General features: G+C 62.2%; 106 protein-coding genes and 4 pseudogenes. 47 read left to right on the top strand and 63 right to left on the bottom strand.

Going from position 1 to position 113,254, the window contains the following annotated elements; all coding sequences use genetic code 11:
- Window positions 1-170: 170 nt before the first annotated feature.
- Window positions 171-734, top strand: a complete 564-nt coding sequence (locus AC04SH_RS24365) for a TetR/AcrR family transcriptional regulator (protein WP_203280679.1) — start codon at window positions 171-173, stop codon at window positions 732-734.
- 102 nt (window positions 735-836) lie between these two features.
- On the opposite strand, the gene AC04SH_RS24360 is transcribed toward AC04SH_RS24365, so the two are convergent.
- The 7 genes from AC04SH_RS24360 to AC04SH_RS24330 all read right to left on the bottom strand — a co-directional run bounded on the left by AC04SH_RS24360 (window position 837) and on the right by AC04SH_RS24330 (window position 8,415).
- Window positions 837-1,016 (bottom strand): hypothetical protein, encoded by a 180-nt coding sequence (locus tag AC04SH_RS24360; protein WP_488576975.1) that lies wholly within the window; start codon window positions 1,014-1,016, stop codon window positions 837-839.
- 175 nt (window positions 1,017-1,191) lie between these two features.
- Window positions 1,192-2,379 carry a magnesium transporter gene (locus tag AC04SH_RS24355; protein ID WP_488576974.1) on the bottom strand — a complete coding sequence of 396 codons (1,188 nt, stop codon included), beginning with the start codon at window positions 2,377-2,379 and terminating at the stop codon, window positions 1,192-1,194.
- Between the two features lie 558 nt (window positions 2,380-2,937).
- A complete protein-coding gene (locus AC04SH_RS24350; protein WP_488576973.1) occupies window positions 2,938-4,008 on the bottom strand; it encodes an adenylate/guanylate cyclase domain-containing protein in 1,071 nt (356 codons plus the stop codon).
- A 3-nt stretch (window positions 4,009-4,011) separates the two neighbouring features.
- Complete coding sequence (locus AC04SH_RS24345) at window positions 4,012-4,506, bottom strand: Rab family GTPase (RefSeq protein WP_112561831.1); 495 nt, start codon at window positions 4,504-4,506, stop codon at window positions 4,012-4,014.
- Between the two features lie 11 nt (window positions 4,507-4,517).
- Window positions 4,518-7,196 carry an OmpA family protein gene (locus AC04SH_RS24340; protein ID WP_488576972.1) on the bottom strand — a complete coding sequence of 893 codons (2,679 nt, stop codon included), beginning with the start codon at window positions 7,194-7,196 and terminating at the stop codon, window positions 4,518-4,520.
- Window positions 7,197-7,203: 7 nt separating this feature from the next.
- Window positions 7,204-7,878 (bottom strand): hypothetical protein, encoded by a 675-nt coding sequence (locus tag AC04SH_RS24335; protein WP_477345428.1) that lies wholly within the window; start codon window positions 7,876-7,878, stop codon window positions 7,204-7,206.
- Between the two features lie 306 nt (window positions 7,879-8,184).
- On the bottom strand, window positions 8,185-8,415 hold the full coding sequence (locus AC04SH_RS24330) for a hypothetical protein (protein WP_112561833.1): 231 nt from the start codon (window positions 8,413-8,415) through the stop codon (window positions 8,185-8,187).
- A gap of 245 nt (window positions 8,416-8,660) precedes the next feature.
- On the opposite strand from AC04SH_RS24330, the gene AC04SH_RS24325 reads away from it, so the two are divergent.
- From AC04SH_RS24325 to AC04SH_RS24300, 6 genes and pseudogenes are all read left to right on the top strand, one after another.
- A complete protein-coding gene (locus AC04SH_RS24325; RefSeq protein WP_488577060.1) occupies window positions 8,661-9,701 on the top strand; it encodes an aminopeptidase in 1,041 nt (346 codons plus the stop codon).
- A gap of 224 nt (window positions 9,702-9,925) precedes the next feature.
- Window positions 9,926-12,799 carry an ATP-binding protein gene (locus tag AC04SH_RS24320; RefSeq protein WP_488576971.1) on the top strand — a complete coding sequence of 958 codons (2,874 nt, stop codon included), beginning with the start codon at window positions 9,926-9,928 and terminating at the stop codon, window positions 12,797-12,799.
- A 125-nt stretch (window positions 12,800-12,924) separates the two neighbouring features.
- Window positions 12,925-14,211 carry an epoxide hydrolase family protein gene (locus AC04SH_RS24315; RefSeq protein ID WP_352561060.1) on the top strand — a complete coding sequence of 429 codons (1,287 nt, stop codon included), beginning with the start codon at window positions 12,925-12,927 and terminating at the stop codon, window positions 14,209-14,211.
- A 122-nt stretch (window positions 14,212-14,333) separates the two neighbouring features.
- Window positions 14,334-15,005, top strand: a complete 672-nt coding sequence (locus AC04SH_RS24310; RefSeq protein WP_488576970.1) for a VOC family protein — start codon at window positions 14,334-14,336, stop codon at window positions 15,003-15,005.
- A gap of 76 nt (window positions 15,006-15,081) precedes the next feature.
- Window positions 15,082-15,198, top strand: a pseudogene (locus AC04SH_RS24305) (short-chain dehydrogenase); the annotation flags it as partial.
- 475 nt (window positions 15,199-15,673) lie between these two features.
- Window positions 15,674-16,429, top strand: a complete 756-nt coding sequence (locus AC04SH_RS24300) for an alpha/beta fold hydrolase (protein WP_477345452.1) — start codon at window positions 15,674-15,676, stop codon at window positions 16,427-16,429.
- 251 nt (window positions 16,430-16,680) lie between these two features.
- On the opposite strand, the gene AC04SH_RS24295 is transcribed toward AC04SH_RS24300, so the two are convergent.
- The gene (locus AC04SH_RS24295; protein WP_488576969.1) at window positions 16,681-17,826 is read right to left on the bottom strand and encodes an ROK family transcriptional regulator; all 1,146 of its coding nucleotides are present in this window, start codon (window positions 17,824-17,826) and stop codon (window positions 16,681-16,683) included.
- Between the two features lie 205 nt (window positions 17,827-18,031).
- Between AC04SH_RS24295 and AC04SH_RS24290 the strand changes: the two genes are divergently transcribed.
- The 7 genes from AC04SH_RS24290 (at window position 18,032) to AC04SH_RS24260 (ending at window position 25,021) form a co-directional block, all read left to right on the top strand.
- Window positions 18,032-19,300: an ABC transporter substrate-binding protein gene (locus AC04SH_RS24290; protein WP_488576968.1), complete on the top strand. Its 1,269-nt coding sequence runs from the start codon at window positions 18,032-18,034 to the stop codon at window positions 19,298-19,300.
- Between the two features lie 76 nt (window positions 19,301-19,376).
- The gene (locus tag AC04SH_RS24285; protein ID WP_477236182.1) at window positions 19,377-20,312 is read left to right on the top strand and encodes a carbohydrate ABC transporter permease; all 936 of its coding nucleotides are present in this window, start codon (window positions 19,377-19,379) and stop codon (window positions 20,310-20,312) included.
- Window positions 20,305-21,210 carry a carbohydrate ABC transporter permease gene (locus tag AC04SH_RS24280; RefSeq protein WP_477236180.1) on the top strand — a complete coding sequence of 302 codons (906 nt, stop codon included), beginning with the start codon at window positions 20,305-20,307 and terminating at the stop codon, window positions 21,208-21,210. Before AC04SH_RS24285 ends, AC04SH_RS24280 begins: the two co-directional genes overlap by 8 nt.
- 82 nt (window positions 21,211-21,292) lie before the next feature.
- The gene (locus tag AC04SH_RS24275) at window positions 21,293-22,399 is read left to right on the top strand and encodes an ABC transporter ATP-binding protein (RefSeq protein WP_477236178.1); all 1,107 of its coding nucleotides are present in this window, start codon (window positions 21,293-21,295) and stop codon (window positions 22,397-22,399) included.
- A gap of 11 nt (window positions 22,400-22,410) precedes the next feature.
- Complete coding sequence (locus AC04SH_RS24270) at window positions 22,411-23,190, top strand: SDR family NAD(P)-dependent oxidoreductase (protein WP_477236176.1); 780 nt, start codon at window positions 22,411-22,413, stop codon at window positions 23,188-23,190.
- Window positions 23,187-24,209, top strand: a complete 1,023-nt coding sequence (locus tag AC04SH_RS24265) for a sugar phosphate isomerase/epimerase family protein (RefSeq protein WP_488576967.1) — start codon at window positions 23,187-23,189, stop codon at window positions 24,207-24,209. Before AC04SH_RS24270 ends, AC04SH_RS24265 begins: the two co-directional genes overlap by 4 nt.
- A complete protein-coding gene (locus tag AC04SH_RS24260) occupies window positions 24,209-25,021 on the top strand; it encodes an SDR family NAD(P)-dependent oxidoreductase (RefSeq protein ID WP_488576966.1) in 813 nt (270 codons plus the stop codon). The genes AC04SH_RS24265 and AC04SH_RS24260 overlap by 1 nt, the downstream gene beginning before the upstream one ends.
- Window positions 25,022-25,096: 75 nt before the next feature.
- Here the strand turns inward: AC04SH_RS24260 and AC04SH_RS24255 are convergent, their stop codons facing one another.
- Window positions 25,097-25,582 carry a hypothetical protein gene (locus tag AC04SH_RS24255; protein ID WP_477236170.1) on the bottom strand — a complete coding sequence of 162 codons (486 nt, stop codon included), beginning with the start codon at window positions 25,580-25,582 and terminating at the stop codon, window positions 25,097-25,099.
- Between the two features lie 325 nt (window positions 25,583-25,907).
- Between AC04SH_RS24255 and AC04SH_RS24250 the strand changes: the two genes are divergently transcribed.
- A complete protein-coding gene (locus AC04SH_RS24250; protein WP_477236168.1) occupies window positions 25,908-26,747 on the top strand; it encodes an SLC5/6 family protein in 840 nt (279 codons plus the stop codon).
- Window positions 26,748-26,944: 197 nt separating this feature from the next.
- Here AC04SH_RS24250 and gloA2 read toward each other — a convergent pair whose 3' ends face one another.
- Window positions 26,945-27,328: an SMU1112c/YaeR family gloxylase I-like metalloprotein gene (gloA2, locus tag AC04SH_RS24245; RefSeq protein ID WP_477236166.1), complete on the bottom strand. Its 384-nt coding sequence runs from the start codon at window positions 27,326-27,328 to the stop codon at window positions 26,945-26,947.
- 397 nt (window positions 27,329-27,725) lie between these two features.
- On the opposite strand from gloA2, the gene AC04SH_RS24240 reads away from it, so the two are divergent.
- A complete protein-coding gene (locus tag AC04SH_RS24240) occupies window positions 27,726-28,265 on the top strand; it encodes a flavodoxin domain-containing protein (RefSeq protein ID WP_477236164.1) in 540 nt (179 codons plus the stop codon).
- Between the two features lie 62 nt (window positions 28,266-28,327).
- Window positions 28,328-28,777, top strand: a complete 450-nt coding sequence (locus AC04SH_RS24235; RefSeq protein ID WP_477236162.1) for a pyridoxamine 5'-phosphate oxidase family protein — start codon at window positions 28,328-28,330, stop codon at window positions 28,775-28,777.
- Here the strand turns inward: AC04SH_RS24235 and AC04SH_RS24230 are convergent.
- Window positions 28,752-30,059 carry a mechanosensitive ion channel family protein gene (locus tag AC04SH_RS24230; protein WP_142868641.1) on the bottom strand — a complete coding sequence of 436 codons (1,308 nt, stop codon included), beginning with the start codon at window positions 30,057-30,059 and terminating at the stop codon, window positions 28,752-28,754. The genes AC04SH_RS24235 and AC04SH_RS24230 overlap by 26 nt on opposite strands.
- A gap of 174 nt (window positions 30,060-30,233) precedes the next feature.
- A pseudogene (locus AC04SH_RS24225) lies at window positions 30,234-30,431 on the bottom strand (substrate-binding domain-containing protein); the annotation flags it as partial.
- Here AC04SH_RS24225 and AC04SH_RS24220 point away from each other — a divergent pair.
- Window positions 30,373-30,867: a hypothetical protein gene (locus AC04SH_RS24220; RefSeq protein ID WP_488576965.1), complete on the top strand. Its 495-nt coding sequence runs from the start codon at window positions 30,373-30,375 to the stop codon at window positions 30,865-30,867. The pseudogene AC04SH_RS24225 and the gene AC04SH_RS24220 sit on opposite strands and share 59 nt — an antisense overlap.
- 210 nt (window positions 30,868-31,077) lie before the next feature.
- Here the strand turns inward: AC04SH_RS24220 and AC04SH_RS24215 are convergent, their stop codons facing one another.
- The 25 genes and pseudogenes from AC04SH_RS24215 to AC04SH_RS24095 form a co-directional block, all read right to left on the bottom strand.
- On the bottom strand, window positions 31,078-31,434 hold the full coding sequence (locus tag AC04SH_RS24215) for a hypothetical protein (protein ID WP_488576964.1): 357 nt from the start codon (window positions 31,432-31,434) through the stop codon (window positions 31,078-31,080).
- A gap of 39 nt (window positions 31,435-31,473) precedes the next feature.
- Window positions 31,474-31,971, bottom strand: a complete 498-nt coding sequence (locus AC04SH_RS24210) for a hypothetical protein (RefSeq protein WP_488576963.1) — start codon at window positions 31,969-31,971, stop codon at window positions 31,474-31,476.
- A gap of 18 nt (window positions 31,972-31,989) precedes the next feature.
- On the bottom strand, window positions 31,990-33,195 hold the full coding sequence (locus tag AC04SH_RS24205) for a gluzincin family metallopeptidase (RefSeq protein ID WP_488576962.1): 1,206 nt from the start codon (window positions 33,193-33,195) through the stop codon (window positions 31,990-31,992).
- Window positions 33,196-33,245: 50 nt separating this feature from the next.
- Window positions 33,246-34,022, bottom strand: a complete 777-nt coding sequence (locus AC04SH_RS24200; protein ID WP_488576961.1) for a TfuA-like protein — start codon at window positions 34,020-34,022, stop codon at window positions 33,246-33,248.
- Entirely contained in the window at window positions 34,012-35,199 is a 1,188-nt protein-coding gene (locus tag AC04SH_RS24195; RefSeq protein WP_488576960.1) for a YcaO-like family protein, read from the bottom strand. The genes AC04SH_RS24200 and AC04SH_RS24195 overlap by 11 nt, the downstream gene beginning before the upstream one ends.
- Before the next feature lies 1 nt (window position 35,200).
- Entirely contained in the window at window positions 35,201-38,182 is a 2,982-nt protein-coding gene (locus tag AC04SH_RS24190; RefSeq protein ID WP_488576959.1) for an ATP-binding protein, read from the bottom strand.
- Window positions 38,183-38,660: 478 nt separating this feature from the next.
- The gene (locus AC04SH_RS24185) at window positions 38,661-39,644 is read right to left on the bottom strand and encodes a substrate-binding domain-containing protein (protein ID WP_488576958.1); all 984 of its coding nucleotides are present in this window, start codon (window positions 39,642-39,644) and stop codon (window positions 38,661-38,663) included.
- A 69-nt stretch (window positions 39,645-39,713) separates the two neighbouring features.
- Window positions 39,714-40,766 carry an ABC transporter permease gene (locus AC04SH_RS24180; protein ID WP_203281102.1) on the bottom strand — a complete coding sequence of 351 codons (1,053 nt, stop codon included), beginning with the start codon at window positions 40,764-40,766 and terminating at the stop codon, window positions 39,714-39,716.
- Window positions 40,766-42,283 (bottom strand): sugar ABC transporter ATP-binding protein, encoded by a 1,518-nt coding sequence (locus AC04SH_RS24175; RefSeq protein WP_488576957.1) that lies wholly within the window; start codon window positions 42,281-42,283, stop codon window positions 40,766-40,768. The genes AC04SH_RS24180 and AC04SH_RS24175 overlap by 1 nt, the downstream gene beginning before the upstream one ends.
- Window positions 42,280-43,278, bottom strand: a complete 999-nt coding sequence (locus tag AC04SH_RS24170; protein ID WP_203281105.1) for a LacI family DNA-binding transcriptional regulator — start codon at window positions 43,276-43,278, stop codon at window positions 42,280-42,282. The genes AC04SH_RS24175 and AC04SH_RS24170 overlap by 4 nt, the downstream gene beginning before the upstream one ends.
- Window positions 43,262-43,408, bottom strand: a complete 147-nt coding sequence (locus AC04SH_RS24165; RefSeq protein ID WP_488576956.1) for a hypothetical protein — start codon at window positions 43,406-43,408, stop codon at window positions 43,262-43,264. Before AC04SH_RS24165 ends, AC04SH_RS24170 begins: the two co-directional genes overlap by 17 nt.
- Window positions 43,409-43,598: 190 nt before the next feature.
- Window positions 43,599-44,135 carry an isochorismatase family protein gene (locus AC04SH_RS24160; protein ID WP_488576955.1) on the bottom strand — a complete coding sequence of 179 codons (537 nt, stop codon included), beginning with the start codon at window positions 44,133-44,135 and terminating at the stop codon, window positions 43,599-43,601.
- 265 nt (window positions 44,136-44,400) lie between these two features.
- A complete protein-coding gene (locus AC04SH_RS24155; protein WP_488576954.1) occupies window positions 44,401-46,413 on the bottom strand; it encodes an amidase in 2,013 nt (670 codons plus the stop codon).
- Window positions 46,414-46,681: 268 nt separating this feature from the next.
- Window positions 46,682-47,929, bottom strand: coding sequence for an ABC transporter permease (locus AC04SH_RS24150; protein WP_488576953.1), 1,248 nt, complete (start codon window positions 47,927-47,929; stop codon window positions 46,682-46,684).
- A gap of 27 nt (window positions 47,930-47,956) precedes the next feature.
- Window positions 47,957-48,661, bottom strand: a complete 705-nt coding sequence (locus tag AC04SH_RS24145; RefSeq protein WP_488576952.1) for an ABC transporter ATP-binding protein — start codon at window positions 48,659-48,661, stop codon at window positions 47,957-47,959.
- Between the two features lie 5 nt (window positions 48,662-48,666).
- Complete coding sequence (locus AC04SH_RS24140; RefSeq protein WP_477234407.1) at window positions 48,667-49,125, bottom strand: hypothetical protein; 459 nt, start codon at window positions 49,123-49,125, stop codon at window positions 48,667-48,669.
- A gap of 116 nt (window positions 49,126-49,241) precedes the next feature.
- Window positions 49,242-50,984 carry an alkaline phosphatase gene (locus AC04SH_RS24135; RefSeq protein ID WP_488576951.1) on the bottom strand — a complete coding sequence of 581 codons (1,743 nt, stop codon included), beginning with the start codon at window positions 50,982-50,984 and terminating at the stop codon, window positions 49,242-49,244.
- A gap of 187 nt (window positions 50,985-51,171) precedes the next feature.
- Window positions 51,172-52,701 carry a WD40 repeat domain-containing protein gene (locus AC04SH_RS24130; RefSeq protein ID WP_488576950.1) on the bottom strand — a complete coding sequence of 510 codons (1,530 nt, stop codon included), beginning with the start codon at window positions 52,699-52,701 and terminating at the stop codon, window positions 51,172-51,174.
- 106 nt (window positions 52,702-52,807) lie between these two features.
- Window positions 52,808-53,578, bottom strand: coding sequence for an exodeoxyribonuclease III (locus tag AC04SH_RS24125; protein ID WP_488576949.1), 771 nt, complete (start codon window positions 53,576-53,578; stop codon window positions 52,808-52,810).
- 173 nt (window positions 53,579-53,751) lie between these two features.
- On the bottom strand, window positions 53,752-54,396 hold the full coding sequence (locus AC04SH_RS24120) for an alpha/beta hydrolase family protein (RefSeq protein ID WP_488576948.1): 645 nt from the start codon (window positions 54,394-54,396) through the stop codon (window positions 53,752-53,754).
- Window positions 54,397-54,573: 177 nt separating this feature from the next.
- Window positions 54,574-55,695, bottom strand: a complete 1,122-nt coding sequence (locus AC04SH_RS24115; RefSeq protein ID WP_488576947.1) for a tetratricopeptide repeat protein — start codon at window positions 55,693-55,695, stop codon at window positions 54,574-54,576.
- On the bottom strand, window positions 55,692-56,594 hold the full coding sequence (gene ku / locus AC04SH_RS24110) for a non-homologous end joining protein Ku (RefSeq protein ID WP_352587727.1): 903 nt from the start codon (window positions 56,592-56,594) through the stop codon (window positions 55,692-55,694). The genes AC04SH_RS24115 and ku overlap by 4 nt, the downstream gene beginning before the upstream one ends.
- A 265-nt stretch (window positions 56,595-56,859) precedes the next feature.
- Complete coding sequence (gene ligD, locus AC04SH_RS24105; RefSeq protein ID WP_488576946.1) at window positions 56,860-59,343, bottom strand: DNA ligase D; 2,484 nt, start codon at window positions 59,341-59,343, stop codon at window positions 56,860-56,862.
- A 47-nt stretch (window positions 59,344-59,390) separates the two neighbouring features.
- Window positions 59,391-59,615 carry a hypothetical protein gene (locus tag AC04SH_RS24100; protein WP_112566525.1) on the bottom strand — a complete coding sequence of 75 codons (225 nt, stop codon included), beginning with the start codon at window positions 59,613-59,615 and terminating at the stop codon, window positions 59,391-59,393.
- Between the two features lie 383 nt (window positions 59,616-59,998).
- A pseudogene (locus AC04SH_RS24095) lies at window positions 59,999-60,280 on the bottom strand (helix-turn-helix transcriptional regulator); the annotation flags it as partial.
- Between the two features lie 124 nt (window positions 60,281-60,404).
- Between AC04SH_RS24095 and AC04SH_RS24090 the strand changes: the two are divergent.
- Window positions 60,405-61,412, top strand: a complete 1,008-nt coding sequence (locus tag AC04SH_RS24090) for an aldo/keto reductase (protein ID WP_488576945.1) — start codon at window positions 60,405-60,407, stop codon at window positions 61,410-61,412.
- 65 nt (window positions 61,413-61,477) lie between these two features.
- A complete protein-coding gene (locus tag AC04SH_RS24085) occupies window positions 61,478-61,975 on the top strand; it encodes a GNAT family N-acetyltransferase (protein ID WP_488576944.1) in 498 nt (165 codons plus the stop codon).
- Window positions 61,976-61,985: 10 nt separating this feature from the next.
- Here AC04SH_RS24085 and AC04SH_RS24080 read toward each other — a convergent pair whose 3' ends face one another.
- From AC04SH_RS24080 to AC04SH_RS24070, 3 genes are all read right to left on the bottom strand, one after another.
- The gene (locus tag AC04SH_RS24080; RefSeq protein ID WP_477403438.1) at window positions 61,986-62,228 is read right to left on the bottom strand and encodes a hypothetical protein; all 243 of its coding nucleotides are present in this window, start codon (window positions 62,226-62,228) and stop codon (window positions 61,986-61,988) included.
- Window positions 62,229-62,370: 142 nt separating this feature from the next.
- Window positions 62,371-63,000 (bottom strand): glutathione S-transferase family protein, encoded by a 630-nt coding sequence (locus tag AC04SH_RS24075; RefSeq protein ID WP_488576943.1) that lies wholly within the window; start codon window positions 62,998-63,000, stop codon window positions 62,371-62,373.
- Between the two features lie 131 nt (window positions 63,001-63,131).
- Window positions 63,132-64,553 carry a LuxR C-terminal-related transcriptional regulator gene (locus tag AC04SH_RS24070; protein ID WP_488576942.1) on the bottom strand — a complete coding sequence of 474 codons (1,422 nt, stop codon included), beginning with the start codon at window positions 64,551-64,553 and terminating at the stop codon, window positions 63,132-63,134.
- A gap of 168 nt (window positions 64,554-64,721) precedes the next feature.
- Between AC04SH_RS24070 and AC04SH_RS24065 the strand changes: the two genes are divergently transcribed.
- The 8 genes from AC04SH_RS24065 (at window position 64,722) to AC04SH_RS24030 (ending at window position 72,736) form a co-directional block, all read left to right on the top strand.
- Window positions 64,722-64,979, top strand: coding sequence for a DUF1127 domain-containing protein (locus AC04SH_RS24065; protein ID WP_488576941.1), 258 nt, complete (start codon window positions 64,722-64,724; stop codon window positions 64,977-64,979).
- Between the two features lie 235 nt (window positions 64,980-65,214).
- A complete protein-coding gene (locus tag AC04SH_RS24060) occupies window positions 65,215-66,201 on the top strand; it encodes a tagatose kinase (RefSeq protein ID WP_477234435.1) in 987 nt (328 codons plus the stop codon).
- Complete coding sequence (locus AC04SH_RS24055) at window positions 66,198-67,469, top strand: D-tagatose-bisphosphate aldolase, class II, non-catalytic subunit (protein WP_488576940.1); 1,272 nt, start codon at window positions 66,198-66,200, stop codon at window positions 67,467-67,469. Before AC04SH_RS24060 ends, AC04SH_RS24055 begins: the two co-directional genes overlap by 4 nt.
- Window positions 67,470-67,548: 79 nt before the next feature.
- The gene (locus AC04SH_RS24050; RefSeq protein ID WP_488576939.1) at window positions 67,549-68,139 is read left to right on the top strand and encodes a DUF922 domain-containing Zn-dependent protease; all 591 of its coding nucleotides are present in this window, start codon (window positions 67,549-67,551) and stop codon (window positions 68,137-68,139) included.
- Window positions 68,140-68,333: 194 nt separating this feature from the next.
- Complete coding sequence (locus tag AC04SH_RS24045) at window positions 68,334-69,419, top strand: ABC transporter ATP-binding protein (RefSeq protein ID WP_488576938.1); 1,086 nt, start codon at window positions 68,334-68,336, stop codon at window positions 69,417-69,419.
- A 38-nt stretch (window positions 69,420-69,457) separates the two neighbouring features.
- Window positions 69,458-70,783, top strand: coding sequence for an ABC transporter substrate-binding protein (locus AC04SH_RS24040; RefSeq protein WP_477234443.1), 1,326 nt, complete (start codon window positions 69,458-69,460; stop codon window positions 70,781-70,783).
- 193 nt (window positions 70,784-70,976) lie between these two features.
- Window positions 70,977-71,828 carry a carbohydrate ABC transporter permease gene (locus AC04SH_RS24035; protein WP_488577059.1) on the top strand — a complete coding sequence of 284 codons (852 nt, stop codon included), beginning with the start codon at window positions 70,977-70,979 and terminating at the stop codon, window positions 71,826-71,828.
- A 5-nt stretch (window positions 71,829-71,833) separates the two neighbouring features.
- Window positions 71,834-72,736 (top strand): carbohydrate ABC transporter permease, encoded by a 903-nt coding sequence (locus AC04SH_RS24030; protein ID WP_488576937.1) that lies wholly within the window; start codon window positions 71,834-71,836, stop codon window positions 72,734-72,736.
- Window positions 72,737-72,770: 34 nt separating this feature from the next.
- Here the strand turns inward: AC04SH_RS24030 and AC04SH_RS24025 are convergent, their stop codons facing one another.
- A complete protein-coding gene (locus AC04SH_RS24025) occupies window positions 72,771-73,475 on the bottom strand; it encodes an SDR family oxidoreductase (protein WP_488576936.1) in 705 nt (234 codons plus the stop codon).
- 130 nt (window positions 73,476-73,605) lie between these two features.
- On the opposite strand from AC04SH_RS24025, the gene gcvA reads away from it, so the two are divergent.
- Window positions 73,606-74,511, top strand: coding sequence for a transcriptional regulator GcvA (gene gcvA / locus AC04SH_RS24020; RefSeq protein WP_488576935.1), 906 nt, complete (start codon window positions 73,606-73,608; stop codon window positions 74,509-74,511).
- A 26-nt stretch (window positions 74,512-74,537) separates the two neighbouring features.
- Here the strand turns inward: gcvA and AC04SH_RS24015 are convergent, their stop codons facing one another.
- From AC04SH_RS24015 to AC04SH_RS24005, 3 genes are all read right to left on the bottom strand, one after another.
- Window positions 74,538-75,641 (bottom strand): flavin-containing monooxygenase, encoded by a 1,104-nt coding sequence (locus AC04SH_RS24015; protein ID WP_488576934.1) that lies wholly within the window; start codon window positions 75,639-75,641, stop codon window positions 74,538-74,540.
- Between the two features lie 59 nt (window positions 75,642-75,700).
- Window positions 75,701-76,363, bottom strand: a complete 663-nt coding sequence (locus AC04SH_RS24010) for a GntR family transcriptional regulator (RefSeq protein WP_488576933.1) — start codon at window positions 76,361-76,363, stop codon at window positions 75,701-75,703.
- 431 nt (window positions 76,364-76,794) lie between these two features.
- Entirely contained in the window at window positions 76,795-77,211 is a 417-nt protein-coding gene (locus AC04SH_RS24005) for a winged helix-turn-helix transcriptional regulator (RefSeq protein WP_488576932.1), read from the bottom strand.
- A 120-nt stretch (window positions 77,212-77,331) separates the two neighbouring features.
- Here AC04SH_RS24005 and AC04SH_RS24000 point away from each other — a divergent pair, with 120 nt between their 5' ends.
- Window positions 77,332-77,916 (top strand): dihydrofolate reductase family protein, encoded by a 585-nt coding sequence (locus AC04SH_RS24000; RefSeq protein WP_488576931.1) that lies wholly within the window; start codon window positions 77,332-77,334, stop codon window positions 77,914-77,916.
- Window positions 77,917-78,010: 94 nt separating this feature from the next.
- On the opposite strand, the gene AC04SH_RS23995 is transcribed toward AC04SH_RS24000, so the two are convergent.
- Window positions 78,011-78,439, bottom strand: coding sequence for a VOC family protein (locus AC04SH_RS23995; RefSeq protein WP_488577058.1), 429 nt, complete (start codon window positions 78,437-78,439; stop codon window positions 78,011-78,013).
- A 267-nt stretch (window positions 78,440-78,706) separates the two neighbouring features.
- Here AC04SH_RS23995 and AC04SH_RS23990 point away from each other — a divergent pair, with 267 nt between their 5' ends.
- Window positions 78,707-79,918, top strand: coding sequence for an MFS transporter (locus tag AC04SH_RS23990; RefSeq protein ID WP_488576930.1), 1,212 nt, complete (start codon window positions 78,707-78,709; stop codon window positions 79,916-79,918).
- A 139-nt stretch (window positions 79,919-80,057) separates the two neighbouring features.
- Window positions 80,058-80,687, top strand: a complete 630-nt coding sequence (locus tag AC04SH_RS23985; RefSeq protein WP_488576929.1) for an ankyrin repeat domain-containing protein — start codon at window positions 80,058-80,060, stop codon at window positions 80,685-80,687.
- 49 nt (window positions 80,688-80,736) lie between these two features.
- Here AC04SH_RS23985 and AC04SH_RS23980 read toward each other — a convergent pair whose 3' ends face one another.
- Both AC04SH_RS23980 and AC04SH_RS23975 read right to left on the bottom strand, forming a co-directional pair.
- Complete coding sequence (locus AC04SH_RS23980; protein ID WP_488576928.1) at window positions 80,737-81,039, bottom strand: DUF1330 domain-containing protein; 303 nt, start codon at window positions 81,037-81,039, stop codon at window positions 80,737-80,739.
- A 165-nt stretch (window positions 81,040-81,204) separates the two neighbouring features.
- Window positions 81,205-81,774: a GNAT family N-acetyltransferase gene (locus tag AC04SH_RS23975; RefSeq protein WP_488576927.1), complete on the bottom strand. Its 570-nt coding sequence runs from the start codon at window positions 81,772-81,774 to the stop codon at window positions 81,205-81,207.
- 241 nt (window positions 81,775-82,015) lie between these two features.
- Here AC04SH_RS23975 and AC04SH_RS23970 point away from each other — a divergent pair, with 241 nt between their 5' ends.
- Both AC04SH_RS23970 and AC04SH_RS23965 read left to right on the top strand, forming a co-directional pair.
- A complete protein-coding gene (locus tag AC04SH_RS23970) occupies window positions 82,016-82,204 on the top strand; it encodes a hypothetical protein (protein WP_477234466.1) in 189 nt (62 codons plus the stop codon).
- A 198-nt stretch (window positions 82,205-82,402) separates the two neighbouring features.
- Window positions 82,403-84,625, top strand: coding sequence for a sensor domain-containing diguanylate cyclase (locus tag AC04SH_RS23965; protein WP_488576926.1), 2,223 nt, complete (start codon window positions 82,403-82,405; stop codon window positions 84,623-84,625).
- A 175-nt stretch (window positions 84,626-84,800) separates the two neighbouring features.
- Here the strand turns inward: AC04SH_RS23965 and AC04SH_RS23960 are convergent, their stop codons facing one another.
- The 8 genes from AC04SH_RS23960 to AC04SH_RS23925 all read right to left on the bottom strand — a co-directional run bounded on the left by AC04SH_RS23960 (window position 84,801) and on the right by AC04SH_RS23925 (window position 94,223).
- Window positions 84,801-85,469 carry an ATP-dependent DNA ligase gene (locus AC04SH_RS23960; RefSeq protein ID WP_488576925.1) on the bottom strand — a complete coding sequence of 223 codons (669 nt, stop codon included), beginning with the start codon at window positions 85,467-85,469 and terminating at the stop codon, window positions 84,801-84,803.
- A 309-nt stretch (window positions 85,470-85,778) separates the two neighbouring features.
- Window positions 85,779-86,117, bottom strand: coding sequence for a slr1659 superfamily regulator (locus AC04SH_RS23955; protein WP_488576924.1), 339 nt, complete (start codon window positions 86,115-86,117; stop codon window positions 85,779-85,781).
- 18 nt (window positions 86,118-86,135) lie between these two features.
- Window positions 86,136-86,696: a slr1658 superfamily regulator gene (locus AC04SH_RS23950; protein ID WP_488576923.1), complete on the bottom strand. Its 561-nt coding sequence runs from the start codon at window positions 86,694-86,696 to the stop codon at window positions 86,136-86,138.
- Window positions 86,697-86,698: 2 nt separating this feature from the next.
- Entirely contained in the window at window positions 86,699-89,065 is a 2,367-nt protein-coding gene (locus tag AC04SH_RS23945) for a SpoIIE family protein phosphatase (RefSeq protein WP_488576922.1), read from the bottom strand.
- Window positions 89,062-90,240 carry a methyltransferase domain-containing protein gene (locus tag AC04SH_RS23940; RefSeq protein WP_488576921.1) on the bottom strand — a complete coding sequence of 393 codons (1,179 nt, stop codon included), beginning with the start codon at window positions 90,238-90,240 and terminating at the stop codon, window positions 89,062-89,064. Before AC04SH_RS23940 ends, AC04SH_RS23945 begins: the two co-directional genes overlap by 4 nt.
- The gene (locus AC04SH_RS23935; RefSeq protein ID WP_488576920.1) at window positions 90,237-90,758 is read right to left on the bottom strand and encodes a ubiquinone biosynthesis methyltransferase UbiE; all 522 of its coding nucleotides are present in this window, start codon (window positions 90,756-90,758) and stop codon (window positions 90,237-90,239) included. Before AC04SH_RS23935 ends, AC04SH_RS23940 begins: the two co-directional genes overlap by 4 nt.
- 265 nt (window positions 90,759-91,023) lie before the next feature.
- Window positions 91,024-92,673, bottom strand: coding sequence for a putative bifunctional diguanylate cyclase/phosphodiesterase (locus tag AC04SH_RS23930; RefSeq protein WP_488577057.1), 1,650 nt, complete (start codon window positions 92,671-92,673; stop codon window positions 91,024-91,026).
- Window positions 92,674-93,080: 407 nt separating this feature from the next.
- Window positions 93,081-94,223, bottom strand: coding sequence for a helix-turn-helix domain-containing protein (locus tag AC04SH_RS23925; protein ID WP_488576919.1), 1,143 nt, complete (start codon window positions 94,221-94,223; stop codon window positions 93,081-93,083).
- Between the two features lie 303 nt (window positions 94,224-94,526).
- On the opposite strand from AC04SH_RS23925, the gene AC04SH_RS23920 reads away from it, so the two are divergent.
- Window positions 94,527-94,829, top strand: coding sequence for a hypothetical protein (locus AC04SH_RS23920; protein ID WP_488576918.1), 303 nt, complete (start codon window positions 94,527-94,529; stop codon window positions 94,827-94,829).
- Between the two features lie 2 nt (window positions 94,830-94,831).
- Here AC04SH_RS23920 and AC04SH_RS23915 read toward each other — a convergent pair whose 3' ends face one another.
- Window positions 94,832-95,167, bottom strand: coding sequence for a hypothetical protein (locus tag AC04SH_RS23915; protein ID WP_488576917.1), 336 nt, complete (start codon window positions 95,165-95,167; stop codon window positions 94,832-94,834).
- 164 nt (window positions 95,168-95,331) lie between these two features.
- Between AC04SH_RS23915 and AC04SH_RS23910 the strand changes: the two genes are divergently transcribed.
- The gene (locus AC04SH_RS23910; protein WP_477234490.1) at window positions 95,332-96,063 is read left to right on the top strand and encodes a DUF2270 domain-containing protein; all 732 of its coding nucleotides are present in this window, start codon (window positions 95,332-95,334) and stop codon (window positions 96,061-96,063) included.
- 37 nt (window positions 96,064-96,100) lie between these two features.
- Here AC04SH_RS23910 and AC04SH_RS23905 read toward each other — a convergent pair whose 3' ends face one another.
- A complete protein-coding gene (locus AC04SH_RS23905; protein ID WP_488576916.1) occupies window positions 96,101-96,445 on the bottom strand; it encodes a hypothetical protein in 345 nt (114 codons plus the stop codon).
- Between the two features lie 182 nt (window positions 96,446-96,627).
- The gene (locus AC04SH_RS23900) at window positions 96,628-97,521 is read right to left on the bottom strand and encodes a LysR family transcriptional regulator (protein ID WP_488576915.1); all 894 of its coding nucleotides are present in this window, start codon (window positions 97,519-97,521) and stop codon (window positions 96,628-96,630) included.
- A gap of 149 nt (window positions 97,522-97,670) precedes the next feature.
- Here AC04SH_RS23900 and AC04SH_RS23895 point away from each other — a divergent pair, with 149 nt between their 5' ends.
- Genes AC04SH_RS23895 through AC04SH_RS23885 form a run of 3 tightly spaced genes read left to right on the top strand, consistent with a single transcriptional unit; the run spans window position 97,671 to window position 99,809 of the window.
- On the top strand, window positions 97,671-98,048 hold the full coding sequence (locus AC04SH_RS23895; protein WP_488576914.1) for a carboxymuconolactone decarboxylase family protein: 378 nt from the start codon (window positions 97,671-97,673) through the stop codon (window positions 98,046-98,048).
- Between the two features lie 2 nt (window positions 98,049-98,050).
- Window positions 98,051-99,040: an aldo/keto reductase gene (locus AC04SH_RS23890; RefSeq protein ID WP_488576913.1), complete on the top strand. Its 990-nt coding sequence runs from the start codon at window positions 98,051-98,053 to the stop codon at window positions 99,038-99,040.
- 28 nt (window positions 99,041-99,068) lie between these two features.
- A complete protein-coding gene (locus AC04SH_RS23885) occupies window positions 99,069-99,809 on the top strand; it encodes an SDR family oxidoreductase (RefSeq protein ID WP_477234500.1) in 741 nt (246 codons plus the stop codon).
- Window positions 99,810-99,824: 15 nt separating this feature from the next.
- On the opposite strand, the gene AC04SH_RS23880 is transcribed toward AC04SH_RS23885, so the two are convergent.
- Window positions 99,825-100,436 (bottom strand): sulfotransferase family protein, encoded by a 612-nt coding sequence (locus AC04SH_RS23880; RefSeq protein WP_488576912.1) that lies wholly within the window; start codon window positions 100,434-100,436, stop codon window positions 99,825-99,827.
- 253 nt (window positions 100,437-100,689) lie between these two features.
- On the opposite strand from AC04SH_RS23880, the gene AC04SH_RS23875 reads away from it, so the two are divergent.
- Window positions 100,690-100,995 (top strand): hypothetical protein, encoded by a 306-nt coding sequence (locus tag AC04SH_RS23875; RefSeq protein WP_112566614.1) that lies wholly within the window; start codon window positions 100,690-100,692, stop codon window positions 100,993-100,995.
- 36 nt (window positions 100,996-101,031) lie between these two features.
- Here the strand turns inward: AC04SH_RS23875 and AC04SH_RS23870 are convergent, their stop codons facing one another.
- Together AC04SH_RS23870 and AC04SH_RS23865 are read right to left on the bottom strand one after the other, a co-directional pair.
- A complete protein-coding gene (locus AC04SH_RS23870) occupies window positions 101,032-101,664 on the bottom strand; it encodes a Vgb family protein (protein WP_488577056.1) in 633 nt (210 codons plus the stop codon).
- 33 nt (window positions 101,665-101,697) lie between these two features.
- On the bottom strand, window positions 101,698-102,918 hold the full coding sequence (locus tag AC04SH_RS23865) for a helix-turn-helix domain-containing protein (protein WP_488576911.1): 1,221 nt from the start codon (window positions 102,916-102,918) through the stop codon (window positions 101,698-101,700).
- A 404-nt stretch (window positions 102,919-103,322) separates the two neighbouring features.
- Between AC04SH_RS23865 and AC04SH_RS23860 the strand changes: the two genes are divergently transcribed.
- From AC04SH_RS23860 to AC04SH_RS23835, 6 genes and pseudogenes are all read left to right on the top strand, one after another.
- Complete coding sequence (locus tag AC04SH_RS23860; RefSeq protein WP_203279472.1) at window positions 103,323-104,075, top strand: DUF899 domain-containing protein; 753 nt, start codon at window positions 103,323-103,325, stop codon at window positions 104,073-104,075.
- Between the two features lie 84 nt (window positions 104,076-104,159).
- On the top strand, window positions 104,160-104,426 hold the full coding sequence (locus tag AC04SH_RS23855; RefSeq protein ID WP_488576910.1) for a hypothetical protein: 267 nt from the start codon (window positions 104,160-104,162) through the stop codon (window positions 104,424-104,426).
- Window positions 104,427-104,467: 41 nt separating this feature from the next.
- A pseudogene (locus tag AC04SH_RS23850) lies at window positions 104,468-105,531 on the top strand (zinc-dependent alcohol dehydrogenase family protein).
- 199 nt (window positions 105,532-105,730) lie between these two features.
- Window positions 105,731-108,280: a caspase family protein gene (locus AC04SH_RS23845; RefSeq protein WP_488576909.1), complete on the top strand. Its 2,550-nt coding sequence runs from the start codon at window positions 105,731-105,733 to the stop codon at window positions 108,278-108,280.
- Window positions 108,281-108,292: 12 nt separating this feature from the next.
- The gene (locus AC04SH_RS23840; RefSeq protein WP_488576908.1) at window positions 108,293-108,574 is read left to right on the top strand and encodes a hypothetical protein; all 282 of its coding nucleotides are present in this window, start codon (window positions 108,293-108,295) and stop codon (window positions 108,572-108,574) included.
- Window positions 108,575-108,766: 192 nt separating this feature from the next.
- The gene (locus tag AC04SH_RS23835) at window positions 108,767-109,039 is read left to right on the top strand and encodes a hypothetical protein (RefSeq protein ID WP_488577055.1); all 273 of its coding nucleotides are present in this window, start codon (window positions 108,767-108,769) and stop codon (window positions 109,037-109,039) included.
- Between the two features lie 151 nt (window positions 109,040-109,190).
- Here AC04SH_RS23835 and AC04SH_RS23830 read toward each other — a convergent pair whose 3' ends face one another.
- On the bottom strand, window positions 109,191-111,056 hold the full coding sequence (locus AC04SH_RS23830) for a hypothetical protein (protein ID WP_488576907.1): 1,866 nt from the start codon (window positions 111,054-111,056) through the stop codon (window positions 109,191-109,193).
- Between the two features lie 81 nt (window positions 111,057-111,137).
- On the opposite strand from AC04SH_RS23830, the gene AC04SH_RS23825 reads away from it, so the two are divergent.
- Window positions 111,138-111,920, top strand: coding sequence for a hypothetical protein (locus AC04SH_RS23825; protein ID WP_488576906.1), 783 nt, complete (start codon window positions 111,138-111,140; stop codon window positions 111,918-111,920).
- Between the two features lie 387 nt (window positions 111,921-112,307).
- Here AC04SH_RS23825 and AC04SH_RS23820 read toward each other — a convergent pair whose 3' ends face one another.
- Complete coding sequence (locus tag AC04SH_RS23820) at window positions 112,308-112,946, bottom strand: TetR/AcrR family transcriptional regulator (protein ID WP_488576905.1); 639 nt, start codon at window positions 112,944-112,946, stop codon at window positions 112,308-112,310.
- Window positions 112,947-113,254 lie beyond the last annotated feature (308 nt).

Here is a 113,254-nt window from a genome sequence, read left to right as displayed (position 1 = left end):
GAGTGAGTGTTCAGACCCAAGAGTTTCAACTTGTCGGTCATCGGATGTCTCGCTTTCATCTAGCTCGCCACCTGCCTGTCAGATGACAGGTATCCAACTAACACCCGAAGCTTGCAACGTCAACCCCTGTCTGCCATATGACAGATGAGGTGTGAAAAATGGCGGCGACGATGAAAGAGAATGCGAGGGAAGCGATCCTTCTGGCCGCGCGGGAAGCGGCGATGGCGTACGGCTACGGTGGGATAAACTTCCGCGATCTTGCGGAAACCGTCGGCATCAAGGCCGCCAGCATCAATTACTATTTCCCAAACAAAGCCTCCCTCGGCGAGGCAGTCGCGAAGCGCTATTGGGAAGACATTGCCGCTGACCTGGACGCCATCTCAGCGGAAGCTCGAGATCCGATCGACGCCTTGCGCCGCTATCCGAGCGTCTTCCGAGCGTCGCTCGAGCGCGATAATCGCATTTGCCTGGCCAGCTTTATGGCAACCGAACACGCCGAACTGCCCGAAGCGGTCTTGAAAGAAGTGCAGACCTTTGCCGACGTCAATGTCGCTTGGTTGAGTCGGCATCTCACCGCTGCGGGAATTGTCGGGCCCGACGAAAGCGAACCAAGGGCTCGCGCGATCTATGCCGCCGTAGCTGGCGCTCAAATAATCGCTCGGAGTCGGTCGGACATCTCAGTCTTCGACGGATTGATCGAGAGCTACCGCGCAGCGGGGCCGCTCCCGAGATAGATACTGCGCAGAACTTGCGACGTCCGTTTTCAGGGGCTGCAGTTAGCAGACCGAAAGACTTAAAGTGGTCGGGAGCTGCCGCAGATAATTCAGTCGTAGAGATTAGTTTTCGCACAGCCTGTCCTGCAATGCCCCAATCGTCGGTACCACGAATCTGGTGGCGAAAGCGGTTGGCGCACCGATGCGCAGAAGGCCGCGAGGCCCCGCGCGCCGCTCGCTGGCTTCAAGCCGCGCTTCGGCGATCTCGGCCACTGCTGGCCTCACCCGGTCATAGAATGCCATTACCGCTTCCGTGACGGCGGAGCGCTGCGTCGTGCGCCTTGGCCAGTCTGATCCCTTGCTCAGGAGTGAAACGAGACATCGATGCAGCTTTCGTCGTCAAACGAACTCGGTGGCGCTGAGCATTTCCGATCAATCTGTAGAGGAGGGCCGGACGTCAGATTTCCGACTGACCTTGCTACAGCACCAGCACGGTGGCCAGCCCCAGCATCAGGCCCATGCCTACAATATCGGTCAAGGTGGTGAGGAAGATCGCCGAAGCGACCGCCGGGTCGGCGCCGACCCGGCGCAGGCCCAACGGGATCAGCACGCCGGAGATTCCGGAGATGAGGCACGATCCGGACATGGCAAGCAGGATCACAAGCGCCAACATGGGCGCTTGGGCCGCCGACTCCGGTTGCCTCGAGGCGTAGAACCACATCGCCGCAGCAGCAAGAAGGCCGACGAGCAAGCCGTTGGCGATCCCGAGCGCGCCCTCTCTCATCACCAAGTGCAGCTTCGGTCGTTTGTCCACATCCCCCAGGGCAAGGCCACGCAGCGTCATGGCCAGTGCCTGGCAGCCGGTGTTTCCGCTCTGCCCGGCCAAGACCGGGAGGAACGCCGCCAGGGCGACGATCTTCTCGATCGTGCCGGTGAACGAACTGACCACGAATGCGGCCAGGAAGGCCGTCAGGAGGTTCAACTGCAGCCACGGATGACGCTTCAAGAAGGCTGAAAACAGCGGCGTATAAGAGCGCTCCTCCTTCTGGACACCCACCATCTGGCCAGACTGGGCGGAAATCTCAATGATTTGCTGCTCGAACAAGCGCCAACCGCGAACCTGCCCGAGCAGCCGGTTCTCGGCGTCCACCACCGGGTAGACAGGGTAGTGACGCCGTACCGCTGCCTCGCATGCGTTGCTCAAAGGGAGATCGACATTGAGAGCGAACGGCTTGGGCAGCATGATCTGATCGACAATCGCGTTCGGTTCGCTCAGCATCAGATCGCGCAGGACCACCAGGCCAACCAGTTTATTGCCCTCGTCCGTGACGTAGAGATAAGTGAGTTCGGTCGGCACCTGGGCGCGTCTGACAGCTTCCACCGCGGCAGTGACTGTCGTCCCGACAGGAACGCTGGCGGAAATCGGGGCCATCAGCTCAATGAGCGACTCGGGCATCGCGAAACCCTTGCCATCGCCATGAGACCCGATGGGCCGCATATGCAGTGGCAAATGCTCGGCCACCTTACGGGCGTGCCCGTTCGGCAACAGCTTTAGTGTGTCGCGGATGAACTCGGGAGACTCTCGGGCGAGCAATTCAGCTGCGTCATCAGGTGCTCGGGCACGCAGCGTGCGCACCAAGTTCTGAACGCCGGTCTCATCTTTCATTTGCTATAGCCCCCAATTGAAGGTCACATAATATGTAAAGTATCGGATCGCACCAGTGTGGAAGTACCCCAGCTTCTTCCGGCCCCAGCAGTCCGCCTTGTTCTCCGAAGTTATTGCGGCCTACTATGGGTTGACGTACGCCGACTGACATCAGCGTCGACCCAGCAGACGCCATCTCACCTGGGGTGATCCGGACCGGCCCGGAATTCTTGCCTGAGCGATCAATGGCCGTCCTGGAGATGCATGTGGGAAACATCTTGCAGCCGGCTTCAATTCAATCTCTGCCAATAGCGGGTTGGAGAGTCTGATATCGTTGCGCATGGAGAGCTACGGCGCGGTCACTGTGATGTCTGCTTTTTGGAAGCGGCTGCTAATATCTCAATGACCGAGATGAGGCGCATTGCCGCCCTGCAGTATTTTGGCCGCAAGCGGGCGGGCAGCTTGGGGGAACGCGGCAACCTTAATGGACAGTCCGCACCTCCGCGAACATTCGAAGCCATGATGTTTGGCCGGCTTGAGACGCAATGCGCTCCAGGGTCGTCACTGCCAGGCGGGAAATCAGGCCGGGAGCCGCCACATTCGCACACGACCTGCACCACGCAATTCCGTTTCCCCGAGTGGGTCGCAAGCGAACTTTGGTCCGAGCAGTTGGTGCGTTGCATCAGAAATACGGATCTCATCGGGCTCCGCGGACGTTTGAATGCGTGAGGCGAGATTGACGGTCTCACCCCACAGGTCATAAGCGAACCGCCTCTTGCCTATGACGCCGGCGACGATCGGGCCGGAGTGAATTCCAATTCTGAGCCTTATCGGTTCTCCTGCGAAGCGTTCGCGCTTAACCGCCTTGCGCAGCTCAACGGCATAGCGCGCGAGGGCTTTTGCATGATCGGATCGCGCGGTGGGCAGGCCAGCGACCACCATCACACAATCGCCGATTGTCTTGATCTTTTCGCAGCCATGTCGTTCCGCGAGCCGATCCGCCGCCTTGAAGAAGTAATTCAAGATGGCGAGCGTCGTCACGGCACCGACGGTCCGCGCCCGTTCCGTAAAACCGACGATGTCGGCAAAAAGCACACTGACCTCCGCGTGGTTGTCAGCAATTTTCTTGTGCGCCTTCAGGCGCTCGGCGATCGACGCCGGAAGAATGTTGAGGAGCAGGGCTTCGGCGCGCTGGTATTCACGCGCCAATCCCTCCTGGCTCTTCCTCAAAGCCTCGTTCGCCGCCTGCAGTTTCTCGTTGAGTTGACGCTCCCTCTCTTGCAGGAGCGTCATTTCATAAGCCTTCTGCTGAAGCCGCTGCCTGTTGGCGCGTTCGGCGGAGGCGTCAAGAAAGACCAGCCACACGCAGTCATCGTCAGCAAAAAAATGAAGGTCCGCGACACGCTCGCTGGGCAGTTCGACCATGGGAATATGAAACGGAAGCTCCGGGCAAGGCAGCAGCCCTTCCATGAATTCAAGCTGCTCGGCAACAGGCTCGCCGATACGAAGCGATGAGAGTCCGTGATGTTCAACATTACCGCCCTTCGCAGCTACGCAAAGCTGGGCGTCGATCTTTACATATGCGACAGCGTGCCCATTGGAGAAGAAGTTGAAAATCCAACTTCTGACCTCTTTTGGCAATCCATGCATGGTCTATTTTGTGACCATCAAGGCAAGTTGATGAAACGCATCATCAACATGCTCACCCGTGAGCGCACTTGTCAGATAGATTTGCCATCCACGCTGCCTCAGTTCGTCAATCTCACTATCCGATATTGCCCACCGATCGGCCAGATCGGATTTGTTGATCAGCAATATAAACGGCATAGCGCCGAATTCGGCCTCGACCCGTTCGCGCAGCGTGAGCGCCACGGCAAGGGTTGCGGCGCGGGTTCCATCGACGACGAGCACGAGCCCGGTTGCACCTCGGACATAGCTGACGCGGAATGAGCCGATATCGTCTTCGCCGGCCAAGTCCCACAAAATCAGATCCACGGTTTTGCCCGGGAGTTCGACACTCTTCTTGTCGATTTTCACGCCCACCGTAGTCAAGTAGGTTTCTGAAAAGATGCTTTGCACAAACCTGCGAACCAGACTCGTCTTTCCGACAGCGAACCCGCCGAGCATACAGATCTTTTTTTGCAACATTTTGGGCTCCGCTAGTCCAGGTTTACGGTAATCGAAACCCGGCGATTGGTGGAGCTCCCAGCTTGACTATTTTCAGGCACCAGCGGCTCAAAGGTGCCCGCGCCCCGAACCAGCAGCAGTTCCGGAGAGACGCCGCGCTTGTTGAGAAGCGCACGAACTGTCTCGGCGCGGGCGGCGCTGATCGAAGCGTTGGCCGTCTCACGGCCCGTGGTGTCCGAATGGCCGGTCAACATGAACCGCGCTGTTACGCCTGACCTGCGGGCTTTTTCGGCGAATTCCTTTATTTGATCCGCCAATCGGTCGAGGACCGGCGTCTGCTCCGGTCCCGGCACAACTTTGCCGGAAGAGAAGAAGATATCGGTCGTCTGGATGGCCTCTCGCAAATAATTAAGTTCTGCAAGGTTCATCTCACTCAGCTGCGAGACATCCAGAACCACTCCATCCGCCGAAAGCTGGTCGGCGGCGGCCTGCGCCCGGCTGATCCAGCCGGCAGGAGCCTCACCCACGGCAACGATGCGACCCTGGACGATCGAAAGCTGAACCGATTTCGGCGGGCTCAGCGACGCCGTCAGCCGCTTCACCACGAACTTCGGATCAAGGCTCTGATAGAATTGCCACTGTGAATGAACGCGGGCGGGATCAACTTCCGTTCCAGACAGCAGAGCCTGCGGGTCGGCGGCGAGCGGGTCTCTCAGGCCGGAAATGTAGAAATGTCCGCCCCTCGCCGTTTGTTGGGCGACGATGATTCCCGGTTGGGCCTCAAGCCGCGACACATAGTACTGCCAGTGCTCCGCCGCGCGAGCGTCGGGGCTCACATCACGAACCTTGGAGATGTCGAATTCCGGTCCGCCTGCCGAAAGCTGTCGGCCCGCTGCGCGCGCCCGATCAATCCAGGTGTCGGGAGCCTCACCCTCGGCAACGATGCGATCGTTGACGATCGAAAGTCGCACTGTATCGGGCGGATACAGCGACGCCGTCAGCCGCTTCAACACGAACTCCGGCTCAAGGCTCTCATAGAATTGCCACTGCGAATGAACACGGGTCGGATCGACCTGCGTTCCGGACAAAAGCGACTGCGGGTCGGCGCCAAGCGGGTCTCTCAGGCCGGCAATGTAGAATTGGCCATCGCGTATCTTTTGCTCTGCAACGATGATGCCCGGCTGCGTTTCCAGTCGAGACACATAGGCCTGCCAGCGCTCCGCCTCGCGTACTTCGGGGCTTACGTCACGAACCCCCGAGATATCGAAGACCGGCCCGCCTGCCGAAAGCTGCTGGGCCGCTGCGCGCGCCCGGTTGATCCACGTGTCGGGAGCCTCACCCTCGGCAACGATGCGATCATTGACGATCGAAAGTCGTACTGAATCCGGCGGAGCCAGCGACGCCGTCAGCCGCTTCAACACGAACTCCGGCTCAAGGCTCTGATAGAATTGCCACTGCGAATGAACCTGGGCGGGATCGACCTCAGTTCCGGACAACAGCGACTGCGGGTCGGCGGCAAGCGGGTCTCTCAGACCGGCAATATAGAATTGGCCATCGCGTACCTGTTGTTCGGCAACGATGATGCCCGGCTGGGCCTCCAGTCGCGATACGTAACCCTGCCAGCGCGATACGTAAGCTTGCCAGCGCTGCGCTGATTGCCAGGAAAGAAAGTACCAACCGCCTGCCAGACTCAAAAGCAGCAAGGCCACTGCCGCCACCAGCCAGGGAAATCCCTCGTGTGATTCATCCTGCTTCAGCTCGACGCAGGTCTGCAGCTGCGCCTCTACGGAGGCCAACTGCGAACCGTCGCCGTCAAACTGCTCTAAAGCCTGTGAGGATTCCTCATGGATGCGAAGCAATACATCGCGAACTATGTCGTGCAGTTCCTCTGGCGGATTTCCCCGGATCACCGAAACCAGGGTCGCAAACGGTCCAACTTCCGACCAGAGACGAAGGTCGCCGAAACGAATAGTGTCCAGGCCGCTCTGCTCTTTCTCGTTAAACGAGTCCTTCACAAAATCCTGAATTGCACTCAGCATCGAAGAAATGAGCTGAGGATCTTCGCTCGTTGCATTATCGGCCGTTACATGCGCTATCAAAAGCCCAGAATTGCGATGAATGAGAAAGGCATGCTCTATACGATAGACAAGTGAGTGCTTAAGAACAACTTGAGAGAAGCTTGCACCTGTTCTCCAAGCTTCAAATCTCCACTTGAGCCCATGCCAGGTAAATATGTGCCTTAAAGTCTCATTCAGCGACTGGAAGGTCTGGTCGATCTTTTCCCCGATCGACTTGCGAATTGCCGGCAGAAACACCGGATACAATATATCCGTCAGCGTGCGCGGGCTTCTCTGGATCGACCGTTGCACAGCCCGTTCGACAGCCGGCGCAAGCGCCTCGCCGAGTTGCGTATGAGACGCTCGTGCGGTCGCACTGGGAAGAACGTCACCCACGGCCGCCGCAAGCTGCTCTGGTTCGTCCAGCAGGTGCGTAACGCGTGCAAGTTCCGAGATTTCGCGGCTGACCAGCAACTGCCGCAGCGTTTCCATGCGCGGATCGGCGGTTGGAACCGTCTCGAACTGCGCACGGTAATCCGGATCAACGTTCCGGGCAATCTCGATCAAAAGACGAGCCAGAGCCTCGCGATCAATCTCTTTATCGTTCGAGGCTGTTCTTTGCGGAAGGTTGAATGGGTCGACGGTTGACGTCAAGGTCCCATCAACTCGCTTTCCAGCTACGGTCCGAGTTGCTCTTGCTGCCGACGGGATCCTGATTCAGAGCTTTTGCAACCTCGACAAACAGGCCGGCCAAAAGATTTCGGTCAGTCTTGACGTTGCTGAGATCGGCAAACATTTTCTCGATCAGCATCTGAACGCCTTCATTCTTCTGCTTGATTTCCTCACGCAGCGAATGATCGTTCCGATTTATCCGGTCCGAAACGTCGCGCTCAAGCTCGCTCAGTTGATCCGACAACGCGCGCACCTGCTTTTCAAGTGCCTGGTTTTGCTCGCGAAGATTCCGATCGATCTCCTTGTCGGCGTCGGCTCGCGAATCTTTTTCGTTCCGTAACTGCCCCGCAAGCGAATCGATCTGCTTCTTTGCGTTCGACTCGTACATTTCGAGATTGCGCTTGGCTTCGGACTCGACATCCTTGAAGCGCTGCAAGACCCGTTCCTCAAGCTTGGAAAAACGGCGGTCATAGTCCTGCATCTGATTGCCGAACAGCAGGTCACGTATCTTGTCGACGCCGACGCCGTCGCCGGCGCCGCCGGCGCTTCCGTTTTCGCGGGCCTGGACTCCCATGAAGTTCAGCGCATTTCCTTCTGCGTTACCTATCAGATTTGCGTCCGCCTTCTTTTCTGAAGAAACGGTATTCGTAGCTTCCTTTGCCATGCTTTTGCCCTTCCATCTGAGCACCTGCCAAGGTGCAAAACCCCATAAAAAACAGAGCATGTCAGCAAAATACCCGGCTCGCAAGTCGGTATCTCTTGACTTAAGTTGATTCGTGGGGCAGCCGATTGCCGCGCGCTGATTCATCAATGGACGTTTGGGGCCAGGCCATTTCAAATGGCGGCGGCGGCAACTGCAATATTGCGCTCAATATTATTCGAGAGAGAGCGCTTCACCAATTACAAGGCAATACTGCGGGCGTTTCCGGTCTGGGCTATGGTCGGCAGATCGTCGACGCGCGCGGCTCTGCTAGTCGGAAAAACTTACGCTCACGCCGCGTTGCCGAAAATATGCCTGCATCAACTTGCGGCCCTGGCGGTTGTTCTGCGCCAATTTGGTTGGATCGAACACCGCCTGTTTTATTCCTTCTCGAGCCAGCGCAGCCTTGAGCGTCGCGATATGGGCGTCGATGTCGGCATTGTCCGCCCGAAGCGAGGCATAGATGCTCTCGGTCGCCTGGGCCACGGTGGGTTCGCTCACAGCTGTCGTCCTTTGGTTGGTCGAGCGGCGGCTTAACACAGATTCGCGGCTCCGCCGATACCGATGGACTTGCGTCCATCGAAGGCGAATGGCCGCATAGCCAACCCAGCCAAAGTCGAAAGTCCGACCCGCTGCCCCTGTAGAGCTTGACGAAAATCGATGCGCCTGTTTGAGAGCGGAGGATCGAGACATCGCTGCATGGGGCGACGAGCAAGGGTGGGCAAACTGTGAAGCGCGTTCTTCGGATGCTTGCCGCGGCGATCATGGCGTCCGGGGTGACCGGCTGCACAAGCATTTCCTATTACGCGCAGTCGCTGGAGGGCCATGTACAGATCATGGCCGCGCGCAGGAATGTCGGGAAACTCATTCATGATCCTTCGACGCCTGAGTCCTTGCGCGCCAAGTTGACGTCGGCGAGCGCCATAAGACGGTTTGCGACCGATGAGCTGGCGCTGCCCGACAACAGCAGCTACCGCAGCTATGTCGACATCCACCGGGATGCGGTGACCTGGGCGGTTTTTGCCGCGCCGCAATTCTCGCTCGCGCCACAAACATGGTGCTTTCCGGTTTTCGGCTGCGTTCCATACCGGGGTTACTTCTCCCGGAAATCCGCGACCGAGAGTGCTGTCGAGCTCCATGGACAGGGGCTGGACGTCTATGTCACGGGTGTCACCGCATATTCCACTTTGGGCTGGTCCAGCGACCCGCTGCTGAGCACCATGCTGCGTCAGGATGACACCTATCTGGCAAGCCTTGTTTTTCATGAGCTGGCGCATCAGCGGCTCTATGTGGATGGCGATTCCGCTTTCAACGAGGCTTTCGCCGTCGCCGTCGAAACCACCGGCGTCAGGAAGTGGCTCCGCGCCGCCGGCGATCGGGCCGGATTGCGCCGCTACGAAGCCGATCGCAAGCGCAGCGCCGATTTTCTCGGACTGGTGTCGAAAACGCGCGACGAGTTAAGGCAGGTCTATGCAAGTCCCCGCACGCCGGAGCAGATGGCGGCTGCCAAAACAGCCACGATCGACAGGCTGCGGATGCGCTACCGGCAGATGCGCGACAAAGACTGGGCCGGATACCGGGGATACGACGCCTGGATCGCTGCCCCGATCAACAACGCAAAGCTCGCCGCGACTTCTGTCTACGGTGAACAGGTTCCGGCCTTTCTTCGCTTGTTCGACTTGTGTTCGGGCGATTATCCAAGGTTTTACGCCGCTGTTCGACGGATCGCGGATTTGCCCAAATCGTCCCGTGCCGAAGCGCTCAAGGCTGCGGATAGGTGTGGCTGAACGGAAAAGCCGGCCCCGAGAATGGTCCGAAATGAGCATCGAGTGCAGTGACAGCCCACGTGGCTGGTCTTGGTTGAAATTCGCCGGATTGCACCGGAATGCGCATGTCGTATATGCTCAGCTGCGCCATAAACCCGTGGAAGGTCGGCGCCCGTCTCGCAGGCAGATGTTCTTCTCGCATTGAGCGCGGCCCCTAAGGCCGCCACGAGCTACCGGAATCCACCATGCTCGATCAGGACGTTTCTCATGACGTGATTGCGTCTTTCGGCCCTTTTCGCCTGAGCGTTTCTGAGAGATTGCTCGCAAGAGGCGGGGAACCTGTCGCGATTGGCGGGCGGGCGTTGGATATCCTCATCGTACTGGTGGAGCACGCCGGGGAAGTCCTGAGCAGCAAAGAGCTGCTCAGGCGTGTCTGGCCCGACGTGATTGTCGAGGAGGGAAGTCTCCGGGTACACCTCTTCAACCTTCGCAAGGCTTTGGGTGACGGGAAAGATGGCAACCGATACATCGCCAATGTGGCCGGACGTGGTTACAGTTTCGTAGCGCCGGTGCGGTACTCCGCCCGCAAGATGCCCAGTCCACCCAGCGGGGGACCCAGTCGGCCCAAAAGGCTGCCGCCGCGACTTGAAAGGATGATCGGGCGCGAAGAAACAGTTGCCGCCTTGTCCTCTCTCCTTTCGGAGCGGCGGTTCGTCAATGTGGTCGGACCGGGAGGCATGGGCAAGACGACCGTCGCGGTTGCGATAGCCCACTCCTTGCGCGGCGCGTTTTCCGATCAGATCTATTTTCTCGATCTCGGCGCGCTGGGAGATGCATCCCTCGTCCCCGGCGCTGTGACATCAACGTTGGGTTTGAGCAGTCAGGCGACACAGGACCCGGTTTCTGCTCTGGTTGCCTTTCTGGTCGACAGGCCGACTCTTCTCGTCCTGGACAGTTGCGAGCATGTGATCGATGCCGTCGCAGTGCTGGCAGAGCGTCTGTTTGCCGAGATCCCTCTTATGCACCTGCTGACAACCAGCCGCGAGGCCCTGCGTGTCGAGGGCGAGAATGTGCATCTGCTGACGCCCCTTGAAGGGCCGCCTGAAGACAGTGGGTTAACCGCTGCGCAGGCACTTGCCGCGCCGGCTGTGCAGCTCTTCATGGAACGCGCCGTCGCGGGCGGCCTTGGTGGCGAACTCAGCGATGCGGACGCGCCGATCCTGGCGGCGATATGCCGTCGGCTTGACGGGATAGCACTGGCAATCGAACTCGCGGCCGGCCGCGTTGGCACCTACGGAATTCGCGGAACCGCCGAACTGCTTGATGATCGCTTCAAGCTTCTATGGCATGGCCGGCGAAGCGCTATTCCGCGTCATCAAACGCTTCAGGCAATGTTCGACTGGAGCTACAACCTGCTCTCCCCGTACGAACAGACGATCTTGCGCCGGTTGTCTGTATTTGTCGGCCCTTTCACGCTCAACGATGCCATAGCAGTCGCGTCGGACGGTGAAGCCGATGCGTCAGCGGTGGCAGACGCCGTCGAGAGCCTGGTCAACAAGTCGCTTATCAGGATGTCGGAGTTGGCGGGATCGACTTACCACCGGCTCCTGGATACCAGTCGAGTGTATGCGGCAGCCAAGCTTGCCGAAACCGGCGAAGGCGCGGTGCTGTCGAGGCGACATGCGCATCACTATGCCGATCGCTTCAAACCAGACTCGACAAGAGCGACTGCGTTCGGGAACCGCGACGTCTCCGCTTACGAGCCGCACATGGGCAATATACGAGCGGCACTCGAGTGGAGCTTTTCGGACGGCGGCGAGGCCCAGAACGGTGTCCAACTTGCAGCCGGAGCGGCGCCTCTGTTCTTGGGGTTCTCGCTTCTGGGCGAGTGCGAACGGTGGTGCGAGCGGGGCTTGTCCGCTTTAGGGGAGACGGATCGCGGCACGGAGCGCGAATTGGCGCTTCAAGCAGCGTTGGCGATCTCGTCGATGTTCACACGCGGTAACAGCGATGCCGTCAGAAAGGCCATCGAGCGAGGCATCGGACTGGCGGAGGCGCTGCGGGACGGCCAATACAAGTTGCATCTGCTGGCCGGGCTGAACATCTTTCTTACTCGCATCGGGGACTTTCGCGGGGCCCTCGCCTGCGCCGAGCGAAGCGTGCTCGTTGCGGCAGAGCTTGGGGAGCAGTCAGGGATCATCATGGCCGAGTGGATGCTCGGCGTATCGCATCACCTGGTCGGAAACCAGGCGGCGTCACAGCGACACAGCGAGCGTGGACTGGAGCTGGAAGCAGACGCCGGCAGCGTCCAGGTCGACTTCTTCGGCTACGACCACAGGATACGCGCGCTGATAGCGCTGGCGCGAGCCTTGTGGCTGCGAGGCATGCCGGAGAGAGCGCTCAAAACTGCGGACCAGGCCGTCGAAGAGGCAACCAAACGCGAGCATCCGGTCGCAGTCTGCATGTCGCTTGTTTACACTGTGCCGGTCTACCTCTGGAGCGGCGACTTTGACCGTGCGGCGCAATGGGTCGAACGTGTTCTGGCTTATGCAGCGAAGTATTCCCTGGCCCCTTATCACGCCATGGGACTTGCCTTGAGGGGCGAACTCATGATCTTGCAAGGCGAGCCGGCCGAGGGCGCGCAATTGCTCCGGAACGCTGTTGCGACGCTGAGCGCTGAACGGTTCAATATCCTTGCGACGGCATTCTTGCGAGCGCTTGCCGAAGGCATGATGCGAAGCGGCCAGCTTGATGAGGCTGCAACCACAATCGACCGGGCGATTGCCTTGGCGGACCAGGCCGGCGAGACGTATGATCGTCCGGATCTGCTGCGTGTGCGGGCCGAAATTCGCCTGGCATATTCTCCGCCCGATGTGAGTGCGGCTGAGGACTCGCTGCTTCAAGCGATCTACTGGGCAGGTAAACAATCGGCGACGGCGTGGGAGTTGAGGGCAGCCATACCGCTTGCCAGAATTTGGCAGCAACACGGTCAGGCAGACCGTGCCCGGGATTTGCTCGGCAGGCTCCTGCAGCGGTTCGGCGAAGGCGTGCAAACCGCGGATGTAAATGCGGCGAGCGCCCTACTCGCCGAATTGAACAGTGCAAATGCACCGGGCTGACCCCCAGTGTAACGACTCTTAACAACGCATAACGCGCAATTCCCTCCCCTTCGAGCAAACATGCCTCTGCGGCATGCGACCTGCGTGACCGCATCCGAACAAATAGAAAAATAGAGGAGGATGTCATGTCATCAGCATCAATGTCGCCCACGCGGCGCGAACTTCTTGCCACCGCAGTTGCAGCCGGGGCCGTCAGCGCGCTTCCCTCTGCGCTACATGCGGCAACGGGGGCCGACTCGATTCGCCCCTTCACGTTCAGTGCCTCAGAGGGAGAACTGGCCGACCTGCGTCAACGCCTAGCGCAGACCCGGTTACCCGACAAGGAAACTGTCACCGATTACTCCCAGGGCGTACCGCTTAAGACGGTCAAGCAGCTTCTGCGTTACTGGCAGACCGAATACGACTGGCGGAAGGCGGAAGCGAGGATGAATGCCTATCCGCACTTCATCACCGAGATTGACGGACTGGACATCCATTTCATCCACGTTCGTTCGGTGCATGAAAACGCACTGCCGCTCATCGTCACGCACGGATGGCCAGGTTCAATCATCGAGCAGCTCAAGATCATCGAGCCGCTGACCAATCCCACCGCGCATGGCGGCAGCGCATCGGATGCCTTCGACATCGTAATTCCGTCGATGCCGGGCTATGGATTTTCCGGCAAACCGCTGACGACCGGCTGGGGTCCCGAACGGATCGCGCAGGCATGGACCACGCTGATGCGGCGCGTTGGCTACAAGCACTTTGTCGCGCAGGGTGGCGACTGGGGCGCTACCGTCACGGAGCAGATGGGCGTGCAGGCGCCGCCGGAACTGCTCGGCATTCACACCAACATGCCCGGCGCAATTCCAGCAGAGATCGACCAGGCATCTTTCGCCGGTGCGCCGGCGCCGTCCGGTCTGTCCGATGAGGAGAGAAGCACGTACGAACAGCTCGTTTTCTTCTACAAGCATGTTTACTACGCCCTTTGGATGGCAACGCGCCCGCAAACACTGACCGGGTTTGCGGACTCGCCCATCGGCCTCGCCACCTTCCTGCTCGACCACGACATGGCCAGTCTGCAGATGATCGCGCGTTCGTTCGATGGGCAGACTGAAGGCCTCACCCCGGACGATGTCCTCGACAATGTCACGCTGTTCTGGCTCACCAACACAGGGGTTTCGTCAGGTCGCCTCTATTGGGAGAATAAGCTCGCGTTTTTCAGTCCCAAGGGCGTCTCCGTTCCGGTTGCCGTAAGCGTCTTCCCCGACGAACTCTACCAGACGCCGCGGAGTTGGGCGGAACGGGCGTATCCCAAGCTCATCCACTACAACAAGGTCGACAAGGGCGGTCATTTTGCTGCTTGGGAACAGCCGAAGCTCTTTACCGAAGAGCTTCGCGCCGCGTTCCGGTCGCTTCGGCAATCGATATGAGATGAACGGGCGATATGAGATGAACGGGGCGCCTGCCGCTCCGCTCTCCTTCCAAGACGGACCGGGCAGACGCCCCGGTCCGCACGTGAACTCACAAACCGCCAAAATCGGAGGAAATGGACATGAACGATATTCAGCAGCGCGGCGAAGCCGCAATCGCGACACCCGCAGCACGGGGCGTAGACATAAGGCTCGAGGTCGCGGTCATTCCCGTTTCGGACGTCGACCGTGCCAAGCACTTCTATAGCGGTTTGGGCTGGCGACTGGACGCCGACCTCACAGGCGACGGATTTCGTGTCATCCAGTTTACGCCTCCGGGCTCCCCGTGTTCGGTAGTCTTCGGCTCAAGGACCACAACGGAACCCTATGCGCGGCTCGAAACCGATGTCCTCAAAAGCTGTGGCGAGCTCGTCGTGTCGGACATCGAGGTAGCGCGCGCCGAACTCGCCGATCGCGGCGTCGACGTGAGCGAAGTGTTCCACTATGCCGGAAGTGAAGGCCGTGTCAGCGGTCCGCACCCCGAACGGCGCAGCTACTTGTCGTGGGCATCCTTCAGCGATCCGGCCGGAAATATCTGGATGTTGCAGGAGGTCACTGCGCGAGCGCCCGGCCGCGTCGACACTGGCGAAACCACATTTGGCTCGTCGGCCGAGCTTGCGGCGGCGCTCCGGCGTGCGTCCGTGGCCCATGGCGAGCACGAGAAGCGGACAGGCGGCCAGCGTGATGAGAATTGGCCGGACTGGTACGCTGAGCACATGGCGGCGGAGCACGCGGGCAAGGAGCTGCCTCTATAGGGCGGGCTGTCGGTCGGTTTGAACCAAAGGAGCGGCGTGGCTCTCACAACGGCCGCCTGTGCCACAAAGTTGCCTGCGGGAGCTTGGACTGAACTTGCTGCCCGCAGTGCGGCTCGATCGGGAGTTCGTGCCTGAGATGGTGGCACGCGGCAGCGGTGTCGTGATCCATGTAACGTCGATACAGGGCGCCCTTGCGGAGAACCTCAATGTCGGCACGGTTCAGAATGAGCATGGAAGATTCTTCCATAATTTGCAAAAATTATACGACAATGTCTCTCAGAGGATTTAAAATCTGCTGATCCCAATAAAATTCTTAATCAAATTAGATAGCACCTTTCTCCACGTTTCGCATACATTTTGGTGATTGAGAGTGGCGATGGAGGTCTGCGGAATGTCGCTTTCCGAAACATTCGAACGAGCCCTGTGACGTCCACCCATCTACGATTAAGTGCAACCCGAGCCCCAGCCGAACCAAATATCCGCCTATGGCACCGTAGGCTTTCCAGTTCCCTCACCCACCCTTCGATCTGCGCCCCGGCGACGAGGCGTCAACCTCTTGCGTGCGGATGTGCACTCTTCAAGACCCGAATCGACCAAATCGTTTTTTTCCGAAAATCAGAAAGGAACCTTCAATGACCGCATCGAAAAGCCTCCTCGCCGCGACCGCGATGGCGGCCGCCCTCGCCTCAACTTCGCCTTCCCAGGCCGCAGACCGCATCCCCGACGCACAATCTGTCAAGAACGTCGTATTGGTGCATGGAGCGTTCGCCGACGGTTCCGGCTGGCGCGGCGTCTACGACGAGCTCACTCAGCGCGGCTATCGCGTCACGATCGTTCAGAACCCTCTGACGTCGCTTGCGGACGATGTCGCAGCGACCAAGCGTGCTCTCGACCGACAGGATGGCCCAACGCTCCTCGTCGGGCATTCGTGGGGCGGCACAGTGATTACCGAGGTCGGCGTTGACCCGAAAGTCACTGGGCTCGTCTACATCTCGGCCCTATCGCCCGATGCAGGTGAATCATCTGCCCAGCAATATGAAGGTTTCGCGCCAGCTACCGAGTTCGTCGTCGAGACCACAGTTGACGGTTTCGGCTACGTGAAGCCAGAAAACTTCAAATCCGGCTTCGCTCACGATGTGAGCGACAAAGACGTGATCTTCATGAGAGATTCGCAGGTCCCGATCAACATGTCGGCCTTTGGCACGAAGCTAAAGAATGCGGCGTGGCGGTCGAAGCCAAGCTGGGCTGTTATCGCCACTGAGGACAAGGCATTCGATCAGGCCATGTTGCTGCACATGGCGGAACGCATAGGCGCAAAGGTTACGAAAGTGTCAGCTAGCCACGCGCTCTTCGTGACCCAGCCTAAAATCATCGCTGATACGATTGATCAGGCATCACGCGAGGTATCGGCAAAGATCCGATGACCGGGGCGTGTTTCGCTACGGCTACGTATTCGCCGCGCAGAACGACGGCGAATACGTGTGCTTGGGAAACAGAGTGCCTCCGCCGGCACATCGGTATGTGAAAAAGCCGTCCGCTTTTGGATAAGCGCAGAAACTCACCCGCATGGCCGCCTTGAGGCGCGAAGCGGCCATTCACCGCATCTCTTGGGCCTTGCCGTATCAGCAGCCCCCGTCAGTCAATACGCCCTGGCACAAGCGCCTGTCCTTACCCCTCACCCGAGCGACAGTTCCTTCGTCTGGTGTCGCAGCACGAGGCCGACCGCGCCCAGCAGTGAATCGTTTTCGGTGTGCTTGCCAACGATGATGCGCGTGCGCAGGGCCGGGGCGATATCGCGGGACTTGATGAGCGTGTGGCGTTCATAGGAGGCGATCAGCGGCGTCAGCAGAATGTCGCCCGCCAAAGCCATGTGGCCGCCGATGATGATAAGCGGCGGATTGAGCACCGAGCCGATCAGGCCGAGACCCCGGCCGGCGATCTCGGCGGTATCCTCGATCATCCGCAGTGCCCTGACGTCGCCCTCTTCGGCCATGGTGATGACATCGTCCATTGTGACTTGCCGCCCCACGACACGCGAGATCTGTTCCAGCGGCCGGGCAAAACTCGCATAGAGCTCCAGGCATCCGCGATTGCCGCACCGGCAGAGATCGCCGCCGGGATCGATGCTGATGTGCCCGAATTCGCCGGCGCCGCCGGCGACGCCCGTCACCAGCCGGCCATGCTGTACAATGGCGCCGCCGACACCCAGATCGATCTTGAACAGCACGAAATCATCCTGGCCGACGGCCGCGCCCCACATCAGCTCCGCAATGGCCGAGCAGTTGCTCTCATTGTCGGCGAAGATCGGCTGTTCCAGGACGGGTCCGAACACATCGCGTATGTTGACGCCGGCCCATGTTGGAACCATGCTCGCGCGCAGCACCACCCCATCGCGGCTGACAGGGCCGGAGACGGAAACCCCAACCCCCAGGAGCCCCGCCACCGGCAGACCGTTTTCCTTGTAAGATTGGGCAATTGCCGATTTGACCATCTGGGCCGCCTGTCGCGGCTGGTAGTCGAGATCCATTGGTATAGTTTGTTCGGCAATGACGGAATGCGAGACATCGGCGACGATGAGCCGTATCTGCTGAAGAGCCAGGTGAATTCCGACGCAGGTGCCTGCTGTCGGATTGAGCGTAACGGCCGCGGCTGGCCTGCCGATACCTCTGATGCCAGCGCTGCTGGTCGGAGCTTCGATCACCATCCCCGACCTTCTCAAGCCGTTGAGAGCGGTTGAGACCGTCGAGCGCGCCAGACCGGTGACGCGTGCGATCTGCGACGCCGAGAGTACGCCGCGCTCGCTCAGGCAGCGCACGATCATGCTCTCCGGCGACGCGGACGGTCTGTCGATCAGCCAGGTTCTAAGCGAAGGTTTTGTCATGGATCAACATAAACATCGTTGACTGATAGCTCCAATATGTCATCTTGGAAAGAACTCGAGATTAACGCATCTCGCCGGCAGCGGCTTCAAACCGCGGCCATAAGCGGTCGATACGAACCGTGCAACCATATGTGGGAGTGAAACCATGAAATCCGTTATGACCGCCTTCGCGGTCGCTGCTGCTACGTGCACCTTTGTCGCCGGGGCAGCCTTCGCCGAGCCCAAGACGAACCTTTTGCACCAATGGGCGACCGGATCGGACGCGCAGGCGATCGCCAAGCTCGGCGAGATGTTCACCGCCAAGGGCGGTAAATGGGAACAGACCTCGATCGCCGGTCACACGGCCAATACGCTGGCCAAACTGCGTGCCGACGTGATCGCCGGCAATGCCCCGCCTGCCGTGCAGCTCAAAGGCCCGGAAATCGCCGAGTGGAACGAGACCGGCATGACCGCCGATCTCGACGAGCTGGCGGCCTCGGAAGGATGGGAGAAAGTGGTCGCGCCGGAATTGCTGCCGGTGATGAAGCCAACCGGCAAATGGGTCGCCGCGCCCATGAACATCCACCGCATCAACTGGCTCTGGGCCTCGCCGAAGGTTATGCAGGCCGCCGGCGTGGCGGAAATGCCCAAGACCTGGGCCGAGTTCAATGCGGCCTGCGACAAGATCGTCGCCTCAGGCAAGATCTGCATCTCGCATTCGACCGCCGACTGGACGGATTCGACGGTGTTCGAGGTCGTGCTCTACGGCCAGGACATCGATCTCTATCGCAAGGCCTTCGTCGAAGGCGATGTCGAAGCCATGCGCAGCCCGGGGATGGTCAAGGCCTTCGAGCAGATGCGCCTGATGACCAGCAAGTACATGGACCCGGGCATGGTCGGCCGTGATTGGGATTCGATGTCGGCGCTCGTCGGCAAGGGCGACGCGGCGTTCCACATCATGGGCGACTGGACGATCGGCCTTTTGACCGCGGCCGGCTTCAAGGAAGGCACCGACTATGTCTGCGCCCAGGCGCCGACCGACTGGGGCAAACCCGGCTTCATCCTCAACTCGGACTCGGTCGTGTTCTTCAAGCAGAAGGACCAGGATTACATCGACGGCCAGAAGCTGTTGGCCAGCCTGATCCTGTCGCCCGACTTCCAGACGGTCTTCAACCAGGCCAAGGGCTCGATCCCCGCACGCCTGGATATCGATCTGTCGAAGGGCTTCAATCCATGCCAGCAGCTGTCGCAGAAGGATCTGCAGGCGTCGATCAAGGACGGCACGCTGGTGCGCTCGATGGCCCACAACATGACCATCCCGCAGAAGATGCGCGGCGCGATCATGGACTCCATCACCGAGTTCGTGGCGACGCCCGACATGTCAGCCGAGGACGGCGCCAATGCGATGGCCGACGCGGCCGAAGCACAGAAATAGACGGGAACGGCCGGGCGCAATGTCTATCCGCACCCGGCCATCCGCCATCCCAGTCCCTGCCAGTCCCATACTCTGAATGTCAAATCACGACCTGATCCTGTCGGTCCCTGCGCCCGCCCGCCCCTGGCGGGAGCGGCTGGGCTCCGCAATGCCCTTGCTGGTGCTCGGCCCTTCCCTTGTGGCGAGCTTCGTCTACGTCTTCGTCTTCACCGGCTGGACACTCTACATCTCGCTCTCGAACTCCTCGCTGCTGCCGACCTACGGCTTCGTCGGCCTGGACAATTACGCGTCACTGTGGGCGAACCGGCGCTGGAACATCGCCTACAACAATTTGTTCTTGTTCAGCGGTTTCTACATTGTCGGCTCGATGGCCGTGGGATTGCTGCTGGCGATCCTGATCGACCAGCGCGTGCGCGGCGAAGCGGCCTGGCGCACGATCTTCCTCTATCCGCTGGCCGTCTCCTTCATCGTCACCGGCACAGTCTGGAGTTGGCTCTACAACCCGGTGGACGGTATCCAGGCGCTGGTGCGTGGTTTGGGCTGGACGAGCTTCAGTTTCGCACTCGCCAGCGACCGGCACTACGCGATCTACGCGGTGATCATCACTGGTGTCTGGCAGGCCTCGGGCTTTGCCATGGCGCTGTTCCTGGCTGGTCTGCGCTCGGTCGATTCCGACCTCGTCAAGGCCGCGCAGATCGATGGCGCATCGACCTTTCGCATCTATCGCAAAGTGCTTTTGCCGACGATTGCGCCGATCTTCCTGGCGGTCGCCGTCATCCAGATCCAGTTCGCCATCAAGACCTTCGACCTGGTGGCGGCCCTCACGAAAGGCGGCCCGGGGATCTCGACCACCTTCCCCGCCATCTATGTCTATGACCTGATGTTCCAACGCGGCCAGATCGGCGAAGGGGCAGCAGCAGCCATCATGATGCTTGCCGCTCTTGCCGTGGTGCTGGTGCCCTATTCGTTCTGGGTGGTCTGGCGGCGGCGCAAGGAAGCCGGCCATGGCTGACACAACGCTCGACCAGTCGCTCGATCATCGCGCCGCCACGGTTGCGGCGCGCAGGCATTTCCTCACCCGCTTGGCCATCTATGGGCTGCTGGTCGTCTTCGCGGCGATCTACCTGGTGCCGTTGCTGGTCGTGGTGCTGAATTCATTCCGCGATCAGCAGGAGATCGCGCTCAACGGGCTGATCTCGCTGCCGCGCAGCTTCCGCCTCGACGCCTGGGGCCAGGCCTGGAGCACCTATTGCATCGGCGGCACCTGCGAGGGCATGCAGCGCAACTTCTACAACTCGCTGAAAATGACCATCCCGGCGACGATCATCTCGACAGCGGTCGGCGCAATGAACGGCTACATCCTGTCGAAATGGCGTTTCAGGGGTTCGGAAGCGCTGTTCACCTGCATGCTGCTCGGCGTCTTCATTCCGGGCCAGATTTCGTTGATGCCGTGGGCGTTCATCCTTGGCAATCTGGGCCTCAGCAATTCGGTCTACGGGCTCGTCCTCATCCACGTCATCCAGGGCATTTCGTTCACCACCTTGTTCTGCCGCAACTACTACGTCAGCATCCCCGACGATCTGATCAAGGCGGCGCGCATCGACGGCGCCGGCTTCTGGCGCATCTTCCGCAAGATTATTCTGCCGCTCTCCTCACCGATCCTGATCGTCACGGTGATCTGGCAGTTTACCGGCATCTGGAACGAATATCTGTTCGGTGTCGTCTTCACCTCCGGGCAGCAACAGCCGATCACGGCCGCGCTCGTCGCGCTGACGGCAAGCGGCACGAATGTACGTGCCTACGATGTCATGAGCGCCGCCGTGCTGATCGGCGCGCTGCCGCCGCTGCTGATTTATCTCTTCGGCGGCAAGTATTTCGTCCGCGGCCTGACCCAGGGTGCGATCAAGTGAGCCGCAATCAAGTGAGGCGTGATTAAGTGAGCGGAGCCTGTCTCCCATCGCCGATCGTCCCGTCCGCCAAGAAGGGCATTGCATGTCGACATTGACCATCCGATCCCTGCGCAAGAATTTCGGCGCGGTCGAGGTGCTGAAGGGCATCGATCTCGAGGCGCAGAACGGCGAGTTCATCGCGCTGGTCGGACCGTCCGGTTGCGGCAAGTCCACCTTGCTGGCGATGATCGCTGGGCTGGAATCTGTTACCTCCGGCGAGATCCGCATCGACGGAAGGCTGGTCAATTCGGTTGCGCCGAAGGACCGCGACATCGCCATGGTGTTCCAGTCCTACGCGCTTTACCCGACGATGACGGTGCGCGAGAACATCACCTTCGGCATGGAAAGCCGCCGCGTGCCGAAGCCGCAGCAGGACGAGGCCGTCAGCCGAGTTGCAGCCTTCCTGCAGATCGAGCCGCTGCTTGGGCGCAAGCCAGGACAGCTTTCGGGCGGCCAGCGCCAGCGCGTCGCGATGGGCCGGGCGCTGGTGCGCGATCCCAAACTGTTCCTGTTCGACGAGCCGCTCTCCAATCTCGACGCCAAGCTGCGCGTCGACATGCGTACCGAAATCAAGAAGCTGCATCACCGCGTCGGCAAGACCACGGTCTACGTCACCCACGACCAGGTCGAGGCGATGACGCTGGCCTCGCGCATCGCCGTGATGCATCAGGGCGAGGTCCAGCAATTTGATGAGCCGGCCACGATCTACAACCGTCCGGCCAACATGTTCGTCGCCGGCTTCATGGGTTCGCCGGCGATGAATTTCCTGCCGGCTGAACTCGGCGAAGAAGGCGGTCGCCCCGCTGTTGCCTTGCAGACGGCCGACGGCAAGACGGCCAGCCTGCCGATCGTCCAGACCCTTCCATCCGATACGCCGCGACAGCTCATTCTCGGTATCCGGCCGGAGCACATCTACCGGTTCGATCCCGATCTTGCGCGCCGCAAGCCAGGCATCGCACAAATCGATGCCGTGGTCGAACTGGTCGAGCCGACAGGTGCGGAGACCATGGCCGTTCTGCGCCTGGGCGGCAAGGAGATCACCGGTCGCTTCGACCCCGACGGCACGCCGCGAATGGGCGAGACGGTGACGCTCGGCATCGACATGGCGCGCGCGTGCCTGTTCGACCCGACGACCCAACGCCTGATCTGACCTGATCCGAAATGAGCTCCGCCTTGTCCTTTGCCACCTATCCGAGCCTGACGGATCGTGTCGTGCTGATCACCGGCGGCGCGTCGGGCATCGGTGCCGACACGGTCCGCGCCTTCGCCGCCAATGGCGCGCGCGTCGCGTTTCTCGATCTGCAGCAGGAGGCCGGCGAGGCGCTGGCGCGTGAACTCGCCGCCACGGCGCCGCATACCCCGCTGTTCCTGCGCTGCGACGTGACCGATATCCCTGCCCTCCAGGCTGCGATCGGCACGGTGCGCGACCGCCTCGGACCGGTCGCGGTGCTGGTCAACAACGCTGCCGACGACAATCGCCACCCGGTTGCCGACATCACGCAGGCGACCTGGGACCACGCCCAGGACGTGAACCTGCGGCACCACTTCTTTGCCGCCCAGGCCGTGCATCCGCACATGAAAGAACTAGGCTTCGGTTCGATCGTCAATTTTTCCTCGATCGCCTGGCGTTCCGGCGCGGCACAGATGGCGCCCTATGCGGCGGCCAAGGCCGCGGTGGTCGGGCTGACATTCGCGCTGGCGCAGGCGTTTGGCTCCGACAACATCCGCGTCAACGCCATCGAGCCGGGCGCCGTCATCACCGACCGGCAACGGCAGCTGTGGTTCAAGACGCAGGCGTCGGTCGACCAGGTCGTGCAGCGCCAGATGATCCGCAGGGTTCTGCTCGGCGACGAGATCGCGCGCACGGTGCTGTTCCTCGCCGCCGACGACAGCCGCATGATCACCAAGCAGTCGATCACCGTGGATGCCGGCTTGCGATGACCTCAGCCCAATCAAACGATCGCTTCATGCTCGAGGTCGGCCTGAACCCCTACGGCCTGACCTATCATCTCGGCCTCCAGGGCCGCGGCACGCCACGCGCCAATCCGAGGCCCGCCGGGCTCGAAGGGTTCATCGCGCTGGCGACCGAACTCGGCGCGCGAGTGCTGGAGATCTGGGTGCCATGGCTGAGCGAGCTTTCCGACGACGCGGTGATCGCGCTGCGCGAGCGGCTCGCCGGCCTTGGCATCACGCCGATCGTCAGCGGCGGCCTTCTGGTGGGCGAACCGCTCGACGACGCCTTTCGGGCCGCACGCCTGCTCAAGGCCAAGATCATCCGGACGGCGCTGACGCCGGTTCTGTGCGGCGACCGCAACGCTGCCGGCGAAAAATGGAGCGAATACGCCGGCATCATTCGGGCGCGATTGGTGGAGTGGGGTGCCCGCGCGGCTGCCGAAGGCTATGTCCTCGCGATCGAGAACCACCAGGACTTCACCAGTAGGGAAATCGTCGATTTCTGCGGCCTCGGCGGCGAAGGCGTCGGTGTCACCTTCGACACCGGCAACACATTCCCGGTCGGCGAAGCGCCGCTCGATTTTACGCGGCGGATCGCCCCTTACGTCCGCCATGTCCACCTCAAGGATTACCGCGTGCAGTTCACGAGTGAAGGCTACCGGCTGATCCGCTGCGCCATCGGCGACGGCGCGGTGCCGTTTGCCGAGCTGTTCGCCATTCTCGGCCAACACCACGACCGCATGACCGCCGTTCTCGAACCGGGCGCCCTGGAGGCGCGGCATGTCCGGTTTCTGCGGGACGACTGGTGGCACGGCTATCCTGAGAAGACGGCGCGCGAATTTGCCGCCTGCCTGGCGGCAGCCCAGCGCAACCGGCTGCCCGACGATGCCGACACCCGCACCCCCTGGGAGCGCGAAGACGACGCTTCCCTGGTTTCCTATGAGCTCGACATGATCCGGCGCAGCGCCGCCAACATGCGCAACCTTGGTTTGATGGAGAAGATCTGATGACGGCACGTGAACTCGATGGATTGACCGCCTTCGTCACCGGCTCCGGCCGTGGCCTCGGCCGCGTGATGGCCGAGCGCCTGGCGGAACTCGGCGCCAATGTCGCGATCCACGACATGGACGAAACAGCGCCGGCCAAATATGGCGAGTTCGCCAATCTCGGCGAAGTGGTCGAGCGCCTGAAGCGGCATGGCACGAAGGTCACCTCGGTGACCGGCAACATCGGCGACCAGAAGGCGGTGGCCGAGATGAAGCGCAAGATCGAGGCCGATCTCGGCGACGTGCATGTGCTGGTCAATTGTGCCGGCGGCGACATCGGCGCCAAGGGCGGCAAGCCGAATCCCAACAACGCCCTCGACATCGAACTGGCCGACATCCGCGTGCTCACCGAGAACAATCTGATCGGCACGATGCTGGTCTGCCAGGCCTTCGTGCCGCCAATGAAGCAGCGCGGCGGCGGCTCCGTCATCAACATCGCCTCGGCGGCGGCACATCTCGGCTGCTCGCCCGAGGTCGTCTACTCCACTCTGAAGGCCGCGGTCGTGCATTACACACGCTGCCTGGCCAAGGAACTGATCGACGACGGCGTGCGCATCAATGCGGTCAGCCCCGGCGCCACCAAGACGGCACGCTTCCAGGCGACCCGCGTGGTCGATCCGGAGCGCATGGATTCAGCTAAGAAATCGCTGAACCGCTATGCCGAGCCGGAAGAGATCGCCGAGGCGGTGGCCTTTCTCGCCGGCCCCCGCTCGCGCTTTATCAACGGCCAGGTCATCCGCGTCGATGGCGGGTTTACGATCTTTCCGGGGTGAGTGGGGCGCAGTGCCGCTGGCTGGCCGTTGAGGCCGACGAACTGCGGCCTTGAACCGCGCAAGGCGGTAATCGGCTCAGGCCTTGCCGGTTGCGGCGGCAGCCGGCTGTTGCACTGTTTTTGAGGGCGGCACGATCAAAAGCGTGACCTTTGCCGCCACCTCTTCCAGAGTGGCGGTAAGCCGGTTTATCTGCGAGGCGGTTGCCGCCAGTTCTGGGCCATAGCGGGAGACGAGATATTCCCGGTTCTGGGTGAGCGACTGAAGATGAATGGTGGTTTTCGTGCGAAGGCGCAGTCCTGCTTCCAGAGTGTGTTCCGTCCGCGCCGCCAAGTCGTGGTGCATTTTGCGGATTTGATTGGGACTGTGCCCACGGTGGAGCAAAAGTGCGGTCAGATAGAGTTCGATCGCGTGGATGGCGGACAGTCTAAACGGCGCTCGGCTAAGCGGCTTGCCTGATCGGCCAAGCTGAAGAAGCAGGGCTGCCCCCTTGCGATACTCTTCCGCCAGTTCATGGATCTGCTGCGGGGAAGCAAGCTCTCCCGGATATTTGTCTTCTGTCATCACATTCCTGCAAGTTAGAATGTTGCCTTTGGCGATATTGAAATATCCCACACCAACTTAGTGTCGGCAAATGTCCGTCGTCAGCCGTGCGCGGGGTTCTTTCGGAACCTTGGGAATGACTGCAATGAGGCGGAGATGACGGAGAACGCAACCATCGCCGCCCCTGCCCCCGTGGCTATGGACGAATCCACTCATGCGCAATATGGATGGAGACACGGTCTGCCGTGGCGCTTTCGCGCTGAGGCAGGCGACGTTCGATCAATGACGCTGCGCCGGGCGCCTTTGACGCCGCCTTGCAAACGTGTCGACACCGGGGGACCTGGTCATGACCGACAACAACAAGCCGACCGTAGACGTTACCAAGGATTGGCAGGCATCGCAGGGCCAGAAGTCCGGCGCCACGCGGCTGCGGCTTTTCGCCGTGCTGGCGTGGATCATTGCCATTGGCGGCGAGATCGCCGGCATTGTCTTGCTCTACCGGCACAAATTCGACCAGGGCAACCTGCCGCTGCTGATCGGCATTCTGGTCGGCATCGCGATTTTCGCCATCGCCGGCAGCCTGCTTTGGAAGGCGGCCAACAGGAAGGACCCGGCCCGCGAATCCGACACATTCCGGTTCTTCGTCCAGAACCAGCTCGGCGCGATCATCACGCTGATCGCCTTCCTGCCGCTGGTTCTCTTGATCCTCAACGACAAGAACATGGATCCGAAGAGCAAGAAAATTGCCGGCGGCGTCGGCGCGGTGCTGGCCGTGCTGGCGACGCTGATCGGGGTCAGCTACCAGCCGCCATCGGTCGAGCAGTACACGCAGGACATGAACCAGTGCGCGGCGCAGATCAAGGCGGGGCAGCCGACCACGGCCTGCTCGCCCGAAGTCGCCGCCCAGGCGCAGGCGATCGCCACCGACTCCACCACGGTGGCTGATGCGACGAAGGACGCGGCACATCCCAACGGCCAGGACATCGTGTACTGGATCGCGCCGGAGAACGGCGCCGCGAAGTCCGACACGGAGCATGTCTTCCACCTCTGCGCGGCCGTCAGCCCGCTGAAGGACAAGACCGTGAACAGCGGCACCGTGACCGAAGCCTATGCCCAGAACGCCATCCGCATCACCAAGCAGATCGAGATGGAACAGAAGCAGTGCGGGTTCACGACGACGCCGTGAACCGGCCCGCGTTCTGGCGTGCCGAGGGGTGCGCCAAAGCCGACCAGACTGTAGTTGTCTAGCGTTGGCGTGCGGCTCCCAGGGACCGAATGCTTACCTGGCAGAGCTGAACGCAACGTAGGCAGGCGGCGGCTCGCTAAATCCCTGGCAGTGGCGTTCCCACCTCCGATGACGTGATCGCGAAAGCTAACCGTTCCTTATGGGGCTTCGTAGAGTTCCAGCGGCAATCCATCTGGGTCTCTGAAAAAGGTAAACCGTTGGTCTGTATATGGGTCGATCCGGATTGGCTCAACGGCAACGCCGGCGGCTTCCAGGCGCATAATTACGGGATCAAGATTCACCACGGCAAATGCCAGATGTCTCAGGCCTGTCGCCTCTGGATGGGACGGCCGCATCACTGGTGCAGGGAAGGAGAACAATTCCAGTTGGACGGACCCGATCCGCAGATCCGCCTTCCATGACTGCCGCTCTTCCCGATAGACCTCCCGGATCAGATCGAGGCCGAGGAGATCGACGTAGAACCGTCGCGACCGGTCGTAGTCGGTGCAGATGAGCGCGACGTGGTGAATGGCGTTCAGCATGCTACGAACTCTAGCCAAGCTGGGATTTGAGGCCAAGGTCACCATCGGGTACGCGGGCACTTTGTTGATGTCGCCGTTCGCGAGGGTCGCCTCGTCCGGATTGGGCACAGCGTCGGATGGTCGGCCTGCCCGTTGTTTGTCGGCGCCCGCCCGGGCCCCGACGCAATAAAGCGCCTCAATCGCAGCGCGCCCGCCCCGTGGTGGATGGTCATAGTCGGATGGCTTATGCTGCTGATCATGGCTCTGGCCACGATAGGGTTCTTCGTGCCGCTGAGAAAAGCAGTTCGTGCAGCCCGTTCCATGGGCTATAATGCGCGCAGTATTGAGGTACCGGGATGCCGGGCTGGCTCGTATCGATCGTCCTTGTGAATGTCTCTTCCGCTGTCGGAGGGACATCGTGAACGTCCTGATTGTCTATGGAACGACCGAAGGGCAGACGGAGAAGATTTCCGCACGGACGGCAACGCGTATTCGCGAGCGCGGGCACCAGGTCGAGCTGCTGGATAGCGCAGCGCTCGCATCCGATTTGAAGCTCGGACACTTCGACGCGTTCGTCATTGCCGCGTCGGTCCACCAGGAGCACCACCAGGAAACCGTCACGAACTTCGTATTTGCGCATCACGAGGCGCTGAGCACCAGGCCCTCGGCCCTCATATCCGTCAGTCTGTCGGCGGCGCTGGAAGACCAAAAGACGGAGGCTCAAAAGTATGTGGATCGCTTCGTCTCCGTGACAGGGTGGCAACCACGCATGACCCTTCTTCTCGGGGGCGCATTGCGCTTCACCAAGTACGATTACTTTCAGGAGCAGTTCGTCAAATTCGTCGTCATGAAGCGCGGCGGCCCGAGCCCCGAGCGCGATCACGAATTCACTGACTGGAACGCACTCGCCGACTTCGCCGATCGATTTCTCGAGACGGCCAAACAAGGAAGTACCTGAGTCCGGTGCAGCCTGCATCGAGATGCACAAAGTGAAGCTGGCCCTTTCACCTGGGGAGTCCCGTGACCGTCACTGAGATGACCGCCCAAGAATGCAGGATGCACCTGGCCGACAGCAGGGTCGGGCACCTCGCGTGCTTAAGGGACGGGATGCCGTACGTCGTGCCGATCAGCTTCGTTTACGAGAACAGCCACATCTACAGCTTCTCCCTGATCGGCCAGAAGGTCCGGGCTATGCGCGAACATCCTCAGGTCTGCTTCGAAGTCGACGAGATTGCCAACCCTCGCAGCTGGTGGAGTGTCGTTGCTTTCGGCCTCTACGAAGAACTGGCCGAAGCGGGCCCTCGACAGAATGAGCGCGACCATGCCTGGTCGCTGTTGCAGAAAGCGCGCCCCAACTGGTGGGAACCTGGCAGCGAGACACCTCACGCCGAGGACAAGGTGGCCAGTCCGCCTCACCTCTTCTTCCGCATCAACATCGAGAAGATCACTGGTCGTCGTGCCCTGGTCTGACCGGCCCAGCCTGTTTCATGATGATCTCGCGATGCGGATAGGGGATGCTTATGCCGTTTGCCTTGAACGTGTCCCACAGCGCCAGCAGCACCTTGCCGCGCACGTTGGTCAGGCCTTGCTGCGGGTCTCGGATCCAGAAGCGCAGGACGAAGTTCAGCGAGGAGTCACCGAAGTCGGTCAGCCAGCAGACCGGTCGCCGGTCGGCCTCGACCCGGCCGACGCTGATCGCGGCCTCTATCGCCAGTTCGCTGACCTTGTGCGGATCGGCGTCGTAGGAGACGCCGAAGTTCACGTCGAGGCGCACGAGGTTGTCGCTGAACGACCAGTTGATGACCCTCTGGGTGATGAAGTCCTCGTTGGGGATCAGGAATTCGCGGCCGTCGCGCGTCACCACGGAGACGAAGCGCGCCCGCAATTCGCGGATCCAGCCGAAGGTGCCTTCGAGCGAAATGGTGTCGCCCGGCTTGATCGACTTGTCGAGCAGGATGATCACGCCGGAGACGAAATTCGAGACGACCTTCTGCAGACCGAAAGCGAGACCGACACCAACGGCGCCGGAAAACACCGTCAGCGCCGTCAGGTCGAGGCCGACGGCCGAAAGTGCCACGGCGCCGGCCACCAGCACGAGGCCGATCTTGGCGACCTTGCCGACGAGGACGCGGATCGACGGTGTCAGCTCCTCGGAGAGGCGGACGCGCTCATCGATGTAATTGCCGGTGACCACCGCAAGCCAGACCGTGGCGATCAGGAGCAGCGCCGCCTTCAGCACCATGAGGGCCGAAAGGCGAACCGCGCCCAGAGGGATTGCCAGGCTGTCGAGGAAGGCGGCCGCCTCATTACTGACACCCAGTATGACAAGGGCCGCGTAGATCCAGGCCAGCCAACCCAGCGTGCGTGCGACGAGGCGGTTGCGAATGATGCGCGACAGCACGGTCGCAAACAGCCACGCCAGCGAGAGCAACAGCGCGACGAGCAGGAGATGGGTGCGGCTCGGCCAGGTGATGGCGAGCAACAGGTTAAGCGCGGCAAACAGGAAGATAATGAACAGGATCCAGTCGGTGCGACGCAACAGCGCGATGACGACCCTTAAGAGTCCGGGATGGCCCTTGATCTGGCGTGCCTGGTTCTCGACAAGAGGCTCGACCCGGAGCGCCGCCAGCTTCGCCACCACAAAGAGCGAGGCGATGATGCCGACCTGATAGACGAACCATGGCGTGGCGGCATAGTCGAACCACCCGCCGGCCCACGCCAGCGCTCTATCGATGGCGTCGCGAAAATCCATTGCCACACGACCACTTGGCTAACGAACTGCAACTCGCGGTCCACAATGTCGTCGGCCTTGTGATTGGTCAAGTTGAGCTTGAGGATGGATTTGTCAGCGGCAGCGGCGGAACAAACTTGGCAAGGCCCCGCGAGGGGGGCCTTGCCACTGATTCTTGCAAGATGATCGCCAGCCCTACTTCCCCATCATCGACTTCGCATTCTCAGCCGTGATCGCGGTCGTCTCCACCGTCACCGTCGGCTCCACCGAGGTTGCGCAGTCCAGCAGGATCTTTTTGGACATCTCGATCGCTTCCTTGGCGCCCGTCGGGTAGGTGAAGGTTGCTACCCAGTCGCCCTTGGCGACCGCTTCGATGCCGCCGGCCGGGCCCGGCGGCGTCGGCGCGGTGCTCGCCGTGCTGGCGACGCTGATCGGGGTCAGCTACCAGCCGCCATCGGTCGAGCAGTACACACAGGACATGAACCAGTGCGCGGCGCAGATCAAGGCGGGCCAGCCGACCACGGCCTGTTCGCCCGAAGTCGCCGCCCAGGCGCAGGCGATCGCTACCGACTCCACCACGGTGGCCGAGGCGACGAAGGACGCGGCACATCCCAACGGCCAGGATATCGTCTACTGGATCGCGCCGGAAAACGGCGCCGCGAAGTCCGCCACCGAGCATGTCTTCCACCTCTGCGCAGCCGTCAGCCCGCTGAAGGACAAGACCGTCAACAGCGGCACCGTGACCGAGGCCTATGCCCAGAACGCCATCCGCATCACCAAGCAGATCGAGATGGAACAGAAGCAGTGCGGGTTCACGACGACGCCGTGAATGAGGCTGTGGGGGGCTGGCGCGTGCGCAGGTGGGGTGCGCCAAACTGATCGAACTCGCAGTTGTCCAGCGTGGCGTGCGGCCCTCGGGATTGCGAATGCTTACATGCGCGGAGCTAAAAGCAACGCCGCCCGTGTCCTTGCAGAACGGGTCGAGCGCGAGCTCGGCATCCGTACTATGTTGGGCGTCGTTAGCTGCTGACCGACGCGCCTACTTTTTTAAAAGAAATTGATCCGAGAATTCTTGGAAATTCTTCATTCGCTTAATAACGGCCAAGGGCGTTGGCGCTTTAGATTTCGGAAATAAGAGCGTGTTACCACCATTGAACGTATAGAAGTCTTGATATGTGACTTTATCATCGTTGACATCAGTTCCAACGATTGTTACGGAACCCATGCCAGTATCGTCATCCGGCACAGCTTTGAAGTCGATAGGGTGACCATTCTGGACATCTATATTATAAATCGGCTTGCCGTCGGCATCGTTGCAATATTCACCATAGACTTCATCGGTGATAGATACCTTTGTCAAATCATCATAGAATTCGACTTTCGCGGTGATTGGCATACTATTCTCCTTGCTTGCTGTACCGGAATGTTATTCGGCCTAGTCGCGTGTCAGGCGGCCGTCTCGATGTGCCATTGTCTGATTGATGGCATACGAGGTCGGCGATTTCCTTCCAGGCAGATTGGCATCAAGAATGAGCGTCTTGGCGTCGCTAAAGTTGGTCGCGATCTCCAGCAATTCTGTCGATGCTCTGATACGCCACATCCGATAGAGTGCAGGAGTACCGACCTGGGGTTCGAACCCGCAGCCAACAGGGTCTTCGTCGGGGGGACCGGTGACAATAAAAATGCGATTGGAATCCAGTCTGTAGCAATGCCCCTCGAAGGCATAGCCGTAGGCGAGAACGATCGAATAGTCTTGTTTGGTCTGACCCTTCCTAGCCTTGAATAGCTGGACTCTCAGCTCAGTGTCGGCGCCTTGGCCCAGATTGAACCTTCCATAGTCGTCGCTCTTGTTCAGTTTTGCACCGTATAATAGAAGAGAATCTGCGTAGTAGATGCCTGTTCTCGGCGGTGCTGGTATGTTCGATTCAATCATTTCGATGCTCCCCTGATGTCAAAGTATATTTCGCCACTTCATGCAGTCTTCGAGCTGATCCACGTAAGGGTGGCCTCGACCGCGGTCGGCCATCTCCAGGAAAGCCAGCGCTGCTGTCCTAAAGGTAAGGCAATCGGGCTCCAGGCGAGACCAGGAGCGCACCACTGATTCGCCGATGATATCCCGCGCTTCCTGCAGCGCGGCCTTGCTGGCGAAATGCTTGATCCCATAGTCCGCCCTTGAGTCGCGAAGGCTCTTTTCGATGACGGAGGGAGCCATTTGTTGGCGCAGATGGCTATATCGCCGCGGATCGACATCCGACAGTCCGCGTTCAAAGAGAAGTGTCTGATAGACCTCAACTAAACAGTCAAAAAGGCCAGCCGCAAACGGCTTCGAACGATCGTGGACTTCGTCGCTTACATCACCAAGTCGCAGCGAGTTGTTGAACAAGCGGATCTGCTTTTCATCGCTCAGTTCAGCGAAGCGATCGAGTTCGTTGTTGATAAGAAGATTGCCGCTGGTGCGGCGAAGGATTCGATCGACGGCTGTATCGAATTGCAGAAGCCCGAGCAGAGAAACAAAGTCGGCAATGGCCTCATGATAGGCGAAGAAATCGGTATTTGCGCCGTCTCCCTCCAGCAGACCAAGCTCGCTCAGCAGGATGAGATGTCCCATCTCATGCGCCATTGAATCAAAGTTCAATGCGAAGCAGGACGCCCGGCTGACAGGATCGTTCTCACCCAACTCGAGAAACCCGAAACCGGAATGCGCATTGTCCCAGTCAGGGATGTAAGGAACGATCTCCAGACGGCTGAGGTTCGGCTCAAAGAACCACACTATATCGCGCCCGACGTAGCCCTGGCAGACGTCCAGAACATGGCGTGCGCATGCGTAGCTGTGGGCTGAAAGAAAGGCCGGCGCGCTGGGAACTATGTGATCGAAGTGTCCGTCGGGTCCTGGCACGGCCGGCGGCCGTTGATTGCCTACATACGGCGGCAAGACCGGGAAGGCATACGGCCGTTTCGGCTCGATCGGATCAACAACATACATGCGCTTGTCGGCAGGCCCAGCAAGGATAGACCCTGCGGGTGGAGCCAACCAAACTACTTCGGGCTTTTCATACCCTTTCACAAACGGCGCTTGCGGAAAGATAAGAAACCGAGTGCCGAGCGCCCGCTCAGATCCCAGGGCCAAGCCAAGTTTCTGTCCAGCTAGCACATCCATGCAAGCCACCCCTTGGCTTGAATGTCTCATGGCTTTGTATGAATGTCACGTCAATATTCAGTGGAGCGATAAGTCACGAATTCTTGCAAGAGGCCTGAACATTCAAGGTCAAAAAGGAACGCCTCGGTGACTTCAAACGGGCGACTGCGGGGCGCTACACCTTCATTAGGGAGGGATAAGTTAGCTAAGAGGCGAAGCAATCCAATCGCGTCGGCTCGCTTTCGCTTGACTTTATTGAGAGCGATCCAACCTTTGAGGTCTTGTAATTCCGTGTCATGTCGACCGCCCAAAAGGGCGATCGAGAGGATCTGGTCATAGCTGCGGTCGGTGAAGTGGAGCGACTGCGCTTCATGCTCCAGGTAAAGGCGACACTCCCTTCCAATGATGCACTCGCGTTCAGCTCTACGGAGTGTCAGCCTTATGTCGAGCAGCGCGTCGCCCAAGGCAAACGAGCCGAACTCTGGCGGCGCCATGGCCACTGCAACTTCGGCGTCGTCAGCCATGACAGTGCGTCGATACCATCTGAAAACAAAACCGTGCCCGACCATCCCCTGGCCAGTCAATTCGGCCGCCCGGATTGCTCCCATGCTGGACGCGCCATAGACCTGCACGCCGACGGCCATAGCCCACAGAATCTCCTTATGGCGAACCGCAGGTCGCTGCGCAAATTCGCCGTCAACAATGGCAATCGCTGCGGGCCGATGCTTGAGGACGGCCCGCACTACGTCGCCTTGGCTAACTGGAGGCAGGTAGATTGCGTCAAGATGCGTCCGAGCTTCCGTCGCCGCGATTGTTGGGCCGACAAACACAACGACGTCAGACCTCATCTTCAAGCTCCGGGTTTGACTGCAAAGGCGGCGCAACGACCCGAACGACATGAACGGGAATGCTTTCGTCCGAGAATAAGATCACCGCCACTACCGCGCGGGCCCCCGCCACCCGCAAGGCGTCAAGGCCCGCTCTCAACGCGTTGGCGGTCTCAGGACGCGATCGAGCGTCGGGATAGCGAGATCCGGACCTTGTCAGCATGTCGCGCCACGCAGAAAGCTCGCGCTCGCCAGGCGCCGCGTAGAACTTGCCAGTTACGTCTTCGCGGGCAGCAGAAATGACCCCAAGGCGCGATTGGCAGGCTTCGAGAAGTGCCTTGGCCAGGGCTCGGTCATCAGTAACATCACAACCGAAACCGGCAGCAGGGAGTGGTGCTAGCGGAGGCCGCCCGGTTCTCTCCATGACATGGCACCAGTAGACAGGCAGCCCATGGGCGGAGGGGAGTGACCAAACACCGACCGCAAAGCCAGCATGAGCCAGACGTTCGATGATCTCGCCTGCCGTGCCGTCATGAATGGTTCCTGTTTCGACTTGGAAGCGGTCAAAGAAATGCGGCGTTCTCATCGCGATACAACGCGCATGGCGTTCCAGTATCTCCAAGCAGGCATGCCCCATCGCCTGCTGGAGACTGGTTCCAGCAGCAAGGCCAGCTGAATTCCTCGGCAACCAGCGCGGATGCGGTGAAGGAATGGTGTACGCGGTGTCGACCAGAGCAAGCGGCACCGGGCATGGCTTGGCTGCCACGAGATCCCAGCCTTCGATCCAACCCAGTGGTGAATGGCGTTCGGCCGGTAGGAGTTGGTCAAGCAAGTGGGACCAGGCGCCATCCCCGTCAACCGATGCAAGGCCAGTTTGCCACGTCTTCTCAGCCGATATGCGTTCTGACGCCCAGCCCTCAAGTGATTCCATGAGGCCCGAGATCGCAGCCTGGGCGTAAGTCAGACCCTTCCCCTGGTTGACGGCAACCGAGCGCGAATCCGGTCGGACAACCTGGACAACCGGGATACCGATCCAGTCCAGTCCGGTAACGGACCCGAGCCTGGTAATGCCGAATTCGCGCTTGCGCTCCAGAATCCGGTTGACCGTAACCCACGTCTCATCCGCAGCCGGGAACGGCCCTTGCAGCAGAGTATCAAGTGCTTCCTCAGACGGAATCCGCATCGCCCGATCACTCACCTCAGACCCCATGAAGGCGCAGGTCATCCTCGGCGCGCGCCGCGAGCCACTTGGCGCCTTGGCCCTCTGCCGTCTGGATGGCTCGACGGAGGTCGCTCACGACACGCTGCGGGTTGTCTCCCAATACTTGCCGCAATTGCGCTCTGCGCCGATACAGCTCTGAAAGCCAGAACCATTGTCCCTCTTTCCGCCCGAGCAGGATCGCCTTGTCGACGAGCGCTGCCGCCTCAGCCGGCCTACCCGAGCGCTGCAAGATCTCGGACTGCATGTCGATATGGATGGACATATTGTCGCCGGTCCCTATCCTCTGCTGCAAGTCGAGTCCGTGCTCGAACTGGTTGGCGCCCCGCTCGAGTGAGGAAGACATGGCCTCAGCCCACCCTCCAAAGATGTCGGCGCGTGCGAGGCTCGCGGCTAATCCGTGTTGCTCGGACACAGAGCGCATCCGCTCCGCCAAACTGGCCACGTCGTGGTACCTGCCCTGACAGCGACGCAGTACGATCGTATAATGTAGAGCGTGCACGATGCTGCCGACGTGGTCGGTTGCGGCTGCCCATTCCAAGCACTGGCTGATTGCCACCTCACTGAAGGCATGCTTGCCCGTAAGGAGGTTGCAGAGGGCGCGCTCACCCAATCCGCATACCTTGGCATCATGCCCACCGTAGAAGGCGCGGTCTCTAATAGCGCGGTCAGGATCATACAGCGCGAGGCCTCTTGCGACGCAATCCAAGCAGAAATCGTGTTGCGCGGCCTGAAAACTTGTTGCCCATGCGCAATGGTAGGACTGAAGACGCGTTTCGACATCTTCGGCGCTCCTCATCTCGTCGACCAGCAAATGTGCGCGCGATTGCTGTGTGCGAATGTTCGGTGCCGTAAACCACCACCCCCAATACAGCGAAAAACGCTCGGCCCTGTTAGCCACCGGCTGCCGGCGCATGAGTGACACGGCACGTGCATAAATCTTGCGCGCTTTTGGCGATCCTTCTCCTTCGAGGGAAACCGATACGACCCCTTGAAGCTGTAGCAGGTCGAGCAAGAGCACGGTGCGAGCGCGCCGCCGAGGCATCGCATCGATTTGTTCAGTCGCGAGCTCCAGCAATTGGTCCGCCTCTTGCATCGCCGAATGCAGCACACATGCTTCGCCGGCGCTCAGAGCGAAGCGCACAGCCTCGGCATGCATACCCCCTTGTGCGCACTGCCAAGCGGCAACGCCTGCAGGCAGACTCGGGACGTCTTCTTCAATCAGCAGACGTCCGATGCGTTTGTGGATGCCGCGTCGATCGCTCTTGAGAAGGCTCCCGTAGGCCGCTTCGTGCAGAAGGGCATGGCGAAAGCGATAGATGTCGCCGTTAGTATCCTTTCGCTCAATGACCCGGTTCGACGTAAGGGCGTTTAGATCGGCCTCCAGCGTCGAGACGTCAATGCCATCGAGAAGGTTACGCAATAGAGCAGCGCTGAACTCCCTTCCGATGACACTTGCAAGCTGAGCGACTCGACGGGCATGCCCGACGTCGGCAAGCCTGGCTGAAAGGAGGTCATTCAGCGTAGAGACCCCGCTTTCATTCAGCAATTTCCTCCAGCCTGACGAACCTTGTGCCAAGGCATGCCGGGCCCGCATGAAAAGGGTAAGTTCCTCGGCATACAGGGGCATTCCATCGCATTTTTGCAGAACAAACGAAGTCACGTCAGGAGGCGGCGCTTCTCCCCAAATCGAGGCCACCAAGTGACTCATCGCCGCGTGATCGAGACCCGAAAGCGTCAATGTCTCACGCCCTGTACCTGAGACCGCCGACCGGGACGTTTGGACAAGGAGCATGGGCAGCGTCTGCACGTGTGCTGTCAGCACGTCGAGCAGTTCCAAGGTCATATTGTCTGCCCAATGAACATCCTCGACGGCAACAAGGAGCGGGCCCTTGGATGCCCTGCTGCAAAGCAGTTGGGCTGCCGCGTCAATCACTTCTTTCCTGCGCTGCTGGCCGGACAGATCGGCCGGCCAGATGCTCCCGGACGTCGCTCTTCGTTGTTCACCCACAAATTCGGCGATCACCGTCGCAGCGTTGGCATCAACCGCTATTCCTGCCTGTCGCAGAGCCTTGCGTAACGCACTGCCGTCGCGACTCTGAAGTGCCGACGTCCCAAGGGTCGTCTCAAGAAAGCCGATGAATGGATGCAAAGGCTGGCTGGTGAGACGCGCGTGGCATTGCAAAGCGAAAGCGGAGTCGTTTTCAGGTTGGAGTTGACGGCGAAGTTCGCTCACAAGCCTGGATTTACCTATCCCCGCATCGCCCAGAACCACCATTGACCGGCCCATTCCCTCGCGTGCAGCGCGCCATGCTACCCGCAGCTTGCCAAGTTCCTCGTGGCGGCCGCGCATTGGCGTGCGCTGCTCCGGGTTGGGCGAGAATCGCTGCGCCGTGGCAATTGTCGAAAGCGGGCGCCAGATTGGCATCGGGTCGGCAAAGCCCTTGAGATGGGCACCGCGCAGGAAATGGTAGTCAAATCGATTACGCGTTAGTAGATAGGTCGAGTCGGCGACAACGACCGTATTCGGCTCCGCCTCTGCCTGGAGCCGAGCGGCCACCACCGGTGCTGTTCCGATGATCCCACTGCCGTCGGAGGAAATGACGACTAGGCTGGTAGCCACCCCTACTCGGATTTTGAATGGATGGTGCTGAGCCTTCTGAAGCCTGACCGACCCATCGATCAGGTCGAGCGAGGCCCGCACGGCCTTTTCTGCGGAGTCCTCCGTTTGCTCAGGATAGCCAAAGTAGCTGCACCCCCCATCGCCCAGCTTCTGGTGGAGGAAACCGCCATGACGCTGGATGACCTTTTCGGACGCGCGGTGAAAATCTGCCAGTAAACGGGAAAACTCTTCCGGATCACTGCGCTGCAGCAACTCTGTCGATCCAACGACGTCGTAGAAGAGCGCGGTTACCTGGCGCCGCTCGCCAGCGAGCTGAATTGCTTGAGCAGAACTCTTCATCGTCAGCGGCCGCCAAGAATGAGCCATAGGCTGGTCAGAACACTCCATTTGCAGCAGCTAAGCAAGCGATGCCGCGAAGAGGCACATGGTGATCGCTCGGAACGGCGGTCCGAGTTGAAAGCAGACGGGAGTTCGATCTTCTCGCGTTGGCTGGCTCCATGATGGGAACGTGTTTCGGCTTCCTAGATGCGACGTCTGGCTGGATAGCCAGCGCCTTCCGAGGGTCGCCGGAGGCGCGCCTACCTCCGTCAGTCGTTTTCTGGCCTCGACCATATCGTCCGTTCAACACCCGCCACGAGCTTTGATGAACTCGTCAGCGCGCATGCGACCAAGGGCGGGTTGAACGAACAGGTATGGCACCGCAGGTCATAGCAACCGATATGAGGCGCGAAGCGCGCCATTCGCCGTAACTTGCCGGAACACAACAAGGCCCCTTCCGGGGCCTTGTGCATCAACCTCAGTGCCGGGCTCTACCCCCCTATTTCCCCATCAGCTGCTTGGCATTCTCGGCCGTGATCGCCGTCGTTTCCACCGTCACCGTCGGTTCCACCGATGTCGCGCAGTCCAGCAGGATCTTCTTCGACATCTCGATCGCTTCCTTGGCGCCCGTCGGGTAGGTGAAGGTCGCGGCCCAGTCGCCCTTGGCCACCGCTTCGATGCCGCCTGCCGGGCCCGGCAGGCCGTCTGTGCCGATGATCTTGACGTCCTTGCCCGCGCCCTTGGCGGCGAGCAGCGCGCCGGCGGCCATCATGTCGTTGGAGGCGTAGAGCACCTTGATGTCGGGGTGCGCCTGCAGCATGGCGGCGAAGGCGACTTGCGCTTTATCCGGCACCCAGTCGGCAGCCTGCTCGGCCACCACCTGGATCTTGGCGTTTTCCTTGACGCCGTCCTTGAAGCCGTTCAGGCGTTCGACCGCCGGCGTCGAGCTCGGCAGGCCTTCCAGCACCGCCGTCTCGCCGCCATCGGGCAGCAGCGTCTTGGCGGTGTATTTGCCGGCCTCGAGCGCGATCTTGTAGTTATCGCCGCCGATGAAGGCGGTGTAGTCCTTGCCGGGGTCGCCGACTGTCTTGCGGTCGAGCTCGATGACCGGGATGCCGGCATCCATGGCACGCTTCACCGCTGGCGTCAGCGGTGCCGCCTCGAAGGGCGAGATCAGCAGGATGTCGACCTTCTGGGTGATGAAATTGTCGACCTGCGAGGTCTGCGTGTTGACGTTGCCGGCGCCGTCGGCGATCTGCAGCGTGAAGCCAGGCACTTCCTTGGCCGCCGCCTCCAGCTCGTCATTGACGTGCTGGCGGTAGGGCTCGGCGTTGTTGGCCTGCGAAAAGCCGATGATGAACTGGCCGTCCTTGGCGCAGGCTTTCACCAGCGGCTCGGCGGCGTAGGCGGTGCCGGCAATGCACAGGCCGGCGCCGGCCAGAAGCATGGCCTTGAGGGTCGATGCTCTTGTAATGGTTCTCATAACTCACTCTCCTCCTCGTCGGGCCGGGGGGCCAGACCTTGGTTGACGTCCACGTGTTGCCGTCTCCTCCTAACGACCCAAACCCTCGCGGCGGCGAACGAGGGATTGAAGCACTGCCGCCAGCACGATGATCGCGGCGGTCGCGAGCAGCTGCATGGCGGGGGTGATGTTGTTGAGCTGCAGGATGTTGGCGAGTGCGCCCAGCATGATGGTGCCGGCAACGGTACCGACCATGGAGCCGGCGCCGCCGAACAGGCTGGTGCCGCCGATGACCACGGCGGCGATGGCTGTGAGCTCATAGCCCATGCCGTCATTGGCGCTGCCGAAATTGAACTGGCCGGCGTGCACGATGCCGGCAAGGGCGGCGGCAAAACCGGTGATGGCGTAGACCGAGATTTTCACCATCGACACCGGCACGCCGGAAATGCGCGCGGCGCGCTCATTGCCGCCGACGGCAAAGACGTAGCGGCCGAAGCGCGTGGTGTTGAGGACGATGGTGGCGATGGCCGCAAAGACGATGAAGACAAGCGTTGCCACCGGCACGGTGTTGTTGAACAGGCGCTCGCCCAGCACGGCGAAGACAGGCGGCGCCAGGCCCGGCCCGTCGCCATAGGAGATGTTGATGTACTGATTGCCGGAGACGACCAGCGCGAGACCGCGCGCGGCCTGCAGGCCGGCCAGCGTGACGATGAAGGGTTCGAGCCGGAAACGGGTGGAGATGGTGCCCTGGATGGCGCCGAAGACGATGCCCATGACCAGCACGGCGAGGATGGTGGGGATCAGCCCGAAGCCGCCGGAGATCATCATCGAGGCGGTGACGACGCTGGACAGGCCGAGCACCGCGCCGACCGACAGGTCGATGCCGGCGGTGATGATGACGAAGGTCATGCCGATGGCGATGATGCCGGTCTCCGACACGGCGCGCACGATGTTGGCAATGTTGTCTGGGTTGAGGAACAGGATCTCGCCGTGGCGGCGCGGCGAAAAGATGATGCCGCCGATCGCCACCAGCACCAGGCCGATCAGGCTCTGGAAGCGCACGATCAGCGCCAGCGGGTCGCGATGTTTTTGAGGCGCCGCCGTCACGGGTGCGCCTGCCGCTGAAATCTTCTCGTCAGACATCAGGCCTCCCTGCCATTTGCCGCGGCCAGCACCGTGTGCTCGTCGACGCCGCCCATGAATTCCGCCACATTGCGCCCCTGGCGCAGCACCACGATGCGGTCGCACAGACCAATCAGCTCCGGCATCTCGCTGGACGCGACCAGTATGCCGAGCCCCTGCGCCGCAAGCGCCCGCAGCCGCGCGTAGATCTCGCCCTTGGCGCCGACATCGACGCCGCGTGTCGGCTCGTCGAGCAGCAGCAGGCGCGGGTTGCCGAGGATTTCCTTGGCCAGCACCACCTTCTGCTGGTTGCCGCCGGAAAGCGCGCCGACGGCGATGTCGGGGTTTTTCGGGCGGATGTCGAACTGGCCGAAAGATTCCTTCACCGCCTCGGCCTGGCGGCGCGGCGAGACCAGCCAGTTCGGCGATATGCGCCGGATGACCGACATCACCAGATTGAGGCCGACCGCCATGCGCAGCATCAGGCCTGAGCCCCTGCGGTCGTCGGTGACGAAGGCGATGCCCGCGTGGCGGGCGGCCTTGATGGAGTCGAGTTTCACCGGCCGGCCCGATATGGCGACCTCGCCCTCCCAGTGGCCGGACAGGCCGGTGCCGTAGAGCGCGGAGAGCAGCTCGGTGCGCCCTGCCCCCATAATGCCGGCAAGGCCGACGATCTCGCCTTCATGGACATCGAGCGACACGCCCTGCGGCGCCTGCCAGCCGGCGCTGTCGCGGGCGAGCTTGAAGCTTGCATCGCGCAGGCTGAGCAGCGGTTTTCCCGCGCCTTTGGCACGCTGCGGATAAAGCTCGTCGAGCGGACGCCCGACCAGCAGCCGCACCAGCTCGGCCTGCGGCGCGTGTGGCTCGGTAATCCCGGCGACACGGCCGTCGCGCATCACCGTCACACGGTCGGCAATGCCTGGCACTTCCTCCAGCCGGTGCGAGATATAGACGATGCCGACGCCGGTGGCGGCGAGCTTCCTCATGATGTCGAACAGCCGCTCGACTTCGCCCACGGTGAGCGCGGCCGTCGGCTCGTCCATGATCAGCACGCGCGAGGCATAGGACAGCGCCTTGACGATCGCCACCACCTGCCGCTGGCCGATCGACAAATCCGCCACCATCGCCCCTGGATCGATGGCGATCTCGATCGCTTCCAGACGCTTCTTTGCCTCGCGGCGCATCGCCGGCACGTCGAGGAAGCCGCCAGGACGCATCAGTTCGCGGCCGAGGAACAGATTGGCCGCCACATCGAGCGACGGCACCAAGTCGAGCTCCTGGAAGATGGTGGCGATGCCTGCCGCTTGCGCCTCGCGCGGGTTGTTGAAGGCTACCTGCTTGCCGTCGATCTCGATCGTGCCTTCGTCCGGCGTGTAGACGCCTGAGAGAAGGTTCATCAGCGTCGACTTGCCGGCGCCGTTCTCGCCGAGCAGCGCGTGGATCTCGCCCGACTTGAGGTCGAAGTCGACGCCGCGCAGCGCCTGCACGCCGCCGAAGCGTTTTACCGCGCCTGTCATCACCAGCAGCGGCGCGGTCATTTCGGCCTCCCGCAGGATTGGCGGGTTTGCAGCGTCGCCTGCAGCCGCACCGAACGCGGCGCGGACGCGGTCGACGCGATGCGGGCGCTGAGCAGCGCCGCCGCCTGCCGACCGATCTCGGTACAAGGCTGCTCGATCAGCGTCAGCCTGGGCTCGAAACAGTCGGCCCATTCGAAATCGTCGAAGCCGACCAGCGACAGGTCGCGCGGGATGGAAAGACCCTTTTCGCGGATGGCGCGGACTGCCCCGATCGTCGTCATGTTGTTGCCGGTAACCAATGCGGTGGGCGGCGTGGGCAGCGACAGGATCGCATGCGTCGATGCGGTCGCCGCCGCCGTGTCGACATTCTCCGGCGAGACATAGTGCGGCACGCTTTCAAGTCCATTGGCGGCGAGCGAGGCCTGGAACGCCTCGATGCGCTCGCGCGTCGTCGCCAGCCCCGGCTGCCCGGCGATATAGCCGATGCGCTTGTGGCCGAAGGAAGCGACATGGTCGATCAGCGCGCGCATCGCCGTGTCGTTCTCGACGCCGATCTGGTCGAAGCGGTCGTCGGCGAAGCGATCGATCAGCACGCACGGCACCTTTTTGTCGGCGAGATAGTCGATGGCGCGCTGCGGCGAACCCGACGGCGCCAGGATGACGCCGTCGACGCGGCGCTGGTGGAAAGCGCGCACCACCTGCAATTCGCGGTCGGGATCTTCCTGGGTGTCGGACAAAAAAACCATCAGGCCGAGCCGTGCGCATTCGGCCTCGACGGCGCAGATGATGTCGGTGAAATAGGGGTTGGAGATCGCCGAGATCGCCAGGCCGACGCTGTTGGTGGTGGACGCCTTCAGCGAGCGCGCCAGCTCGTTGGGCTGATAGCCCATGGCGGCAATGGCGTCGTTGATCAGCTTCGCCTTCTCCAGCGAAACGAAGCGCGTGTTGTTGACGACATGCGAGACGGTCGACACCGACACGCCGGCGCGCCGCGCCACCTCAGCCATTGTCGGCAATAAAATGCAGCGCCTGCAAGCGCTCCTCCCTATGCGTTTCCCGTCCGCTCTGATGGCGGATTTCGGGCGAGCTTAGGGTGATCGAAACGTTTGCGCAATCGATTCGATGGATTTTTTTGGTGGGGCTCATCTCCCCCTCGAGGGGGAGATGTCGCCGAAGGCGACAGAGGGGGTCGGTCCGACTGGGCTCGGCCTCCTTGCGGCAGATGAGGCTAGCGCTTCACGCGCGGCGACCCCCTCTGGCCTGCCGGCCATCTCCCCCTCAAGGGGGAGATCAGCAGCTTCCGCGCAGCCTCGAGTCTTCGGTGCGACGACGCGCGTCAGCCTTCGGTCAGCGCCTTGGTCGTCACCAGCGTGACACCGGCATCGGTGAAGTCGGCATTGTACCGGGCGATGATCTCGGCAGCGGTTTCGCCTTCCGTGTCCAGCGTCGAGTGCGCATCGGAAACCACGGTGACGGCGAGGCCTTCGGCCAAAGCGCCTTTGACGGTACCGGCGATGCAGAAATCGGTCTGCGCGCCGGCGAGCACGACTTCATCAGCCCCCTGCCCGGCGACCCAGGCGCCAAGTTCGGGATTGGAGAAGGCGTTGCGCACGCTCTTGGAGAATGTCGGTTCGTCCTTGGCCTGACCGAGTTCCGGCCACACCGGCCAACCCGGTTCGCCCGGCGCCAGCGGATCGCCGGCCGGCCCGTCATGCCGGACGAAAGCGACTTTGCGCCCGCTGCCCCGTGCCCAGTCGATCAGCGAACGGGTGCGCGCGGCAATGCCCGGCGCATTGTGGATCGGCGGCTCGACGCGCCCGTCGAACATGTTGGTCTGGAGATCGATGACGATGAGGGGGGCGAGTTTTGACATGGCGCGAAGATAGCGCGGGAGGTGGGAGGGTCAAGCGGCGCTTAATCTCCCCCCTTGAGGGGGAGATGTCGCCGAAGGCGACAGAGGGGGTCGCCGCGCGTGAAGCGCTAACCTCCTTGCGTCTGCGACAAAGGGGCCGAGCCCGGTCGAACCGACCGCCCCCTGGCCTGCCGGCTTTCGTCACTCGCAAAGCCAAGCAATTGGCTTTCCGTCCGCTTCGCGGACCGCTCCTCAACCCCCACAAGGGGGGAGATTAGCTGTACCCTCACCCGATTCCGCCCGTCACCACATAAGCGCCGGCGGTGCGTCCGTCCTCGAGCCGCACGATCGCCGTGACGATCGAACCGTAGGAGCCGCGCCAGACACTGTGCGTCCGCTCATGCGCGGCGGCCGGCACCACCACGCTGCTGTGAAAACTTGCGCCGCTCCGCTGCATGGCGACGGGCTCGCCATTGACGTGGACTTTGACGCCTGCCGTCTCCGCGTCATTGGCGTCGAGCTCGACGGCTACGGCGATCTCGGCCTGGTCTCCCTGCTGTCTCGTCTCAGCGACAAGCCTGAGCGCCGGCGGCGGCGCGTCGCTGGCCCGCAATCCACCGCGCTGCGCGAACACATCATCCGCCAGTGCCGGCGTGCGCGGCGGTGCGGTGCGGCGTCGGGTGGCGCGCTCGTAATCGCCGGCGAATTGCAGCAGCCTGACATCGTCATAAGCCTTGCCCGCAAAAGTCAGCCCGACCGGCATGCCGATATCGGCCATCGTGCCCATCGGCACGGTGACGGTCGGGATGCCGAGATGGCGCCAGACCAGATTGCCGTTGGCGACCCAGGTGCCGTTGCGCCAGGCAAGGTCCGCCGAAGCTTCGTTGATATCGGCATCGGCCGGCCCGACATCGGCGACCGCCGGAAGCATCACGGCGTCGAGCCTGTTCGCATCCAGCCAGTCCTCGAAATCAATGCGCCGCGTCGCCTCCAGCCCCTTGAGCCCTTCTGCCAGGCTGGGGATGTCCCGGAGCGGCGTCACGCCCTGCCTGGCGCGGGTGACATAGTCGGCCAGATCGAAGCCGTCATCGCCATAGCGGTCGGGCAGCGTGCCCGGCGGCTGCGGGAAGATTTTGGGGCCGTCGACCGAAGCCAGATCGGGGATGGCCGGGTCGGCATTGGCGCGCAGAAAGTCGTCCCAGCCCCAGATGCAGAGATCCCAGATTTCGCGCTCGGCGAAGGCTTCCGGGACCAGTCCGCGCTCGACCATGGTTCGCGCGCCCGGACGGTCACGCTCGTAGTTGGAGACCACGGGGAAATCGACCTCGACTACTTCCGCGCCGAGCTTTTCCAGATCGCTTGCCGCCTGCCGCCAGAGGTCGACCACCGAGGCTCTGACCTCGATGGGCTTTGTCGCTTCGCCATCGCTGCCGATATACATTTTCGGCACGCCGAAGCGCTTGCCCTTGAGGGCGCCTTCCAGCGCCAGACCGGTATAGCTTGGCGGCCTGAGTGTCGAAGCCTCCGGGATGGGCACCCAAGGCTGCACGCGCCAGAAATCGCCGCGCGTCTCCTGGTCGTCGGTGACGATCACGTCGAGCAGTTCCAGCATGTCGGCGATGCCGCGCGTGTGCGGCACAACCACATCCATGGTCGGCACCAGCGGCCAGTTGCCCCGGACCGAAATGACGCCACGCGACGGTGTATAGGCAACTAGGGCGTTGTTGGACGCCGGCGCGCGGCCCGACGACCATGTCTCCTCGCCGAGCCCGAAGGCGGCCAAGCTGGCGGCGGTGGCCGTACCCGAGCCGTTGGACGAGCCGGAGGCGAAGGCGGCGGTCAGGTAGTCGCCATTGTAAGGGCTTTCGGCGCGGCCATAGACGCCGCGCTGCATGCCGCCATTGGCCATGGGCGGCATGTTGGTCAGCCCGATCAGGACCGCGCCGCCGGCCCGCAGCCGCGCGATGGTGAAGGCGTCCTCATTGGCGACGAGATGCTCGAAGGCCGGCGAGCCGGCCGCCACCGTCAGGCCCCTCACCTTGTAGCTGTCCTTGGCGGTGTAGGGGATGCCGTCGAGCGGCCCGAGCGTGGCACCGTTGCGGCGCCGCAGATCGGACGCGGCCGCCTCCTCGAACATTTTGGGGTTGAGCACCGGCACCGCATTCAGCGCAATGCCGTGGCGGTCATAGTGGGCAATGCGCCGGAGGTAGGCGCCAACCAGCTCGACGCTGGTGACGGTGCCGTCCTCCAGGGCGCGGCGCAGGTCGGCGATCGAGGCTTCGACGAGGTTGAGGGACATGGGATTCTCAAGAGGCAGCAGCAAAGGAGTCTTGGCATCGGGCGACGCAAGTGTCACGCCTCAAACGATGGGCATGGTCGGTGACGCTGCTGATCTCCCCCCTTGAGGGGGAGATGTCGCCGAAGGCGACAGAGGGGGTCGCCGCGCGTGAAGCGCTAACCTCCTTGCGTCTGCGACAAGGGGCCGAGCCTAGTCGAACCGACCCCCTCTGGCCTGCCGGCCATCTCCCCCTCGAGGGGGGAGATCGCTGTCACTCGCCCGCCCCAGCTCAGTTCCTTAGCGCCTGCGCGGGCGATTGGCGGTAGGCGAGGATCGATGGCACCACCGCCGCCACGCCCGCCACGACAAGCAGGAGCAGCGCCGAGCGCATATCTTCGATGCGGAATGCTACGGGCATGGAAAAACCGCTCGCCTCGGCCATCGTATGAGCGATGGCTCGGGCGGCCAGATAGCCGAAGAGGAAACCGAGCAGGACGCCGGCGCCGACGATGACAAAGGTTTCCACCCAGACGATCCCGAACACCACCCGGCGCGGCGCTCCGAAGGCGCGCAGAGCGCCGATCTGATGCCTTCGCTGGAGAACATGGACGATGACGACCAGAAGAATTGCCGCCGCGACGAGGAATTGCGCGCCGGCGGCCACCACGGAAAGGATGCGCCTTGCATCGCCTAGGGTCCCGTAAAGCCGGGTCAGCACTTCGCCGGGGAAGACCGCCAGCGTGCGTTCGCTGCGGTATTGCTGGCGCAGCTTGTAGGCGTCGGCGATGGTGTGCGGTTTTACCAGGACAGCCGGCAGGCCGGGCGCCGAGGGATCGAGAACGGCATCGGGGTTGATCCGCGCATCGAAACCGTGCGGCTCGGCACCGTCTTTTGCGTCAACCTGCTCGACCAGTGCGGCAATTCCGGCTCGTCCGTTCTCGTGCCTGTGAACATGCCACACCGCCTCGATCGGCACGATGATCGCCCGGTCCCAGGCGGTGCCGGTGGGGCTGAGGCGCCCGACAATCGTATAGGTGAAATCATTGTGGATCTCGGTCGCCGCATGCAGCTGTCCGTGCGCGGGGTGAAAGCGGGCGCCGACGCTTTTGGGCACGGCAGCGCCGACCAACGCATCGCCAAGCAGCGCAAATGTGCGGCCTTCGGAGACGCCGCCCAGTCCGTCGACCAGCGCTTGCGTGGTGCCGACGATCGGAAAGTTTTCGACAAAATCGCCGAAGCCGACCGGCGCTGCCCAGGCCACCCGCTTGTCCCTGATGAGGCCGGCAAGCACATCGCCCGGCATCAGCGACAGGGGTGCCGCCTGCAGAAATACCGAGGACAGCACCAGCTGGGTTTCGCTGCCTGGCGCGCCGATCACGAGGTCGAACGCATCGGCGGCTTGCGCGCTGCCCAGCCGCAGCGCCCGCTCGCTGAGCGTCACAGCAACCCCGAGCGCGGTCGCAAGCGCGATCAGCAGCGCCACGGCAGCCACGCCGATCCAGTGGCGCCTCAGATCCGCGGCGATGAAGCGGAGCATCGGCTATTCCTTCTTCCACAGGCGAGGTCAAAAAGCTTCATCGCGCATGTCCTGCAATGTCGCTGTGTCGCGCGTCACCTGACCCGCCTCCAGACGGATGATCCGATCGAGCCTTGCGATCAGCCGTTTCTCATGACTGGCGACGATGAGGGTGGTTCCCGCCTCGCCGGCCAATTGCAGCAAAAGGTTCGCCACGGCGATACCGGCATCGGCATCGAGGCTGGCGGTGGGCTCGTCGGCGACGACAATGGCCGGCCTTGTCACCAGCGCCCTGGCAACGGCGACCCGCTGCATCTGCCCGCGCGACATGGTTTCGACCGGCTGTCCCGGGCGCGAGATTTCGACCCGTTCGAGCAGCCGCAGTGCTTCGGCCTTCAGATCAGCCACGGGGCGGACCCTCGACAATCTGCCGGGCAGCAGCACGTTCTCCAGCGCCGACAGGCCGGGGCAGAGATAAAACTCCTGCATGACCAGGCCGACATGGGCGGAACGCCAGCGGTCGCGCCTGGCTTCGGAAAGGCTGGAAAGCTCGGTATCGCTCCAGCGCACCGATCCCTGCCGTATCCTTTCCAGCCCCGTCACGATGTTGATGAACGTCGTCTTGCCCGATCCCGAAGGCCCGGTCACGGCGACTTTTTCGCCAGGTCGGATATCCAGCGCAGGCACAGCGAGCGCCGGCTTCTCGAGGTCGCGGAAGGAAACCCGCAAATCCCGCACGGACAGGCCGAGCATGATCGCTACGCCCGGCGAAAATGCGCGTCGACGATGCGCAGGAGGCTGACGAAGCCGGTTTCCGGGTCGGTCCAGGAGCCGGTTTCCAGCCGGCCGGCCACCTCAATGAGGGCGTTGGCCTGTTCGAAGGTTTGCGCCTGGTCGAGATAGACGACGACGATGTTGTCTGGCCAATCGGCATCGGATGAGCAGAAGGGACACAGCGCCATCGGAATCTCGGTCAGGACGAAGAATTTCGCCTCGGCCTTGAGCGGCGGCGCCATGAAACCCCGCATGGTCACATCCTGGCCGGCAAGCGTCTTGACCTTGTCGGAGAAGCTCATGCCGAGCACGCCGATCTTGGCGTAGAGGTCATCGAAGGTGAGCGGCGCGGGCGCGGCCGACGCGCGGCGCAAAGCCTGGGAAAGACAGACCGTAGCCGAACCGAGCAGCATGCCGCGACGGGTGATCGGTCTGCACTCCATGATTGCTATTCCCTTGTCGATTGGCGCGGGCGCCGTCAGCGCCCGAACCATCGTCCCTGGCCGCTCCATCCGCAAGCACCGGATGGAGCGGCCGGGATCATCATAGACTGCGCGGCTCAGTTCGTCGCCGGCGCCAGTCCGAGCGCATCGGCGAGGACTTTATAGACGTCGCTCTCCTCCATGTAGCCCTTGAAGCCTTCCGCGCCTGGGCCGGTGGCCTGCAGCACGACGTCGTCGACGGCATGGACCGCTGTATCGGCCGACTTCGGCAGATTGCCGATGCGCAGCACCGCGCCGGGCACGTCCTTGTACTTCTCGTTGGCGACATACTGCTTGCTCTCGTTCTGCACCGCCGGCACGAACGGGCCGTCAAGCTTGGGGCGGAACGTCTCGTAATAGTCGGGGAAGCTGGCGCCGAAGATCGCCAGACGACGCGAGACATCGACGCTGTCGGGGTAACCGTCGTTGTTCTTGTCCTCGTAGTTCGGGAAGCCGGCATCGGCATAGACACCGACCTTGTCGCGCATCTCGGGGCCCGGCTTGCTGTCGTCGATGGTGCCGACGATTGAAACGCTATGGGTGTGGTCGCCGGTCATCACGATCATCGTGTCGGGATGGGTCTTGGCGAATTCCATCGCAACGCCGACCGCCTTGTCGAATTCGATGACCTCGACCATGGAGCGCTCCCAGTCCATCGGATGCGACATCTTGTCGACCGAGGCGCCCTCGACCATCAGGAAGAAGCCTTCGGGGTTCTTCGACAGTTCGCCAAGTGCAACATTGGTCATTTCGACGAGGCCCGGCTGATTGGGGAAGGTTTCCACGGTGCCCTTCTTGAGGAAGTCGCGATCCAGCGTGACGTCCATGTTGCCGGTATGGAACAGGCCGAGGATCTTGCCGGTGTTGGTCTTGGCTGCAGCCTCGAGTTCGGTCTTGTCGGTGGCAAGGGCGTATCCGGCATCGCGGAATTTCGCGATGTAGTCAGTGTCGTCCTTGCGCTTGGAGCCGGCCGTGCTCTGCGGCAGGAAATAGGCGGAGCCGCCGCCGAGGATGACGTCGGGCTGCGTCTGGTAGAACATGCCGACGATGTCGGCCTTGTCACTGCGGCTGCGGGTATGGGAGACGACGGCTGCCGGGGTGGCGTCCTCGATCTCGGCCGTCGAGACGACGCCGATCGACTTCTTGCCGGTGCGCCGCAGAGCCTCGGCGATGGTCTCGACCTTCGGGTCATCCTGGCTCGGCTTGGTGCGGTCGGCATAGACGCCGAGCGCGTTCACCGCCGTCTTGTGGCCGGTCATGTAGGCCGACATGGTGTTGGCGCTGTCGGTGGCGATGGCGTTGGTCGACGACGTGCCGATAAAGGCCATATGGTCGAGATCGTCCATGTTGAGCCGGCCGTTCGCCTTGCCTTCGGTCATGCCCTTGGACATGATCCGCGCGCCGGTGCGATGCGCAACGGAGAGGCCGTCGCCAAGCAGGAAGATGACGTTCTTGGCGCGCGGGGTCGCCGAGGTTCCGAACACCTCCCATTTGACGGACTTGGTCTCGTCGCCAGCCTTGGCTTCGATCTCATAGGTGCCGGGCTGGGCGATGCTGGCGGCGCGGATCAAAATGGCGGAGGCATCGACCCCCTCTTCCTTCTCCACGAACTCGACCTTCTTGCCGAGAACCTCCTCGGCCGGCTTGCCGTTGATCGTCACCGTGACCTGGTCGGGGGTGACGACCTTGTCGAATTCGACCTTCAGGTCGAACGGCGATTGAGCGAGGATCGTGGCGCGGTCGAGAGGATAGATCGTGGCAGCACCAGCAGCGCTGGCAAGACTTGTCGTAACGGCAAGCGCGATGAGAGGGCGAAGCATAAGTGACCTCCAAAATTGACTGATAAAAGGCAGTTTTTTGGTAGTCGTTGCCGATGTCCGTTATATGACAAAACCTCGCCCGGGGCGCTCACATTCCGGGTAGTCCGGAGCCGGTTGAGAATCGGGATTGAACGAAGCTGCCGATGGGCGCATCGCTGGCCTGCCGGCCACGACCCAATCAGCACCCTCACTGCGGTGCGCCGGCGAACAGGATTTCGCCGTCGCCTGTCGCCGGCCAATCCCTGATGGTGCGGTCATCGCCGCCGGTGAGCAGCGTACCGTCGAGGGCGAAGGCGACGGCGTAGATCGGGCCGGTGCGGCTGTCGAACATGGCGGTCTGGTTGCCGGTGTCGACATCCCACAGCCGCGCGGTGCCGTCGAGCGAGCCGGAGGCCAGGCGCTTGCCGTCGGCCGACAGCGCCAGCGCGTAGACGGTGCCTTCGTGGCCGTCGAAGCGGCGCACCTCCCTGAACGTGTCGAGGTCCCAGAGCTTGATCATGTAGTCGCCGCTGCCGGTGATGACGTGATGGCCGTCGGCGGTGAAGACGGCGCCGTAGGTGCCCTGCTCATGGCCGTGCCAGCTGCGCAACTGCTTGCCGCTTTCGACGTCCCAGAGTTTCAGCGTGCCGTCGATGGAGCCGCTCAGCGCGCGCGTGCCGTCGGCCGAGATGGCAACCGTGCTGATCGGCCAGTCGTGCCCGGTCATCACATGCAGCGCGGATTTGTTGACCAGGTCCCAGACGATGACGTTGCCGGTGTCGTGGCCGCTGACGGCGCGCTTGCCGTCCTGGCTGATTGCCAGCTTGCGGACACCGCCATTCTGCCCCGACGAGAACACGTGCAGCACCATGAACAGGGCCGTGCGCGCCATGTCCTTGTGCTCGCCGAGATTGCGGATCAGTCTTTTGCCGGCAATGTCCCAGAGCTTGATCATGTGGTCGGTGCTGGCGCTCATGATGTCGCGGCCATCGGCTGACACGGCGAGCCAGACGACGGCGTCGCGGTGACCGTCGGGCTCGGTCGGCAGCGGCGGTTCGGCCGGCGGCAATGGCGCCACGGTTTCCGGTGGTGAAGGAAGTGCGGGCGGTGACGCCGGAGCCGGTGGCGGAGCTGCTTCCGGTGGCGGGGTCGCCGGAGCAAGCGCGACTGCGGGCGGCTGTGCCGGCGCTGAAGGCGGTTGGACCGGAGGCTCGGGCGGGTTGGTTGCCTGTACGGGTGGAGTTGGCTCAGGCGGGATAGCGACCGGCGGCGAACTCGGCGGAGTTGGCGGCGCCGCCAGGTCCGGCGGAACACTGGCGATATCCTGACCCTTCGGCTCGGCCTTGGGTTCCTTCGGGGCGGCCACCTCGCCGCCCGGAGCGGAGCGATGAACCAGCCATGGGCCGAATCGATCGGCCAGCAGCGCCAGAACGACAAGCGCCGGCAGAACCAGGAAAACTTGCCGCAGCCGCGGCCTGCCGGGGTTTTGCACCTCCGCCGCTCGGCCGAACAGCGGTGCTCCGGACAGGTGGGCCGAACCGCGCGGCAACAGGCCGGCAAAGAACAACAGCGCCCCGACTACACAGACCGCGCCCGCTACCAAAAAGGCCACGGAGCGCATGGACGCGAAGGATGCCGCGATGCTTGCGTCGCCCTGCGCCAGACGCTGCATGGCGAAGCAACCGACGCCGATAACCAGCAAGACCAGCGCGAGCAGCCTGTCGGCACCCCTGTTCATTGGCTTTCTTCCCCAGGCCGCGTGCTGTGCGGCCGCCCTGTCACGAAACTAGCAACGAAACGCGTAACGCAAAATGCCAAGTATGAAAGTGGCTGACATCACGCTGCTACTTCAATTCCACCCACACCGGCGCGTGGTCGCTGGCGCCGTCCTCGCCGCGAACATCGCGATCGATGCCGGCAGCAGTGAGGCGGCGAGCCAGTTTCTTCGACAGCAAAATGTGGTCGAGCCTCAAGCCGGCGTCACGCGGCCAGCGGTTGCGGCGATAATCCCAGAATGTGTAGAGCGTTTCCTTCGGATGCTTTTTGCGCAACGCATCCGTCCAGCCCTGATCGAGCAACCGCTGGAACGACGCGCGGCTTTCCGGCTGCACCAGGGCATTGTCGTCATAGGAGCGGGTGGCGTAGATGTCGCGCGGCTCGGGCACGATGTTGTAGTCGCCGACCAACGCCACCGGCAGGTCGGTGTCGAACAGCTGTTCGGCATGTGCCTCCAGCCTTTCATGCCAGGCCAGCTTGTACTGGAATTTCGGCCCCGGCTGCGGGTTGCCGTTGGGCGCATAGAGGCAAGCGATGACGACACCATTGACGGCCGCCTCGATGTAGCGGCTCTGCTTGTCGGCATCGTCGCCGGGCAAGGCGTCCGCGGTCAGCACCGGCTCCGATCCTCGCGCCAGTATGGCGACGCCATTCCAGGTCGGCTCACCTTTCCACACCGCGCCATAGCCGGCGTCTGCCAACGCCGTGCGCGGAAACTGCATGTCGCGCGCCTTCAGCTCTTGCAGGCAGACGACGTCTGGTTTGGCTGACGCCAGCCATGCCAGCAGGTTTTGAAGCCGGCTGTTGATGTTGTTGATGTTGAACGAGGCCAGTTTCATTTTCTGACGCCGAAGGCGCCCCTCGTTTCGTCATCCTCGGGCTTGACCCTGGCGTCCATGCCGTGCCCTCTGCCGTGGAACTCGGCAGGGCAGAATTCTTGACCGTTGCTGCTCTCAAAAGTCACGGCATGGATCCTAGGGTCTGCGCGCGTCGCTTCGCTCCTTGCTTCGCCCTAGGATGACGAAGCCGATGGCCAGGCCTTCACCGTCTCCGCCAGCGTCTTCAGATGATCCGCCGTCGAAAAACCGGAAATCGCCTTGCGCGGCTTCAGATCGTGGTCGCCGTCCTCCAGCCAGACCACTTCGATCTTGTCGGAGAGACCGTAGCTTGCGACCTCTTCCCTGGTGCCGAATTCGTCGCGCGTGCCCTGAAAGATCAGCGTCGGCGTCTTGAGAGCGGCGAGATGTTTTGTCCTGAGTTGCTCGGGCTTGGCCGGCGGATGGAAGGGATAGCCGAGGCAAATGAGGCCCGAAATCTCGCCCTTGGCAAACATTTCGTCGGCGACCATCGAGGCGACGCGTCCGCCCATCGACTTGCCGCCGATGATGAGCTTCCCGGTGACGCCCTTGGCCCTGAGGTCGGCGATTGCCTTGATGTATTCCGGGTTCACCGTCTCGGCGCGGGGCGGCGGCTTGCGCTGACCGTAGCGGCGCGCCGCCATATAGTGGAATTCGAAGCGCGCGACCTGGAAGCCGGCGGTGGCCAGTGCCTGGGCCGTGGCGGTCATCGAAGGCGAATCCATCGACGCACCGGCGCCGTGAGCCAGCAGGATGGTGACGGAGGCGGTGTCGAAGCCGTCGAAGAGGAAGGTGGTCATACGAGCTCCAGCGTTGGTGACCCCTTCTCCCCTTGTGGGAGAAGGTGGCCGAGCGCAGCTCGGTCGGATGAGGGGTGCTCCAGGGAAGGCCAGCGTCTCATTCCTTCCAACACCCCTCATCCGTCTCGGCGCTAGCGCGCCGATCCACCTTCTCCCACAAGGGGAGAAGGCAAGAACTCACCCCGCCGTCCGTGCCAGCTGCAAATCCACGAACTGTATCCCCTTTTGCGCCGTGCGCGCCCATTCGGAGTCGGCGTCGAGTTCGAGGTAGCGCACCCAGTTCCGCCGGGCTTCGGCCAGATTGCTGGCATCGAACTCCAGACGGGCAAGATTGAACACCGGATCGGCATAAGTCTTGTCGAGGGCGATCGCTTTCTGCAGGTGCCGGCGCGCCGAAGCCACCTTGCCCTGATCGCTCATCAGGCCGGCGAGGTTGAACCACGCCTCGACGAAGGCCGGGTCGAGCTTTATCGCCCTTGCATAGTCATGAGCGGCCTCGCTGACACGGCCGGCGCCGCGCAGGCAGTTGGCGCGGTTGAAGGCGGCGATGGCGTCGCTCGGATCGATGCTGAGGCAGCGCTGGTAAAGGGCCGCGGCGGCGTCGTGCCGGCCCTCCTCTTCCGCGCTTTCAGCCTCGGCGAACAAATCCTCCAGCGTGTCGTCGCCGGCGCCACTGCCGAGATCGAACAGTAGCTGGCCGTCGAGTTCGCTTTGGCCGCCTTCGAGATAGATCGCATCCGGCCGGCCATGTTGCGAGCCGACATTGAGCGATTTGGCGGTGAGCGAGGCGACCGGGCCGGAACGATGCACCGAGCGCGCGATGGCGCCCCATGATCCGCCGCCGGCGACCAACCCGGCATATTTGCGGGCCAGGATCAGGTCGCGGAAGGAGTACGGTTCTGAATCATGCTCGAAAGCGTCGAACAGGCTGAGCAGGTCGAGATCGGCGCCCGACAGTTTCGACTGGTCGATGAGCGATTGCCTGGACAGCGAAGACGCCTCCGGCGCCTTCATCAAGCCGAGCAGCCGCAGAAAGCCGTTTTCGCTGAGGAGTGTGCGGCCGGCGGCGCGCTCGGCTGCGACACGGCGCTCTATCTCGACATCGCCACCCTTTGCCATACCCGCCTTGGCGAGCTGCGTGCGCCCGAACACGACATGGCTGGTGCGCCTGGTGACGCCGCGCCGCAACTGGCCGTGCCGGCGCTCGACCTCGCGCGCGGCGAGCCGCAGCGGAAACGCCGCCAGCGCGCCGATGGTGCCGAAGACGGCGCCCGGGATTATACCGGTCGGCGCCGTCACCCCTTGCTCTTGCCGACGGCCTTGAGCAGGTTGGCCTTCAACGGGTTTTCCTTGGCACCGGCCTTTGCCTTGGCGGCTGGCTTCTCAGCTTCGTCGGCCTTGCTCTTCGACTTGGCCGGCGGCTTGGCCGACTGCGACAGGCTCGCCTTCAGCGCATCCATCAGGTTGATGACATTGCCGCGTTCGGGGGCTGCCGCAATGATCGGCTTGTGGCCTTTGAGCTTCTCTCGGATCATCGTCATCAGGGCGATCTCGTAGCGATCCTCGTAGTTCTTCGGGTCGAAGGTGGTTTCCTTCTGCTTGATCAGCGCTTCGGCCAATTGCAGCATTTCGGGGTCGGGCTTGCCGGCCGGGATGTTGCCGAAATATTCAGCCGTGCCACGCACTTCGTTCGGATTTCTCAAGGTGCAGACGAACATGCCGTTCTCGCGCGCACCGATCGTCACCACGCGCTCGCGGCTGGACAGGACAAGGCGGGCAATGGCGAGTTTGCCGGACTTGCGCATGGCTTCGCGCAGCACGGCGAAGGTCTCTTCCGCCATGGCGCCATCCGGCGCCATATAATAGGGCGCGTCCTGGTAGATGACGTCGACCTCGTCTTCATCGACGAAGGCCTCGATGTTCATCGTGTGGTTGGATTCGATACGCACCGCTTCGAGGTCGGCATCATCGATGATGATGTACTGCTTGTCCTCGTACTCGTAGCCCTTGACCAGATCCGAACGCTCGACCAAGCCGAGTTCAGGGTCGACCGGCTTCATGTTGATGCGGTTGTGTGTCTTTTTGTGCAGCTGATTGAACGTGATGCGCTCGCTGGTCGTCGTTGCCGGATAGAGCCGAACCGGACAGCTGACGAGGCTGAGCTTGAGGTAACCTTTCCAACTTGCCCTGGGCGCCATGATCTACTCCTACGCGGCCATGCACTGACATTTTGCTTGAGCATGACCTTGTCCGAAAACCGGTTCCCATCATGCTCTTTGCAGCGCTTTTCGTCCGAAGGACGATTGGCGCCGAGGAAATCCTACACCGACCCCGCACGATACAGGCAAATCCCTAGCGAAATCTTCCGGTCGCCTTGGAGGTCCAAGGTCGAGAATAATTCAAATTGTCCGAAGCGTCGATGGACTTGGGTTCCTCGCCCCCGCTTTGGCGGGGGAGAGGAACCTAGATCTTCACGGTCGGCAAATCCCTCGCGAAATCCTCCATGTCCGCCCAGGGATCGCCCGACCTCGCCAACAGCCCCGGCAGCGAGGAGTAGTTCAGATCCTGCGGCGCATCGATCGTCTCCAGATCGCTCCAGCTCACCGGCGTCGAGGCCGGCAGGTTGGTGCGGGCGCGCAGCGAATAAGGAGCGGCGGAGGTGTGGCCGCGCGCGTTGCGGTGATAGTCGATGAAGATGCGGCGCTTGCGGTTTTCCTTGCCCATGGTGGTGGTGAAGGTGTCGGGCGCGCTGGCCGCCAGATGGGTCGAGATCGCGCTGGTCGCCTGGTGCAGCTTCTTCCAGTTCTGCTTTTGCGTCACCGGCACCGTGATGTGGATACCGCTGCCGCCCGAGGTCTTGGCGAACGGCACCAGCCCCAGCTTCTCCAGTTCGCCCTTGATGTGGACGGCGGCCTCGACCACTTCGCGCCAGGCGATGCCCTCGCCCGGATCGAGGTCGAAGACGATCAAATCGGGCTTGTCGAGGCTGGTGCGGTGCGTGCCCCAGGTGTGGAACTCGACGACGCCGAACTGCGCCAGCGCCAGATAGCCCTTGGCGCCCTCGACCGACAGGAAGGATTTGGTCTCGCCTTCGGAATTGACGGTATCGAACGTCACCACCGAGGGTGGCATTCCGGTGAAGGCGTGACGCTGGAAGAAGCAGTCCTTCGGCAGGCCGGTCGGGCAGCGCACCAGCGACACCGGGCGACCCATAATGTGAGGCAGCATGAAATCGCCGACCAGCGCGTAGTAGACGGCGATGTCGAGCTTGGTCGGTCCGGTCTTGCCGAACAGCCGCCGCTCCGGATTGGTCACCCAGATGGTGGCGAGATCGGCCTCGGCGATCAGCCGCTTGCGCTTCGGTGACACCGGCGTCGACAGGCCGACATCCCTAAGTCCGCGAAACACGCCGTGGCGCAGCGAATTGTCCGCCGTGCGGTTGGCATAGTGGATGCGGGCCGACAGCATTGGCCGCACCCATTTCATCTCGCGCATGATCTCGCGTGGCACAGCCTCGGGTGGCGTCGCGCCATCGCGCAGCGGCTCCAGCCTTGCCAGCAATTCCGCTGCCGTCGCGGCGTCGAAGCCGGTGCCGACCTTGCCGCGATAGTGCAGTTCGCCATCCTCGAATTCGGCCATGCCGAGCGCGGCCAGCCCTTCGGCCGCGTCGGAAACGGTGTAGCCGGCGATGACGAAGTCATCCTTCAGCAGCGCCTTGACCTTGGTCCAGCTCTTGGTGCGGCCGCTCTGGTAGGTCGCGTTGGCGCGCTTGGAGACGATACCTTCCAGCCCGTGTTCGGTCGCCTGGTCGTAAAGCCCCTGCCCGTCACCCTCGACATGATCGCTCAGCTGGATAGCGGAGTTGGCGCCGAGACCGGCGAGCAGTTCGGCGAGTAAGGTCTTGCGCTTTATCAGCGGCGTCTTGCGCAGGTCCCAGCCGTCGAGATGCAGCAGGTCGAAGGCATAGAAATGCAATTTGGAGCCCGCACCCGCCGACAGCGCATCCTGCAGCAGCGCGAACCGGGAAATGCCCTTCTCGTCCAGCACCATGATCTCGCCGTCGATGATCGCCTGGCTGAGAGGAAGGCGCGAAAAGGCCTGCGGCAGGTCGCCATAGCGCTTCGTCCAGTCGATGCCGCCGCGGGTGATCAGGCGCACCTCGCCATTGGTGACATGCGCCATGGTGCGATAGCCGTCGAACTTGATCTCGTGCAGCCAGAGCTCGCCCGTGTCCTCCAACGGCCCGCCCGGTGGCTTCGGCACCTGGGTTGCGAGTTGCGGCTCGATGCGCGACGGCGGATCGCCTTTCACCGCGCCGGGCAGAGCGCCAGGTTTCAGCGAGCCGGGACTTGGCGGCAGGCGCGCCGGCTTTTTTGGCGGCGCCACCAGTTCCTCGATGCGCTTGCCGGATTTCACGCTCTCCGGCCGGGCTTCCAGGATATCGAGCTTGGGATCGGCGGCGAGGTCGCGCTCCTTGAACAGCAACCAGTTCTTCTTGTTCTCGTCCTCGCCGGGCTTTGGCTTCAGCCGGGTCAGCATCCAGCCGCCGTTGAGTTTCTCGCCGGCCAGCCGGAACTTGAAGGCGCCGGTGCGCAGGCTCTTTTCGACATCGTCCATCGGCGCCCAGGTGCCGGTGTCCCAGACGATCATCGGCCCGCCGCCATATTCGCCTTCGGGAATGACGCCTTCGAAGTCGATATATTCGAGCGGATGGTCCTCGGTCTCGACGGCGAGCCGCTTGTCGGCCGGGTTGAGCGAAGGCCCGCGCGGCACCGCCCAGCTTTTCAGCACGCCGCCAACCTGCAGGCGCAAATCGTAGTGGTCGGCGGTGGCGTGATGCTTGTGGACGACGAAGCGGTTGCCGTCGCCTGAAACCAGCCCGCCCGCCGGTTCCGGCGTCTTCGAAAATTCGCGCTTGGCGCGATAGGCTTTGAGCTTGGTGGTCATGTCCGCATGCTAGGCGGGATGCGGCGGCTGCTCAATCAAATGGCAGCTCAATCGTCGGTGGCCGGCGTCAGGTCGAGCTCGGCCGGGGAAAGGCCGCCCTGAAGCTGGCTCAGCCGGAATTCGTCGACCCAGTAGGCCTCGCCGTCGACCAGCACGCGGGCCGAGTAGACGCCGCCGGAAAAGCTTTGTGCGGTGACGTACACCTTGTGGCGGTCGAGCGCCTTGCGCACCGCGGCGCGCTTGGAATTCTGGCTGGAAGTAGGACTGACCATGCGACGCTCACCCACAACAGCCGAAGGATATAACGGCTACCTAAGGATGCTGGAGATCAGGTGCTCTGTCAATTTTGACTGCTTGTCGGCGTCAGGCAGCCTTCCGCTGTATCAGACTGGCCAGAACGGTGCGCATTCCCGAATACGATGGGCCGCCAATCTTCACTTCCCAATCTGTGTTGCGTTTCCGAGGGTGCTTCACGCTCCGCAACGCTGCGCGGAATGCGTCCGGGTCAACACCTACAGTTCGAGCCATATCTTCGGCGGTTGTGCGATTGGCGATCATGTCGTCTCCTATGCTTTCCGTCATGCATATAGGGCTTTTGCGCAACTCGACCAAGGAATTAGGGCGTTTGCCCTGATTTCAAGCTGAGACACTACCTTTATTCGGCCGCCAACTCGCGCCGCGCTCTCACCCTACCGCGGTAGATCTTCGGTGCGCTGCCGGTGGTGCGCTTGAAGGCGTTGGAGAAGGCGCTGTCGGAGGAATAGCCGAGCCGCCGGGCGATGCCGGAGACGGCAATGTCGTCCTCGCGCAGCGCCCGTTCGGCGAGCCGCATGCGCCATGGCGTGAGATAGGCGAGCGGCGCCACACCAGCCACCGCCTTGAAATGCAGCGCGAAGCTGGTGCGCGACATGGCGGCGGCAGCCAGTTCGCTAAGCTGTCAGGCGCGGCCGGGCTCCCTGGCGTGAATGCCCTATGCGATCGATGCGGAATTCGCCGAGCGTCTCTGGAAGTTGGGCGAGCGGCTCCTATAACTCCATCTACCCTCCCGGAGATCACAGACAATGACATTGAGAACACGCAAACTCGGCAGCCAAGGGCTGCAGGTCTCCGTGATTGGCCTCGGCTGCATGGGAATGAGCCAGTCCTACGGGCCGGCCGACGAGGCGGAATCGATCGCCACCTTGCACCACGCCATCGAACTCGGCTGTACCTTCCTCGACACGGCGGAAGTCTACGGCGCCTATGCCAATGAAGAATTGCTCGGGCGAGCGCTGAAGGGCCGGCGCGATGCGGTAACCCTTGCCACCAAATTCGGCTTCCGCATCGAAAACGGCAGACAGGTCGGCACCGAGCGTGACAGCCGGCCTGAGCATATCCGCGAGGCGCTGGAAGGCTCGCTTAAGCGGCTCGGCACCGACCATGTCGACCTCTACTACCAGCACCGCGTCGATCCTGCGGTGCCGATGGAAGACGTCGCCGGCACGATCAGCCGGCTGGTCGCCGAGGGCAAGGTGCGGTTCTTCGGCCTGTCGGAGGCAGGTGCGGCCAACATCGCCCGCGCGCATGCCGTGCATCCGGTGTCGGCGCTGCAGAGCGAATATTCGCTGTGGGAGCGCAACCTGGAGCCGGAAATCATCCCGCTGCTTAAGAAGCTTGGCATCGGCCTGGTGCCATTCGCGCCGCTCGGCCGCGGCTTCCTCGCCGGCGACGTCAAGCGCGCCGAGGAGTATCCCGAAGGCGATTTCCGGCGCGGCGATCCGCGCTACCAGGGCGCCAATTTCGACGCCAATGTCGCAGCCGCCACCGCTGTGCAGGAGGTGGCCAGCGCCAAGCGGGTAAAGCCTGCGCAGATCGCGCTGGCCTGGGTGCTCGCCAAGGGCGACGGTTTCGGCATCGACATCGTTCCAATCCCAGGCACCAAGCGGAGGAAGTATCTCGAAGAAAATGTCGCCGCGGCGGCGATCACGCTCGACGCGGCCGAGATGGCCGCTCTCGACGCGGCGCTGGCACCCGGCAAGGTCTCGGGCCCGCGCTACAATGAGCGGGTGATGACGACGATCGACCGCTAGGGCGCCCTCTTTCGCACCCATGCGCGGCTCTTGATTGCCGGCGCGATCTTGGCATGATCATCGCAATGACCCAGATCAGAACCATGACCGCAAGAGACGTGCCGTCGGTATCACGGTTGTTGGGCGAATCCTGGCGCCGCACCTATTCACCGATCATGGGGCCCGAGACCACCGCGCGGCTCTCGGACGACAAGCATGCGCCCGCGCGGCTGGCCGCTGAATTGCTGGATGACAACAAGATGTCCTTCGTCGCCGAACGACCGGACGGTTCGATCGCCGGCTATGCGATGGCGGCGATGGACGATCGCGGCGACGTCCTGCTCGACCGGCTGCATATCGACAAGACCGAATTCGGCAGCGGGCTCGCCACCGACCTGCTGCACGCGGTACTCGCCGCCCATGCCGGGATTCCCAGCATTGCGCTGGAAGTGATCGAAGGCAACGACCGGGCGATCGCCTTCTACCGCAAGCACGGCTTCGAAGCGGTCGAGCGCCGGCCGGCCGCGCACGGCGTCGGCGGCCATGCCTCAGTGATAATGCGCAGGCTGCTGTCGAGGGCGTAGAAATGAGGCCCTACTGAAACCCCATCGCCGGCACCACCGGCCCGTCCTCGTCGTCCGGCATATCGAGAATTTCGATCAGCCGCGCCACCTTCGTTCCCGGCAAGGGGCGGCCCTCGTTGACCAGCGCCTCGTCGGCACCGAGCCAGGCGAAGGCCTCGCGCAGTTCTTCAAGGCTGGCGTCGGTCAGCGCGATGTCGGCAATGACCGCCTCGTCTACCGGCCCCAACACCGAAATGATGTCGTCGCGTGTCATGGTCACCTCCATGCAAGGTGCCGGCCTGTCGTCGAGATGACGCCGGGATCCGGCATCCAGCCGGCGGAGCTCGAAAACCGCCGACAGAGCAGAATCTGGGTCTTGTTTTCGACCAGACAAGGTGAACGCGCGGCTTTTGCCGTCAGACACCCGAATGCGGATCGATGCCGTAGACATGTACGGGGTAGCCGGGACCGATGGTATCCGCCACCCGACCCATCCAGGCGAGGACCGCCGGAAAATCCGCCAGCGCATAGCCGCAATCTTCGGCCAGGTGGCCGTAGGCATAGACGGCGATGTCGGCGATGGTGAGCGTGTCGCCGACAAGGAACGGCGTGTCGGTCAGGCTGCGCTCCAGCGCGGCGAGCGTGCGGGCGCCGGCCTCGCGCTTGGCCGTGACCATAGCCTGGTTGCGCTCCAGCCTTCCGGTCAGCGTCCAGAAACGCAGCGAGCCGATGACCGGCTCGACATGGTACTGTTCGAAGAACAGCCATTGCATGATCTTGGCATTGACATAGCGGTCGGCCGGCAGAAACGGCGTGCCTTCGGCGAGGTAAATGAGGATCGCATTCGATTCAGCAATCGCGCGGCCATCCTCTAGCTCGAGCACCGGGACGGCGCCGGCCGGGTTGAGTTTCAGAAAGGCGTCAGTATGGCTCTCGCCCTCGAAGATCGACACCAGGCGGCTCTTGTAGGGAATGTCGAGCAGCCCGAGCACGACCCTCGCCTTCCAGCCGTTTTGCGATGGCAGGTAATCATGAAGCGTGAGCATGGCTGTCCCTTTCGTGCGACCAGCATAAGTTTGCACGCCGGCCGCGTAGTGGCCACCCGTTTCCCGCGACGGGGTCGCGGGTCAAGCCACGCGCTTCGAAGCCGGCGGGACAGCGCCCCTCTGACCCGGTCTCAGCCGAGCTTCGCCAGCTTTGCGGCGTGACGGATGGCCTGCGCGGCATCAGGGTTGGTCACGGGATAGCCGGCGATGAAGCGGTCGACCGAAAACTCGGGGAATTCTGCGTGGAGCCGAGCGGCAAACACGGCGGCCTCCGAGCCATCCCCGACCGCCGTGTGCGCCAGCGTCAGGAACATCAGGATGTTGGGGGAATCCGGCGCGCCCCTGCGCAGCGATGCGATGGCCTCGCGATGCCTGCCGGCGGCGAACAGGATGCGGCCCTGCATGCCGAAATACCAGGACGGCGCCAGCGGGTTGAGGCGCATGGCGCGTTCCATCAGCGGGATCGCCTCGGCCGGATCGCCAGTGACCAGGGCCCTGCTGCCGGCCAGCAGCGCCAGCGTGTCGGCATGGTTGGCACCGTATTCGAAAGCGCGCTGGTAGGCGCGCTCCGCCGCATCGAGATCGCCAAGGCATCCCATGAGGTCGCCCAGGCAGGTTTGAGCGCTGCAGTCCATAGGGTCGAGTCGGAGCGCATTTTCGACCGCCCCCCGCCACCTTTCGATCGCCCCTTTCAGATCGCCGCCGAAGCCGTGGCAGGACTGGATCGAATAGGCGTAAGCGAGCTCAATCCAGCCCCTGACCAGGCCGGGATCGAGCTCGAGCGCGCGTGACAGCAGCCGGATCGCCGCCGCATTGCCTTCGCGGCTGAAGGTGTTGTGCTGCTCGACACCAAGCAGATAGAGGTCATAGGCGCGCAGGCTGGCGGGCGGCTTGCGGCGAATGGCGTTGCGGCCGACGGTAGCAATCGCTCCACCACATCCAGCCAGCACGTTGATGACGCTTTCGGTCAGGCTATCCTGCAAGGCGAACACATCCTCCAGCGGGCGATCGAAGCGATCGCTCCACAGGCTGACGCCGTTCTGAGCGTCAGCCAGTTCGATCGTCAGCCGGACACGCCGGTCGTCCGCGCGCAGCTGACCGGAGACGACATAGGTAGCGCCGAGCGCCTTGCCGTCGGCAATGAAATCGGCGGGGGTGCTGCCCAACGCTTTCATGGTGTGGAAAGCGATGACCGGCAGATCGGCGTAGCGCGCCAGGTCGATGGCGATGTCCGATGACAGGCCATCGGCAAAGCGACGCCAGCGCTCCTCGGCGTTCAGGCATTCGATCGGAAACATGGCGAGCACCGGCAGAGCCTCGGCCGGCGAACGCGCAAGCACGGCGGCGCCATTGATGTGCGACGCAAGCGCGATCTTGTTGTTGACGCCGAGCTTGTCATAGATCGCGGCGAGATGGGTGCGGACCGTCGAAGGGGCGATGAACAGCGCCTCGCCGATCTCGCGATAGGTCAGGCCCGAGGCAAATTTTTCCGCCACCGCACGCTCGCGGTCCGATAGCGCGCCAGCCGGTGAAGACGTCGCAATGCGGTTCATGGCAATTTTCCTGTCATCGGATCGGCACGATTTCAACTGCAGCTGCAGCAAAATACTACAAATGCAGGACCCCAAACACCGCATCTGGCCGATGGCGCGATCGCCGTCTGAGGCCGAAGCTTCTCGCATGCCCTCCGAACAGGGCCCTTCATGCCGAGGAGCAAAGCGATGAGAACCATGCTGACCACCGTATCCGGGCTTTACGATGCCGTGCAGTTCGACCTTCGCCAACCGCCGGCCAGCGCGACCAGCCGCTCTGAGCGCCGGCTGGGCCTGATCGGCCTGATTACCACATGGTCCGAGCGTGCCCTGTTTCGCGAGGAGCTGGCGCTGATGGCGAGGGACACGCCCGAATTGATCGACGACATCGGCCTGACCATGGAGCAGGTCGAGATCGAGCTTGCCAAGCCGTTCTGGCGGCGATGACATCTGGAGCAGACTTGCCCCATGAAGCGTGCGCATGGTCTTTCCTTTCGCTGCGGTCGCCGCCTGCTTTGCATGTGGCCTAACAGCAGCCACCCGAATCCTGCGATATCAGCGCGCTGAAAGAATAAAATATACGCGCGTAAAGTTTCGTTGACTTCGCCATCGCTGCGATTTACCCCGGCAACAGGCTTGGACGGCCATGCCCACGGGCAGTCGGGTGGAATGAGGAGGAAGCATGAGCCTTTCGCGCCGCAGCGAGATCGCCGCCGAGGCCGTGGGGCCGACGATTGTGGCCGGCGAAATCCTGGTCGAGATCATGGCGACCGAACGGGGTTTTGGCTTCCTCAAGCCGCAGACACTGACAGGGCCATTCCCTAGCGGCGCGCCAGCAATCTTCATCGATCAGGTCGCACAACTGGGCGGCGGCGCCGGCATTATCGGCTGCATCGGGCGTGACGATTTCGGCACGCTCAATCTGGAGAGGCTGAAGCGCGACGGCGTCGATGTTTCGGCTGTTGATGTCAGCGACCGCTACCCCACCGGAAGCGCGTTCGTGCGCTACCGGCCCGATGGCAGCCGCGACTTTGTCTACAACATCGCCGAATCCGCCGCCGGCCAAATCCGCCTCACCCCCGCTGCACGTCTGCTGGCGGATAGAGCCGGCCATCTGCACATTATGGGGTCGACGTTGTCGGTGGCCGGGCTGAGGGAAATCGTCACTTACGCCGCGCAGGCAGTGCGCGCCCGCGGCGGTTCGACCTCCTTCGACCCGAACATGCGCAAGGAGTTGATTGACGGTGCCGACGGCGCGCTGTTTTCAGCACTGGCCGATGATGCCGACCTGCTGCTGCCGTCCGGCGGCGAATTGCTGGCCGCGGCCGGCGTCGATGACGAGCAACAGGCGGTGACGGCGCTGTTTGCCAGAGGCGTCGGCGAGATCGTGCTGAAGCGCGGCGCCGACGGCTCGTCCTGGTTCGGCGCCGATGGTACCCGGATCGACTGCGCGGGTTTCCACGTCGAAGAAGTCGACCCGACCGGCGCCGGCGATTGCTTTGGCGCCACGTACCTGACCTGCCGACGCCAGGGGATGGAGCCGGGCAAAGCACTGCTCTATGCCAACGCCGCCGGCGCCCGCAACGTCACGCGGCAAGGCCCGATGGAAGGCGTTGCGGGCTTCGACGTGCTTGACCAATTCATCGCAGGCACTGCGAGGCGGACATGAGCCCGCTTGCAGGTCTCGCCGCCGCGCGCAGAAACGGATCGCCCTACGGCATCACCTCGATCTGCTCGGCCCATCCTGTCGTGATCCAGACGGCGATACGGCGCGCCGTCGCGGACAAGGAAGCCACCCTGCTGATCGAGGCGACCTGCAATCAGGTCAACCAGTTCGGGGGCTACACCGGGATGACGCCGGAGATGTTCGTGGCCTTCGTGCTGAAGATTGCCGGCGAGGAGGGACTGGACGCCTCGCGCATCCTCTTCGGTGGCGATCATCTGGGACCGAACCCGTGGCGCGCCGAGCCGGCAGCACAGGCGATGGACAAGGCCGAAACCATGGTCAGTGCCTATGTCAAAGCCGGCTTCAGCAAGATCCATCTCGACGCCTCGATGGGATGCGCCGGCGAGCCGACTGCACTCGACGACGAAACCATCGCTATCAGGGCGGCGCGGCTGGCCAAGGCGGCCGAGACGGCGGCGCGTGCCACCGGCCGCACCTTGCCGGACTACATCATCGGGACTGAAGTCCCCGCCCCCGGCGGTGTCGACCACACGATCAGCGAGCTGAAGCCGACCGATGCGGCGGCGGCGCGGCGCACGATCGAGATTCATCGCGACATCTTTGCCCGCGAAGGCCTGACGGAAGCCTTTGGCCGTGTTATCGCTGTGGTGGTGCAGCCAGGCGTGGAGTTCGGCAGCCAGAATGTCGTCGCCTATGTGCCGGAAAAATCGAAAGGCCTGACCGGATTGCTCAATGAGCAGCCGTCGCTGGTCTACGAGGCGCATTCCACCGACTATCAGAGCCGCACGGCGCTGACGGCACTTGTCGCAAACGGCTTTCCGATCCTCAAGGTCGGCCCGGGCCTGACATTTGCCCTGCGCGAGGCGTTTTACGGTCTCGACCTGATCGCCTCCGAAATGGTCGCGGATTATGGCGAAAGGCCACTCGCCCGCACCATGGAGCACGTGATGCTGGCAGCACCCGGCCATTGGCACGGCCATTATCATGGCAGCGAAGCGGCCCTCTATCTGCAGCGGCACTACAGCTACAGCGACCGTATCCGCTACTATTGGAGCAACCCCGCCGCCGTCGCCGCTGTCGACCGGCTGCGCAAGGCGCTCACCGACGTGGCCATTCCCGAAACGCTGATACGGCAGTTCCTGCCGACGCTGCCGGCCGGGCTTGGACCAGCCGGCAATCCCGAGGCGATTTTTCATGCAGCGGTCGGCCAGGTGCTGGCGGACTACGACGCCGCTTGCCGGGGCGGTTGAATCCTGCGACGGCTTTGTCAGCCGGCGCGCGCGATGCTAGAGGAAGGGCGTAACCCCTTGGCGGCCCTTTGACATCAGCATGAAACCAGTCGTTTTGTTCGCCCTGCTGGCGGCGTCGCTGCTCGCCTCGCCCGCCCGCGCCGACTGGAAGCCGGTCGAGAAGGTCGAGACCTACGCCATATCAGGCCAGAGCGGGCCCGAACTCTACGCTTCGATCGGCGAAGCGGGCCCTTTGCTGGGCAAAGGCCGCGTCATTGCGCACACCAATTTCAAGCTGACCTGGACCCGGGACTACAAGCCGCAAGGCGGCGCCTGCGTGCTCAAATCGGCGCGGCCGAAACTCATCATAACCTACACTTTGCCAAAGCCGGCCGCGCCGCTGTCGCCCGCCGTGCAGAAGAGCTGGGAGATTTTCGCCGCCGGGCTCGCCGCCCATGAAAAGGTGCATGGCGCAGCCATCGTCGAGATGGTGCGCAAGATCGAAGCGATCAGCGTCGGCATGACCGTCGCCGACGACCCCGGCTGCACAAAGATCAGGACCGAGTTGACCCGGCAGCTTGCCCAGATCTCACTGGCGCAGCGGCAGGCCAGCCGCGACTTCGACAAGGTCGAATTCGGTCCTGGTGGCAATTTGCAGAAGCTGGTGCTGGCTTTTGTGAATGGAGGGTAGTTAGCCGAACTGCCAGTCGTTGCGCCGAGCCTTCGAACGATAAGAGCACCGGCCGCGTGGCCGCTTTACAGGCAGGCTTGGTAGCGCTACCGTCTGCTTGCAGCGCGACCTATTGGGGAATGGGAGACGGTCGCGAGGCGGGAGAGGAGCGGTTTCCTTCGGGGCGTCGCAAGAAGCTGTTCGGGAGGAAATCGATGGCGTCTGTCGCGATCGGCGACGTTTACAAATCGTTCGGGACCGTAGAGGTTCTGCATGGCGTCAGTGTGAACATTAATGACGGCGAGTTCGTCACACTGGTGGGGCCGTCGGGTTGCGGGAAATCGACCCTTCTCAGGATGATCGCCGGCCTGGAAAAGATTTCGCGCGGCCAGATCGCCATTGGCGAGCGTGTCGTCAACAACGTTGCGCCAAAAGAGCGCGACGTCGCCATGGTCTTCCAGAACTATGCGCTCTACCCGCATATGACCGTGGCCGAGAACATGGCGTTCTCGCTAATGCTCAAGGGTGTTTCGGAAGCAGAAAGCGATGCCGGCGTTCAGCGCGCGGCCGAAATTCTGGGGCTGCTGCCATTGCTGACGCGCTATCCACGTCAGCTTTCTGGCGGCCAGCGCCAGCGCGTCGCCATGGGCCGGGCGATCGTACGCGATCCGCAGGTTTTCCTGTTCGACGAACCACTGTCCAATCTCGACGCCAAGCTCAGGGTGCAGATGCGCGCCGAGATCAAGGAATTGCACCAGCGTCTCAAGACCACGACGGTCTATGTCACTCACGACCAGATCGAGGCCATGACCATGGCCGACAAGATCGTCGTCATGCACGACGGCATCGTCGAGCAGATCGGGCCGCCGCTGGAACTCTACGACAGGCCCAACAATCTCTTCGTAGCCAGCTTCATCGGCTCGCCGGCCATGAACCTGATCAAGGGTGAAATCGCAACCGACGGCTCCCCGTCCTTTCGCGGCGCCGGGGGAATTTCCCTGCCGTTGACCGCCGCGCCGGCCGTCGCCAATGGTCATCCGGTGGTGCTGGGAATACGACCCGAGCATCTGCGCCTGTCATCCGATCAGGGCATTCCGGTCACCGTCGTGGTGGTCGAGCCGACGGGGTCGGAAGTGCAACTCATCGGCCGGACCGCCGGCGGTGACGAGATCGTCGCGAATTTCCGGGAACGCCATGACTTCACGCCGGGCGAGACCATACGGCTCGCCGCCGCGCCCGGCTTGATTCATCTGTTCGACGGCAAAACCGGAACACGTTTTGAAACACGTACTGGATGGTAAGGACCGCGCTGCAAGGAAATAAACCGGAGGAGACGACAATGAAATTCACGAGACGCGATGTAATCCGTACGACCGCAGGTGTTGCGGCGGGAGCCTTGGGAAGCCGCTTCGTCGGCTCGCCCGCTTTTGCCCAGGAGGGGCTGAAATACAAGCCTGAGGACGGCGCGAAGCTGCGGCTGCTTCGCTGGTCGCCTTTCGTCTCGGGCGATGAGACTCAATGGCTAGCCAACACCAAGCGGTTCACCGAGGCGACAGGTGTCGAGGTTCGCGTCGACAAGGAAAGCTGGGAGGACATTCGCCCCAAGGCGGCGGTTGCCGCCAATGTCGGCTCCGGCCCGGACCTCATGCTCGTCTGGTTCGACGACCCGCACCAGTATCCCGACAAGCTGCACGACGTGACGGAATTGGGTGAGTATCTGGGTTCGAAATACGGCGGCTGGCACGACGGGCCCAAGCAATATGCGACACGGGACGGCAAATTTATCGGCCTGCCTCTGGCCACGATCGGCAATGCCATCGTCTATCGCGAAAGCTGGGTGAAGGAGGCTGGCTTCTCGGAGTTTCCGAAGGACACGGCAGGCTTCCTCGAGCTTTGCAAGGCGTTGCAGGCAAAGGGACATCCGGCCGGCTTCACACACGGTCACGGCGTCGGCGACGGCAACAACTACGCTCACTGGCTGTTGTGGAGTCATGGCGGCCAGATGGTCGACGAGAGCGGCAAGGTGGTCATCAACAGCCCCGAGACGCTAAAGGCGATCGAGTACGCGCAAGCGCTCTACAAGACCTTCATTCCCGGGACTGAGAGCTGGCTCGACGTGAACAACAACCGTGCCTTCCTGGCCGGCGAACTGGGTGTCATCGCCAACGGCATTTCGGCCTACTACACGGCCAAGACCAACAAGGACAACGATCCGAAACTGGCAGAAATCGCCAAGGACATCCGCACGACCAACCTGCCTATCGGTCCTGTGGGAAAATCCGTCGAACTGTTCCAGGTGACAACGGCCGTCATCTTCAACTACACGCCCTACCCCAATGCGGCCAAGGCCTACCTGCAGTTCATGTTCGAGGATCCGCAAATGACGGACTGGATCACCTCCTCGGCCGGCTATTGCTGCCAGACGCTCAAGGCCTTCGACAGCAACCCTGTGTGGACCGCCGACCCGAACAATGCCGCTTACGCGAAAGCCTCGGCGACGCTGCGTCCCAACGGCTTTGCCGGGCCGCTCGGCTACGCCTCGGCGGCGACCATGGCCGACTATGTCCTGGTTGACATGTTTGCCAAGGCCGTAACCGGCCAGGCGACGCCGCAGGAGGCGATGGAAGAGGCGGAGAAGCGCGCCAACCGCTACTACCGCGTCTGAGAGCACAACCGAGCCGGGCAGCCGCCATCGGCCTGCCCGGCCCGGTTCCTGAAATCGCTTGGCGGCCGCCCGGACCGACCAAGGAGACCTCCTGAGGAAGCCGTCCATGGCAGTGCCGTCCGTTGCCGCCCAGCCGCGTCCGTCGATCTTTTCGCGCCTGTCCGAAAGCCGCAATGCCCTTGGCTTCGGCTTCATGCTGCCGGCCGCGGCGCTGCTCCTGGTTTTCTTGACCTATCCGCTCGGGCTCGGCGTCTGGCTCGGCTTCACCGACGCCCGCATCGGCCGCCCTGGCATCTTCATCGGCACCGAGAACTACCAATATCTGTGGAATGACAACGTCTTCTGGCTCTCCGTCTTCAACACCTTGCTCTACACGATCAGCGCTTCGATCCTGAAGTTCGTGCTCGGCCTCTGGCTGGCTCTTATCCTCAACCAAAACCTGCCATTCAAATCGTTCTTCCGCGCGATAGTCCTGCTGCCATGGGTGGTGCCGACCGTCCTGTCGGCCATCGCCTTCTGGTGGATCTACGATTCGCAGTTCTCCATCCTGTCCTGGGCGCTGCAGCAGATGGGGCTGATCGACCATCGCATCAATTTCCTCGGCGATCCGACAAACGCGCGAGCCTCGGTCATCGCTGCCAATGTCTGGCGCGGCATTCCTTTCGTCGCCATCACACTGCTTGCCGGCCTGCAGACGATCCCGCAGTCGCTTTACGAGGCCGCCACGCTCGACGGCGCCACGCGCTGGCAATTGTTTCGCTATGTGACTTTGCCGCTGCTGACGCCGATCATCGCCATCACCATGACGTTCTCGGTGCTGTTCACCTTCACCGATTTCCAGCTGATCTATGTGCTGACCCGTGGCGGGCCAGTGAATGCCACGCATCTAATGGCGACATTGTCCTTCCAGCGCGGCATTTCCGGCGGCCAGCTTGGCGAGGGCGCGGCAATCGCGGTTGCCATGATCCCGTTCCTGCTGGCGGCGATCCTGTTCAGCTATTTCGGCCTGCAACGCCGCAAATGGCAGCAGGGTGGAAGAGACTGATGGTCATGACCAAGACAGCCACGACCAAGACGACGAAACGTTCGAACATCGACGAAGGCGGCATGGGCTACCTGCAAAGCGTGCCGCGGCGCGTGGTGACGGTCTATCTGCCGTTGCTGGTGTTCATGATCGTGCTGCTGTTTCCGTTTTACTGGATGACGATCACGGCGGTTAAGCCCAATCTCGAAATGACCGACTATGCCCAGTTCAATCCGTTCTGGGTGGTCCATCCGACACTCGAGCACATCCGCTATCTCTTGTTCGAGACATCCTATCCGGGCTGGCTGCTCAACACGATCATCATCTCGACCGCCGCTACGTTCCTGTCGCTGCTGGCGTCGATCTTCGCTGCCTATGCGATCGAGCGGCTGCGATTTTCCGGGGCGCGGCAGGTCGGCCTCGCCATCTTCCTCGCCTATCTAGTACCGCCCTCGATCCTGTTCATTCCGCTGTCGGTGATGGTGTTCAACCTTGGACTTTACGACACGCCCTTCGCACTCATCCTTACCTACCCGACCTTCCTGGTCCCCTTCTGCACATGGCTTTTGATGGGCTACTTCCGCTCCATCCCGTTCGAGCTGGAAGAATGCGCGCTGATAGACGGGGCGAGCCGGTGGCAGATTCTCACCAAGATCGTGCTGCCGCTGTCGGTGCCCGGCCTGATCTCAGCCGGCATATTCGCGTTCACCCTGTCATGGAACGAATTCATCTATGCCTTGACGTTCATCCAGTCGTCCGAAAACAAGACGGTACCGGTGGGCGTGCTGACGGAGCTTGTGCGCTCCGACGTCTACGAATGGGGGGCGCTGATGGCGGGCGCGCTGATCGGCTCGCTGCCGGTCGTCGTGCTCTATTCATTCTTCGTCGAGCACTATGTTTCCTCGATGACCGGCGCGGTGAAGGAATAACGCGCCGGGGTCCATTGGCAGGTAAGCCGATGCGTCAGATGGCACGGATGATGCCGCCGTCGACGCGGATGTTCTGGCCGGTGATATAACCGGCGCCCTCGGAAGCGAGGAAGGCGATGGTCGCGGCAATTTCCTCCGAGGTGCCGTAGCGCTGCATCGGTACGCTGTCGCGGCGCTCCTCGGTGGCCGGCAGGCTGTCGATCCAGCCGGGCAGCACGTTGTTCATGCGCACATTGTCGGCGGCGTAGGTGTTGGCGAAGATCTTGGTGTAGGCGGCAAGGCCGGCGCGGAACACGGCGGACGTCGGGAACATCGGACTCGGCTCAACCACCCAGGCTGTCGAGATGTTGATGATGGCGCCGGCCTTCTGCTTGACCATCTGCGGCGCCACGATGCGCACCGGCCGGATGACGTTGAGCAAATAGACGTCCATACCGGTGTGCCACTGCTCGTCTGATATTTCGAGGATCGGCGCGCGCGGCCCGTGGCCACCGCTGTTGACCAGCACGTCGATGCGGCCGTAGCGCTCGAGCGTCAGGTCGGCGAGCCGCTGCAGATCGTCATTCGACTGGTTGGAGCCGGTCACGCCGAGGCCGCCAAGTTCCTTGGCCAGCGCCTCGCCCTTGCCTGAGGACGACAGGATCGCAACCTTGAAACCGTCGGCTGCCAGGCGCTTGGCCGCTGCCGCACCCATGCCGCTGCCACCGGCCACGACGACTGCCACTTTTTCTACACTCATGTTGATTTTCCTTCGCGCGGGTTGGCCGGCTCTGAAAGCCATGTTTCAGGGGTTCGAGCAATGCTATAACCGGTTTTGTCCCCTGGTTCGAACCAGAAAGCCTGAAATCAAGCTGTAGAAAAACTACTGCATGCCCGAAGCCTTCCTCAGCCTGCCGCCGTTGAATGCGCTGCGCGCCTTCGAAGCCGCCGCACGTCATCTCAACTTCCGCATCGCCGCCGAAGAGCTGAACGTGACGCAAGGGGCGGTGGCGCAGCACATACGCGGGCTGGAAGCCGATCTCGGTGCAAAACTGTTCGAGCGGCTGCCGCGCGGCCTGGCGCTGACCGACGAAGGCCGCGCCTATGTGCCCAACATCCGCCGCGCCTTCGACCTGATCTCGGAGGCCACCTTGCTGTTGCGGCCCGAACCCGCGCGGCTGACGATCAGCGTGACGCCGAGCTTTGCCACCAAATGGCTGATCCCGAAACTGCCCGAGTTCGTGGCGCACAATCCGCTGGTCGATCTGCGCATTCTGGCCAGCGAAAGCCTGTCGAGTTTCCAGGCCGACGGCGTCGACATTGCGGTCAGGCAAGGCCGCCCGCCCTTCGGCGCCGGACTGATTGTGGACCTGTTGTTCCCACAGCAGATCGTCGCCATCTGCAGCCCTTCCCTGCTGCCGACCGGCGCGAATGAGATCGCGCGGACCGATATTCAGCATCACGTGCTGCTGCACGACGCGCACAATCTGTGGCCGGAGTTCATGGAGAATGCGCTCGGCCTGAAGATGGCCACTGAGGCCAAACGCATGCGCTTCAACCAGACCGGCCTGGCGATCGACGCCGCCATCGCCGGCCAGGGCATCGCGCTGGCCAGCCGGTTTCTCGTCGCAGCCGACATTGCCGCCGGCCGGCTGGTGCAGCCGATCCACGCGGAGATGCGCGGCACGCAGGATTTCTATGTCGTAATCCCGCGCAAGCAGCGCCACCCCGAGCCGACGCAAGCCGTGCGGCAATGGCTGCTGGATGAGGGAGATGTTTTGCCGCCTCCGCTGTGAGCGCCGCACATCGAGCGCCTCAGCGTTCAGCCTCTGCGCGCAATGTCAGTCGCCACCGCCTTCGCCTCGCGTCCAATTTCCCTGAGCAGGCCGGTGACCGGATTGTAGAAGCCGACAAGGTAGAGGCCGAGCTCGGAGGAGCGGTCGTTGACGCCGCTGCGCTCCGGTTGCAGCTCCGCCGGAACAAATTTCTCGTAGCCCGGCCGGTAGCCGGTGGCGAGGATGACGGCGTCGAACGCTTCCTGCCTGCCGTTGGCGAACGCAGCGCCGTGCTCGGTGAAGCGCGCAATGTCGGGCGCGATCCTGATGGCGCCTTTGGTGATCGCGTCCACCGTGCCGACATCGATCACCGGGATGCGGCCAACCTCGTCGATCTGCTGCAGGATGCCTTGCTTGGGCCGAACGATGCCGTACTTTTCGAGCTTGCCCAGGGCGAAATCGAGAATGATCGGGAACATCCAGTCGTTCAGCGCCTGCGGCATTGGCCGGCTGGCGATGCCGACCATCTGAATCGGCACGCCGAACAGCTGGCGCGGCACGATATGGACGCCCTTGCGCACCGAAATGGTGGGCTTGGCGCCACCTTCGGCAAGGTCCAATGCGATCTCGGCGCCGGTGTTGCCCATGCCGACGATCAGCACCGAACGGCCGGCAAATGGCGCGGCCCGCGTATAGTCGGCGCTGTGCAGAACTTCGCCCTTGAAGGCCTCGATGGCTGCGAGCCTCGGAACGATCGGCTCGGCATTGTTGCCGCTGGCGACGACGACGTGGCGCGCTGTCAGGCTCTCCGATCCCGTCTCGACCAGAAAGCCGCTGTCGTCGCGGCGAATGGCTTTCACCGTCACCCCGAAGCGCGGGCGCAAATCGAATTTTTGCGCGTAGTCGTCGAGGTAACGGACCACCAGTTCGCGCGGCACGTAGCGCGGATAGTGCTTCGGGAACGACAAGAACGGCAGCGAGGAGAACGACTTGACCGTATGCAGATGCAGCCGCCGATAGTGACGCCTCCAGGCGGGCGCCACCTCCGCGGCTTTTTCGAGGATAACGAAATCCACCCCTGCCCGCTTCAGGCAGGCGCCGACCGCTAGACCGGCGGGGCCGGCACCGACAATCACGACAGTCGTGTCCAAGCGATTCTCCTCCCGCCGGGGCTGGCTGAGGCTATGCGCAGAGGCGCAGGCGGGACAAGTCACCCTTTGCGCAGCATCCCGGCCTTGGCCAGCGTCTTCATGCCATCGGAGAGGTGTTTCTTCAACACGCGCACGGCTTCCGCCGCGTCGCGCTTGCGGCAGGCGGCGAGCAGTTCGCGGTGTTCGGCCTGCGAGACGCCGCGATAGTCGAGGCTGGACAGGAGCATGCGGACATAACGGTCGGCGGCATTGTGGTGCGCTTCGATCAGGCTGAGCAGCCGGGCGTTGCCGCAGGCGCTGTAGAGCGCCAGATGGAAGGTCCGGTTCAGCGCGCCCCAACGGGCGACATCTGGCTCGGCGTCGATGCGGGCGAGCACCTGCGCGGCTTCGTCGAGCTTTTCACCGGCGAGCTTTGGGACAGACAGGTTGAGCGCCTCGCTTTCAAGTAGGTCGCGCAGCGCAAAGATCTCCCTGATCTCGGTGGCGTCCATACGGGCGACATGCGCGCCCTTGGTCGGGTGGATCTGGACGATCCCTTCGGCCTCGAGTTGGCGCAACGCGTCGCGGATCGGCATGCGGCTGAAGCCGAAGCGCAGCGCAAGATCGTCCTGGCGCAGCGCCGTGCCGTCCGCCAAGCTGCCGTCGGCGATCGCCTCGCGCAGCACATTGGCGACCTGTTCGGCCACCGTCTGCGGCCGCTGCACTTCGGCAAATCCACCCATACAATCCCCTCCTTCCAGCTGCTTCAGCGGCTCGTGCTACCAACGTCCTGGGCGCGGTCCTTCATCCGCCTGCCGGCGCGAGACGTCCGAAAGCCAGGCCATCGGCATTTCACCCGTACGCGCACACTCCCAGATTATGATGGAGAGAAGGCCAAAGCTCCTGCCCCGGCGCTCCTCCCCGGTTCTTCGTGGGAGGTAAACGGCAACGCCGACCACAACGACCACCTTACACAACAAACATCAGCTTGCGCGAATATATGGGGAGGAAATCGTGCCGCAAACCGCTTCCGCCACTGGCAGGCAGGGCTGAGGCCACAGCAATTTGCGGGATGGGAAGGATAAGCTAGTGACGCATGATGATAGCGTCACCCGGGCGACGTCGTGTCGATGTAGCCCGGCCATCGCCGCGAAGAGGACGCCAGCGTTGCGCCCTAGCCGAGATGCTCGGCGCGCAGCTTCTTCTTCATCTGCTCAAGGGCAACCTCCCCGCCTGCGGCCAGTTCGTCGGCGATCCTGGCCAGTTCGTTATCGGCGTTGCGGTATTTGCTGCCCCAGGCGCCGAGCGTCGCCAGCACGGGCAGCAGGTCGATGCCCGCCTCGGTCAGCCGGTAGATCGCCTTGAGCTTGTGGGTCGGGTCGTCGCTTTTGGTGACAATGCCCTCATCCTGCAAGGTCTGTAGCCTCTCGGCCAGCGTGCGCGACGAGATACCCTCGTCGGATAGCAGGAACTCCCGGAAGTGCGTCTTCCCGGCGAAAACCAGATCGCGGACGATTAGCAGCGTCCAGCGGTCGCCGAGCAGTTCGAGCGAGAGGCTGATGGGGCAACCGGATCTTTCCCTGGTCGACATTTCTATGGTTCCATTTTTAAATCACTTTACTATTGACACCATTTTCTCCTTGCGTCAATGATTTCAAAAGTAAACCACTTTCCACCTGGACGCCACTTAGATCGAATGAGGAGAACGACGATGAGAAAGCTGATCCTGCAAATGCAGATGTCGGTCGACGGTTTTGTCGGTGCGGCCGGCGACGAGCACTGGCAGCTCTGGGAATGGGGCGGCAATTCACCGTGGGACGACGAATTGAAGCACGATTTCAACGCCGTGTTCGCCGGCATCGACACCATCCTGCTCAGCCGCAAGATGGCCGAAGAGGGTTACCTCACCCACTGGGGCAATGCGGCGAAAAACTATCCGCGCGATCCCTTCTACGCCTTTGCGCAACGCATCGTCGAGGCACGCAAGGTGGTGCTGAGCGACAAGCTCGCGGCATCCCGGTGGGAGCGCACGACGCTTGCCAGCGGCGACCTGCCGCGTGAAGTCAAGGCGCTGAAAGCCGAGGGCGGCGGCGACATGGCGGTATTCGGCGGCGCCGGCTTTGCCTCGGCGCTGATTGCGGCGGGGCTGGTCGATGAGTTCCAGCTGTTCATCAATCCGGCGGCGCTCGGCGACGGCGAGCGGATATTTGATCAGGGCGGCTTCAGAAAACTGCGCCTCGTCGGCTCGAGAGCCTATGCCTGTGGTATGGTGGTGAACCGTTACGCCCTGGCTTGATCTGGTTCAACGTTTGAATCGGTGAACCGCTGCAACTCCTTGTTTTCAAGAGAATTCCGGGCGGGGAACCGCTGGGAGCTTTCCCGGAACTGCTCTAGAAATTGATCTCGACCGAAGCAGCGCTGCGCTTCGCCTGCCCATGAAACACCGCCTCGATGTTGTTGCCGTCGGGGTCGAGCAGGAAGGCTGCGTAGTAGCCGGGATGGTAGGGCCGCTCGCCCGGCGCGCCATTGTCGGTGCCGCCGGCAGCCAAGCCCGCCTTGTAGAAGGCATCGACCATGGCGTTGTCCCTGGCCTGGAAGGCCAAATGATGGCGCCCGGTCAGCTGCCCCCTTGCCGCCCGGCTGTCGAGGCTGGAGATGAACAATTCGTCGGCCCAGAAATAGTCCTCGGCCTCGCCGCCGATCGGAACACCGAGCACCTTGAACACCGCTTCGTAGAAGCGCCGGCTCGCCTTCAGATCCCTGACCACCAGCTGGATATGGTCGATGAGGCGGCCGCGATGCAGCTCCATGAGCGATATCTCCTGTTGAAGATCGCAAACTATAGTCGAGAAGCGCCTCGTCAATTCGGCATGGCATTTTTGTTGCATCGCGACCTGATCCTTTCAGACGGCTTTGCCGCCGCAGCCCCCGCGCCGCCTGCTTTCACGACATCCGGATGGACTTCCGCGCAAACCGGATAAAAAATGCAACCGGATTGTCGGATTCGAAATCCCACCAACGTCCTTCGGACGCAAGCGGCGCAACGGAGCTGGCGCGCCGCATCGAACCGATTTCGGGAGAAGACCATGAACAATTCCTATCGTTGGGTCATCGTCGCGGCGGGCGCGTTGATGACCTGTGTGGCGCTCGGCGCGATGTTTTCGCTGGCGATCTTTCTCGAGCCGATGGCGCTCGACACCAACTGGTCGCGCACCGGTATTTCGAGCGCCATGACGCTGAACTTTCTGGTGATGGGCGTCGGCGGCTTTGCCTGGGGCGCCATCTATGACCGCGTCGGCGCCCGCCCCGTCGTCTTTGCCGGCGCGGTGCTGCTTGGCCTGTCGCTGGTGGTGGCGAGCCGGGCGACGTCACTGCTGGTCTTCCAGCTGAGCTACGGCGTCATCGTCGGGCTGGCGGCCAGCGCCTTCTTCGCGCCGATGATCGCGTTGACCACCGCCTGGTTCGACACCCACCGCAGCCTTGCCGTGTCGCTGGTGTCGGCCGGCATGGGCGTGGCGCCGATGACCATCTCGCCCTTCGCGCGCTGGTTGATCACGGCCTATGACTGGCGCACCGCGATGTTCGACATCGGCATCATGGCCTGGGTGCTTTTGCTGCCGGCCGTTTTCCTGGTGCGACAGCCGTCGGTGGCGGTCGCGGCAGCGGATGGCAGTGCGCCGGCACCTGCCGCGGACGATCCCGGCTTCAGCGTCGGCCAGGCGCTGCGCTCGCCGCAATTCCTGGTGCTGGGCATGACCTTCTTCGCCTGCTGCGCGGCGCATTCGGGACCGATCTTCCACATGGTGAGCTATGCCATGTCGTGCGGCGTAGCACCCATGGCCGCCGTGTCGATCTACAGCGTCGAGGGCCTTGCCGGCCTTGGCGGGCGCGTGCTCTACGGCGTGCTCGGTGACAGGCTGGGCGCCAAGCCGGTGCTGATCGTGGGCCTCGCCATCCAGGCGGTGGTGATCGCCGCCTACCTCGCCGTCGGCAATCTCGAACAGTTCTATCTCCTGGCCATCATTTTCGGCGCCACCTATGGCGGCGTCATGCCGCTCTATGCCGTGCTGGCGCGCGACTATTTCGGGCCGCGCATCATCGGTACGGTGCTTGGCGCCGCCACCCTGCTGTCCAGCCTCGGCATGTCGTTCGGGCCGCTCGCCGGCGGCATGATCTTCGACGCCTATGCCAGCTATTCCTGGCTTTTCATCGGCTCGGCGCTAGTTGGCCTGGGTGCCGCCGGCATCGCCATCGCCTTCCCGCCGCAGCCCGGCCGGGAGCGGCTGCAGCCGGCTTGAAGTCCCCGGTTTCTGCCCTGACCGCGCGGGAATCTGTTTGCCCCATGCATGCGATTATGAAAGGCTTCTGGCCGAAGATACCGCACGCCGGCCAGGCCGGCGTGCTTCCTTGCCAAGTCTGTTCACGGAGGCAGTTGCAGTGGGCCTGGAAGCCGAGGACGCGAGAGGCTGGTCGACCCTGTTGGGAGCCGCGGAGAAAGGCGACATCGAGACCCTCCGCGCCGAGCTGGCGGCGGGAGCTGACATCAACCAGACGGATGAAGGCGGCTGGTCGGCGTTGCATCTGGCGGCCCACAACGCCCGCGGCCCGGTGCTCGAAGCGCTGATTTCGCATCCGCAGATCGACGTGAATTCCAGGAACAAATGGAAGAGCACGCCGCTCAGCCTCGCCGCGGCCAAGGGACACCACGCCGCCATAACGGCGCTGATCAAGCATCCCGACATCGATATCGACGTGCGCGCCGACTATTATGGCCGGACGGCGCTGATCGAGGCGGCAAGGACCGGGCATCTGGATATCGTCAAGCTGCTCGTCGAACACGGCGCCGATGTCAATGCGGCCGACAAGACCGGCCGCAACAGCGCGCTCATCGAGGCGATCAAGGGGCGGCACTATGACGTGGTGCAATATCTGCTGGAAACGAGGAAGGTGAACTTCCTCAACAAGGACATGCGGCTCAATGCCTTGATCTGGGCCGGCAGCACCCGCAATGCCGAGCTCATCGAGACGCTGGAAGCAGCGATCCACGCCTTCTTCGAAGGCAAGTAAGCTCGTCAGATCGCTCCGCCACATTTCTCCCAGCGCGACAGATCACGGCCTAGGTCGGCGACAACGCGATCCCTTCGACAGCCAGGATGCGTGTCCTGGCGCTGCGAAAGCGGATCTCCTTCAGACGCTCGTATTCCGGCGAGTCATACCAGGCCGAAAGCGATGCCATGTCGGGAAATTCGATGATGACGAGGCGGTGCGGGTGCCAGTCGCCCTCGAACACCTTGGTCACGCCGCCGCGCGCGAGATAGCGGCCGCCGTAGCGCTCCTCGGTGGCCGGAACCTCACGCCTGTATTGATCGAATACGGCCGCGTCGGTGATATCGACATCGGCGATAAGATAGGCCGCCATCCCGTGTGTCCTCCCTGTTTGCCAATCGTCCCTTCTCAAATTGCCTTGCACATCATCAGCAACGGCATCGGCGCCCGCCGAAGTCGTCGAAATCCGCTGATGCGGCAATCAAATTAGTATCAAATCATATTAAGCACATCCGAGGATACGGCTTGGTGAACCAAGCTATCCGGCGCCGCCGGCCTCCACCGTCCTTGCGACCACCCAGCGGTGCTTGCCGATCTTGCGCGCGCGCTGAAAACCTTGGCGTTCAAACATCGCCAGCGTGCCATTGTGCAGGAAGGCTCCAGCGACCGAGCGCCCCTCCGCGTCTTCGGGATAGCTTTCCACAGTGCCGCCGCCGAGGCGGGCGATCTCGGCGAGCGCGCCGGCAAGTGCTGCTGTTGCGACGCCCTTGCCGCGATAGGCCTTGTCGGAGAAGAAGCAGGTGATGCGCCAGTCCGGTAGGCTCGTCAGCCCTTCCTCATAGGCGCGCCGATGCTTTATGCGCGGCAGCTCCTGCGTCGGCCCGAACTGGCACCAGCCCACACACGCCACGCCGTCGAAAACGAGCGCCGCATGTGCATGGCCCTCGCGGACCCGGGCCTCCTTCTCGGCGCGGTTCCCGGCAGCGCCGCCGCCTTTGGCGTGGAAGGCCATGCACCAGCAGCCGCCCCAGACGCCATTGTGCCGCTCGACCAGCGTGGCGAATTGCGACCATGTGGTCTCGTCGAGGGGTTTTGCGCTGAAGCTCATCGTGACCTCGTGAGCGACGAAGAATAACCGATCTGGAAAAACTTTGAAGCAAGGCGTCGGAAGCTGCGATCTCTTCCTGCCGGAACAACGGCTGCAGCCGACATAGGTTGTATAGGTTTCTCCCCATCCAGCACATCCGGCGAGGTCACGACAATTCGATTCAAATGCGGCTGTGGATGTTTGCTTTCGGGTAAAGCGAGTCGCACATGTTCGGCGCACGGCGGGCAATAAGGAGAAGCTAATGAAAAGCGACTTTGCCGCCGCCCGGCTGCATCTGGAGCGGGCCGGCCACTATCTGCGCGGCGACGATGAAACGAGCAGCGAGGTCCTTGCGGCGCTCGACCTGTTGATCGAGGCGATCGTTGCGGCCCAGTACACACGGCCGGTGGCGGAGGTGGTGGATTTTCCACGGTCGGCAAGGCTGCGGTAGTCCCACGAAGAGGCCGCTTCGGGTAGGAGCGGCCTCGGCATGCCATCGGCTGACAAGCCGGCAATCGCCCGTCTTTGATCGCGTTCGACGGGGGGCTCGCCGTTAGCACGTTGATAAGCATTTGGTAATAAACACAGACAATGAAATACAGGCTCGATCCCGCGCATAGGACGCCGGTATCCGCGGCGGATTCGTGTCATGCGCATTAGAAGCCAGATCATCCTCAGCATGGTGAGCGCCGCGGCCTTGATCGGGCTGGTCGGCGGCGTCGCCATCTTCACGCAGATCGCGGCGACCAAATATCTGGGACTGACCGAAGCGACAAATGTCGCGCGTGAACTGGCCGATACCATTGTCTTCAAGCCGTCCGACGGGACGCCTTCGCTGTTCGAGCGGCCTGACGCACTCAAGCAATTCATGGAGCACCAGCATCGCCGCATGCGTCGGGACTTCCTGATCCTCGATCGCAACAAGATTGTCGTCGCCCATGCCGCCGACGAAGAGCACAAGATCGGCGAAAAGTTCGAACACGATCCCGGTAATGAAATTGGCCAGACGCTGGAAGACGGCGTCCCGCGCAAATTCGTCGACCCGGAGGAAGTCAACGCCATACTCGCGGTGCCGATCGAATATCCCGAGGATACGATCATCGGCGCCGTGCTGCTGGAATATGATCCCGTCCTGCATGCCGCCGAACAGCGCACCAACAGCATGCTCTGGCTGGTTGGTCTCAGCGCGGCGGCGGCCGTGCTGGTCGCGGTGGGGTTTGCATGGATGCTGCTCAGCCGTTTCGGCTCCGGCCTCAAGGATATGATGGGCGGCATGGAAGCGCTGGCGAAGGGCAATGCCATGACCCGCATCAGCCATGCCCGCAAGGATGAGTTCGGACAGCTGGCCGACGGGTTCAACATCATGGCGGACCAGCTTGCATCGGCGCGGGCGCATGTCGAGGATATCGTCGAGACGGCGGCTGAAGGCATCGCGGTGCTGGACAGCGACGGCCGCATCGCCAGCGCCAATCCGGCGGCCGCAACGATGATCGGGCGCCGCGCCGACAAGATCGTCGGGCAGCAATGGGATTCGGTGCTGACGGTGCGCGACCCGAGAGGTGGCGCCTTCGCAGCCGGCACTTCACCGATCGAAATGGCCTTGGCCACCGGCCGCCAGCACCAGCGCGAGGTGCGCCTGACCAAATCCGATGGATCTGATCTGCCGGTTATCGCCAGCTGCAGCCCACTCACCCGATCCGACGGCGGTCTGGTCCTCACCCTCAACGACATCAGCGAGCTGCGCCGCGCCGAAGGGGTGGTCAACGAGCGTGCCGATCAGCTGGCGGTGCTTAACCGCGAGCTGCACGAGAAGTCGGAAACCACCACCCGCCTGGTCAAGCTTGGCGAGCTGCTGCAGGCCTGCGTGACCTTCCCCGAAGCTTTTTCAGTGGTCGGCACGGCCATGACCGAGTTCCTCGGCGGCTTGAGCGGAACCGTGCATTTGACCAGCGCCTCGCGCAATCTGGTCGAGGAGATGGCGCATTGGGGCGACGTCCGGTCGAGCGCCACGCAATTTGCGCCGGAAGACTGCTGGGCGCTGCGGCGCGGCCAGGAGCATGTCGCCGGCCCGGGCATGCTGACGCCGCGCTGCGCCCATATCACCGAGAATGGCAAGAAGGGCTACGTCTGCATGCCGCTGGCGGCGCAAGGCGAGACGCTCGGCATCCTGCATCTGTGCGAACCGAACGCAGCCGAGAAGCCGCAATGGCTGGCTGAAAGGCAGCAGATCCTGCGCGGCGTCGTCGACACGCTGGCATTGGCGCTGGCCAATCTGCGCCTGCGTGAGACGTTGCGGCAGCAATCGATCCGCGATCCGAACACCGGCCTGTTCAACCGGCGCTATCTCGAGGAAACGAGCAGCCGTGAGTTGCGCAGGATGGAGCGCTCGGCCCAGCCGCTGACGATCCTCATGCTCGACGTCGATCATTTCAAGCAGTTCAACGACACGTTCGGTCACGAAGCCGGCGACCTCGTGCTGAAACAAGTCGCCGCCACATTGATCGAGCACGCGCGCGAAAGCGACGTGGTGTCGCGCTACGGCGGGGAGGAATTCGCCATCGTCATGCCGGGATGCTCACTCGAGGAAGGCGCCGAGCGGGCGGAAGCACTGCGCCAGGCAATCAGGCAGCTTCACCTGACGCATCGCGGCCGCACGCTGGGCACCGTGACGGTCTCGTTCGGTGTCGCCGCCTACCCCGAGCATGGGTCGGGTTGGGCAGAAATCACCAATGCCGCCGACCACGCGCTCTACGCTGCCAAAGGCGAAGGACGCGACCGCGTCGTCGTCGCCAAGAGCGGAGCTCCCAGCGAGCGGCCCGCGATCCAGCTGGTATCGGCCGCCGCGAAAGCGAGTGTGGACAACAAGGGCTAGAACGTTTCACCGTTTCACGGAAACGGCGAACCGCTCTATCTCTTTGTTCTTACGCAATTCCCCAAGGGAAAGCGCTACGCGCTTTTCCCGGGAAAACCGCTTACACCTTTCCTGGAATTGCTCTAGCTGGCGGTCCGAGCTGCGATCAGCGCTGCCGATTTACCGTCTCTCGCCGTCAAGCGTGGCCATCAGGGCCATTGGAGCCGTGCCAGGCTGGCGAATGACGCTCGGCAATTCGGAAATCGCCTTCCTCGAAATATCTGGCCTTCAGCCATGTGGTCGACGGTCCGCTCCGGTAGCGGCTGTCGGCGCGCTTCGAGATGATGCCCTCAAGCCCCATCTTGTCGATGGCGCGAAGGATCGCCAGCGCATCGCCGTCGAAATGCTCGCTGTACCGGATCTTGCCGGCACCAGGCTCAACCAGTTGCCACAGCGCGTGCTTCCGCTGCAGCAGGGGCAAGGGGGCAAGATTGCGACCATCGAGATGGAGGATGTCGAACGCCACGAACACCAGCCGGCTCGGCTCATTCCAGATCGCGGCTTCCAGCGCAGGGTAATCGGGAGCGCCTTGCCCACCGGCTACAATGACCTCGCCGTCGAGAATGGCAGCCCTGCATGGCAGCTCGACTGCCAGCGCGATGGGCCAGTATTTTGCCGTCCAGTCATGGCCGTTCTTACTGAAAAGACGCACGCCGCCTTGATCGATGATGAGCTGCGTCCTGTAGCCGTCGAACTTGACCTCGTGAACCCATCCCTCATCTTCGGGCGGTTGCTTGACCAGAGTCGGGATTTGCGGCGGAATGAACTCCAGCCGGCCGCCGCTGACCTTGCTACGCTTACTCAAGACGAACACCTTTGACCGCGTAGCGGGGGGCGTTGTCGGCACAGGCAGCGACACCCCAGCTATCTGGACGCCTGCCGCCTGTGCCGAGCCCCCGCCGGACTATCGCGAACATCTACGGACGAGGCCGGAATGTCGTTAGCTTCGCATCCAGATACTTATCCTGGCGTACATATCTCGCTCTCGGTGCGGCGCTCTCGCACCGACTGGCCGATGCTGCCCAGGATTGCCGCTGGCTCATGCGGTCCCTTGGCCAATTTCGGGCGACCCAGTTAGGGCCTGTTGGTCTTCATGCCTGAAGACCAACAGACCTTAGTCCATCAACAGCACCAGGGCGGGATGCAGCTTCTTCAGGTTCGGCAATGATTTCGATTGCCAGGGTATATCGGGCGTTCCACGCACGACGAGTCGAACATCGGGATGCTTGCGTACCTCGATGGTAAATTTCGCCAGCAGGTTGATGCCGGAAGAGTTGAGAAAGTGAAGGTCCTTCAGATTGAGTGTAATGGAAGCGGGGTTTGAGGCAAGAACACCGGTCGCCAAAGCCGTGATGGGCGCACCGGCCTCTGCACTGGCAAGCCGCATTGCGCCGTCGAAGAAGATATCGCTTCCTTCGTTCCACACGCGGTAGTCGTCTGTCTTGATTTCCATGACCTGGCTTCGTTTCTTCTAGTTGTGCGTTTGCGAGATCGGAATGGAGGCATAGGTTTCCAGGCAAATCCGATCGCTTTCGTCGGCGGAGCTGAATATCCAGGCCAGGCGTGCGCCATAGTCGCTCATCAACGTCAGCAATCCGAGTCCGGAGCGTGACACGTCGGGGCTCGCGGCATTCGCTTCAATTCGCTGTATCAGCAGGTCTCTGGGGTCGCCAACCGTGATGTCCGCCAGGAGGTCTCTGAACTCGGAGGCGTTTTTACCATCGACGTCATTCGACACCTTGAGCCTGAAGCACTCCGAATCCATCGACGCCTCGATCACGATCTCGCCCGGTGCGCGAAACTTGACGGCATTCTCGATTAACTCGTTGACCAGATATCCGATGCTGTGCCGCACTTCGATGTAGTCATTGCGGGACGACCGGAAGCGCAACGCGAAAAGATCGGCGATGAAGTCCGAGGTGGTGGCACAATGACGCCAACTCAAGTCGAGAGGTCCGTCGAACAGCCGAACGCGACTGACGCTCTCCTTCATCCCGATTGCAATGTCAGGGGTCCCGAACAGCGTTGTCATTGCTATGTGTGCCTTATGATCACGAGGGTGATGTCGTCATGGATCTTCTGGACTCCGATATGGGCCATCAGATCCTCGATGATCCCGGTCTTGATGTCCTCGGCGCTCCCGCCGTAACGTTTTTTTGCGCTCTGGCAGAGGCGCTCGAACCCGAATAGCATTTTGTCCTGATCCTCCGCCTCGGTCACGCCGTCGGTGTGCAGCACGATCACGTCGCCACTCTCGAACTGGATGTCACGCGTGTCGATGAACTTCGAGATGTCATTCTCCAGACCAACCGGCATACCCAGATCGAGCGTATCGATGCGTTCGACCTCCCCGTGCGCACGCACGACGAGAACGTCCTCATGCTGGCCGGATAGCGTTACCCGCTCATCCTCGAAGTCAAGAAAGGCCAGCGAGAGATGCTTGCCGGTGTCCGTCCGCTCGATGTTCTTGTAGATCGCTCTGTTCAGCCGGTCCAGAAACTGGTGCGGATCCGCTTCGTCGGTCTCCTGCAGCGCGCGTGCAACGGATTGGACCATCAGCATCAGCACGCCGCTCTCGAGACCATGACCGGTCACGTCGCCGATGCCAATCTTGATCCGTGATCCGTTCTGCAGGACGTCGTAATAGTCACCGCCGACCTCGTCGGCCGGCCGCATGTAGGCTGCGATCTCCAGCCCCGGAATCGCTTCGAGTTCGAATGGTTTCGGCAGGACCATCAACTGGATCTGCTTGGCAACCGCGAGCTCGGCGCCGAGGCGGACGTTCTCGTCCTGCAGCTTTTCGTTGAGAGCGGAGATCTCCTGATTGGCGTCGCCGAGCTCTCTGGTTCGTTCGTCGACGAGTTGCTCGAGGTTTTCCGTGTGGAAGCTGATCTGCTCGGCCATGCGGTTGAAAGCGATGCCAGCGGCTCCAACCTCGTCGCGCGTCGGAATGCTGACGCGGACTGAATAGTCCTTGGTCTGGAGCCGCTGGGCGGCACTGGCAAGCGCCCTGAGGCCCGCGGTGATCCGCTTCGAAATTCCGAGCACGGCCGCGAAAACAATCAGAAGCGAAACGATGATCGCACCGATCTGAAAGAGCAGGATACGATTGGTTGCGCGCGAAATGCTCTTCTGCGCGGCAAACAGGGACGCGTAGATCTCCCGTTCGGGAACGACGATCCCGACCGACATCGTTTCGGACTTGATCGGTCCCGAACTCCACAGATTGGTCGGCTTCAGTCGCTTGAGGACAACAATGTAGGGTACGCGTTCGCCCTTGTTGTCGAGCATGATATGCTGAATGACACCGTCATTGTTCTGGCCGAGAGGCAGCGACGCGATAGCCGGCTGCGTACTTCCCCGCAGGGACCGCTCCAGGCCGGTGACGCCCTGCGTGCCCGCGTCGCTTGATGAAGTCAGGCCGATGATCGCCTGGCCCGACGGATTGATCGCCACCACATTGCCAGTCGACATGGTGAGGAAGCCGAACCCGGTTTCAGCGATCTTCACCCTTTCGACGACTTCCGCGAGCTGATCGAGAGTGATGTCTGCCCCGGCCGTACCGGCGATACCGGTGTGATCGCGCGTCCACAGCGGGTGGAAAAAGCTGACGATCAGCTTTCCCGTGATTGCATCGGTGTAAGGCGCTGTCTGGGTGATATCGTCAGGGACCGGACGCGAGGCCGGATCCTTGGCCCATTGCTGCCATGAACCATAGATTCCCGGAAAGAAGAACTCCCAGAACTCCGCCTTGTTGTGCCCCGGATAAAGCTTGTCGAAGGTCTGCGCCTGGTTCGTATACGGCACCGTCCTGAAGATCGGCCGTTCTTTTGGACCAATATAGTACATTTGCAGTTTGGACGATCCGCTGGCCATGAGAGTCGGTGCGACGAGATCGATCACGGTACTGTCATCTATTTCCTTCTGAACGTCCGGCAGCGGAGCGTGGTCGGCGCCCAGCAGGTAGCCCCAGACACTGACCACGGAAGGCGCGCCCGGCAGGTTCTGCGCCCAATCGCCCTGGGCGTCGTAGACGACCTTCACGGAGCCGGGCGCTTCATGCGAAAGCGTCGCTCCGACCTCTTGCTGCCTCGTCGGTTCGTTGATCTGGGCCTGCAGTACGCCAGCCAGCGCCTTGACGTCGCCGTGAACCCGATCGAGCAGCAGATCGACGCTCAACGCTGTCGATTCGGCATAGGAACGAATGTATTCCTGGTTTGCGGTCGTCAGGCCCTCACCGACTTCCGACGTCGCGTCGCGCGACAGCTTCTGAACGTTCCAAAGGGCCAGGCCACCGCTCAGCAGGAGGTCGAACAGGACGGCGCCGCCAACGACCAACACGAATTTCGCTCGAAAGGAGCGCAGGCCGAAGCGCGGTGTAGGCTCATTGTCGGCTTTCATTGCGGCCGTCGCCCCGATGCGACCCAGATCGGCCAACCCGCATAACCTTTGGGGTGGAGCGCAGCGAAAATGTGGTCCTCGAAACCCTGCCGGAACTGTGCGACGAACTCCGGTCCATCGCCGCGCCTGGTCGCCATCTCGCCCGCATAGACATCCGCCCATGCCGCAATGACATCGGCGAAATCCTGCGGATCGCCGTCCAGGTTAGTGACCATGAAGGTCTCCACGCGGATGTCTTCGAATCCTGCTTCCATCAGGTATCGCCGGCTCTTCGGCCCAAGCTCGACGTCCATCTCGAAATGCCCGAACAGCTTCGCCACCTCGTTGTAGGTCCAACGGATGCTTTCGGCGCGCGGCTCGCCGAGGCAATGCGAATTCTTCTCGTTGGTGATGTAGACCCGCCCGCCCGGCTTGCATATGCGGTAGAGTTCCTTGAGGATGAGTTCAGGCCGATTGAATATCTGAAGGGAATGCCGGCAGGTCACCAGGTCGAACTGCGCTTCGTCGAGCAGCATCTCCGACGCATCGCCATAGGTATATTCGATGCCCCGGATATCGAACTCCCGCATCACCTGTCGAGCATAGTTCAGGCTCGATATGGAGTGGTCGAGGGCGACGATCCGCGATGGCTGGAACTCCTTCTGCACGAGCACGGCGAAATCGCCGATCCCGCAACAGATGTCGGCCATGACGATCCCCTGCCTCATGCCGTGTCGCGGCAAGATTGCGCGCTCGTGGCGCCAGGTCATCTTCGTCTGTGAACGCAGGATCGGAACGAACCCGCCTTCCTCGAGGAAGCCCTGTCCCGGATAGAATTCGCTGTCATACTCCTCGACCGTGATGTTCGGCTCGATTCCGCTCAAGCGACCGAATTTTCGCGAGGTCCATCCGACGACGCTTGACGTGATGACGACGAATTTGAGATCGGGCCGAGCGCGACAGGCGTCTATGAGGATCCTCGAAAAGGCGTGAAACGCGGCGTTGTTCATCTGCGTCAGGCGTCTGACATTGACGTAGAGAACGCCGCGCACACGGCAGATCGCATCGCGGAGCAATGCTATGCTGGGCCCAAGCTCATCGATTGCCTGAGGCCGGACCACCCCGGATATGGAGAACTCCTGGTTGTTGGCGTCATATTGCGCCTTGAAGCGCGGGAGGAGGTCGTAAGGGCTCAATGTTGCAGGCCCTCAAGCGGGAGATCCACGACAAGCTTGATTGCATCACCATCGGCTTCCTCCACCCTGAGTGCCGCGTTGTAGTCGACAGCCAGTTCCAGGAGCACGACCTCCCGGCTGGGCGCGACATCCCCAGACACCGAATTGAGGTATCGCTCCCTGGCCTCTGTTCCTGCGACGCGTGACACGGCTTCTTCATAGAATTCGCGCTCCTCTGGCACGCATGGGAACGTCAGTTCGATCCTCTCTGTCGCGCCGTGGCGGGACACCCTGCATGCCAATTCACCACCGGCATGGCGCGTACGAAAGGCGACTTCCAGCAATTCATTGAGGGCCGAGGAAAAGAGATTTGAATGCCGGACCGAGTCTGATCTGTTTTGACTGATCATCCGGGCCATGTATGACGAGACATAGTCGCAGTGTCTCCAGGCTGAGACGAAAGCCTTGATTTCCATGTCGATCTGGATCATGGGCGCAAAAGTCGGCTCGCCAGCCAGCTCATGATGAACAGGTCCCATAGGCATCCTCCCTTGTTCCATCAGCATTGGGCCCTGGTTGGGCGATGGCCTCCGCGACGAAAATTTCACCGCGCGCCGTGATGAGTCACTCTTGCACCGACTCGAAGAATTGAGCGGTATCTGCCTCGATCGTTTCTACAAATCCCCACTTCACCGTTAACAAAGGGTGCAAGGTGCAAAGCAATTCCAGGAACGTGCGTAGCGGCTTTCCGTCCAGATTTGTGTAAAAACAGATACTTAGGGTCCGTGGTTCTATCAAACCACTCTAAACCGCCCGATTTGATTCCTCCATCGCTCGCACCGCCCTCAGCGGGGACCGTCTGATAAAATTGCCGGTTGCATCTGCTCCGAGCGGGCGTCCCAGGAAATTGCCCTGCAGGCAATCACAATTCTCCTTGATCAGCCACAGCGCCTGTGCGGACGTCTCGACCCCTTCGGCGGTGACGCTTATTCCCAGGCCGTGTGCCAGATTTATAATCGATCGCACGATGGTCTGGCTTTTGAGATCGGTCTCCAGGTCCGCAATGAAGTACTGATCTATCTTCAACGTGTCGAAGGGAAAGTTCTTAAGGTAGCTCAACGATGAGTAGTACGTTCCAAAATCGTCGAGCGATATTCGTATTCCCAAGACGTTCAGAGTGTTTAACGTGTCGATATTGTCGATCGTCCTCTCGAGAAGAACCGTCTCGGTTATCTCGAGTTCAAGTCGGTCGGCCCGGATTCCAACTGCGTCGATGACCTGAGCGACAGTATCCGTCAGTGAACCGCTAAGGAACTGAGCCGGCGACAGGTTCACTGCGATCGTCAGCGAGGAGGGCCACGTCAACGCCTGGCGACAGGCTTCCTCGAGCACCCATCGTCCAATCTCGTCCATCAGACCGTCCGACTCGGCGATCGGTATGAAAACGCCGGGTGGAATGATTCCGATCTCGGGGTGCCGCCACCGCAGTAGCGCTTCGAAACCGATCACCGACGCGGGAGACCGAATGAGGGGCTGATACTCCAGATAAAGCTCGCCGCGCTCCAGCGCGGTTCTAAGGTTGCGCCTCAGATTCTCGCGTTGCTCGAGCAAGAGCAGCATCGAACGGTTGAACGTTCGAGCGCAACCGCGTCCGTCCGTCTTGGCCGCGTAAAGAGCAATGTCCGCGGCTTTCATCAACTGCTCGCCATCGGTCCCGTGCTCCGGCCCGAAAGCAATTCCGATACTCGAGCCGACGAAGACGGGAATGCCGTTGATGACGAACGGCTCCTTGAACGCGTCGACCAGCGATCCTGCTAGGCGCTCGGCTTCCGCTGGCTGATCCTTTCCCAATTGGATGACGGCGAACTCATCGCCGGCATACCGGTATGCGGATTCGCCGTCCTGCAGTGCGTCGCGGATTCGACCCGCCGCGAGCTGAAGAAGCGTGTCGCCTGCTCCATGACCGAGCGTGTCGTTGACCGCTTTGAAATCGTCGAGGTCGATTTGCAGCAGGGCGGCTTTCGGCTTTGCTTCGCCGATGGCCGCCAGCGCCTGCTGTAGCCGCTCGCCGAATCGCCGCCGATTCTGCAGTCCTGTCAGCACGTCGTGCGTCGCGTGATGGAGCAGAGTTACATGCTCCTGCTCCTCCGCCGCGCTCCGCTCCCCGTGCCCCCTTGTCTCGATGATTCCCACACCATTCGCGGTGGCGAAGACGAAAACGGAACGGGGCACTTCGTCCGATGATCGCGGCAAGTCGATGTTTGCCGGGGTACCGCCGTGGAACACACGAAGAAATTCGTCGCGATACCTCGCATCGAGGAAGCTCGGGTAGATCTCCCAAACGGCGGCACCCGGCGCTACCACGCCTCCGTACACGCCTTTGAGCTTGGTTGCGTAGTGCGTCAGACAGAAGTCGCGGTCATAGAACGACAAAAGTTCCGTCGTGTTTGCCAAAAGGTCAGCAAGAAGCGCTTCGCCGGCACGTGGAGCATCGCTTGAGGAAGGCCCCTCACTATCCGTCCCGACGCCTGATGCCTCTGGGTGCAAGTGCCACCTCCATAGGCGGTGCAAATTCGCGTCCCCCAGTCCAGGAATAGCATAACTGCCAAGCTTGGCAAACTTTCAACTCGAAGTCTTAACAAGTTCCACATGCTGCGTAGCTGCAATGTATGCTCCGCCGTGATTGGCGGCAAACTGTCGATAACGATGAACAGTCTCAGTTGGTTAATAAATCGCAATTGGCTGTATGATGATGGCGCGGTCCACGCGACACGAATATTCTGGTCCATGAGGCAGCGTGGCCCTGGCCGCCCCCGGCAAGCCTGCTTGAACCTGCCCATCTCAACATCGCCGATCCTGTTTCAATTTCCGAGCGCCTTGAGCCAACCTTCAAAGGAAGAGGCCTTCTCGTGTTCAGCACCCGAAACAGAGTGGGCGGGGCGTGGCAACACCACCGTGCTGCGGCCTTCGCGGGGGCTGTAACCGAATTCCTTGCTGAATGCCCGGCTGAAATTGGCCGCTGAACTAAACCCGAAGGCCTCGGCTATTTCAACAATTCGCCGGCTGTCCGCCGGATCACTAAGCGCAATATGGGCTGCCAGAAGCCGGCGGCTTTGTATGTAATGGAGAACACCACCACTGGGTTCGAACAACTGATAGAGACGGGAGCGCGAGACGCCGAGCGCCCGGCACATTGAATCCGGTGTCAGATGAGCCGCATCCAGATTCTGGTGGACGTATCTGCGCGCCCGCTCCATGAGCGCAACATTCGCCAGTTGTTCGGCGGCGGCAGCATGTTCCGCCGCAGGCCCGAGGCAGGCGATGATCATGCTGCGCGTTGCGTGTACGATGCGAGGCAGATCGTCAGCAGTGAGGCTGCGCAGTCTTGCCTCTATGCTGTTGATGTAGCCGACCAGGAGGTTGGCAAAGTTGCCGGACAGAATTGAATTGTTCTTCGCGTCGAGGCTTGCCGCCGCATCGGCGAACAAATCACGCGGCATATAGAGAACGAGACTTTCCGAGTCCGTTACCCTCCCGCGAAACGGGTAGCCGAGCGATCTGATCTCCAATTTGCCCGGCTGGCTTTCGGCAACGCGACGATCGACCTCCGTCCATGACCGGCCAGTATGGGGCAAGACGATGCACCAGTGATCGATCGAACTGGACCGGAGTTTTGCGGCAGAACGCGTGTAACTGTGTGCCGCTGCGCGCTGCTGAACGATCAGCATGCTACCGAGGTTCCAGGCCGTGTGGTCGGCGGGAAAGCCATCGTCCGGCGATTTGTCATCGGGCAACTTGACCTCGACAAGCGGCGCCATATGCGCTTGCCAGGCGGCGAATTGATCCTCTGGCGCCAGTTCGAGCGTTGAAAAGGACAAAGGCTCGAGCGCCGGCGCGAGTGGCGAAGCCGACTCGTTGTGAGGTTGAGCTTCGCGCGGCCAACGACGTCGATCACGCTCCGGCGGCTGCCTCGCAGGTGCCTCGTCAGGCTTTTTAGCGTCCATCGCGTGGTATCATATCCGATTCGGGTATGCCCCATGCCCCTTTTCAATCATGTGGTGTACCTCGGGCATCTGGCAAGACTTTGAGGCCGATATCGACAGACCAGCCAGATCCAGCCGTCGATGACCACAGCCGCAACCCTGCCAACTACAGCGGAACTCGCGTCGACAGAGCCGGCGATCGCGGTGAGTAACAGCAAGAAATGCATTCCGAGATAAGTTTCTGGATGCGACGCTAACGACACTCTTCAGCCCGCTGCATATAGAATTGAGCATTGTGGAAGCGTAGTTGGGGAGACCCTGTAGATGAACGCAAAGCTCAACAGCGAAGCCCGTCGCAAGATAATTCTTGACGGATACGTCAACAACGAGCCGTTGAAGGATATTGCGGCCAGGATCGGATGCTCACTGGCAAGTTTGAAAGTAACAGCCAGTAAAATCGGCTGCACTCGAACTCCGAAAGAGGCGGCCGATTTTAGGCGCGGCTTTCATATCCCGGAAAACAAGCGGCAGGATTACTACCAGTTGATGAACATCGGTCAGTATAAAGCTCGGGAGTGCGCAGAAATTTTGGGATTGCTGACAGGTCAATCGTCAGGAAACGAGTAAACTCACCGCAATATACCTTCGACGGAATTATCGCTGGAGCATTCCATCGCCTCAGCGATTCGTCGGTAAAAGCCCGCCGCAGCGCGGCGGGCCCTGAAAGATTCGCACAAATGCTGCGTCGGCGTTTCAATCGCACCTGCCTCAGCCCTCACGATCTGGCTATTTGCGAACGCGTGTTCGATCAGGTCTGCGCGGATGAACATCTCAACCCCTTGGACCCGGACGCCGAAATCCTGGCGGTGATGGTTGTGGCCATTTTTCGAAATGCTCACACCGGCGAGCACGAACTGCGGGAAGCTGTCAGGTCTCGCCGACAAAAGGTCGCGGGAAGCGGGCATTAGCGCGCCACATTCGATCGCGTAGCCGAGCGGGTATGGCTGAGCGCATAAACCCCTCCAAGGAAAGAGGCTGGAACGTTTCAGCCGACCGCGCGTTGTGGTTTTCGGGGAGTGGCCGGCGTCGTTTCGGCCGGCCATGGCGTTGGGAGGCGCATGGCAAAGGGATGTCCCAGGTCCAGACTGTGAAGCCAGCCGAAGCGGCAGCAGCGCCGCGGGCCTCCGATGCGTTCGCGCTGAAGCTCACCTCATCGGAACTCGCGACCACCATGTCACATTTCCACCGCGCCGAAATCGCCCGCATGGCCGGCTGGCGCGACCGTCTGGACCGCACCAGCAACTGGGCGATCACCGTCGTCGCGGCCATGCTCTCTGTCTCGCTGTCGACACCGAGCGCCCATCACGGCGTGCTGCTGTTCGCCATGCTGTTGATAACGCTGCTTCTGTGGATCGAGGCGCGGCGCTATCGCTTCTTCGACGTCTACCGGGCCAGGGTGCGCCAATTCGAGCGCTATTATTTCGCGCAGATCTTCTCGCCGCAGCCTGACTACGCCTCCAATTGGCTGGCCATCGTCGGCGAAGGCCTGCGTTCGCCACGCTTTCTGATCTCGCAGCGCGCGGCTTTGGTACGCCGGCTGCGCCGCAACTACATTTTTATGTACACGATCCTGACGCTGGCCTGGGTGCTGAAAATCACGACGCCCAGCCTGCAGCGCGAAGGATCGCCGATCGGATTCGGTGCGTCATTTCTCGATGCCGCGCGCGTGGCGCAGCTCGGCCCTGTTCCGGGCATCTATGTGGTGTGCATGGTCGGGCTGCTCTATGTCGGCATGCTTGCCGCCGCTTTCCTCATCTCGAGCGACGAGGGCGAGCTGTCGCATGGCACCGTGCATGTCTGAACATAGTCGCGAAAGCGCAATCCGGCTGCGCTGATCTTCAGCAGACATTGTCTACCATCATTGCGGACGATTCCGGCCGGGTTGCGGACTCCTCAACCCGAGGGCGTGCGCGATGACGTTTGTGTGCCGTGAGTGCGATGACCAGGGCGCAGCAGGCGGCGTTCAGCCAGTTGATCGCCGCCAGCGCGGGATCGTTGAGATTGATATGGGCATAGAGCCCGGTCGTGGCGTTGGCGGCTGTCCACAACAGCCAGGTCGCGTAGGAAATCGCCGTCGCGCCATGCTTGTCCTGCGCAACCCGCACGATCTGCGGCAGGTAAGAAACCACGCGCAAGCCGTTGAAAATGGTGAACAGATAGAAAGACAGATCGGCTAGCGTCATCCGAATCCCCCTGTAAGGCCGGACGTCCCATATCGTTCCTTGCAAGCGCGGCATGTGAGCCCGTTCACATGCCGGGTTCGAATTCCTGTTGCGGCCCGGCACCCCGCGCTAACGCACCGGCTTGGCTGCAGCGTCCGAGAAGGATGCGATTGTTTCGCCGAAGGCATGCCGACGCGTGTGGCTCAGCCGCGATGGCGCAGCGCATCGACAAGCAGCGAGAAGGCAGGCGTCGCCTGGCGGCGGCTGGGGTAATACAGATGGTAGCCGGGAAAGGGCGGGCACCAGTCGGACAGTACCCGCATCAGCCGACCGTCGGCCAGTTGAGCCGTCACCTGATCCTCGGGCAAATAGGCAAGCCCGAGCCCCGCCAGCACGGCATTCAGGCGCAGTGCCGCCGTGTTGAAGACCAACTGGCCCTCAACGCGCACCTTCAACTCGCGTCCGGCCTTTTCGAATTCCCAGGCGTAGAGTCCGCCATAGGTCGGCAGGCGCAGATTGATGCAATTGTGGGTCGTCAGGTCCTGCGGCGTGCGCGGCTTCGGCCGCGTGGCGAAGTAAGCTGGCGACCCCACCACCGCCATGCGCATGTCGGGGCCGATGCGCACGGCGATCATGTCGCGCGCCACCTGTTCGCCAAGCCGCACACCGGCATCATAGCGCTGGGCAACGATATCGGTCAGGCCATAGTCAACGATGATTTCGACCCTGATGTCGGGATAATCGGGCAGGAACTTCGCCAAGGCCGGCCAAAGGATCGCATCCGCCGAATGCTCGCCGGCGGTGATGCGGATGGTGCCGCCGGGTTTTTCGCGCAGTTCGCCGAGCGCCGCGAGTTCGGCTTCGATCTCGTCCAGCCTCGGGCCTATCGTGCTGACCAGGCGCTCGCCGGCCTCGGTCGGCGACACACTGCGCGTGGTGCGGGTCAGAAGCCGCACGCCAAGCCGCTCCTCCAGTGCGCGCAACGTGTGGCTGAGCGCCGATTGCGAGACGCCGAGCTTGGCCGCAGCCTTGGTGAAACTCCGCTCGCGCGCGACGGCGAGGAAGGCGGTGAGCTCATTCAGATTGTCGCGCGGCATTGATGAGCTCTCCTCATAGGTACATGCCGGATATTGCACCTAATCGTGGATAATCGCAGGCCCTAAATAGGCTCCATCACAAATCGGGCAGTCCAAAGCGGGGCAAAGACGGCGGCCATCTTCCGCCGGCATCGAGAAGGAACAAATCCATGGACATCAAGCGAAGCGGCTCGCAGCGAGGTCAATCCATCGTAACCGGCGCATCTCCCAAGAACCCATTCTCCGACATCGCCCCTGCCCTCGGCAGATACACCGACGAGGTGCTCTTCGGCGATGTCTGGAAGCGCCCCGGCCTTTCGCCGCGTGACCGCAGCCTCATCACCGTCGCCAGCCTGATCTCAGGTTACCGGATCAATGAAATGCCGGGGCACATGAAGCGGGCGCTCGACAACGGCGTGACCCGCGACGAACTCATCGAAGCCATCACCCATCTCGCCTTCTACTCCGGATGGCCGACGGCAGCCACTGCGATCGGCATTGCCCGGAACGTCTTCGAGCAGGCCGACGCCGAGAAACAAGGACAATGACAATGCAAAAGCGCACACTTGGAACAAACGGCCTCGAAGTCTCAGCCATCGGATTGGGCTGCATGGGAATGAACCAGTCCTACGGGGCGCCGATGGAGACGGCGGATGCGGTTCGCCTGATCCGCGCGGCGTTCGAGCGCGGCATCACCTTCTTCGACACAGCCGAAGTCTATGGACCGTTCAAGAACGAAGAGGTCGTCGGCGAGGCGCTGCAGCCGATCCGCGACCAGGTGGTGATCGCCACCAAATTCGGCATCGACATTGCAGGCACTGCCGGACACAGCGGCATGGACAGCAGGCCGGAGCACATTCGCGAGGTCGTCGAGGCCTCGCTCAGACGGCTGAGGACGGACCGCATTGATCTTCTCTACCAGCATCGCGTCGATCCGGTCGTGCCGATCGAAGAGGTGGCGGGCACCGTCAAGGACTTGATCCAACAGGGCAAGGTCAAGCATTTCGGTCTTTCCGAGGCCGGCGTGCGCACCATTCGGCGCGCGCATGCGGTGCAGCCGGTTGCGGCCCTGCAAAGCGAATACTCGCTGTGGTGGCGCGAGCCCGAAGAGGCGATCCTACCGGTGTTGGAGGAACTGGGGATCGGCCTCGTGCCTTTCAGTCCGCTCGGCAAAGGTTTTCTCACCGGCGCCATCAGCGCCGACACGACGTTCGACAGCAGCGACTTCCGCAACACCGTGCCGCGCTTTTCGGCGGAGGCCAGGCTGGCGAACCAGGCTCTGGTCGATGCCATCGGCGTCATCGCGGCCAAGAAGAAGGTGACCCCGGCGCAGGTCGCGCTCGCCTGGCTGCTGGCGCAAAAGCCCTGGATCGTCCCGATCCCCGGCACGACGAAGCTCAACCGCCTCGAAGAGAACATCGGATCGGCAGCAGTTGCGCTGACGACGGATGATCTTGCCAACATCGAAAGCGCGGTCTCGTCGATTACCGTGCAGGGAGAGCGCTATTCCCCGCAACAGGCGGCAAGGATCGATCGCTGATCGCGACGAAAATCAGAAGGGCAAAGTCATGACGCAAGGTATCGAGAATAAGGTCGTCGTCATCACCGGCGCCAGCAGCGGTCTGGGCGAAGCCGCCGCGCGGCTGCTGGCCAATGAAGGCGCGAAACTGGTGCTGGGCGCCCGACGGATCGACCGCCTACAGGCGCTGGCAGGTGAGCTTTCGCTCGGCAAGGACGGCATCCTGCAGACCGACGTAACCGATGTCGGTCAGGTCCGTCGTCTCGTCGACCATGCGGTCAAGACGCATGGCCGCATCGACGTCATCATCAACAATGCCGGCCTGATGCCGCATTCACCGCTGGAGCGCGGCAAGGTCGAGGACTGGGACCGGATGATCGACGTCAACATCAAGGGCGTCCTCTATGGCATCGCCGCTGCCCTGCCGCACATGAAGACGCAGAAGAGCGGCCACATCATCAACGTCTCGTCGGTCGCCGGCCACAAAGTCGGGCCGGGCGGCGCGGTCTATGCCGCCACCAAGCATGCGGTGCGCGTCATCTCGGAAGGACTGCGCCAGGAGGTCAAGCCCTACAACATCCGCACCACCATCATATCGCCCGGTGCCGTGGCGACGGAATTGCCGGACAGCGTCACCGAAGCCGATGTCGCCCAAGGCGTGCGCGCGCTCTACGACCGGGTGGCCATACCGGCCGATTCCTTCGCCCGAACGGTGGTATTCGCGATGAGCCAGCCCGACGAGGTCGACATCAACGAGATCCTGTTTCGGCCGACGGCGCAGGAATATTAGAGCCGCCGACCTTGCTCAGCACCGCCGGTTCAGCCCGAACTGCGCCTGAAATTCCCTGGTGTCGTTGCGATTGGGATAGGGCCGGTCGGGCACTGGAACGCGCAGATGCGCACACAGGGTCTCCCAGCCGTCGCCCAGTTTATGGACCAGCAGCCGCTCCGGAGGAACTGTCGCCATGACCGCGGCGACGTTGGCTTCATAGAGGGCGATCGCGGTCGCGCGATCATGCGCCTTGCCGCCGAAGACCTGCTTGGCGATCAAGGAAATGCCAAGCGCCTCCTGATCCTCGAGCTGGCTGATGCTGGTCAGGATGGTCTTCTCGAAACTCTGCCACCAGCTTTCTGGCGAGCGCCAGGTGAGGATGACCGAGGCGTCGGGATAGACTTCGATCAGCTGGCGCCAATAATGCGCCGATGGCCAGTCCATGCAGGAGGCATAGCCGGCAAACAGCTCGCTCCAGTCAGGCGCAGCACCCTTCGCCAGTGCGCGCCAGAGCCGCTTCTGCTCCTCGTTGGCGATGACTTCGGACATGTGATGACAGGGGCCCAGGCCGAGTATGGTCAGCGCTTCGCGCATGGAATCCGTTCCGGTACGGCCAAAGCCCGTCCCGATCACCTTGATCGACATTTTTTCCTCCCGGGCTCGAACCGCCGAGGTCGATCAGCTGGCAGGTTGGCATCGCTCAGCGGCTGCATGATAGCAGCTTCTCGCAGGAAGCGCCGCGTGGGCAGCAACTCCTCACTCTTCATTGCATATATCAGGACTGCGCCCGGGCCAGATTAGCCGCCAACGATAGATCTGTCCCACACAAAGATCGGTTGACCGGCCTCGGCCACGAAGCGACTATTCAGCCAGATTGCAGACCGCAGGAGGACATGAGATGGACGAACCCGATCGCTGGCGGCATATGGCGAGCGCGCCCAAGGACGGCAGCCGCATCCTGGTCACCGTGAGGCCGTCTGAACAGGGGCCGGCCGAGGTCGACCTCGCCTACTGGTCGCGCGCCGACCAGTTCGGTAGCGAAGGCTGGCGGTCTTCCGATTCGTCTCCGGGACGCGTGATCGAATATCCTGAACCCGAATTAAAATGCTGGATGCCGCTTCCGACGGCCAATCTGAGCCGGGCTTCCATGCCGGCCCCCTGGGCCGGTGAAGACGCCCAGCAGCTCGACGGCTCCGGAATATGATCTCGGCAGGACGGCGGTAGGGAATACCCTGCCTGCCTATCTCGGCCGGCGCACCGCTCGCACCATGCCGCCGGGGCCGCCGCCGCAGAAGAAGCGGTCGCCGCCGTCGGATTCGAGCCCCGACACACCCACCCCCGCCGGCATGTCGAGCCGCTCCAGCACCTTTCCGGTTTGCGGGTCCACACGGCGCACGTCGCTCTGGTCGCCTTCCCAGGTGCCGTGCCACAGCTCGCCATCCACCCAGGTCACCCCGGTGACGAAACGGTTGGATTCGATGGTGCGCAGGATTTTCCCGGTCTCGGGATCGATCTGGTGAATCTTGCGCTCCCGGTTCTGCCCGACCCACAGCGTGCCCTCGGCCCAGGTCATGCCGGAATCGCGACCGCCGCCGGGCGCCGGAATGGTGGCCAGCACCTTGCCGGTGTCGGGGTCGATCTTCTGGATGCGATCTCCGGCCAGCTGGAACAGATGCCGGCCGTCATAGGCAGTGCCGGCATGGGCCGCGACATCGATCGAGCGCTGCGTTTCACCGTTTGCCGGATCGAAGGCGGTCAGCTTCTCTCCCGTGGCAAACCAGACATTTTGCCCGTCAAAGCTCACGCCATGCACGATGTCGACATCAGGAAAGGGCCCGTATTCGCGCAGGATTTCGGCGGTTGAATGTTTCATGTCCTGGTCCTCGATCACGGTCACGGAACCTTCCTAGCCGTTTGGCAGCGGTGCCGGGAGTAACAAGGTGGTCGTGAAACCCGCCACCGGCGGCGTCATCCAGCGGCGCGCGCGACCATGACCGAACGACTGCACCTTGCCGGCCTCGGCCAGCTGCTCGAGCGCTCGCTGTACGCTGCGCTGGCCGGCGCCGAGCGCCAGCGCCAGCGCCGAGCTTGCCCAGGCTTCACCATCGGCCAGGAAGGCCAGCACCACCGCGTGCCGCTCCTCGATCGGCCGCGCCAGCACCGCCACCACGCCTGCCTGGCGCGGCGCCAGCGCAAAGCCTTGGCTGGTCGCGCCGATGCCGGCCAGCGACCGCAATTCGGCGCGCAGCCGGCCGATCTCGACCCGCAGCCTGGCACGGTGCGATTCATCGGCGTGCCTGCCGCCAAAAGCGCGGGCAATCAGCGTTGCCCTCGACACATCCGCCGGCCAGGCTTCGGCAAGCGCGCGCGCCAGTGCAAACAGCACCGGGCGCGTTGCCAGCGAGACCGTGGTTTCCTGCTTGCGCACGACATAGCGGAACGTATCGATGACCAGCGCCGACGACGCCTGCAGCACCTCGACGTCTTCGAGCAGAACCGGTCGCTCTTCGCCATTGGCGATCAGCCGAGCCGCCGGCGTGTCGAGTGCCAGGAAGGCGCTGTCGACCTCGGCCATGAGGCCCGGAATGCCGGCCCGGCGGGCGGCGTGGCGCGCCCATTCAAGGGCTGCGCGCGCGGCTTTCGTCTTGAGCCGGCGCATGGCGATGCCGGCAACGGCGAGTTCATGCGCGGCGCGTGAGGCCGGCGGAAGCGGCGCCGGATCGAGCTGGGCCAGCACGTCTTCAGCCTCGTCGAGGCGACCGATCAGCAGCAGGCGGCGCACCTTGAGATGGCCGGCATGCGCGGCGTTCAGCCGGTCGCCATGCCTTTCCAATGTCGCCCGCGCCGCATCGAGCGCCTTGGCCGGCCAGCCGAGGTCGCGCGAGACCAGCGCGATCTCGGCTTCGGCGACGACGCATCTGGCGCGCGCCACCGCCTCCTTCGGACCGAAGGCGCGGCCGGCCCGACGTAGCAGCAGCTTGGCGCGATCGAGATCGCCGAGCTGCGCCATGGCAATGCCGCGCAGCGCCAGCGCCGGCGCGTCCTCGCGCAAGGCCACGCGGTCGAGCGCGGCCAGCGGATCACCCGCGGCCAGCGCCAGCCCTGCCGCGGTGATCAGCGAGTCCATTCAAATCCCGTCACACTTGTAACTCCCACCTCCGCCGGTCATGGCCCTAACTTAAGTCACCGCCGCCAAGCAGCAAGCCGGGGCGGCAAACTGGCCATCTGGGCTGGCAGGAGACACTGGTACTGTCGTTGACGCCAATATCGGCAGTCGCTAGCCTGAGCATCTCAGATGGTATTTTTAAGCTTCTCATAAGGGAAAACTGACAATGCCTGTTTCCGAGGACCTTGAGCACACTGCGCGGCCCCGCCACCCCTGCTGCGGTGGGCCGCCTGCAAATCCCGTCACATTTGTAACTCCGCCCTCGCCGTCTCGCGGCCCTACCCTACCTCACGATCAGCAGGCAACGGCAGGCCGCAACGGCTCGACGACTGACAAATAACCGGGACTGACAAAGGAGACGAGCGATGACCAAGCACGTGGCAATGAAGACCCCGCCAATCGTTTCAAGGCAGGAATGGGAAGCCGAGCGCGAAAAGATGCTGGTGAAGGAAAAGGCGACGATGCGCGCCAGGGATGCGCTGTCGGCCGAACGCCGGCGCATGCCGTGGATGGAAGTGGATAAGGCCTATGTGTTCGAAGGCCCCAACGGCAAGGCAAGCCTGCTCGACCTGTTCGAAGGCCGCCGGCAGTTGATCGTCTACCGCGCCTTCTATGAGCCCGGCGTCTATGGCTGGCCCGAACATGCCTGCCGCGGCTGTTCGCTCGGCGCCGACCAGGTCGGCCATCTCGCCCATCTCAACGCCCGCAATACCACGCTGGCCTATGCCTCGCGCGCGCCGCAGGCCGACATTGTCAGCCTGAAGCAGCGGATGGGCTGGGAGATGCCCTGGTACACAATCACCGACAGCTTCGACAAGGATTTCGGCGTCGACGAATGGCACGGCCACAACGTCTTCATCCAGGACGGCAAGAAGGTGTATCGCACCTACTTCATCAACAGCCGCGGCGACGAGCAGATGGGAACCGTCTGGAGCTATCTCGACGCCACGCCGCTCGGCCGCCAGGAAGTCTGGGAAGACTCGCCCGAAGGCTATCCCCAGACCGAGCTCTACAGCTGGTGGAACTGGCACGACAATTACGACGCCGCGCCCGACAAGACATGGGAAGCGGTGGCCGCAGCCGGCGAAGCCGCGTTCCGAGATAAGGACGGCAAGTAAGGGCTATCCAGCTTGGGGTTCCTCGCCCCTGCCGAAGGCGGGGGGAGGAACCAAGCCCCAGGCGTTCATCAAAGGATGAGAACCATGAGCGATATCGGCGCCTGCAGCGAGATCCCTCAATCCACCGGCGCGGCGCCGCTCGGCATCGCCGACTGGCTGTGCCTCGCCGCGGCGCCGACTTTCGCTGCGATGGCGTTGCTTACCTGCTTTCACGCTGGCGACAGCATGACGTCGTGCCTGGGCGCCAATGCCTCCCTGCTCACCGGCATGCCGGTGATGTATCTCTTGATGAGCGCCTTTCATCTGGCGCCTTGGCTGCGTGTGATTTCCGGCCGGCCGGTCCGGCAATAGTCCGGCTCGCATTCCAACACCCCGCACGTCGGAGAGAGACAATGAAGCTGGTCAGGCTGAGAGCGCCGGGCGGATTGGACAAGTTCGACCTGGTCGAGGAAGATCATCCGCAGCCTGGGCCGGGCGAAATGCTGATCAGGATCCGCGCCTGCTCGCTCAATATGCGCGACGATTTCGCCGTGCAAGGCAAGGTGCCGCTCGCCGAGGGCCGCGTGCCCCTGTCAGACGGCGCCGGCGAGGTGATTGCCGTCGGCGACGGCGTCAATGCGTTCAAGTCAGGAGATAACGTCGTCAGCACCTTCTATCCCGGGTGGCTGGGCGGCGACATGACATCAGACACAAGGCGCGACATTCCAGGAGACAGTTTCGACGGCTTCGCCAGCGAATATGTGTGCAAGCCGGCGCAGGCTTTCACCAGGGCGCCGGCGGGCTATACGCATCTCGAGGCGGCAACGCTTACTTGCACGGGCGTTACCGCCTGGCGAGGCCTGGTGACGTGCGGCAAGGTGAAGCCCGGCGACACGGTGCTGATCCTCGGCACCGGCAGCGTGTCGCTGTTCGCGCTGCAATTTGCCAAGGCTGCCGGGTCATCGCCATCTCGTCCAGTGAAGAGAAGCTGGAGAAGCTGAGACGCCTCGGCGCCGACAACGTCATCAACTACAAGGCTGTGCCGGACTGGGGCGGCAAGGCGAGGGATTTGACGGATGGACGCGGTGTCGACCAGGTGATCGAGGTCGGCGGACCCGCGACACTGGCGCAGTCGATAGCGGCCTGCCGGACAGGCGGCCACATCGCCCTCATCGGCGTGCTGACCGGCTTTGCGGCCGAAGTTTCGATCCCGGCGCTGTTTTCGAACCAGATCCGCATCAGCGGGATTTCCATCGGCAGCAGGGCCAACCAGGAAGACATGATCCGGGCGATAGAGGTCAATCGCCTGAAGCCCGTCATAGACAGCAGCTTTCCGCTGCAGGACATCGCCACCGCCTTCAGGCATTACGAAGCGCAGAAGCATTTCGGCAAGGTTTGCCTCGAAGTTTGGCCATCGCATCCTGCCGCAGCCCACCAGTCCCTGGTGTCGGACGGCGCATTCAGCCCGTTGATGTGACTGTGAGACTTGTCACATACCCGCTTTTGAAGCGCGTGCTACTGCCACCACGTCAGTCAGCGCCGAAAGAAATCGCCTGCCATGGTCTGGCGGTGACGGGCCTTTCACTTTATCCTGTGGCAGGTTGCATACGATCAACGGGCCTTGATGCCGCAAGCGGTGTTCTCGTCGGCGTCAGGCAGCGGCCAGGGGTTTTGCCATGCTCCGACTTTGCGGATTCATCGCGGCCTTCATCCTCGTCAGCCTCACGACCTTTGAGGCCTGCGCTGATCGAAGGGTCGCCCTCGTCATCGGCAATTCCGAATATCGTGACATCCCGGCACTCAAGAACCCGGCCAAGGACGCCGAGGACGTGTCGGCCACGTTCCGGCTGGCGGGCTTCGAGGTTTTCGTCGCCGAGAACCTCACCAAGCAGCAATTCGAAGGCCAGTTCCGGGACTACCTGGCCGCCGTCGACGGCGCTGATCTCGCCGTCGTCTACTATTCCGGGCACGGCTTTCAGATTGGCGGCGAGAATTTCCTGATCCCGGTCGACGCCTCGCTGAAGAAAGCGGCCGATATCGAGGTCCAGGCGATCAAGCTCAACGATGTGCTGGAGCAGCTGCGCTCGAAGTCGAAGATCCAGGTGATCATTCTCGATGCTTGCCGCAACAACCCCTTCCCGCGCAACAATTACTGGCTGCGTGACCAGCTTGTCACCGCCGGCAATACCGGGCTGGCGCAGGTGCGCAGCTCGCTCAACACGCTGATTGCCTTCGCCACCGAACCGGGCGCGGTCGCCTATGACGGCAGCGGCGACCTCAGCCCGTTTTCATCGGCCTTTTCGCGGCGCGCGCTGGCGCCGAACCAGGAGATTCGCACGGTCATGTCGGCGGTGCGCCGCGACGTCGTGCAAGCCACCAACGGCATGCAGGTGCCTTGGGAAAACTCCTCGCTGATCGACGACGTGGTGCTGGTGCGCCGCAGCAACCGGCCCTCGCTGCCGCCGGTGCTGGAAAAGGTGGTGCTGTCGGGGGTCGGCCCTGTCGCTCTCGGCCTGCCGGAGCCGGTCGATGTCGATGGCGGCGCTATAACCGTCAGCATCGAAAGGCCGCCCGCAATGGGCCGGCTGATGCTGGACGGCAAGGACGTCGTGGTGGGCGAACCGATCGCGGGCAAGGATCTGCCGCGCCTGCAGATGGATGTGCCCAAAGGGGCTGCCACGCAGGACGAGGTGGATATGCTGGCCTATGCCACGCATGACAATTGGGGCGGCGGAAGCCAGGGCATATTGGTGTTCCGCGTCAAGAGCGGCGAAGGCGCCGCCGGCCAACAGATCATGGCTTCGCTCGAGGCCGAGCAGAAGCAGCAGGTGCTGGAGCGCGGCATCCACATCACCGACGCCGCCGAAGCGATCGAGAACCGCAAGCTCGATATTCCCGTCGGCGTCGGACCGGTCGCGCTCAACCTGGATTTCCCGACCGACGATCCGGCGGTCAGCCTGAAGGTCTCGGGATATCCGGCAACAGGAACGCTGTCACTGCCGGATCGGACGCTTTCGCCGCAATCGAGCCTGCTGGCCGGCGAGGTCGACCATCTTCGCTACGAGCCGCAGATCGGCACCACCGCGCCGATCGTGGTCGGTTTTGAAATCCGCGCCGACAGCACTTCGTCCAAACCCGCGACGATGAAGCTGTCGCCGACGGTCGATGCCTGCGATACCGCGGCAGGCGAGCCTCTCGACCTGCAAGGGGTGGTGCCCGGACTGCTGCCGAACGAGATCGGCGCCGGTGCGGTGGCGGCCTGCGAGGCCGCGGTGAAAACCTATCCCGATGTCGCCCGCTTCCGCTACGAGCTCGGCCGCGCGCTGCTAGCTGCCGGCAAGGTCGCCGAGGCCAAGACAGCGATCGAGGACGCCGCCAAGAAGGGGCATGTGCGCGCTGTCTTCGAACTCGGCTATCTCAACGCAACAGGGACCGGAACGGCCATCGACCGCACCCAGGCCAACGCTCTCTACAAGGCTGCCGCCGACAAAGGCGATCCCTACGGTATGACGTCGTGGGGCCGCGCCCTATTCAACGGCTACGGCGTCAACCGCGATACGGCCAAGGGCCTGGACTTGCTGCTCAAGGCGGCGGCCATGGGGCACACCTATGCCATGAACGATCTGGCCGCGATCTTCACCGAGGGCCGCAATGGCGTGCCTGCCGATCCGGCCCGCGCCGTCGCCTTCCTGCAAGCGGGCGTGCAGCGCCAGGACATGTATTCGATGAACCTGCTCGGCCGCAATTACCTCGCCGGCCAGGGCATCGACAAGGATCCGAAAGCGGCGCAAGCGCTGTTCCAGCAGGCCACCGATCTTGGCCAGCCCTACGCTCCGGCAAGCCTTGGGCGCATGTATCGCGACGGCGTAGGGGTGGAGCGAAATCTCGAGGAAGCACAAAGACTGTTTGAACTGGCGACCGCGCGCGGTGATTACTCTGGCGCCTATGATCGCGCGGCCCTGGAGATGGCGAGAGGCGACAAGGCCGATCAGGCCGTTGCTGTGCGTTTCCTGGCATTCGCCGTCGCGCTGGACCTGCGCAAGGAGCTTCCGGACGCCAAAAAGGGCCTGGCGCAGTTCGGGACGAAGCCAAAAACGGCGGCCCTGGACGCCCTGCGTCAAGAGCTGAAGTCGAAGACCCTGCCGTCCGGTTCGCTGGACACGCAACTGGTCAAAGCGGCCCGGGGGGTCTGGGAAGAAGCCAATCCGCGTCGGGACTTGTTTTGAACAATGGAGGCCATGGTGGGCAAGGCATTCAAGCAGGCATTCATCGGGACAATTTTCTCCGGCGTTCTGGCCGGGCTCATGGGCTGCACCTCGGTGTCGCCGATGTTTGAGCCGGCGCCACCGGTGGAACATCGCAAGGTGGTTCGCGTAGCGCCCCAGCCGAAGGTGGTCCGATACAAGAAGGCGACTACCGGCAAAGTGATCAAGCCGGCCGAGGAGACACCACAAAAGCCGCCGGTTATTCCCACTCTCGGCGGCGGCAGCGGGGGTGGCGGCGGCGGCGGTTGGGGATGAGGGCAGGCCGGAGCGAAGGCAGAGCCAGGGCCGCCCCCTTGTGAGGTGGGTGGCGCGTCTGTCCTCCCTACCGCCATCGACCGGAGACTGCACCTCAGAAGCGGCTAATTGACAGCCCAGGAGAAACGGCGCTCACTGGCTCGACCGCAGCAGCGGGCGATTGCGACCGCGGCGGCTCCTAGGGAGGATGCCATGCCGACAGTAATTGGCCATCACAACATCTCGAAAGACACCAAGCATTGGCTCTCGTCACCGAAGCGCAAGGAGCTTTTCGGTTCGCTCGGGATCACCAACATCCGCACCTTCGTCGATCCGCAGAACCCAAAACGGGTCGCGGTCATGATGGACGTTCCGGACATGGATAAGCTTGCGGCCATGATGCAAAGCAAGGCAGCAGCCGATGCGATGGCTCACGATGGAGTGGTGCCGGAGTCGCTGGTGATCCTGGTGGAGACGAAGGGATAGTTCGCCACCGGCCAGCGGAAACCGGATTTTGGCTTCAAACGCGAGACGCCGCCGCGTTGGTCACAGCTCTGGTTGCGGACACACCTTGTGAACCGGCATTTCAGCCCGCGAAAGCGCGCCGAGGCCAACGGATGCGGCGGCTCGCACAATGTTAGCCCTTGTTGGGGCTAAGGCCGAACATCTCCGCGATCGCGTACCCACCTTCTTCGTCCATGGTCGAGAACCGACTCCTGGTCAGGTGCCTCCTCAATTTGTGCAGGTCGTGGTGGACGATAGTAGCTTCGGCATCCGAGAGATCGTCGAGATAACCCCAACCCTGCCGCAGCCAAGGCCAACAGCCGCCGACTACACCTTCTGCCGCAGGCGTCCGTTCGAAAGTCCACTCAAATACCTGCTCCTCTTCGGTTCGCGGCTTGCCGGCAGGAACTTCCGGAATAAAGGCCAATATCCGAGCGGCATCTATAAACCGGCCGCGAATCGCACTCAATAGCGCTATATCAAAGGGGATCGGCTGCGCAGACTTGTAGTAAGGTGAGAAGAACGGCGTTGCATAATAGTAAGCCATCCTTCGAATACTTTCCACGTCATTGATCGAGTCGTAAAGATAGGCGCTAATGACCCCAAGAAGCGGATCAGCGTGTTTTTGTTGGCGCAGCCTTACGGCCAAGTCGACCTTGGCCCTTGTGCCTATTCCGCCACTTTCCATTTTAGCGAGCATTTCTTCGGCGTTGCGCGCAATGTTTCTATCTGTGTGCACCTCGCGATAGACAAGCGCAGAGACCCCTCTAGGATCGCATATCACGGAGCCTATGAACTCTGGCAGGCTTGTTGTCAGGGCAAATTTCCCGCTCTTGAATTCGATCAGCACAGCCGCTGGGTCTTTCAGCCGATATCCATTGCGCTGACCTACACGCCACCAGTTTGGCGTCCCCTGTTTCTCGGCAAAGAAGCCTGGCGCGGTCCATAGCGTGCGTACGGCTTGGCCATCGACGGCAAATCCCGACCCGGTTTCATAGGCATCGGGGCGTTTTTGTCGCCTAATCCGCTTGCGAAGGACTGCGCCAACGTCGCTCCTCTTGGGAGGCTCAGGCACCAGCGCCTCGAGCGATGCCTCTGCTCCCCAAGCAAGCACTTCATCAGCGGGCGGCCAATCGGGAAGTACTGGTACTCCGACCTGTGCGTCCTTTCTGAAATAGACGTCGTCTTCTTCGGGAAATGTTGGCAACACGACCGGGTGGATTGCGCGGCCATAGCGCTTGGCGATAAGCGGAATCTCTTGTCTGAGAAACGTTCCAAGGCTGTTGCTGGTAACACAATTGGTGGCACGTTTGGAAAATGCGGCCGGCTTTGCACCCCACAACCCCTCCATCAAGACACCCGTGAAAAGGCACCGGTCCTGGTCTGGATCCGGGCCCGGGATCATGATGGTAGCCGTGCCGTCGTGGGTGGCGATGAACTTGTCGATTGGCGGCCAAGGAATGCCTTCTTTGGGACCGGCTTGCAGCACACCCCTAATGTCCATGTCCGCCGTGTCCACGTCTGGCGGCAACTTCCGGCATGCATCGGCGAAGATAGACAACTGACCGATTCCGTATCTGTAGAGCCGCCGCTTGAGCAGTTCGACCCCAACCGCACATTGTTCGTCCTTCCAGTCCGATAGCAACCACAGGCCCTCTTCGGCTTCCTTGATCAGCCCGTGCCCGGCAAAATAAAGCAGGAACCGGTGGATGAGCGGCTTGGTGATCTCCTTTCCTCTACCGCTCTCTATCTCCTTGAAACCTATAATTGATTCGATCTTTTCACGAACCACATCGATTGTGATTTTATTTTTGGTGTCGTCGAGAAGATGAGACTCATAGCCACTGGCTTTTGCCCATTTACAAAATTCGCGCGCCCCATTCAGCGCTCCAGCCAGATAAGGCAATGGCGTTGCGTCCGAGACAGCGATCGCCAGCGCTACCATTCGTTTGATATCGGGCATTTCTTTCCCAGTCATCGAATAAGAGAATTTGCTCAAGAGACTAGCATTTATACCTGGAGTAAAATACCTTCAACTACGAATAAGCACGATCCTTTATGTCAAACGAAGGAGATCATAGTGAGTGCGAGAAATTTTCACGCGAGGGAATACGTAAAGGGTATAGACCTTACCGGAACTCCGCGACCACGCAAACTTGTTGACCAAGGGGTAGAAGACATCGCAGGCGAAGTCTTCACGACTACGAAAAATCAGGCGCAGATTGTGGGGGCCGGTCTTTTCTCTTTCACGAAGGGAGTCGACGCCGAAGTTCGCGAGACGATATCTTCTTCGGCCTTACTTGCGCAACTTGTTGCAAACAAGAAAAGCTCGAGCAGTCTCCAGCCATTGGTATGGTTTTCCGAGTATTCCACCGTTCTTCAGAACGTCGGTTGGACTATGCAGGACATGCAGATGACGGACTACAGTACAAAAGGCACCGCAGCTGAGGTGAACGAGAAAATTATCGAGGTGATGACGGTAGCTCTCGGTCCCTCTGTTGCGGCGCTGGCTATTCTTAAGGCGACCATCAAAGCCTTGGCAGCCATGCAATCCAACAATTCCTGGTTCAAGATATTCGAACGAGAATCGCAGAGGGCGAGAATCGCACGTTTCCAGATAGGTCTGGTCGAACAGGGAGCCAACAGCGACGTTTTTGTTTCTTTGCTTGGTTGTTTGATACAGGCCCAAAGCAACATTACACAGGTTCTCTTTTTCAAATTCAAGGATGCCAAGGCGTCTTTTAAGGCAAGTAGCCAAAAAGCTTCAATCAACAGAGCGTCAATGATTGGCCTCAAGGGTGATATCAACAAGAAAGTCAGAGCCTACCAAAACAGTTATCTTAGCAGCATTAAGGACATATAGCCGGCACAGTACGTTTGACACTTTACTCTTGCGCAAACCTTACCCCTTTGGCCCTTGCCGGTCGGCCGGCTGCGGTTTGGATCTGAAGAGCCAGCCGGGAGCGAGTGCGCGCGCCATGCCCGATTGAGCGCGGAGGAGATACCGCCTAGTGAGTCTTCGTGCATGGATACGTCGGAAACGCATCAGCCCATCACCACGAGCCTTCGGCCTTCACACCTGCGTCGTGAAGCCAGCTTCATTTTGCCACGAAAGAGGCTGATGACCCTCTCCACCTCTTGTTTTGCTTGGAATTGCTTTAAGCCACGATATCGTTGGGCGGCAGCAATGGCTTGGGTAGATCGACCTCGCCCATTCCGCTGCACGCCAAGATGAGATTGTCTGCGGAAGTCACCTCTTCCCCGCCCCAAAGCGCAATCCGTCCATCAGCAGCTTGACCAGCCGGCGCGAGCGGTCGCGCCAGTCCTTGGTGTCGGGGGCCGAGTAGATGCCGCCGAGCGCATGCAGCACATCGGAGGCGTCGACGTCGCCGCGGATCGAGCCTTCGGCCGCGGCCGCCTCGACCAGCTGCCGCAAGGCCAGCGATACCCGGCCCGACAAGTCTGAAAACACGGCGGAATTGGTGTTGAACAGGATGCGCAGGCTGGCCGCCAGGCCGCGCTTGGTGGCGATGTAGTCGACGAAGCGCTGCATCCACTGTTCAAGCGCCATGTCGGCCGAATGGTGGCTGGCGAGGTCGTCGGCAGCCGCGCAGAGTGCTTCGACTTCGCGCCGATAGACCACCTCGACCAGATGCTCGCGGGTCGGAAAATGTCGGTAGAGCGTGCCGATGCCGACACCCGCCTGGCGCGCGATCTCCTCCAGCGAAGCATCGACGCCCTGCTCGGCAAAAGCCGTCGCCGCCACCTCGACCAGCCGGTCGCGGTTGCGCTGCGCGTCGGCGCGCAGCGACTTTGGCGCTGCGGCTTCGCGCGCACCTTGGGCGGTTGCTGTCTGCTGGTCGTCCAATTTTTTCTCCACTGTCGACATATGGGGGCTTGAACCCCGAGGGGTAAGCCCCCACCTACATAAACGGAGGCGCCTCCGTTTTAGTGGAGCAGTCTTATCATATAATCAAGGGAGCCGGTATGTCACGTCCCTCGAACTTGCCTACCAGAGTTTCCCCATCCCGCTGGAGAATGGCGGGGACGCCTTCGGCGACAGAGGGGGTCGGTTCGACCGGGCGCGACCTCCTGCGGCAGATGGAGGTTAGCGCTCCACGCGAGGCGACCCCCTCTGGCCACTCCGCGGCCATCTCCCCCTCAAGGGGGGAGAATACGCCTACCCTTGCCCTCCCC

Source organism: Mesorhizobium sp. CNPSo 4688, assembly GCF_057784295.1.
This window is presented reverse-complemented; position numbering and strand designations above follow the sequence as displayed.

Excerpts from the sequence above, each read along its gene's own strand:
- AC04SH_RS24365 (WP_203280679.1), top strand. The coding sequence starts at position 171 with ATGAAAGAGAATGCGAGGGAAGCGATCCTTCTGGCCGCGCGGGAAGCG.
- AC04SH_RS24360 (WP_488576975.1), bottom strand. The coding sequence starts at position 1,016 with ATGGCATTCTATGACCGGGTGAGGCCAGCAGTGGCCGAGATCGCCGAA.
- AC04SH_RS24355 (WP_488576974.1), bottom strand. The coding sequence starts at position 2,379 with ATGAAAGATGAGACCGGCGTTCAGAACTTGGTGCGCACGCTGCGTGCC.
- AC04SH_RS24350 (WP_488576973.1), bottom strand. The coding sequence starts at position 4,008 with ATGCATGGATTGCCAAAAGAGGTCAGAAGTTGGATTTTCAACTTCTTC.
- AC04SH_RS24345 (WP_112561831.1), bottom strand. The coding sequence starts at position 4,506 with ATGTTGCAAAAAAAGATCTGTATGCTCGGCGGGTTCGCTGTCGGAAAG.
- AC04SH_RS24335 (WP_477345428.1), bottom strand. The coding sequence starts at position 7,878 with ATGGCAAAGGAAGCTACGAATACCGTTTCTTCAGAAAAGAAGGCGGAC.
- AC04SH_RS24325 (WP_488577060.1), top strand. The coding sequence starts at position 8,661 with ATGCTTGCCGCGGCGATCATGGCGTCCGGGGTGACCGGCTGCACAAGC.
- AC04SH_RS24320 (WP_488576971.1), top strand. The coding sequence starts at position 9,926 with ATGCTCGATCAGGACGTTTCTCATGACGTGATTGCGTCTTTCGGCCCT.
- AC04SH_RS24315 (WP_352561060.1), top strand. The coding sequence starts at position 12,925 with ATGTCATCAGCATCAATGTCGCCCACGCGGCGCGAACTTCTTGCCACC.
- AC04SH_RS24310 (WP_488576970.1), top strand. The coding sequence starts at position 14,334 with ATGAACGATATTCAGCAGCGCGGCGAAGCCGCAATCGCGACACCCGCA.
- AC04SH_RS24300 (WP_477345452.1), top strand. The coding sequence starts at position 15,674 with ATGGCGGCCGCCCTCGCCTCAACTTCGCCTTCCCAGGCCGCAGACCGC.
- AC04SH_RS24295 (WP_488576969.1), bottom strand. The coding sequence starts at position 17,826 with ATGATCGTGCGCTGCCTGAGCGAGCGCGGCGTACTCTCGGCGTCGCAG.
- AC04SH_RS24290 (WP_488576968.1), top strand. The coding sequence starts at position 18,032 with ATGAAATCCGTTATGACCGCCTTCGCGGTCGCTGCTGCTACGTGCACC.
- AC04SH_RS24285 (WP_477236182.1), top strand. The coding sequence starts at position 19,377 with ATGTCAAATCACGACCTGATCCTGTCGGTCCCTGCGCCCGCCCGCCCC.
- AC04SH_RS24280 (WP_477236180.1), top strand. The coding sequence starts at position 20,305 with ATGGCTGACACAACGCTCGACCAGTCGCTCGATCATCGCGCCGCCACG.
- AC04SH_RS24275 (WP_477236178.1), top strand. The coding sequence starts at position 21,293 with ATGTCGACATTGACCATCCGATCCCTGCGCAAGAATTTCGGCGCGGTC.
- AC04SH_RS24270 (WP_477236176.1), top strand. The coding sequence starts at position 22,411 with ATGAGCTCCGCCTTGTCCTTTGCCACCTATCCGAGCCTGACGGATCGT.
- AC04SH_RS24265 (WP_488576967.1), top strand. The coding sequence starts at position 23,187 with ATGACCTCAGCCCAATCAAACGATCGCTTCATGCTCGAGGTCGGCCTG.
- AC04SH_RS24260 (WP_488576966.1), top strand. The coding sequence starts at position 24,209 with ATGACGGCACGTGAACTCGATGGATTGACCGCCTTCGTCACCGGCTCC.
- AC04SH_RS24255 (WP_477236170.1), bottom strand. The coding sequence starts at position 25,582 with ATGACAGAAGACAAATATCCGGGAGAGCTTGCTTCCCCGCAGCAGATC.
- AC04SH_RS24250 (WP_477236168.1), top strand. The coding sequence starts at position 25,908 with ATGACCGACAACAACAAGCCGACCGTAGACGTTACCAAGGATTGGCAG.
- gloA2 (WP_477236166.1), bottom strand. The coding sequence starts at position 27,328 with ATGCTGAACGCCATTCACCACGTCGCGCTCATCTGCACCGACTACGAC.
- AC04SH_RS24230 (WP_142868641.1), bottom strand. The coding sequence starts at position 30,059 with ATGGATTTTCGCGACGCCATCGATAGAGCGCTGGCGTGGGCCGGCGGG.
- AC04SH_RS24215 (WP_488576964.1), bottom strand. The coding sequence starts at position 31,434 with ATGCCAATCACCGCGAAAGTCGAATTCTATGATGATTTGACAAAGGTA.
- AC04SH_RS24210 (WP_488576963.1), bottom strand. The coding sequence starts at position 31,971 with ATGATTGAATCGAACATACCAGCACCGCCGAGAACAGGCATCTACTAC.
- AC04SH_RS24205 (WP_488576962.1), bottom strand. The coding sequence starts at position 33,195 with ATGGATGTGCTAGCTGGACAGAAACTTGGCTTGGCCCTGGGATCTGAG.
- AC04SH_RS24200 (WP_488576961.1), bottom strand. The coding sequence starts at position 34,022 with ATGAGGTCTGACGTCGTTGTGTTTGTCGGCCCAACAATCGCGGCGACG.
- AC04SH_RS24190 (WP_488576959.1), bottom strand. The coding sequence starts at position 38,182 with ATGAAGAGTTCTGCTCAAGCAATTCAGCTCGCTGGCGAGCGGCGCCAG.
- AC04SH_RS24185 (WP_488576958.1), bottom strand. The coding sequence starts at position 39,644 with ATGAGAACCATTACAAGAGCATCGACCCTCAAGGCCATGCTTCTGGCC.
- AC04SH_RS24180 (WP_203281102.1), bottom strand. The coding sequence starts at position 40,766 with ATGTCTGACGAGAAGATTTCAGCGGCAGGCGCACCCGTGACGGCGGCG.
- AC04SH_RS24175 (WP_488576957.1), bottom strand. The coding sequence starts at position 42,283 with ATGACCGCGCCGCTGCTGGTGATGACAGGCGCGGTAAAACGCTTCGGC.
- AC04SH_RS24165 (WP_488576956.1), bottom strand. The coding sequence starts at position 43,408 with ATGAGCCCCACCAAAAAAATCCATCGAATCGATTGCGCAAACGTTTCG.
- AC04SH_RS24160 (WP_488576955.1), bottom strand. The coding sequence starts at position 44,135 with ATGTCAAAACTCGCCCCCCTCATCGTCATCGATCTCCAGACCAACATG.
- AC04SH_RS24155 (WP_488576954.1), bottom strand. The coding sequence starts at position 46,413 with ATGTCCCTCAACCTCGTCGAAGCCTCGATCGCCGACCTGCGCCGCGCC.
- AC04SH_RS24150 (WP_488576953.1), bottom strand. The coding sequence starts at position 47,929 with ATGCTCCGCTTCATCGCCGCGGATCTGAGGCGCCACTGGATCGGCGTG.
- AC04SH_RS24145 (WP_488576952.1), bottom strand. The coding sequence starts at position 48,661 with ATGCTCGGCCTGTCCGTGCGGGATTTGCGGGTTTCCTTCCGCGACCTC.
- AC04SH_RS24140 (WP_477234407.1), bottom strand. The coding sequence starts at position 49,125 with ATGGAGTGCAGACCGATCACCCGTCGCGGCATGCTGCTCGGTTCGGCT.
- AC04SH_RS24135 (WP_488576951.1), bottom strand. The coding sequence starts at position 50,984 with ATGCTTCGCCCTCTCATCGCGCTTGCCGTTACGACAAGTCTTGCCAGC.
- AC04SH_RS24130 (WP_488576950.1), bottom strand. The coding sequence starts at position 52,701 with ATGAACAGGGGTGCCGACAGGCTGCTCGCGCTGGTCTTGCTGGTTATC.
- AC04SH_RS24125 (WP_488576949.1), bottom strand. The coding sequence starts at position 53,578 with ATGAAACTGGCCTCGTTCAACATCAACAACATCAACAGCCGGCTTCAA.
- AC04SH_RS24120 (WP_488576948.1), bottom strand. The coding sequence starts at position 54,396 with ATGACCACCTTCCTCTTCGACGGCTTCGACACCGCCTCCGTCACCATC.
- ku (WP_352587727.1), bottom strand. The coding sequence starts at position 56,594 with ATGGCGCCCAGGGCAAGTTGGAAAGGTTACCTCAAGCTCAGCCTCGTC.
- ligD (WP_488576946.1), bottom strand. The coding sequence starts at position 59,343 with ATGACCACCAAGCTCAAAGCCTATCGCGCCAAGCGCGAATTTTCGAAG.
- AC04SH_RS24100 (WP_112566525.1), bottom strand. The coding sequence starts at position 59,615 with ATGGTCAGTCCTACTTCCAGCCAGAATTCCAAGCGCGCCGCGGTGCGC.
- AC04SH_RS24090 (WP_488576945.1), top strand. The coding sequence starts at position 60,405 with ATGACATTGAGAACACGCAAACTCGGCAGCCAAGGGCTGCAGGTCTCC.
- AC04SH_RS24085 (WP_488576944.1), top strand. The coding sequence starts at position 61,478 with ATGACCCAGATCAGAACCATGACCGCAAGAGACGTGCCGTCGGTATCA.
- AC04SH_RS24080 (WP_477403438.1), bottom strand. The coding sequence starts at position 62,228 with ATGACACGCGACGACATCATTTCGGTGTTGGGGCCGGTAGACGAGGCG.
- AC04SH_RS24075 (WP_488576943.1), bottom strand. The coding sequence starts at position 63,000 with ATGCTCACGCTTCATGATTACCTGCCATCGCAAAACGGCTGGAAGGCG.
- AC04SH_RS24070 (WP_488576942.1), bottom strand. The coding sequence starts at position 64,553 with ATGAACCGCATTGCGACGTCTTCACCGGCTGGCGCGCTATCGGACCGC.
- AC04SH_RS24065 (WP_488576941.1), top strand. The coding sequence starts at position 64,722 with ATGAGAACCATGCTGACCACCGTATCCGGGCTTTACGATGCCGTGCAG.
- AC04SH_RS24060 (WP_477234435.1), top strand. The coding sequence starts at position 65,215 with ATGAGCCTTTCGCGCCGCAGCGAGATCGCCGCCGAGGCCGTGGGGCCG.
- AC04SH_RS24055 (WP_488576940.1), top strand. The coding sequence starts at position 66,198 with ATGAGCCCGCTTGCAGGTCTCGCCGCCGCGCGCAGAAACGGATCGCCC.
- AC04SH_RS24050 (WP_488576939.1), top strand. The coding sequence starts at position 67,549 with ATGAAACCAGTCGTTTTGTTCGCCCTGCTGGCGGCGTCGCTGCTCGCC.
- AC04SH_RS24045 (WP_488576938.1), top strand. The coding sequence starts at position 68,334 with ATGGCGTCTGTCGCGATCGGCGACGTTTACAAATCGTTCGGGACCGTA.
- AC04SH_RS24040 (WP_477234443.1), top strand. The coding sequence starts at position 69,458 with ATGAAATTCACGAGACGCGATGTAATCCGTACGACCGCAGGTGTTGCG.
- AC04SH_RS24035 (WP_488577059.1), top strand. The coding sequence starts at position 70,977 with ATGCTGCCGGCCGCGGCGCTGCTCCTGGTTTTCTTGACCTATCCGCTC.
- AC04SH_RS24030 (WP_488576937.1), top strand. The coding sequence starts at position 71,834 with ATGACCAAGACAGCCACGACCAAGACGACGAAACGTTCGAACATCGAC.
- AC04SH_RS24025 (WP_488576936.1), bottom strand. The coding sequence starts at position 73,475 with ATGAGTGTAGAAAAAGTGGCAGTCGTCGTGGCCGGTGGCAGCGGCATG.
- gcvA (WP_488576935.1), top strand. The coding sequence starts at position 73,606 with ATGCCCGAAGCCTTCCTCAGCCTGCCGCCGTTGAATGCGCTGCGCGCC.
- AC04SH_RS24010 (WP_488576933.1), bottom strand. The coding sequence starts at position 76,363 with ATGGGTGGATTTGCCGAAGTGCAGCGGCCGCAGACGGTGGCCGAACAG.
- AC04SH_RS24005 (WP_488576932.1), bottom strand. The coding sequence starts at position 77,211 with ATGTCGACCAGGGAAAGATCCGGTTGCCCCATCAGCCTCTCGCTCGAA.
- AC04SH_RS24000 (WP_488576931.1), top strand. The coding sequence starts at position 77,332 with ATGAGAAAGCTGATCCTGCAAATGCAGATGTCGGTCGACGGTTTTGTC.
- AC04SH_RS23990 (WP_488576930.1), top strand. The coding sequence starts at position 78,707 with ATGAACAATTCCTATCGTTGGGTCATCGTCGCGGCGGGCGCGTTGATG.
- AC04SH_RS23980 (WP_488576928.1), bottom strand. The coding sequence starts at position 81,039 with ATGGCGGCCTATCTTATCGCCGATGTCGATATCACCGACGCGGCCGTA.
- AC04SH_RS23975 (WP_488576927.1), bottom strand. The coding sequence starts at position 81,774 with ATGAGCTTCAGCGCAAAACCCCTCGACGAGACCACATGGTCGCAATTC.
- AC04SH_RS23970 (WP_477234466.1), top strand. The coding sequence starts at position 82,016 with ATGAAAAGCGACTTTGCCGCCGCCCGGCTGCATCTGGAGCGGGCCGGC.
- AC04SH_RS23965 (WP_488576926.1), top strand. The coding sequence starts at position 82,403 with ATGCGCATTAGAAGCCAGATCATCCTCAGCATGGTGAGCGCCGCGGCC.
- AC04SH_RS23955 (WP_488576924.1), bottom strand. The coding sequence starts at position 86,117 with ATGGAAATCAAGACAGACGACTACCGCGTGTGGAACGAAGGAAGCGAT.
- AC04SH_RS23950 (WP_488576923.1), bottom strand. The coding sequence starts at position 86,696 with ATGACAACGCTGTTCGGGACCCCTGACATTGCAATCGGGATGAAGGAG.
- AC04SH_RS23945 (WP_488576922.1), bottom strand. The coding sequence starts at position 89,065 with ATGAAAGCCGACAATGAGCCTACACCGCGCTTCGGCCTGCGCTCCTTT.
- AC04SH_RS23935 (WP_488576920.1), bottom strand. The coding sequence starts at position 90,758 with ATGGGACCTGTTCATCATGAGCTGGCTGGCGAGCCGACTTTTGCGCCC.
- AC04SH_RS23925 (WP_488576919.1), bottom strand. The coding sequence starts at position 94,223 with ATGGACGCTAAAAAGCCTGACGAGGCACCTGCGAGGCAGCCGCCGGAG.
- AC04SH_RS23920 (WP_488576918.1), top strand. The coding sequence starts at position 94,527 with ATGAACGCAAAGCTCAACAGCGAAGCCCGTCGCAAGATAATTCTTGAC.
- AC04SH_RS23915 (WP_488576917.1), bottom strand. The coding sequence starts at position 95,167 with ATGCCCGCTTCCCGCGACCTTTTGTCGGCGAGACCTGACAGCTTCCCG.
- AC04SH_RS23910 (WP_477234490.1), top strand. The coding sequence starts at position 95,332 with ATGTCCCAGGTCCAGACTGTGAAGCCAGCCGAAGCGGCAGCAGCGCCG.
- AC04SH_RS23905 (WP_488576916.1), bottom strand. The coding sequence starts at position 96,445 with ATGACGCTAGCCGATCTGTCTTTCTATCTGTTCACCATTTTCAACGGC.
- AC04SH_RS23900 (WP_488576915.1), bottom strand. The coding sequence starts at position 97,521 with ATGCCGCGCGACAATCTGAATGAGCTCACCGCCTTCCTCGCCGTCGCG.
- AC04SH_RS23895 (WP_488576914.1), top strand. The coding sequence starts at position 97,671 with ATGGACATCAAGCGAAGCGGCTCGCAGCGAGGTCAATCCATCGTAACC.
- AC04SH_RS23890 (WP_488576913.1), top strand. The coding sequence starts at position 98,051 with ATGCAAAAGCGCACACTTGGAACAAACGGCCTCGAAGTCTCAGCCATC.
- AC04SH_RS23885 (WP_477234500.1), top strand. The coding sequence starts at position 99,069 with ATGACGCAAGGTATCGAGAATAAGGTCGTCGTCATCACCGGCGCCAGC.
- AC04SH_RS23880 (WP_488576912.1), bottom strand. The coding sequence starts at position 100,436 with ATGTCGATCAAGGTGATCGGGACGGGCTTTGGCCGTACCGGAACGGAT.
- AC04SH_RS23875 (WP_112566614.1), top strand. The coding sequence starts at position 100,690 with ATGGACGAACCCGATCGCTGGCGGCATATGGCGAGCGCGCCCAAGGAC.
- AC04SH_RS23870 (WP_488577056.1), bottom strand. The coding sequence starts at position 101,664 with ATGAAACATTCAACCGCCGAAATCCTGCGCGAATACGGGCCCTTTCCT.
- AC04SH_RS23865 (WP_488576911.1), bottom strand. The coding sequence starts at position 102,918 with ATGGACTCGCTGATCACCGCGGCAGGGCTGGCGCTGGCCGCGGGTGAT.
- AC04SH_RS23860 (WP_203279472.1), top strand. The coding sequence starts at position 103,323 with ATGACCAAGCACGTGGCAATGAAGACCCCGCCAATCGTTTCAAGGCAG.
- AC04SH_RS23855 (WP_488576910.1), top strand. The coding sequence starts at position 104,160 with ATGAGCGATATCGGCGCCTGCAGCGAGATCCCTCAATCCACCGGCGCG.
- AC04SH_RS23845 (WP_488576909.1), top strand. The coding sequence starts at position 105,731 with ATGCTCCGACTTTGCGGATTCATCGCGGCCTTCATCCTCGTCAGCCTC.
- AC04SH_RS23840 (WP_488576908.1), top strand. The coding sequence starts at position 108,293 with ATGGTGGGCAAGGCATTCAAGCAGGCATTCATCGGGACAATTTTCTCC.
- AC04SH_RS23835 (WP_488577055.1), top strand. The coding sequence starts at position 108,767 with ATGCCGACAGTAATTGGCCATCACAACATCTCGAAAGACACCAAGCAT.
- AC04SH_RS23820 (WP_488576905.1), bottom strand. The coding sequence starts at position 112,946 with ATGTCGACAGTGGAGAAAAAATTGGACGACCAGCAGACAGCAACCGCC.